Source organism: Streptomyces sp. NPDC002676 (assembly GCF_053592455.1).
The window spans coordinates 1-113,770 of record NZ_JBSFVT010000019.1 but is presented as its reverse complement, the minus strand read 5'-3'; the positions used below and the strand labels follow the sequence as shown (position 1 = coordinate 113,770).

101 protein-coding genes and 2 pseudogenes (1 of these 103 cut by a window edge) are annotated in these 113,770 nt (G+C 71.6%); 52 read left to right on the top strand and 51 right to left on the bottom strand.

Annotation, left to right across the window (positions count from 1 at the left end; genetic code table 11):
* Positions 1–457, top strand: the 3' portion of a protein-coding gene (locus tag ACWD3E_RS34815; RefSeq protein ID WP_451391521.1) for a VOC family protein. Its footprint begins 26 nt before the window's first position; 457 of the gene's 483 nt are visible here — the last part of the coding sequence; its start codon lies off the left edge, out of view; the stop codon is at positions 455–457.
* 2 nt (positions 458–459) lie between these two features.
* Here the strand turns inward: ACWD3E_RS34815 and paaK are convergent, their stop codons facing one another.
* The gene (gene paaK / locus ACWD3E_RS34810; RefSeq protein ID WP_451391520.1) at positions 460–1,755 is read right to left on the bottom strand and encodes a phenylacetate--CoA ligase PaaK; all 1,296 of its coding nucleotides are present in this window, start codon (positions 1,753–1,755) and stop codon (positions 460–462) included.
* A 204-nt stretch (positions 1,756–1,959) separates the two neighbouring features.
* On the opposite strand from paaK, the gene ACWD3E_RS34805 reads away from it, so the two are divergent.
* Both ACWD3E_RS34805 and ACWD3E_RS34800 read left to right on the top strand, forming a co-directional pair.
* The gene (locus ACWD3E_RS34805; protein ID WP_451391519.1) at positions 1,960–2,853 is read left to right on the top strand and encodes an alpha/beta fold hydrolase; all 894 of its coding nucleotides are present in this window, start codon (positions 1,960–1,962) and stop codon (positions 2,851–2,853) included.
* Positions 2,854–2,874: 21 nt separating this feature from the next.
* Positions 2,875–3,618 carry an alpha/beta fold hydrolase gene (locus tag ACWD3E_RS34800; RefSeq protein WP_451391518.1) on the top strand — a complete coding sequence of 248 codons (744 nt, stop codon included), beginning with the start codon at positions 2,875–2,877 and terminating at the stop codon, positions 3,616–3,618.
* Here ACWD3E_RS34800 and ACWD3E_RS34795 read toward each other — a convergent pair.
* Positions 3,587–5,299 (bottom strand): sulfatase, encoded by a 1,713-nt coding sequence (locus ACWD3E_RS34795; RefSeq protein ID WP_451391517.1) that lies wholly within the window; start codon positions 5,297–5,299, stop codon positions 3,587–3,589. The genes ACWD3E_RS34800 and ACWD3E_RS34795 overlap by 32 nt on opposite strands.
* A 134-nt stretch (positions 5,300–5,433) precedes the next feature.
* Positions 5,434–7,083 carry an acyl-CoA synthetase gene (locus ACWD3E_RS34790; RefSeq protein ID WP_451391516.1) on the bottom strand — a complete coding sequence of 550 codons (1,650 nt, stop codon included), beginning with the start codon at positions 7,081–7,083 and terminating at the stop codon, positions 5,434–5,436.
* Positions 7,084–7,269: 186 nt separating this feature from the next.
* On the opposite strand from ACWD3E_RS34790, the gene ACWD3E_RS34785 reads away from it, so the two are divergent.
* The 7 genes from ACWD3E_RS34785 to ACWD3E_RS34755 all read left to right on the top strand — a co-directional run bounded on the left by ACWD3E_RS34785 (position 7,270) and on the right by ACWD3E_RS34755 (position 13,301).
* Complete coding sequence (locus ACWD3E_RS34785; protein ID WP_451391515.1) at positions 7,270–8,070, top strand: crotonase/enoyl-CoA hydratase family protein; 801 nt, start codon at positions 7,270–7,272, stop codon at positions 8,068–8,070.
* Between the two features lie 15 nt (positions 8,071–8,085).
* Entirely contained in the window at positions 8,086–9,027 is a 942-nt protein-coding gene (locus ACWD3E_RS34780; RefSeq protein WP_451391514.1) for a Zn-ribbon domain-containing OB-fold protein, read from the top strand.
* Positions 9,024–10,094 (top strand): thiolase domain-containing protein, encoded by a 1,071-nt coding sequence (locus tag ACWD3E_RS34775; protein ID WP_451391513.1) that lies wholly within the window; start codon positions 9,024–9,026, stop codon positions 10,092–10,094. Before ACWD3E_RS34780 ends, ACWD3E_RS34775 begins: the two co-directional genes overlap by 4 nt.
* Entirely contained in the window at positions 10,091–11,257 is a 1,167-nt protein-coding gene (locus ACWD3E_RS34770; protein ID WP_451391512.1) for a thiolase domain-containing protein, read from the top strand. The genes ACWD3E_RS34775 and ACWD3E_RS34770 overlap by 4 nt, the downstream gene beginning before the upstream one ends.
* Positions 11,258–11,351: 94 nt before the next feature.
* The gene (locus ACWD3E_RS34765; protein ID WP_451391511.1) at positions 11,352–11,594 is read left to right on the top strand and encodes a DUF397 domain-containing protein; all 243 of its coding nucleotides are present in this window, start codon (positions 11,352–11,354) and stop codon (positions 11,592–11,594) included.
* Positions 11,595–11,744: 150 nt separating this feature from the next.
* The gene (locus tag ACWD3E_RS34760) at positions 11,745–12,680 is read left to right on the top strand and encodes a universal stress protein (protein ID WP_451391510.1); all 936 of its coding nucleotides are present in this window, start codon (positions 11,745–11,747) and stop codon (positions 12,678–12,680) included.
* A 123-nt stretch (positions 12,681–12,803) separates the two neighbouring features.
* Positions 12,804–13,301 carry a hypothetical protein gene (locus tag ACWD3E_RS34755; RefSeq protein ID WP_451352711.1) on the top strand — a complete coding sequence of 166 codons (498 nt, stop codon included), beginning with the start codon at positions 12,804–12,806 and terminating at the stop codon, positions 13,299–13,301.
* Positions 13,302–13,310: 9 nt separating this feature from the next.
* On the opposite strand, the gene ACWD3E_RS34750 is transcribed toward ACWD3E_RS34755, so the two are convergent.
* Together ACWD3E_RS34750 and ACWD3E_RS34745 are read right to left on the bottom strand one after the other, a co-directional pair.
* Entirely contained in the window at positions 13,311–15,287 is a 1,977-nt protein-coding gene (locus ACWD3E_RS34750) for an N-acetylmuramoyl-L-alanine amidase (RefSeq protein ID WP_451391509.1), read from the bottom strand.
* Positions 15,288–15,573: 286 nt separating this feature from the next.
* Positions 15,574–16,719, bottom strand: a complete 1,146-nt coding sequence (locus ACWD3E_RS34745; protein ID WP_451391508.1) for an aminoglycoside phosphotransferase family protein — start codon at positions 16,717–16,719, stop codon at positions 15,574–15,576.
* Between the two features lie 296 nt (positions 16,720–17,015).
* Here ACWD3E_RS34745 and ACWD3E_RS34740 point away from each other — a divergent pair, with 296 nt between their 5' ends.
* Positions 17,016–18,506, top strand: a complete 1,491-nt coding sequence (locus ACWD3E_RS34740) for a DNA-binding protein NsdB (RefSeq protein WP_451391507.1) — start codon at positions 17,016–17,018, stop codon at positions 18,504–18,506.
* A 56-nt stretch (positions 18,507–18,562) separates the two neighbouring features.
* Here ACWD3E_RS34740 and ACWD3E_RS34735 read toward each other — a convergent pair whose 3' ends face one another.
* Entirely contained in the window at positions 18,563–20,014 is a 1,452-nt protein-coding gene (locus tag ACWD3E_RS34735) for a PP2C family protein-serine/threonine phosphatase (protein WP_451391506.1), read from the bottom strand.
* A gap of 350 nt (positions 20,015–20,364) precedes the next feature.
* On the opposite strand from ACWD3E_RS34735, the gene ACWD3E_RS34730 reads away from it, so the two are divergent.
* On the top strand, positions 20,365–20,778 hold the full coding sequence (locus ACWD3E_RS34730) for an SsgA family sporulation/cell division regulator (RefSeq protein WP_451391505.1): 414 nt from the start codon (positions 20,365–20,367) through the stop codon (positions 20,776–20,778).
* A 141-nt stretch (positions 20,779–20,919) separates the two neighbouring features.
* Entirely contained in the window at positions 20,920–22,944 is a 2,025-nt protein-coding gene (locus tag ACWD3E_RS34725; protein WP_451391504.1) for a phosphocholine-specific phospholipase C, read from the top strand.
* A 1-nt stretch (position 22,945) separates the two neighbouring features.
* On the opposite strand, the gene ACWD3E_RS34720 is transcribed toward ACWD3E_RS34725, so the two are convergent.
* Entirely contained in the window at positions 22,946–23,959 is a 1,014-nt protein-coding gene (locus ACWD3E_RS34720) for a Gfo/Idh/MocA family protein (protein ID WP_451391503.1), read from the bottom strand.
* Between the two features lie 93 nt (positions 23,960–24,052).
* A complete protein-coding gene (locus ACWD3E_RS34715; RefSeq protein ID WP_451391502.1) occupies positions 24,053–25,147 on the bottom strand; it encodes a baeRF3 domain-containing protein in 1,095 nt (364 codons plus the stop codon).
* Between the two features lie 184 nt (positions 25,148–25,331).
* Between ACWD3E_RS34715 and ACWD3E_RS34710 the strand changes: the two genes are divergently transcribed.
* Positions 25,332–26,111, top strand: coding sequence for an alpha/beta fold hydrolase (locus ACWD3E_RS34710; protein ID WP_451391501.1), 780 nt, complete (start codon positions 25,332–25,334; stop codon positions 26,109–26,111).
* Positions 26,112–26,249: 138 nt separating this feature from the next.
* Complete coding sequence (asnB, locus tag ACWD3E_RS34705; protein ID WP_451391500.1) at positions 26,250–28,091, top strand: asparagine synthase (glutamine-hydrolyzing); 1,842 nt, start codon at positions 26,250–26,252, stop codon at positions 28,089–28,091.
* A gap of 39 nt (positions 28,092–28,130) precedes the next feature.
* Here asnB and ACWD3E_RS34700 read toward each other — a convergent pair whose 3' ends face one another.
* A complete protein-coding gene (locus tag ACWD3E_RS34700) occupies positions 28,131–29,747 on the bottom strand; it encodes an alpha/beta hydrolase (RefSeq protein ID WP_451391499.1) in 1,617 nt (538 codons plus the stop codon).
* A 306-nt stretch (positions 29,748–30,053) separates the two neighbouring features.
* Here ACWD3E_RS34700 and ACWD3E_RS34695 point away from each other — a divergent pair, with 306 nt between their 5' ends.
* The 4 genes from ACWD3E_RS34695 (at position 30,054) to ACWD3E_RS34680 (ending at position 34,366) form a co-directional block, all read left to right on the top strand.
* Positions 30,054–30,854 (top strand): chaplin, encoded by an 801-nt coding sequence (locus ACWD3E_RS34695; RefSeq protein ID WP_451391498.1) that lies wholly within the window; start codon positions 30,054–30,056, stop codon positions 30,852–30,854.
* A gap of 189 nt (positions 30,855–31,043) precedes the next feature.
* Positions 31,044–31,898 (top strand): GNAT family N-acetyltransferase, encoded by an 855-nt coding sequence (locus tag ACWD3E_RS34690; RefSeq protein ID WP_451391497.1) that lies wholly within the window; start codon positions 31,044–31,046, stop codon positions 31,896–31,898.
* Positions 31,899–31,961: 63 nt separating this feature from the next.
* The gene (locus ACWD3E_RS34685; protein WP_451391496.1) at positions 31,962–32,738 is read left to right on the top strand and encodes a GNAT family N-acetyltransferase; all 777 of its coding nucleotides are present in this window, start codon (positions 31,962–31,964) and stop codon (positions 32,736–32,738) included.
* Positions 32,739–32,911: 173 nt separating this feature from the next.
* A complete protein-coding gene (locus ACWD3E_RS34680) occupies positions 32,912–34,366 on the top strand; it encodes a hydrolase (RefSeq protein WP_451391495.1) in 1,455 nt (484 codons plus the stop codon).
* Between the two features lie 38 nt (positions 34,367–34,404).
* Here ACWD3E_RS34680 and ACWD3E_RS34675 read toward each other — a convergent pair whose 3' ends face one another.
* Positions 34,405–37,125 (bottom strand): glycoside hydrolase family 2 protein, encoded by a 2,721-nt coding sequence (locus ACWD3E_RS34675; RefSeq protein ID WP_451391494.1) that lies wholly within the window; start codon positions 37,123–37,125, stop codon positions 34,405–34,407.
* A gap of 195 nt (positions 37,126–37,320) precedes the next feature.
* Complete coding sequence (locus tag ACWD3E_RS34670) at positions 37,321–38,505, bottom strand: ROK family protein (RefSeq protein ID WP_451391493.1); 1,185 nt, start codon at positions 38,503–38,505, stop codon at positions 37,321–37,323.
* Between the two features lie 153 nt (positions 38,506–38,658).
* On the opposite strand from ACWD3E_RS34670, the gene ACWD3E_RS34665 reads away from it, so the two are divergent.
* Complete coding sequence (locus ACWD3E_RS34665) at positions 38,659–40,113, top strand: APC family permease (RefSeq protein ID WP_451391492.1); 1,455 nt, start codon at positions 38,659–38,661, stop codon at positions 40,111–40,113.
* Positions 40,114–40,246: 133 nt separating this feature from the next.
* On the opposite strand, the gene ACWD3E_RS34660 is transcribed toward ACWD3E_RS34665, so the two are convergent.
* Positions 40,247–40,684, bottom strand: coding sequence for an SPW repeat protein (locus tag ACWD3E_RS34660; RefSeq protein WP_451391491.1), 438 nt, complete (start codon positions 40,682–40,684; stop codon positions 40,247–40,249).
* A gap of 233 nt (positions 40,685–40,917) precedes the next feature.
* Between ACWD3E_RS34660 and ACWD3E_RS34655 the strand changes: the two genes are divergently transcribed.
* The 6 genes from ACWD3E_RS34655 to ACWD3E_RS34630 all read left to right on the top strand — a co-directional run bounded on the left by ACWD3E_RS34655 (position 40,918) and on the right by ACWD3E_RS34630 (position 45,908).
* Positions 40,918–41,454 (top strand): HXXEE domain-containing protein, encoded by a 537-nt coding sequence (locus tag ACWD3E_RS34655; RefSeq protein WP_451391490.1) that lies wholly within the window; start codon positions 40,918–40,920, stop codon positions 41,452–41,454.
* A gap of 430 nt (positions 41,455–41,884) precedes the next feature.
* A complete protein-coding gene (locus ACWD3E_RS34650) occupies positions 41,885–42,811 on the top strand; it encodes an aldo/keto reductase (RefSeq protein ID WP_451391552.1) in 927 nt (308 codons plus the stop codon).
* Positions 42,812–42,955: 144 nt separating this feature from the next.
* Positions 42,956–43,336: a BlaI/MecI/CopY family transcriptional regulator gene (locus ACWD3E_RS34645; RefSeq protein WP_451391489.1), complete on the top strand. Its 381-nt coding sequence runs from the start codon at positions 42,956–42,958 to the stop codon at positions 43,334–43,336.
* The gene (locus ACWD3E_RS34640; RefSeq protein ID WP_451391488.1) at positions 43,333–44,262 is read left to right on the top strand and encodes a M48 family metalloprotease; all 930 of its coding nucleotides are present in this window, start codon (positions 43,333–43,335) and stop codon (positions 44,260–44,262) included. The genes ACWD3E_RS34645 and ACWD3E_RS34640 overlap by 4 nt, the downstream gene beginning before the upstream one ends.
* A gap of 129 nt (positions 44,263–44,391) precedes the next feature.
* The gene (locus tag ACWD3E_RS34635) at positions 44,392–44,787 is read left to right on the top strand and encodes a VOC family protein (RefSeq protein ID WP_451352735.1); all 396 of its coding nucleotides are present in this window, start codon (positions 44,392–44,394) and stop codon (positions 44,785–44,787) included.
* Between the two features lie 41 nt (positions 44,788–44,828).
* Positions 44,829–45,908 carry an adenosine deaminase gene (locus tag ACWD3E_RS34630; RefSeq protein ID WP_451391487.1) on the top strand — a complete coding sequence of 360 codons (1,080 nt, stop codon included), beginning with the start codon at positions 44,829–44,831 and terminating at the stop codon, positions 45,906–45,908.
* Here the strand turns inward: ACWD3E_RS34630 and ACWD3E_RS34625 are convergent.
* The 3 genes from ACWD3E_RS34625 to ACWD3E_RS34615 all read right to left on the bottom strand — a co-directional run bounded on the left by ACWD3E_RS34625 (position 45,890) and on the right by ACWD3E_RS34615 (position 49,391).
* Positions 45,890–46,405: a mycothiol transferase gene (locus ACWD3E_RS34625; protein ID WP_451391486.1), complete on the bottom strand. Its 516-nt coding sequence runs from the start codon at positions 46,403–46,405 to the stop codon at positions 45,890–45,892. The two genes, ACWD3E_RS34630 and ACWD3E_RS34625, sit on opposite strands and share 19 nt — an antisense overlap.
* 206 nt (positions 46,406–46,611) lie before the next feature.
* Positions 46,612–48,063, bottom strand: coding sequence for an FAD-dependent monooxygenase (locus tag ACWD3E_RS34620; protein WP_451391485.1), 1,452 nt, complete (start codon positions 48,061–48,063; stop codon positions 46,612–46,614).
* 434 nt (positions 48,064–48,497) lie between these two features.
* Positions 48,498–49,391 (bottom strand): LysR substrate-binding domain-containing protein, encoded by an 894-nt coding sequence (locus ACWD3E_RS34615; RefSeq protein WP_451391484.1) that lies wholly within the window; start codon positions 49,389–49,391, stop codon positions 48,498–48,500.
* 110 nt (positions 49,392–49,501) lie between these two features.
* On the opposite strand from ACWD3E_RS34615, the gene mgrA reads away from it, so the two are divergent.
* Positions 49,502–50,494: an L-glyceraldehyde 3-phosphate reductase gene (mgrA, locus tag ACWD3E_RS34610; RefSeq protein WP_451391483.1), complete on the top strand. Its 993-nt coding sequence runs from the start codon at positions 49,502–49,504 to the stop codon at positions 50,492–50,494.
* Positions 50,495–50,549: 55 nt separating this feature from the next.
* Here the strand turns inward: mgrA and ACWD3E_RS34605 are convergent, their stop codons facing one another.
* Positions 50,550–50,951 carry a nuclear transport factor 2 family protein gene (locus tag ACWD3E_RS34605; protein ID WP_451391482.1) on the bottom strand — a complete coding sequence of 134 codons (402 nt, stop codon included), beginning with the start codon at positions 50,949–50,951 and terminating at the stop codon, positions 50,550–50,552.
* A gap of 322 nt (positions 50,952–51,273) precedes the next feature.
* Between ACWD3E_RS34605 and ACWD3E_RS34600 the strand changes: the two genes are divergently transcribed.
* From ACWD3E_RS34600 to ACWD3E_RS34590, 3 genes are all read left to right on the top strand, one after another.
* Positions 51,274–51,684 carry a hypothetical protein gene (locus ACWD3E_RS34600; RefSeq protein ID WP_451391481.1) on the top strand — a complete coding sequence of 137 codons (411 nt, stop codon included), beginning with the start codon at positions 51,274–51,276 and terminating at the stop codon, positions 51,682–51,684.
* Between the two features lie 116 nt (positions 51,685–51,800).
* On the top strand, positions 51,801–52,361 hold the full coding sequence (locus tag ACWD3E_RS34595; protein ID WP_451391480.1) for a hypothetical protein: 561 nt from the start codon (positions 51,801–51,803) through the stop codon (positions 52,359–52,361).
* Positions 52,361–53,323, top strand: a complete 963-nt coding sequence (locus ACWD3E_RS34590) for a serine/threonine-protein kinase (protein ID WP_451391479.1) — start codon at positions 52,361–52,363, stop codon at positions 53,321–53,323. Before ACWD3E_RS34595 ends, ACWD3E_RS34590 begins: the two co-directional genes overlap by 1 nt.
* Positions 53,324–53,333: 10 nt before the next feature.
* On the opposite strand, the gene ACWD3E_RS34585 is transcribed toward ACWD3E_RS34590, so the two are convergent.
* Positions 53,334–54,617 carry a streptophobe family protein gene (locus ACWD3E_RS34585; protein ID WP_451391478.1) on the bottom strand — a complete coding sequence of 428 codons (1,284 nt, stop codon included), beginning with the start codon at positions 54,615–54,617 and terminating at the stop codon, positions 53,334–53,336.
* 188 nt (positions 54,618–54,805) lie between these two features.
* On the opposite strand from ACWD3E_RS34585, the pseudogene ACWD3E_RS34580 reads away from it, so the two are divergent.
* Positions 54,806–55,771: pseudogene (locus tag ACWD3E_RS34580) on the top strand (DUF6777 domain-containing protein); the annotation flags it as partial.
* 50 nt (positions 55,772–55,821) lie between these two features.
* Here the strand turns inward: ACWD3E_RS34580 and ACWD3E_RS34575 are convergent.
* A complete protein-coding gene (locus tag ACWD3E_RS34575; RefSeq protein ID WP_451391553.1) occupies positions 55,822–56,388 on the bottom strand; it encodes a hypothetical protein in 567 nt (188 codons plus the stop codon).
* Positions 56,389–56,697: 309 nt separating this feature from the next.
* On the opposite strand from ACWD3E_RS34575, the gene ACWD3E_RS34570 reads away from it, so the two are divergent.
* From ACWD3E_RS34570 to ACWD3E_RS34560, 3 genes are all read left to right on the top strand, one after another.
* The gene (locus tag ACWD3E_RS34570) at positions 56,698–57,150 is read left to right on the top strand and encodes an ATP-binding protein (RefSeq protein WP_451391477.1); all 453 of its coding nucleotides are present in this window, start codon (positions 56,698–56,700) and stop codon (positions 57,148–57,150) included.
* Between the two features lie 97 nt (positions 57,151–57,247).
* A complete protein-coding gene (locus ACWD3E_RS34565) occupies positions 57,248–57,625 on the top strand; it encodes a helix-turn-helix domain-containing protein (RefSeq protein ID WP_451391476.1) in 378 nt (125 codons plus the stop codon).
* An 89-nt stretch (positions 57,626–57,714) separates the two neighbouring features.
* On the top strand, positions 57,715–58,197 hold the full coding sequence (locus tag ACWD3E_RS34560) for a VOC family protein (protein ID WP_451391475.1): 483 nt from the start codon (positions 57,715–57,717) through the stop codon (positions 58,195–58,197).
* A gap of 8 nt (positions 58,198–58,205) precedes the next feature.
* On the opposite strand, the gene ACWD3E_RS34555 is transcribed toward ACWD3E_RS34560, so the two are convergent.
* From ACWD3E_RS34555 to ACWD3E_RS34540, 4 genes are all read right to left on the bottom strand, one after another.
* Positions 58,206–59,084: a geranyl diphosphate 2-C-methyltransferase gene (locus tag ACWD3E_RS34555; RefSeq protein WP_451391474.1), complete on the bottom strand. Its 879-nt coding sequence runs from the start codon at positions 59,082–59,084 to the stop codon at positions 58,206–58,208.
* Positions 59,085–59,131: 47 nt separating this feature from the next.
* Positions 59,132–60,313, bottom strand: coding sequence for a family 2 encapsulin nanocompartment cargo protein terpene cyclase (locus tag ACWD3E_RS34550; protein ID WP_451391551.1), 1,182 nt, complete (start codon positions 60,311–60,313; stop codon positions 59,132–59,134).
* Entirely contained in the window at positions 60,201–61,643 is a 1,443-nt protein-coding gene (locus tag ACWD3E_RS34545) for a family 2B encapsulin nanocompartment shell protein (protein WP_451391473.1), read from the bottom strand. The genes ACWD3E_RS34550 and ACWD3E_RS34545 overlap by 113 nt, the downstream gene beginning before the upstream one ends.
* A 216-nt stretch (positions 61,644–61,859) precedes the next feature.
* Positions 61,860–62,912 carry a zinc-binding alcohol dehydrogenase family protein gene (locus tag ACWD3E_RS34540; protein ID WP_451391550.1) on the bottom strand — a complete coding sequence of 351 codons (1,053 nt, stop codon included), beginning with the start codon at positions 62,910–62,912 and terminating at the stop codon, positions 61,860–61,862.
* A gap of 187 nt (positions 62,913–63,099) precedes the next feature.
* Here ACWD3E_RS34540 and ACWD3E_RS34535 point away from each other — a divergent pair, with 187 nt between their 5' ends.
* Complete coding sequence (locus ACWD3E_RS34535) at positions 63,100–63,894, top strand: VOC family protein (protein WP_451391472.1); 795 nt, start codon at positions 63,100–63,102, stop codon at positions 63,892–63,894.
* Between the two features lie 67 nt (positions 63,895–63,961).
* Positions 63,962–64,654: a ribonuclease H family protein gene (locus ACWD3E_RS34530; RefSeq protein ID WP_451391471.1), complete on the top strand. Its 693-nt coding sequence runs from the start codon at positions 63,962–63,964 to the stop codon at positions 64,652–64,654.
* A gap of 33 nt (positions 64,655–64,687) precedes the next feature.
* Here the strand turns inward: ACWD3E_RS34530 and melC2 are convergent, their stop codons facing one another.
* Complete coding sequence (melC2, locus tag ACWD3E_RS34525; RefSeq protein WP_451391470.1) at positions 64,688–65,509, bottom strand: tyrosinase MelC2; 822 nt, start codon at positions 65,507–65,509, stop codon at positions 64,688–64,690.
* Positions 65,510–65,545: 36 nt separating this feature from the next.
* Entirely contained in the window at positions 65,546–65,920 is a 375-nt protein-coding gene (gene melC1, locus ACWD3E_RS34520) for an apotyrosinase chaperone MelC1 (protein WP_451391469.1), read from the bottom strand.
* Positions 65,921–66,357: 437 nt separating this feature from the next.
* On the opposite strand from melC1, the gene ACWD3E_RS34515 reads away from it, so the two are divergent.
* From ACWD3E_RS34515 to ACWD3E_RS34500, 4 genes are all read left to right on the top strand, one after another.
* Positions 66,358–67,179, top strand: coding sequence for a lipase family protein (locus ACWD3E_RS34515; protein ID WP_451391468.1), 822 nt, complete (start codon positions 66,358–66,360; stop codon positions 67,177–67,179).
* 104 nt (positions 67,180–67,283) lie between these two features.
* Positions 67,284–68,777: an MFS transporter gene (locus ACWD3E_RS34510; RefSeq protein ID WP_451391467.1), complete on the top strand. Its 1,494-nt coding sequence runs from the start codon at positions 67,284–67,286 to the stop codon at positions 68,775–68,777.
* Entirely contained in the window at positions 68,774–69,505 is a 732-nt protein-coding gene (locus ACWD3E_RS34505; protein ID WP_451391466.1) for a TetR/AcrR family transcriptional regulator, read from the top strand. The genes ACWD3E_RS34510 and ACWD3E_RS34505 overlap by 4 nt, the downstream gene beginning before the upstream one ends.
* A gap of 76 nt (positions 69,506–69,581) precedes the next feature.
* Positions 69,582–70,076, top strand: coding sequence for a DUF6328 family protein (locus tag ACWD3E_RS34500; protein ID WP_451391465.1), 495 nt, complete (start codon positions 69,582–69,584; stop codon positions 70,074–70,076).
* Positions 70,077–70,157: 81 nt separating this feature from the next.
* Here ACWD3E_RS34500 and ACWD3E_RS34495 read toward each other — a convergent pair whose 3' ends face one another.
* The 5 genes from ACWD3E_RS34495 to ACWD3E_RS34475 all read right to left on the bottom strand — a co-directional run bounded on the left by ACWD3E_RS34495 (position 70,158) and on the right by ACWD3E_RS34475 (position 76,047).
* Positions 70,158–71,198 (bottom strand): hypothetical protein, encoded by a 1,041-nt coding sequence (locus ACWD3E_RS34495; RefSeq protein ID WP_451391464.1) that lies wholly within the window; start codon positions 71,196–71,198, stop codon positions 70,158–70,160.
* A 122-nt stretch (positions 71,199–71,320) separates the two neighbouring features.
* Positions 71,321–72,880 carry a serine/threonine protein kinase gene (locus ACWD3E_RS34490; protein WP_451391463.1) on the bottom strand — a complete coding sequence of 520 codons (1,560 nt, stop codon included), beginning with the start codon at positions 72,878–72,880 and terminating at the stop codon, positions 71,321–71,323.
* Positions 72,881–73,008: 128 nt separating this feature from the next.
* Complete coding sequence (locus ACWD3E_RS34485; RefSeq protein ID WP_451391462.1) at positions 73,009–73,977, bottom strand: threonine/serine dehydratase; 969 nt, start codon at positions 73,975–73,977, stop codon at positions 73,009–73,011.
* A 127-nt stretch (positions 73,978–74,104) separates the two neighbouring features.
* Entirely contained in the window at positions 74,105–74,782 is a 678-nt protein-coding gene (locus ACWD3E_RS34480; protein WP_451391461.1) for an AIM24 family protein, read from the bottom strand.
* Positions 74,783–74,820: 38 nt separating this feature from the next.
* Positions 74,821–76,047, bottom strand: coding sequence for a serine hydrolase domain-containing protein (locus ACWD3E_RS34475; RefSeq protein WP_451391460.1), 1,227 nt, complete (start codon positions 76,045–76,047; stop codon positions 74,821–74,823).
* Positions 76,048–76,353: 306 nt separating this feature from the next.
* Here ACWD3E_RS34475 and ACWD3E_RS34470 point away from each other — a divergent pair, with 306 nt between their 5' ends.
* Positions 76,354–78,132 carry a M4 family metallopeptidase gene (locus tag ACWD3E_RS34470; protein ID WP_451391459.1) on the top strand — a complete coding sequence of 593 codons (1,779 nt, stop codon included), beginning with the start codon at positions 76,354–76,356 and terminating at the stop codon, positions 78,130–78,132.
* Positions 78,133–78,259: 127 nt separating this feature from the next.
* Entirely contained in the window at positions 78,260–79,615 is a 1,356-nt protein-coding gene (locus ACWD3E_RS34465; protein WP_451391458.1) for an SGNH/GDSL hydrolase family protein, read from the top strand.
* Here the strand turns inward: ACWD3E_RS34465 and ACWD3E_RS34460 are convergent.
* The 4 genes from ACWD3E_RS34460 to ACWD3E_RS34445 all read right to left on the bottom strand — a co-directional run bounded on the left by ACWD3E_RS34460 (position 79,510) and on the right by ACWD3E_RS34445 (position 83,595).
* A complete protein-coding gene (locus tag ACWD3E_RS34460) occupies positions 79,510–79,863 on the bottom strand; it encodes a UBP-type zinc finger domain-containing protein (RefSeq protein WP_451391457.1) in 354 nt (117 codons plus the stop codon). The genes ACWD3E_RS34465 and ACWD3E_RS34460 overlap by 106 nt on opposite strands.
* The gene (locus ACWD3E_RS34455) at positions 79,860–81,296 is read right to left on the bottom strand and encodes an ATP-binding protein (protein ID WP_451391549.1); all 1,437 of its coding nucleotides are present in this window, start codon (positions 81,294–81,296) and stop codon (positions 79,860–79,862) included. The genes ACWD3E_RS34460 and ACWD3E_RS34455 overlap by 4 nt, the downstream gene beginning before the upstream one ends.
* Positions 81,297–81,310: 14 nt before the next feature.
* A complete protein-coding gene (locus ACWD3E_RS34450; RefSeq protein ID WP_451391456.1) occupies positions 81,311–82,987 on the bottom strand; it encodes an FAD-dependent oxidoreductase in 1,677 nt (558 codons plus the stop codon).
* A gap of 149 nt (positions 82,988–83,136) precedes the next feature.
* The gene (locus ACWD3E_RS34445) at positions 83,137–83,595 is read right to left on the bottom strand and encodes a MarR family winged helix-turn-helix transcriptional regulator (RefSeq protein ID WP_451391455.1); all 459 of its coding nucleotides are present in this window, start codon (positions 83,593–83,595) and stop codon (positions 83,137–83,139) included.
* A gap of 136 nt (positions 83,596–83,731) precedes the next feature.
* Here ACWD3E_RS34445 and ACWD3E_RS34440 point away from each other — a divergent pair.
* Positions 83,732–84,645: pseudogene (locus tag ACWD3E_RS34440) on the top strand (LLM class flavin-dependent oxidoreductase).
* 66 nt (positions 84,646–84,711) lie between these two features.
* Positions 84,712–85,578 (top strand): universal stress protein, encoded by an 867-nt coding sequence (locus ACWD3E_RS34435; RefSeq protein ID WP_451391454.1) that lies wholly within the window; start codon positions 84,712–84,714, stop codon positions 85,576–85,578.
* 51 nt (positions 85,579–85,629) lie between these two features.
* Here the strand turns inward: ACWD3E_RS34435 and ACWD3E_RS34430 are convergent, their stop codons facing one another.
* Positions 85,630–86,376 carry an MBL fold metallo-hydrolase gene (locus tag ACWD3E_RS34430; protein ID WP_451391453.1) on the bottom strand — a complete coding sequence of 249 codons (747 nt, stop codon included), beginning with the start codon at positions 86,374–86,376 and terminating at the stop codon, positions 85,630–85,632.
* Positions 86,377–86,459: 83 nt separating this feature from the next.
* Entirely contained in the window at positions 86,460–87,089 is a 630-nt protein-coding gene (locus ACWD3E_RS34425; protein WP_451391452.1) for an alpha-ketoglutarate-dependent dioxygenase AlkB, read from the bottom strand.
* A 125-nt stretch (positions 87,090–87,214) separates the two neighbouring features.
* On the opposite strand from ACWD3E_RS34425, the gene ACWD3E_RS34420 reads away from it, so the two are divergent.
* Positions 87,215–87,835 (top strand): TetR/AcrR family transcriptional regulator, encoded by a 621-nt coding sequence (locus tag ACWD3E_RS34420; RefSeq protein WP_451391451.1) that lies wholly within the window; start codon positions 87,215–87,217, stop codon positions 87,833–87,835.
* Between the two features lie 27 nt (positions 87,836–87,862).
* Complete coding sequence (locus ACWD3E_RS34415; protein WP_451391450.1) at positions 87,863–89,536, top strand: FAD-binding dehydrogenase; 1,674 nt, start codon at positions 87,863–87,865, stop codon at positions 89,534–89,536.
* A gap of 8 nt (positions 89,537–89,544) precedes the next feature.
* On the opposite strand, the gene ACWD3E_RS34410 is transcribed toward ACWD3E_RS34415, so the two are convergent.
* Entirely contained in the window at positions 89,545–89,892 is a 348-nt protein-coding gene (locus tag ACWD3E_RS34410; protein WP_451391449.1) for a DUF488 domain-containing protein, read from the bottom strand.
* A gap of 162 nt (positions 89,893–90,054) precedes the next feature.
* On the opposite strand from ACWD3E_RS34410, the gene ACWD3E_RS34405 reads away from it, so the two are divergent.
* From ACWD3E_RS34405 to ACWD3E_RS34395, 3 genes are all read left to right on the top strand, one after another.
* On the top strand, positions 90,055–91,482 hold the full coding sequence (locus ACWD3E_RS34405; protein WP_451391448.1) for a M1 family metallopeptidase: 1,428 nt from the start codon (positions 90,055–90,057) through the stop codon (positions 91,480–91,482).
* A 94-nt stretch (positions 91,483–91,576) separates the two neighbouring features.
* Positions 91,577–92,281: a response regulator transcription factor gene (locus ACWD3E_RS34400; RefSeq protein WP_451391447.1), complete on the top strand. Its 705-nt coding sequence runs from the start codon at positions 91,577–91,579 to the stop codon at positions 92,279–92,281.
* On the top strand, positions 92,278–94,110 hold the full coding sequence (locus ACWD3E_RS34395) for a sensor histidine kinase (protein WP_451391446.1): 1,833 nt from the start codon (positions 92,278–92,280) through the stop codon (positions 94,108–94,110). The genes ACWD3E_RS34400 and ACWD3E_RS34395 overlap by 4 nt, the downstream gene beginning before the upstream one ends.
* Positions 94,111–94,114: 4 nt before the next feature.
* Here ACWD3E_RS34395 and ACWD3E_RS34390 read toward each other — a convergent pair whose 3' ends face one another.
* Positions 94,115–94,363: a WhiB family transcriptional regulator gene (locus tag ACWD3E_RS34390; protein WP_451391445.1), complete on the bottom strand. Its 249-nt coding sequence runs from the start codon at positions 94,361–94,363 to the stop codon at positions 94,115–94,117.
* 96 nt (positions 94,364–94,459) lie between these two features.
* A complete protein-coding gene (locus ACWD3E_RS34385; RefSeq protein WP_451391444.1) occupies positions 94,460–95,683 on the bottom strand; it encodes a saccharopine dehydrogenase family protein in 1,224 nt (407 codons plus the stop codon).
* A 118-nt stretch (positions 95,684–95,801) separates the two neighbouring features.
* On the opposite strand from ACWD3E_RS34385, the gene ACWD3E_RS34380 reads away from it, so the two are divergent.
* On the top strand, positions 95,802–96,545 hold the full coding sequence (locus tag ACWD3E_RS34380) for a TetR/AcrR family transcriptional regulator (RefSeq protein WP_451391443.1): 744 nt from the start codon (positions 95,802–95,804) through the stop codon (positions 96,543–96,545).
* On the opposite strand, the gene ACWD3E_RS34375 is transcribed toward ACWD3E_RS34380, so the two are convergent.
* On the bottom strand, positions 96,542–97,426 hold the full coding sequence (locus tag ACWD3E_RS34375) for a LysR family transcriptional regulator ArgP (protein WP_451391442.1): 885 nt from the start codon (positions 97,424–97,426) through the stop codon (positions 96,542–96,544). The genes ACWD3E_RS34380 and ACWD3E_RS34375 overlap by 4 nt on opposite strands.
* Positions 97,427–97,492: 66 nt before the next feature.
* Between ACWD3E_RS34375 and ACWD3E_RS34370 the strand changes: the two genes are divergently transcribed.
* A complete protein-coding gene (locus ACWD3E_RS34370; RefSeq protein ID WP_451391441.1) occupies positions 97,493–98,110 on the top strand; it encodes a LysE/ArgO family amino acid transporter in 618 nt (205 codons plus the stop codon).
* Positions 98,111–98,142: 32 nt separating this feature from the next.
* Here ACWD3E_RS34370 and ACWD3E_RS34365 read toward each other — a convergent pair whose 3' ends face one another.
* Both ACWD3E_RS34365 and ACWD3E_RS34360 read right to left on the bottom strand, forming a co-directional pair.
* A complete protein-coding gene (locus ACWD3E_RS34365) occupies positions 98,143–98,598 on the bottom strand; it encodes a cyclic nucleotide-binding domain-containing protein (protein WP_451352783.1) in 456 nt (151 codons plus the stop codon).
* A gap of 258 nt (positions 98,599–98,856) precedes the next feature.
* Positions 98,857–99,096 (bottom strand): hypothetical protein, encoded by a 240-nt coding sequence (locus tag ACWD3E_RS34360; RefSeq protein WP_451391440.1) that lies wholly within the window; start codon positions 99,094–99,096, stop codon positions 98,857–98,859.
* A 129-nt stretch (positions 99,097–99,225) separates the two neighbouring features.
* On the opposite strand from ACWD3E_RS34360, the gene ACWD3E_RS34355 reads away from it, so the two are divergent.
* Complete coding sequence (locus ACWD3E_RS34355; RefSeq protein WP_451391439.1) at positions 99,226–100,026, top strand: SigB/SigF/SigG family RNA polymerase sigma factor; 801 nt, start codon at positions 99,226–99,228, stop codon at positions 100,024–100,026.
* Positions 100,027–100,040: 14 nt separating this feature from the next.
* Here the strand turns inward: ACWD3E_RS34355 and ACWD3E_RS34350 are convergent, their stop codons facing one another.
* From ACWD3E_RS34350 to ACWD3E_RS34305, 10 genes are all read right to left on the bottom strand, one after another.
* Entirely contained in the window at positions 100,041–102,263 is a 2,223-nt protein-coding gene (locus ACWD3E_RS34350; RefSeq protein WP_451391548.1) for an FUSC family protein, read from the bottom strand.
* A 106-nt stretch (positions 102,264–102,369) separates the two neighbouring features.
* Positions 102,370–102,579 carry a DUF4287 domain-containing protein gene (locus ACWD3E_RS34345; RefSeq protein WP_451391438.1) on the bottom strand — a complete coding sequence of 70 codons (210 nt, stop codon included), beginning with the start codon at positions 102,577–102,579 and terminating at the stop codon, positions 102,370–102,372.
* Positions 102,580–102,673: 94 nt separating this feature from the next.
* Entirely contained in the window at positions 102,674–104,050 is a 1,377-nt protein-coding gene (locus ACWD3E_RS34340) for an NAD(P)/FAD-dependent oxidoreductase (protein ID WP_451391437.1), read from the bottom strand.
* A gap of 188 nt (positions 104,051–104,238) precedes the next feature.
* Positions 104,239–104,673 (bottom strand): ATP-binding protein, encoded by a 435-nt coding sequence (locus ACWD3E_RS34335; protein ID WP_451391547.1) that lies wholly within the window; start codon positions 104,671–104,673, stop codon positions 104,239–104,241.
* 92 nt (positions 104,674–104,765) lie between these two features.
* Complete coding sequence (locus tag ACWD3E_RS34330; RefSeq protein ID WP_451391436.1) at positions 104,766–106,670, bottom strand: AMP-dependent synthetase/ligase; 1,905 nt, start codon at positions 106,668–106,670, stop codon at positions 104,766–104,768.
* A 167-nt stretch (positions 106,671–106,837) separates the two neighbouring features.
* Complete coding sequence (locus ACWD3E_RS34325) at positions 106,838–107,926, bottom strand: glutamate--cysteine ligase 2 (RefSeq protein ID WP_451391435.1); 1,089 nt, start codon at positions 107,924–107,926, stop codon at positions 106,838–106,840.
* A gap of 93 nt (positions 107,927–108,019) precedes the next feature.
* A complete protein-coding gene (gene glgB, locus ACWD3E_RS34320; RefSeq protein ID WP_451391434.1) occupies positions 108,020–110,227 on the bottom strand; it encodes a 1,4-alpha-glucan branching enzyme in 2,208 nt (735 codons plus the stop codon).
* 3 nt (positions 110,228–110,230) lie between these two features.
* Entirely contained in the window at positions 110,231–111,595 is a 1,365-nt protein-coding gene (locus tag ACWD3E_RS34315; RefSeq protein WP_451391433.1) for a maltokinase N-terminal cap-like domain-containing protein, read from the bottom strand.
* Between the two features lie 31 nt (positions 111,596–111,626).
* Entirely contained in the window at positions 111,627–113,345 is a 1,719-nt protein-coding gene (treS, locus tag ACWD3E_RS34310; protein WP_451391432.1) for a maltose alpha-D-glucosyltransferase, read from the bottom strand.
* The coding region (locus tag ACWD3E_RS34305) for an alpha-glucosidase C-terminal domain-containing protein (protein ID WP_451391431.1) at positions 113,342–113,770 on the bottom strand (429 nt) is incomplete at its 5' end. The genes ACWD3E_RS34305 and treS, both read right to left, overlap by 4 nt.

The window sequence follows — 113,770 nt, the reverse complement described above, 5'->3', positions numbered from 1 at the left end:
GCCCACGGCCACCGCCCCTGAGACCTACCGCAACGCCGTGATCGCCCATGTGATGATCGACGGCGCCGCCGCCGCGATCGACTTCTACACCGAGGCGTTCGGTGCCGCGGAACTCTTCCGCCTCGCGGGCCCGGACGGACGCATCGTGCATGCCGAGGTCAGCGTCCAGGGCTCCACCATCATGCTGGGCGATGCCGAGGGGCCGGTCTTCAGTGCACCGACCGCCCTCGGCGGCACCACGGTGGGACTGCACGCCTACGTCGCCGACGTCGACGCATTGGCGAGGCAGGCCGTCGCGGCCGGCGCGGAACTGCTCCAGCCCCCGGCCGACCAGTTCCACGGCGACCGCACGACGATTCTGCGCGACCCCTTCGGGCACGTCTGGGTCTTCCTCACGCACATCGAGGACCTGACACCGGACGAGATCGCCCGCCGGGCCCGGCAACTCTTCCACTGACCCTAACGCGGCCGGAGATCGACGATCCGGCGGATCTTGCCCACCGACCGTTCCAGCGACTCCGGCTCCACGATCTCCACGTCCACGGACACGCCGATGCCGTCCTTCACGGCGGCGACGATGGAGCGGGCGGCTGCCTCCCGGGTCTCCGGGGTGGCCCCTTGGCGGGCCTCGGCGCGGACGGTGAGTGCGTCCAGGCGGCCCTCCCGGGTGAGGCGGAGCTGGAAGTGCGGTGCCACGCCCGGGGTGCGCAGCACGATCTCCTCGATCTGGGTCGGGAAGAGGTTGACCCCGCGCAGGATCACCATGTCGTCGCTGCGGCCGGTGATCTTCTCCATCCGCCGGAACACCCGGGCCGTGCCGGGCAGCAGCCGGGTCAGGTCCCGGGTCCGGTACCGGATGACCGGCATGGCCTCCTTGGTGAGCGAGGTGAACACCAGCTCGCCCTGCTCACCGTCCGGCAGCACCTCGCCGGTGATCGGATCCACCACCTCCGGATAGAAGTGGTCCTCCCACACATGGAGGCCGTCCTTGGTCTCCACACACTCCTGGGCCACACCCGGGCCTATCACCTCGGACAGCCCGTAGATGTCCACGGCGTCGATCGCGAACCGCTCCTCGATCTCGCGCCGCATCTGCTCGGTCCACGGCTCCGCCCCGAATACGCCCACCCGCAGCGAGGTGCCGCGCGGGTCCACGCCCTGCCGTTCGAACTCGTCCAGCAGGGTGAGCATGTAGGAGGGGGTGACCATGATGATGTCCGGTTCCAGGTCCCGGATCAGCTGGACCTGGCGGGCCGTCATGCCGCCCGACGCGGGGATGACCGTACAGCCCAGGCGTTCGGCGCCATAGTGGGCGCCCAGGCCGCCCGTGAACAGTCCATAGCCGTACGCCACATGCACCGTGTCACCGGGCCGGCCGCCCGCCGCCCGGATCGAACGCGCCACCATGTCGGCCCACACGGAAAGGTCGTTGTCCGTGTAGCCGACCACCGTCGGGAGTCCCGTGGTGCCGCTCGACGCATGGATACGGCGGACCTGATCGCGGGGCACGGCGAACATCCCGTACGGGTAGTTCTCGCGCAGGTCGGCCTTGGTGGTGAAGGGGAAGCGGGCCAGGTCGGCGAGGGAACGGCAGTCGTCCGGGTGGACCCCGGCCTTGGTGAAGGAGTCGCGATAGAAGGGCACGTGGTCGTAGGCGTGCCGCAACGAGGTGCGCAGCCGCTCCAGCTGAAGCGCCCGCAGCTCCTCCGGTCCGAGCCGTTCGCCCGCGTCGAGCAGGTCCGTCGCATCCGCCATCGGGACGTCTCCCTCACCAGCCGCACATTCCGGACGACCGATCATTCGGTCGCTCTGTTCGGGGCCAGTAATTCAGGCCAATCGGTTCCAGGCAAGAGGTCTGCCGTGATTTTCCGCGCGGACCCCGGCCCTGCGTCCGCCCTCGCCCCTGGTCCGGTCGGTAATGCCTTGCGGAGCGGCGGGCGGCACCGTGATGATCTCCGCATGCCCACCTTCACCGCGGCCGACGGGACCCGGCTCGCCTACCACCTCCGGGGCGCCGGCGAGCACCTCGCCGTCCTGCCCGGCGGCCCCATGCGCGCCTCCGCCTACCTCGGGGACCTGGGCGGACTCACCGCTCATCGCCGGCTCACCCTGCTCGATCTGCGGGGCACGGGTGAGTCCGAGGCGCCGGTGGACCCGTCGACCTACCGCTGTGACCGGATGGTCGAGGACGTCGAGCTATGGCGCGCCCACATGGGGCTGGAGCACATGGATCTGCTCGCCCACTCGGCCGGCGGCGCCCTGGCGATGCTCTACGCGGCCCGTTACCCGCACCGGGTACGGCGGCTCGTGCTGATCACGCCCAATCCGTCGGCTCTGGGGATGCGGGCGACTCCCGAGGACCGGCTGGCCGCGGCCCGCCTGCGGGCGGACGAGCCCTGGTTCGCGGAGGCCTTCCCCGCCTTCCGGGCCTGGCTGGCCGGTGAGGCCGACTTCGACGACGTGTTCCTGCCGTTCTTCTACAGCCGCTGGGACGAGGCGGCCCGGGCCCACACGGACGCCGAGCTGGAACAGACCAACGAGGAGGCGGCCGAACGCTACTTCGGCGAGGGCGCCTTCACCCCGGACGCGACTCGGGCGGCCCTCGCCGCGCTGGCCGCCCCGGTCCTCGTGCACGCGGGCGAGGCCGACGGCGGCCCCCGCCCCGACCTGGCCCGCCGCACCGCCGCCGCCTTCCCGCACGCCGAGGTCGCCGTCCAGCCAGGGGCCGGCCACTACCCCTGGCTGGACGACCCGCAGTGGTTCGTGCACCGCGTCACCGCCTTCCTCGACGCGGACGCCCATGGCGACGGTGGCGGCGATCTGCCGTCGGCAGAGCGGGGATTGCGGGCCTGACCGCGCGGCCAGCCTCCCGGCATGGACACCGCACCGCGGTTCGTGACCGCGAACGGCATCAGGCTCGCCTGCCGCGTCCGGGGCCCGGAGGGCGCCCCGCCCGTCGTGCTGCTGCACTGCCGGGGCGCCGACGGCGCGGACTGGACGCGGATCGCCGACCGGCTCGCCGCGCCGCCGCACCCGCGCCGCGTCTACGCACCGGACCTGCGCGGCCACGGGCGCAGCGACTGGCCCGGGGAATACTCCTGCCAGCTGATGCGTGACGACGTCCACGCCCTGCTCGCGGCGCTCGGCGTCGACCGCGTCGACGTCGTGGGCCACTCGCTGGGCGGTGTCGTCGCCTACCTGCTGGCCCAACGCCACCCCGGTGCCGTACGGCGGCTGGTGCTGGAAGACGTGTGCGCGCCCGTGCCGCTCGATCCGCCCCGGCCCCTCGCCGACCAGCCCGAGGAGGAGCTGCCCTGCGACTGGCTGATGGTGCGGGCCACCGACGCACAACGCAACGCACCCCCTCCGGTGTGGTGGGACCACATGGAGCGGATCACCATGCCCACCCTGGTGATCGGGGGCGGCGCGACCAGCCCCATCCCGCAGGACCAGGTCGCACAGCTGGCGCACCTCATCCCGGACGCCCGGCTGGTGACCCTGGACACCGGGCATCTGGTGCACGAGACCCGGCCGGAGGAGTACCTGGCCGTACTGGAGCCCTTCCTGGCAGGGGACGACGCCCCGGTCAGTGCGAAGGCGGGCCGTACGCCCGCATGAACCGGTCCCGGAACGCGCTCATCGGCCAGACGGGAGCGTCCGCAGCCGGTTTCAGTCCCGCCGTCCAGCCCCAGCCGGAGATCCGGGCCAGGATCTTCGGGTCGTGGGCGACGATCGTGATTGGCACGTCCTTGCGCAGGCTGCCCGAGGTCACGGCCGGCACCGGCTGGTGGTCGCCGAGGAAGACCAGAACGGTGCGTTCGTCGCCGTAGCGCCGCAGGAAGCCGACGAGGCTGCGCAGCGAGTACGCGATGGCATTGCGGTACTCGGTGCGCACGCTCTCCGGGTTCCTCCAGACCTCCTCGGGGTCCTTGCCCTGCTTCTTGATGCCCCGGAAGACCGAGCCGTCGCCCAGGTCCGCCCAGTCGACCGCTCGGGGCACGGGTGCCCAGGGGTGATGGCTGGACGTGAGGATGATCTCCGCCATCAGCGGACTCCGGCGGCGCCTGTCGAACTCCAGCCGCCGGAAAGCCTCCAGGGTGAACTGGTCCGGCACCTGTGACCAGCCGAAGCGCGGACCGTGGTATCCGAGGTGGGTGGCGTCGTAGACGTGCTCCAGGCCGAAGAACTTTCCCTCGGGCCAAGCCCGTTCCACCCCGGGCACGATGCCGGCCGTGCGCCAGGCGCCGGTCTCGCGGAAGTACCGGGTGAGGGTCATTCGGTCGCCCGAGGTCAGATTGCGGAACCGCTGCTGGTTGGAGATCCACAGGCCGGACAGGAACGTCGAGTGCGCCAGCCAGCTGCCGCCGCCCGTCACCGGCGACCCGAGCCAGCCGCTGCGCGCCGTGAAACCGGCCGCCTTCAGCGAGGCGGTGCCCTCCTTCAGGACCTCGCCGATGCGCGGGGCCATCGCCGGGTCCTCGATGGCCGTACGGCCGTAACTCTCCACGAACGTGAACAGCACGTCCTTGCCACGCAGTCCGGTCAGCAGCCGCTCGCGCGGGGTGTGCGCGAAGGCGTCGGCGGCGGCCTCCCGGCGGAACACCTGGGCGTCCTGGAGACCGGTGCGGACCTGCTGGACGCGGTCGGCGACGAGCTCGGCGTCCGTCTTGGCGGCGACCGGGGCGTCGCCGACCCGCAGGCCCAGGGTGACGCAGACGATCCAGGCGGTGCCCAGCACGATGATGCCCTTCATGGCGGGCTGACGGTGCCGGGCCAACAGGCGGGACAGCCGGACCATGGCGAGCGTGGTGAGGACAAGCAGCGCCAGCGCGAGCAGCAAGACGCAGCCGAGAGCGAGCAGTTCATCGGTCCGGCCGAAGGACTTGCGCAGGAAGTCCGCCGCGGCGTCGAGCACCACCCAGTCCAGCACCAGGTCGAAGGGGCGCTCCAGCACCGAGTAGAAGCCCATGTCCAGGCACTTGAGGACAGTCAGCAGCCCGAGCAGCAGGCCGACGGCGACCGCGGCCAAACCCCGCATCCGGGGCGGCAGTACGAGCAGCAGTGCGGCGAGGAGGACGGCCTCGGCCGGGATGCGCAGGAACGCGTCGAGGGTCAGCTGGTCCAGGTGGTTCGGCAGCAGCAGGGCGCCGAGCACCAGGACGGCGGCCAGAACGGTCGTCGCGACGGCGGCCCCGCGCGCCAGCCGGGATGCTCGGGGTGTTGCCGAGAAGTCCTCACCCGTCTCATCGCTCTCCGAGACGTCGTCGGGCGGTAGTTGACGAGTAATGAGGTGCGACACCCGAAGGTCCTTCCGTGCGTGCCCCGATCGGGCGCGCACAGCGTATGTTGGCGCGCCCCGCACGACGGTGGGACACTCCGGGGCAGACTCACGTTTCCGCAGGTAACCGGCGCGTCCCGAAGGCCGCACGCCCGCTACCGGTCGTACTTGTCGTGCTGGTTCCACAGGTCCTGGCGGTCCGCCGACACTGCCACCTCCCGGGCCCACCGGTAGTCCGCCTTGCCGCTCGGGGAGCGGCGGATGGCGTCCGTGATCACCAGCTGGCGGGGGATCTTGTAGCCGGCCAGCCGGGTACGGCAGTGGTCCTGGATGTCGGTGAGCGACGGTCGGCGCGCCCCCTTGCGCAACTGGACGACGGCCGCCACATGGTTGCCCCATCGCGCGTCCGGCACCCCGGCGACCAGCGCGTCGTACACGTCCGGGTGGGCCTTGAGCGCCTGCTCGACCTCCTCCGGATACACCTTCTCCCCACCGGTGTTGATGCACTGCGAGCCGCGGCCGAGGACGGTGACGACCCCCTCCTCGTCGACCGTCGCCATGTCGCCCAGCAGCACCCAGCGGATGCCGTCCTTCTCGAAGAAGGTCTCGGCGGTCTTTTGCGGGTCGTTGTAGTAGCCGAGCGGCACATGGCCGCACTGGGCGACCCGGCCGACCTCACCCACCGCGACCGGCTCGTGCGTCGCCGGGTCCACCACCTGCGTACGGGAGTTGACCCGGATGCGGAAACCCCGCTCGGGCCCCGAGTCCTCCGTCGCCGTGCCGTTGAAGCCGGACTCGGACGAACCGAAGTTGTTCAGCAGCAGCGCGTTCGGGACCAGCTCGCGGAACTGCCGCCGTACCGTCTCCGACATGATCGCGCCCGAGGAGGAGACGCTGAACAGCGCCGAACAGTCCGTGCCCCTCAGCGGCCCGTTCAGCGCGTCGATCAGCGGCCGGAGCATCGCGTCGCCGACCAGGGACACGCTGGTGACCTTCTCCTTCTCGACCGTGCGCAGCACCTCCTCCGGCACGAACCGGCGGTGCAGCACCACCCGTTGGCCGAAGTTGAAACCGATGAACGCGGTGAGCGTCGAGGTGCCGTGCATCAGCGGGGGAGTGGGGAAGAAGGTGATTCCGGAGCCGCCCGCGGCGACCCGTTCGGCCAGCTCCTTCGGTGCCTTCACCGGCTCGCCGGTCGGCGCCCCGCCGCCCAACCCGGCGAAGAACAGGTCCTCCTGACGCCACATCACGCCCTTCGGCATGCCGGTCGTGCCGCCGGTGTAGATGATGAACTGGTCGTCGCCGGAACGGGCCGAAAAGCCCCGCTCGGACGACCCGGACGCCTCCGCCTCCTCGAACGGCAGCGCCCCCGGCACCTCGCCGCCGGCCGTCCCCACGCGCAGCAGATGCCGCAGTCCCGGCGCGTGCGGCAGCGCCCCCGCCACCCGCTCCCCGAACTCCGCGTCGAAGACCAGTGCCGCAAGGTCGGCGTCCTGGTAGAGGTACACCAACTCCTCTTCGACATAGCGGTAGTTGACGTTCACCGGGACGATGCGGGCCTTCAGGCAGGCCAGCACCGTCTGCAGGTACTCCACGCCGTTGTACAGATGCAGGCCCAGATGCTCGCCGGGGCGCAGACCGGCGTCGATCAGGTGATGGGCGACGCGGTTGGCGGCGGCGTCCAGCTCCGCGTACGTCAGACGGCGCTCCGCGCCCGTGCCGGGGTGGTCGAGGTACACGAGCGCCTCGCGGTCCGGGACCACGTCGACGACGGACTCGAACAGATCGGCAAGGTTGTACTCCACCGCTCCTCCTGACCCCGGCGCTCCCGGCGAAGAAAGGGCATCTGTCGGCTCGCCGGTCATCAGAGCAAAGGGCGGCGCAACTGGGAAGGGTGCGCGCGAAGAAATCTGACTGACTGTCAGAAAGCCCTTGAAGTGCCCCCTCGCCTACTGCAACCTGTTCTCGTTCTCACCGAGGGGAGAAGAGCAATGGGAGGGACGGAACACCTCACCGTGCGGCGCGAGGGCGCCACACTGGTGCTCACGCTCAACAGGCCGGACGCGAAGAACGCGCTCTCGCTGCCCATGCTCGTCGGCCTGTACGACGGCTGGGCCGAGGCCGACGAGGACGACGCGATCCGCTCGATCGTGCTCACCGGGGCCGGCGGAGCCTTCTGCGCCGGCATGGACCTCAAGGCCCTGGCCGGCCAGGGCATGGCCGGGGAGCACTACCGCGACCGGCTCAAGGCCGACCCCGATCTGCACTGGAAGGCCATGCTGCGCCACCAACGGCCCCGCAAACCGGTGATCGCCGCAGTCGAGGGGTACTGCGTCGCGGGCGGCACCGAGATCCTCCAGGGCACCGACATCCGCGTCGCGGGCGAGTCCGCGACCTTCGGCCTGTTCGAGGTGAGGCGCGGCCTCTTCCCGATCGGCGGCTCGACGGTCCGCCTGCAGCGCCAGATCCCGCGCACCCACGCCCTGGAGATGCTGCTCACCGGACGGCCCTACAGCGCCGCCGAGGCCGCCCGGATCGCGCTGATCGGGCACGTCGTCCCCGACGGCACCGCGCTCGCCAAGGCGCTGGAGATCTCCGAGCAGATCAACGCCTGCGGTCCACTCGCCGTCGAGGCCGTGAAGGCATCGGTGTACGAGACCGCGGAGCTGACCGAGACCGACGGCCTCGCCGCCGAACTCGCCCGCGGCTGGCCGGTCTTCGACACCGCCGACGCCAAGGAAGGCGCCCGCGCCTTCGCGGAGAAACGGCCCCCCGTCTACAAGCGCGCGTGACCCGAGGAGCCCTCGATGCCCGAAGCCCTCAAAGCCCCCCTCATCGTCGAATTCCCCTTCACCCGCTCCCTCGGCCCCGTGCAGAGCGCCTTCCTGAGCGGCCTGCGCGCACGCGTCGTTCTCGGCGTGCGGACCACCGACGGCCGCACCCTCGTACCACCCGTCGAGTACGACCCCGCCACCGCCGAGGAGATCCGCGACCTGGTGGAGGTCGCGCCCACGGGCACGGTCACCACCTGGGCATGGAACCACGCCCCCCGCCGCGGTCAGCCCCTCACCAGCCCCTTCGCCTGGGTCCTGGTCCGGCTCGACGGCGCCGACACCGCGCTCCTGCACGCCCTGGACGCCCCGGGCCCCGACGCCGTACACACCGGCATGCGGGTGCGGATCCGCTGGGCCGGGGAACGCTCCGGCGCCATCACCGACATCGCCTGCTTCGAGCCGTACGACGGCGAACCGGAGGAACCGGGCGGCCACACCGGCGAGTTCGAGAACCCGCTCACCGGCATCGTCGCCCCCGCCCGCCTCGACTACACCTACTCGCCCGGCCGCGCCCAGACCGCCTACATCGACGCCCTCGCCGAACAGCGGACCGTCGGCGAGCGCTGCCCCGCCTGCCGCAAGGTGTACGTCCCGCCGAGGGGTGCGTGCCCCACATGTGGCGTGGCCACAGCGGAACAGGTCGAGGTGGGTCCCCGCGGCACGGTCACCACCTTCTGCATCGTCAACATCAAGGCGAAGAACCTGGACATCGAGGTGCCGTACGTCTACGCACACATCGCCCTCGACGGCGCCGACCTCGCCCTGCACGCCCGGATCGGCGGCATCCCCTACGACGAGGTGCGCATGGGGCTGAGGGTCGAGCCGGTGTGGACGCAAGGAGCGCGCCACCCCGATCACTACCGGTCCACCGGCGAACCCGACGCCGACTACGACACCTACAAGGAGCTGCTGTGACCAGCGCAGAAGCCCCCGCAGCCCGGGACATCGCCGTCGTCGCCTTCGCCCAGACCGACCACCGGCGCTCCACCGAGGAGTCTTCCGAGGTCGAGCTGCTCATGCCGGTGCTGCACGACGTCCTGGACCGGACCGGCCTCAGGACCGCCGACATCGGCTTCACCTGCTCCGGCTCCAGCGACTACCTCGCCGGCCGCGCCTTCTCCTTCACCCTCGCCCTCGACGGCGTCGGCGCCTGGCCACCGATCTCCGAGTCGCACGTCGAGATGGACGGCGCCTGGGCGCTGTACGAGGCGTGGACGAAGCTGCTCACCGGGGACGCCGACACCGCGCTCGTGTACGCCTACGGCAAGTCCTCGCCGGGCTCGCTGCGGGACGTGCTCACGCGGCAGCTCGACCCCTACTACCTCGCTCCCCTGTGGCCGGACTCCGTCGCCGTCGCCGCCCTTCAGGCACAGGCACTCATCGACGCGGGAGACACCGACGAGGCCGCGCTCGCCGCGATCGGCGCACGCAGCCGCGCCGACGCCGCAGCCAACCCCCACGCCCAGCTCAAGGGCCAGTTCGCCCCGGGCGACTACGCCGTACGGCCCCTGCGCACCGGCGACTGCCCGCCCGTCGGCGACGGCGCCGCCGCCGTGATCCTCGCCGCCGGGGACCGGGCCCGCGAGCTGTGCGAGCGGCCCGCCTGGATCCGCGGCATCGACCACCGCATCGAGGCCCACGGCCTGGGCGTGCGCGACCTCACCGACTCGCCCTCCGCCCGGCTCGCCGCCGAGAAGGCCGGCGCCTTCGAACGGCCGGTCGACACCGCCGAGTTGCACGCGCCGTTCACCGCGCAGGAGGTCGTCCTGCGCAAGGCACTCCGCCTCGGCGACCGCGTCCGCGTCAACCCCTCCGGCGGCGCCCTCGCCGCCAACCCCGTGATGGCCGCCGGCCTCATCCGCATCGGCGAAGCCGCCGCCCGCATCCACCGCGGTGAGTCCGACCGCGCCCTCGCCCACGCCACCTCCGGCCCCTGCCTGCAACAGAACCTCGTCGCCGTACTCGAAGGGGAGCCACGATGAGCAAGGAGCCCGTCGCCGTCGTAGGAATCGGCCAGACCAAGCACGTGGCCGCCCGCCGGGACGTGTCGATCGCCGGACTCGTCCGCGAGGCGGCTCGAAGGGCGCTCGAGGAAGCCGAGTTGACGTGGGCCGACATCGACGCCGTCGTCATCGGGAAGGCGCCCGACTTCTTCGAGGGCGTGATGATGCCCGAGCTGTACCTCGCCGATGCGCTGGGAGCCGTGGGCAAGCCCATGCTGCGCGTGCACACCGCCGGCTCCGTCGGCGGCTCCACCGCGCTGGTCGCCGCCAACCTGATCGCGGCCCGCGTGCACGGCACGGTACTGACCTTGGCCTTCGAGAAGCAGTCCGAGTCCAACGCCATGTGGGGCCTGTCCCTGCCGATCCCCTTCCAGCAACCCCTGCTCGCCGGCGCCGGCGGCTTCTTCGCCCCGCACGTCCGCGCCTACATGCGGCGCAGCGGTGCCCCCGACACCATCGGCTCCCTCGTCGCCTACAAGGACCGCCGCAACGCCCTGAAGAACCCCTACGCCCACCTCCACGAGCACGACATCACCCTGGAGAAGGTGGTGGCCTCACCCATGTTGTGGGACCCCATTCGCTACTCCGAGACCTGCCCGTCCTCCGACGGCGCCTGCGCCATGGTCCTCACCGACCGCGCCGGAGCCGCCCGTGCGCCCCGCCCGCCCGCCTGGCTGCTCGGCGGCGCCATGCGCAGCGAGCCGACCCTGTTCGCCGGGAAGGACTTCGTCTCCCCGCAGGCCGGCAAGGACTGCGCCGCAGACGTCTACCGGCAGGCCGGCATCGCCGACCCGCGCCGGGACATCGACGCCGTCGAGATGTACGTGCCGTTCTCCTGGTACGAACCCATGTGGCTGGAGAACCTCGGCTTCGCCGCCGAGGGCGAGGGCTGGAAGCTCACCGAGTCCGGGGTGACCGAGCTGGACGGCGACCTGCCCGTGAACATGTCGGGCGGTGTGCTCTCCGCCAACCCCATCGGCGCCTCCGGCATGATCCGCTTCGCCGAGGCCGCCCTCCAGGTGCGCGGGCAGGCGGGGGAGCACCAGGTGGACGGCGCGCGGAAGGTCCTCGGGCACGCCTACGGCGGCGGCTCCCAGTTCTTCTCCATGTGGCTCGTGGGCTCCCGGCCGCCCGACGCCTGAGGGCCGCACGAAAGTCCACCTCACGCGGCCTGTCGGCCGTCCCGGGCGATCGCTAGGCTGACCCGCGGACGATGGAACCGGGAGGAGCACGGACGTGGCCGAGAGCACCACCCAGCAGCAGCCGCTCGTGGGCTGGGACAAGCCGGAGCTGGACCTCAGCAAGGCCGACTGGCAGTCCAGCAGCCGAGGTCTGGGCGATGTCCAGATCGCTTTTGTCGAGGGCTTCATCGCGATGCGCAACAGGGACCGGCCGGAGAGTCCCTCCCTGATCTTCACCCCCGCCGAATGGGGTGCGTTCGTATCCGGAGCGCGGGAAGGGGAGTTCGACCTGACCTGAGCGCGCACGCTCCCGACCCGGCGACGCGGGCCGAACCGGCGGTGTTCCGGCCGGATTTCCGGACACGCGACCGTTGAGGCCCTGCCCGAGCCCGCGCCTGAGCGAGGCTTGCCCGGCAGAGCGAGGGTCGTGTTCCGGAGGTGAGGAAGGATGAGCGCTGCGCCGGTCATCGCCGCGGTGGACGGGTCGGAGGACAGCCTGCGCGCCCTGGAGTGGGCGTGGGACGCGGCCCGTCGCCGCGCGGCGACGCTGCGGGTGGTGCACGTACGGCAGTACGCCGCCTGGGGCCAGGCCGACGTACTGGTCGCCGCGCCGCCCGAGACGGCAGGTGACCCGGTGCTCGACCAGGTGCGCGCCCTGCTCGCGGAGCGCGCCGAGCCGCCCGCCGTGGAGTACGTGGCCCTGGAAGGCGTGCCCGGCGCGCTGCTGCCCGAACTCGGCGCGGACGCCCAGCTGTTGGTGCTCGGCTCCCGGGGACGAGGCGGCTTCGCCAGTCTGCTGCTCGGCTCCAACAGCCTGGCCGCGGCGCGGGACGCCACGTGCCCGGTGGTCGTCGTACCCCGGCCCGGCCGTGATGGGGGTACCTCCCACGCCGTTCGGGCAGCGGGGGACCACGGCGACGCACCCGCCGCGCCCGGCCCCCGCGTGGTCGTCGGCCTGCACGTCGACAGCCCCGACGACGCCGCGCTCGCCTTCGCCTTCGCCGAGGCCGCCGCGCGCGAGGCCCGGGTGCAGGTGATCGCCGCCTACCCGTGGCCGATGCAGCCCTGGGCCGCGGCCGGCCAGGCGCTGCCGCTCCTGGTCGACCAGCAGGCCGTCGAGAGCGAGACCCGTGTTCTCGCCGAGGGCTTCCTCGCCCCGCACCGCGGGCGCCACCCCGGCGTCCGCGCCGTCGTCGAGGCTCTGCCCGGCGACGCGGCCGGTCACCTCGTCGCCGCCTCCGAGGACGCCGGCCTGGTCGTCGTCGGCCGCCACCGGCGCCGGCTGCTCGCCCCCGCCCGCATGATGGGCTCGGTCACCCAGGCGGTCCTGCTGCACGCGGCGAGCCCGGTCGCGGTGGTGCCCCCGGAGCCGTCGGAGGAATGACCGGGCCCCGCCTGCGGTGTGCTCAGGTGCGGCGACACGCCGTAGTGGGCCGAGCGGCGGCTCGGGCCCGGCGGGGCGTCGCCCGCACGTCGTCCAGCGCGCGCGGGCACGTACCATGGCCGCATGTCGTTCCTCCGCCGCCGCAGCGCCACTCCCGCCGGACCCGACTTCGACGTGCTGGCCATGGATCCGGGCGACTGGCCGGGCAACCTCGGCGCGGGCCTGCTGCCCGCCCCCGACGGCACCTGCCAGGGTGTCTTCCTGCGCTACGACCTCTTCGGTGGCCGCGGCCCCGCCATGATCATCGGCAATCTGCCCGAGGGCTCCCCGGCCCGGGACGTCGTCGAGGGCGAGATCCCCTTCGAGGTGGGCCAGCTGCTGCTGGCACTGGAGAACGACGAGGAGGTCACCGTCGTCGGCACCGAGGACACCCCGGTCCTCCAGGGCGACAACCTGCTCATCGTGCGGCGCCTGAAGCTGTCCGAGAGCCGGATCTCCTGCGTGCAGTTCGACCGCAGCGACGGCGTCCTCGTGACCATCGCCGCGTGGGACCGCCCCATCACCGACGACCTGTACGCCCTGCTGAAGCCGCTCCCGGCGGAGCTTTTCCAACAGGGCTGAGACGATCCGCTAGCCGGCCGCGCCTTCGAGGCGGACGTCCGCGGCGCGTACGAACGCGACCCGGTGGCCGTACTGGATCTCGTAGTACAGGTCCTTGCCGACGACGACCTGGTGCGAGTCGGTGGTGAAGGTGACCGCGTAGTAGTACTCGCCCGGCACCTCGTCGCCGACCACGTACTTCTGCCCGGCCGGGAGGGTGTACGGCAGCGGCACCACCGACTGGGCGGGAACCCCCGCCGGGTAGGCGTCCTTCTCCGGGTAGGCGCGGCCGTACACCGGAATGCTGGTGAGGCCGTCCTTCGGGGTCACCACGAGGCCGGAGGCAGCCACCGCCGTCGGCTCCTTGGGCGGGTTCTGGAACCAGGCCTTCTGCCCGAGGTACCAGATGGCCGTCCAGTCGCCCCAGCGGTCCGCGACCGCGAACTGCTGGCCGGTGGAGACCCGCGAGGACAGGTCGTTCACCCCGGTGGTCGGGTCCCTGCGGAGCCCGATGTCCTTGATCAGCGGCGCGTTCGCGTCGTGGTCGGAGTAGAGCCGCACGTCGGTGGAGCCGTGGACCGTGCAGGGCTCGCCCGCGGCGGCGCAGCCCGTGTACGTGGGCCGGTTGGCGTCGTAGTCCGGCAGGATCGTGACCAGGTCGGCGTCCTTGCGGCCGGTCCGCTTGAACGGGTGGCCGAGCAGCTGGAAGTAGTGCTGCCAGTCCCAGTACGGGCCGGGGTCCGTGTGCATGCCCGGGATGGAGCCGGCCGTCGGTCCGGGCACGGTGTCGTGGCCCAGGATGTGCTGCCGGTCCAGCTGGATGCCGTAGGTATCGGCCAGGTACCTCACCAGCCGGGCCGAGGACCGGTACATCGCCTCCGTGTACCAGGCGTCCGGGTTGGCCAGGAAGCCCTCGTGCTCGATGCCGAGGGACTTGGCGTTGATGTACCAGTTGCCCGCGTGCCAGGCCACGTCCTTCGCCTTGACGTGCTGGGCGATCAGACCGTCGGTGGAGCGGATGGTGTAGTTCCACGACACATAGGTGGGGTCCTGGACCAGGTTCAGCACCCCGTCCCAGGTGCCCTCCGTGTCATGGATGACGATGTACTTGATGCCCTGTGACACCGGCCGGTCACCGAGGTCGTGGTTGCCGTAGTCGTCGTTCCCGAACTCGGCGTACGGCGCCGGGACCGACTCGCAGGACACCGACGCGGGACACTCGGTGCCGTCGGTGCGAGGTGCGTGCAGGCCCGTCAGTGCGAGCTGGGCGGTGTCGGGGCTCAGCCCGGGCTGGGCGGCCAGGGCGACCAGCTGGCCCGCGTCCGTGGTGCGTTCCTCACCCGTGCGGAGGACGTCGTAGACGTCGTTCGCGTACGCCGCCGCGGTCGCCGAGTCGTCCGCACCGGAGAAGCGGGCGACCGCGCCGTACCACTCGGCCGGGTCGTTGCTCAGCGGTTCGCCCAGTTCCTTCTGCGCGTCGGCGAGCAGGGCGGCGCCCCCGGTCACGTTCGCCACCGGGTCGGTGCGCAGCTGTTCGGCGGACAGGCCGGTCAGCTCCGCCGCCTTCGGCAGCGTCTTCAGGCGGGCCGGGAGCGCGGACTGGGCCGGCACCTTGAGGTCGGGGCCGGGGTGCAGGGCGGCGCGGGCCTCGTCGCCGCGGGCGTCCTCGCTGCCCTCGGCGAAGTGCTCGGCCGTGGCGAGCGCGGCCTGGGCGTCCGTGAGGTGCATCGGGCCGTAGCCGCCGGTCACGCTGGGCGCGCCGGCGTGGGCGTCCCAGCGGGACTGGAGGTAGGAGAGGGCCAGCAGGACGTTCTGCGGCACGTGGTACTCGGCCGCCGCGGTGGCGAACGCCTGCTGGAGCCGGCCGGTGGAGGTCTCGGTGGCGCTCTGGGCCGGGGCCGCGCCGAGGAGCGGCAGCAGCAGGGCCGCGGAGGCGAAGGTGCCGGCGGTCGCCCTCAGATGTCTGTGACCGGGCCTGGACGTGGGGTCGGTGGCGGATCCTCGCAATGCAGCCTCCTGTGACGGGCGGGCGTGGCGGGGCGAGCGGCGCCGGACTGGGTCAGTGGTACCGGCTTGCCGACGATCCGTCAATGATGCCGTCAGGGCGATGATTTCCCACGTCATGGAGGGTTTTCGGCGAGTTTCGCGGTGGCGATGGCCGGGCCTGCGGGGCGTCAGTGGCGTACACCTGTGGGCGTAACCCTCGGGTCGTTGCGAAGGTTTGTGGTGCGCGCGCACATACGAAGATCCGCGGTGCGCCGCTGCAACGGCGCACCGCGGACCTGCGTCCCCGTCAGCGAGTGCCGACCGCCGCGCGCACCGCCTTGCGGGCCAGCTGGCAGTCGTCGTGCAGCCGCCTGAGCAGCAGCCGCTGTTCCTCGCCGGACGGCGCAGCACCAGGGTGGGGCGTACCCGGTGCCGCCGGGGCCGAGTCGTGCATCGAACGCTGCACGGCCGTCTCGTAGGTACGGATCTCCCGGGTGAGCAGGAGCATCAGGTTCACCAGGAACGCATCCCGGGCGGCCGGGCCCCCTGACTGGGCGATCTGGCTGATCTGCTTGCGGGCGAGCGGCGCGTCACCGAGGACCAGCCACAGCGTCGCCAGGTCGTGCCCCGGCAGATACCAGCCGGCGTGCTCCCAGTCGACCAGGACGGGACCGGCGGGGGAGAGGAGCATGTTCGACAGCAGCGCGTCGCCGTGGCAGAACTGCAGCATGCCCTGGCGGCCCGCCGCGTGCGCGATGCCGTGCAGCAGCTTCTGCAGGTCGCCGAGGTCCCGGTCGGTCAGCAGGCCCAGCTCGTGGTACCGGGAGATGCACTCCGCGTAGTCCAGCGGCATGTCGAAGGTGCCCGCCGGGGGCCGCCAGGCGTTCAGCCGGCAGATGGCGCCGAGCGCGGCCCGGATGTCGGCGCGGGGCGGGGCCTCCAGCGGATGCCGCTGCAGGGCGGCCACCCGGCCCGGCATGCGCTCGATGACCAGTGTGCAGTTGTCCGGATCCGCCGCGATCAGCCGAGGCACCCGGACCGGCGGCCGGTGCCTGACGAACGAGCGGTATGCAGCTATTTCGTGGCGGATCCGCTCGGCCCAGGCGGGCGAGTGGTCGAGGAGACACTTGGCGACGGCCGTGCTGCGTCCCGTCGTTCCGATGAGGAGGACGGACCGCCCGCTGCGGCGCAGCACCTGCACCGGAGCGAACTCCGGGCAGATGCGCTGCACCGAGGTGATCGCGGCGCGCAGCTGCGTGCCCTGGGGGCCGGACAAATCGAGTCTCCCGCTGAGCGGTTGGGGGCCTGGCTGCCCCGGAACGCGCCGCGGGCGGCCCACGCCCAGCACGGGAGCCGCGGGCCGCGCCGCCGGATCGAGGTACGGACCGCTGCCCGCCGGGCGGGAACGCAGCGGCCGGGGCGGGGCGGACACGGAGGACGATGCTGCGTACATGGGAGATACAGATCCCTTCGTGTGCCTGCGGTGCCTGCCTGTACATCCAGGCGTTCGGTCCATGCTTCGCGCGCATGGTCCGAGCGTGGGCGCCCACCCGGCCCGGCCGCCCGGGTGCACCCTGGGGAATGCCCCCGTCATCACAACTGGCGACCGGGTCGGGGTGGCGCGTTCCTACCTGACACCCGATGCCCAGTGGCACACCATCTGGCGCACCCTGGCGAACCGTGGCGAATAGTCGCTCGGCAACCTCCACCGGGCTAGTGTCAACTCAGCCGAGAACCTGGGGGCTTGACGTGAGCGGACAACCCAACACCCGCCTTGCGGACCTGTTCGGCCTGGCCGGCTGGTCGAAGGGCGAACTCGCGAGGCTGGTCAACCGGCAGGCGGCGGCCATGGGCCACCCCCAGCTGTCGACCGACACCTCTCGGGTCCGACGGTGGATCGACATGGGAGAGATCCCGCGCGATCCCGTGCCGCGGGTGCTGGCTGCTCTGTTCACCGAGCGTCTCGGCCGTGTCGTGACCATCGAGGACCTTGGTCTGGTGCGGCACGGGCGCGCAGGGAAACGGCAGGGCGGCGGGATGGAGGTACATCCCGACGGCGTGCCGTGGGCGCCCGAACGGACTGCCGCGGTCCTCACCGAATTCACGGGAATGGACCTCATGCTCAACCGACGCGGCTTGGTGGGCGCGGGTGCCGCGCTCGCCGCGGGATCCACACTCAGCAGCGCCATGCACGACTGGTTGCACACCGACCCGGCCCTGAAGGCCGACGCCCCTGTCCTCGACGACCCCCTGCACGCCGACCCCGCTGGGTTCGACCGCTATGAGGCCGCCCCCATCGGATCGCAGGAGGTCGAGGAACTGGAGCGCTCGGTCGAGGTGTTCCGCGCCTGGGACGCGGCCCGCGGTGGCGGGCTTCAGCGCAAGGCGGTCGTGGGCCAGCTCAACGAAGTGGGCGGCATGCTCGCCTACCACCACCCACCCCATCTCCAGCGGCGCCTGTGGGGCGTCGCGGCCAACCTGGCCGTACTCGCGGGCTGGATGTCACACGACGTCGGCCTGGAGCCCACGGCCCAGAAGTACTTCGTCATCGCCGCCCATGCCGCCCGCGAGGGCGGCGACCGGCCCCGCGCCGGAGAAGCCCTGTCCCGGGCGGCCCGTCAGATGGTGCACCTCGGCCGGCCGGACGACGCGCTGGACCTGATGAAGCTCGCCCAGGAGGGTTCGGGAGGGCATCTGCAGCCGCGTACGAAGGCGATGTTCCACACCATCGAGGCCTGGGCGCAGGCATCGATGGGCAAAGGCCAGGCGATGCGCCGCACCCTCGGACAGGCGGAGGATCTCTTCGTCTCCGAGCGCCAGGACGAACAGCCGGACTGGATGCAGACCTTCAAGGACGAGGATCTGTACGGCATGCAGGCCCTGGCCTACCGCACCCTGGCGGAGTTCGACCCGGGCGCCGCCGTGCACGCCCAGCACTTCGCGGGGAAGGCGCTGGCGCTGCGCGTCGACGGACGGGAGCGGTCGAAGATCTTCGACCACTTGTCCATGGCGTCGGCCTGTTTCATCGCCGACGACCCCGAACAGGCCGACCGCTACGCACGGTTGGCCCTGATGTCGATGGGCTCGAACTCCTCGCGCCGTACCTGGGACCGGCTGCGGCAGATGTACCGGCTCACCGCCGAGTACGCCGGATATCCGAAGATCCACCAACTGCGGGAGGAGATCAGGCTCGCCCTGCCCAAGCCGAGGGCCAAGGGCAACAACAGCGCACAGGCATAGGGGGCCTGTGCGCTGCAGTTCGAGGCGGTGCCGTCGGGTTGTCCGAGGTGGCGCCGTCAGTCGATCACCCGGGCGACGAGCACGCAGGCGTCGTCCGCGCGCTCGGTACCGCTGAACTCCTCGACGACCGTCCGCACACAGTCCTGCGCGGTGCGCGCCGTACCCAGATGCGGGGCGAGGGCACGCAGGCGGTCCGTGGCGGCCGTCGATCTGTCCCCGCGCACCAGCCCGTCCGTGTACAGCAGGAGGAGGTCACCCGGCTGAAGGAGCTCAACGGCTTGCCCGTAGTCGGCGCCCGAGGTGGCGCCGAGCAGGACGCCCGTCGGCGCGTCCAGCAGCCGCCCCGTCCCGTCGCGGTACAGCAGCGGGGCGGGGTGTCCTGCCTGCGCCCAGACCAGCGTGCGGCTCGCCGGCTGGTAGCGGCAGCAGACGGCGCTGCCGAGGGCGGGCTGCACGGTGGAGTCGAGTAACTGGTTGAGCATGACGAGGAGTTGGCCCGGCTGCGCGCCGGCCATCGCCATGCCGCGCACGGCCCCGAGCAGCATGGCCATGCCCGAGGCGACGGCCGCGCCGTGCCCGGTGAGGTCGCCGACGCCGAGCAGGGTGTCGCCGTCGGTGAGCTCCAGTACGTCGTACCAGTTGCCGCCGATCCGCGCGTCGGTCGCGGCCGGCAGGTAGTGGGCGGCCAGGTCGAGGCGGTGCGGACCCTGACGGGGGAGCCGCAGGGAGCCGCGCCACGGCGGCAGTACGGCTTCCTGCAGTTCGGCCGCGAGCCTGTGCTCGGTCTGCTCCTGCCGGCGCTGACGCTGCAACGAGTCACGGGTCTCGCGCACCGTCCGCTGGTCGCGGCGCAGTTCACTGACGTCCCGCAGGACCGCCCACATCGAGGTGGTGCTGCCGTCGGTGCCGAGCACGGGCTCGCCCATCATGTGCACGGTCCGCACGGAGGCGTCGGGCCGGACGACGCGGAACTCGCCGTCGATGGGCTTGGCGTCGACCAGGCAGTCCGTCACCATCGCGGTCAGTTTCGGCCGGTCCTGCTCCAGGACCACGGAGGGCAGTTCGTCCAGGGTGAGGGCGGGACCGGCCGGGTCGAGACCGAGGATCTGGTACAGCTCCCCGGACCAACTCACCTCGTCCGTCAGCAGGTTCCACTCCGCACTGCCCACGCGGCTGAGCAGGGAATCTGGCGCCGGACCGGCCGGGGCGGGCCGTGCGACGGGCAGGTCGGCGAGCGGGCCGGCGAACTCGGCCGGGGTCTGCGGCACGGGCGTCAGGCCGTCCCGCAACTGCGCCAGGTGGGCGTCCAGATCCTCCAGTTGATGCAGGGCGAGATCGCACAGCGCGCGCTGCCAGCGTTCCTCCGGCTCCGCACCGTCGCTCTGCGCGTCCCGTCGTACCGCGTGCACGTCGACCTTGAGTCGCCGCGTCTGCGATATCAACGCCTCGACCGAGCCGCGTTCGGGCGGCTGGGCGGACGGACGGTCCGCGGAGACTGGGGACGGCATGACGCACTCCGATGGGGGACGGTACGGCCAGGGAGGACGAGGGGAACCGTTACGACTGTTGCACAGCCCGCGACGCCCTGTAAGGGATTTGGCAACACACGATACGGTGGTGCTTCCGGCATATGCCAGAGTCTTCCCGGAGCGACTTCAGAGTACGGATGACGTACGCGTCTGTGGCATCAAGTCGTAGATGAACTACGGGAGTTCACCCATCCGTGCGGCTCTCGGCGTAGCGCTCAATCACATGTTCGACGCGAATGTGTTCAGTGCTTCCGTTCGGCCGCGCGTCATGCACCGAACTCTGTCCGGATTTGGCGTCATGTGAACCGCGTCCGCGGACTCCTAAAAGCATGGACGCCATTATCGAGCAACTCACGTACGCCCGGCTCATCGCCGCCGAGGACGAGGAGATCCCGGTGGCGGCGACGCTGCGCTACACCACCGGGGACCCGCTGGCCGTCTTCGTGGACTTCCCCGCCGAGGCGGCCCTCGACGGCGAGGAGGTCACCTGGACCTTCGCGCGCGCCCTGCTGGACCAGGGGCTGCGCGCCCCGGCCGGACACGGGGACGTGCAGATCTGGCCGTACGCCCGCACCCGCACGGTCCTGGAGTTCCACTCGCCGTACGGACTCGCCGTGCTGCAGTTCTCCACTTCGTCGCTGCGCCGCTTCCTGCTGCGCACCTACACCGTGGTGGCGGCCGGGCAGGAGGACGTGGCGGACGTCGTGGAGCGCGGGCTGAGCGCCCTGTTCGGCGGGGTGTGAGTGGGTACGGGGACGGCCCGCGCACGACTTTGAATATTGTTCATCTTTGCCTCACCGCACGGGTATGGCCCTCGACGGCCGGCCCGTGCACCCTTGCGCGCGGTGTGCCGCACGGGCACTCCGCTGACGAGGACGGGGCGAATGACACCGATCAGCCGAAGGGGCTTCGTGGGGCTCGGCGCCTCCGTGGCGGCGGGCGCTGCACTGGGCGTCGGCGCGCGGACGGCGAACGCGGCCGTGAACGCGGCGACCGGCACGATCCAGGACGTCAAGCACGTGGTGATCCTCATGCAGGAGAACCGCAGCTTCGACCACTACTTCGGCCGCCTCAAGGGCGTCCGCGGCTTCGACGACCGCAGCGGCATCACCCTGAGCGGCGGCCACTCGGTCTTCAACCAGCCCAACGGGCTCGGCCGCCAGTACCCGTGGAAGCTCAGCGCGACCCCGGCCGCGGGCGGCAAGGACGGCGAGACCCTCGCCCAGTGCAACGGCGACCTGCCGCACTCCTGGTCCTCGCAGCACTCCGCGTGGAACAAGGGCCGCATGGACAGCTGGGTCTCCGGCGTCGGCAACGTGCGCTCGCTCGGCTACCTGGACCGCTCGGACATCCCCTTCCACTACGCGCTCGCCGACAACTACACCATCTGCGACGCGTACTTCTGCTCCACGCTCAGCGCCACCGGCCCGAACCGCACGTACCTGTGGAGCGGCAAGGTCGATTCCGCCAGCTACGACGGCGGCTCGGAGTCCGGACTGACCTGGCAGAACTACGCCGAGGCGCTGCAGGCGGCCGGGGTGAGCTGGAAGGTCTACCAGAACGCCGCGGACAACTACGGCGACAACGGCTGCGCCTACTTCAAGAACTTCACGAACGCCCAGCCCGGCAACCCGCTGTACGACCGGGGCATGTCCTCCGTGCCGAAGGCCACCGGCTCCACCCCGGACGACATCGCCGCCGCCCTCAAGGCCGACGTCGTCGCGGGCACCCTGCCGCAGGTCTCCTGGGTGGTCCCCAACCAGGCCTTCTCCGAGCACCCCTACGCCCCGCCCGGCGACGGCGCCCACTTCGTCAGCCTGGTCTACCAGGCCCTCGCCGCCGACCCGGACGTGTTCGACTCGACCGTCCTGTTCCTCAACTACGACGAGAATGACGGCTTCTTCGACCACGTCCCGCCTCCGGCGCCGCCCGCCGGGACCGCCGGCGAGTTCCTCAACGGGGTGCCCTACGGCTTCGGCTTCCGCGTGCCGATGCTCGTCATCTCGCCCTGGACGCGCGGCGGCTGGGTCTCCTCCGAGGTCTTCGAGCACACCTCCGTGCTGCGCTTCCTGGAGACGTGGACCACGGCGATCGGCAAGCCCACGGCCTGCCCCAACATCAGCGACTGGCGACGCAAGGTGAGCGGCGACCTGACCCGCGTCTTCGACTTCGCCAACCCGGTCTACGGCACGGTGTCCCTGCCCGCGACCGGCGTCATCGGCCTCGCCACCTGCGGCCCGCTGCCCAACCCGGTACCGACGAACAACGCGCTGCCCGCCCAGGAGTCCGGCACCCGCCCGGCCCGCGCGCTGCCGTACCAGCCGAACGGCTACCTGGACCACCTGGAGTTCGGGGCCCTCGGGAAGATCCTCGCCTGGTGCACCATGACCAACCAGGGCGCCCCGGCGACCCGCGCGGCCCACTTCTCCATCCACCCCAACGCCTACCGCGACACCACGCCGTTCCAGTACACGGTCGACGCGGGCGGCACCGGCTCCGACTACTTCAACATCGGTACCGGTTTCGGCAGCGGCAAGTACGACCTGTCCATGGTCGGCCCCAACCGCTTCCTGCGCCGCTTCCAGGGCGACGCCACCAAGGCCGGAAAGTCGGCGGAGGTGAGCACCCGTTACGCCGTGGAGCCCGGCACGGGCAAGCTCGCGATCTACTTCAAGATGACCAACTCGGGTTCCTCGGCGGTGAAGTTCACGATCACCTCGAACCACTACCGCAGCGACGGCCCCTGGACGTACACCGTCGCGGCGGGCGCCTCGACGGAGGACTTCTTCAACGCCGTCGCCTACCAGGACGGCTGGTACGACTTCACGGTGACCGTCGACTCCGACGCTACCTGGGCGCGCCGGTTCACCGGGCACCTGGAGACGGGCGCGGCCAGCGTGAGCGGCTGACCTAGGCGTACAGATCCGGGCGCGGGGCGAGTTCGACGGCCGTACGGCCGCCGGTCTCCAGCGCCCGGACCCCCGCCTCGGCGACGACGGCGCAGGCGTAGCCGTCCCACACACTCGGGCCGGTGACCCGGCCGCGCCGGGTGGCGTCGACCCAGGCCTGCACCTCGCGGTCGTAGGCGTCGGCGAAGCGGACGAGGTAGTCCTGCGCCACCTCCTTCGCGGCGCTGCCCCGGCGGGTGACCACCATGGTGTGTTCGTCGCCGATCCGGGCACTGCCCGCCTCGCACACCGCCTCGCAGCGCACCTGGTAGCCGAAGCCGCAGTTGACGAAGACCTCCACGTCGACCAGGGCGCCGTGCGCGGTCTCGAACAGCACGAACTGCGGGTCGAGCAGGCCCTCGGGCGCACCCGCCGAGGACGCCGGACGCAGCACGGTCACCGCCGTCAGCTCCTGCCCGAGCAGCCAGCGGGCGGCGTCGATCTCGTGCGCGACCGAGCTGTTGATCAGCATCTCGCTGGTGAAGTCGGCGGGGGAGGAGACGTTGCGGTGGGTGCAGTGCAGCATGAGCGGCCGGCCCAGGCTGCCTCCGTCCAGCAGGGCCTTGAGTCGCCGGTACTCGGTGTCGTAGCGGCGCATGAAGCCGATCTGGGCCAGCCGGCGGCCGAGCCGCGCCTCGGCCTCCAGCACCCGAAGCGCACCCGTGGGGTCAGGCACCATGGGCTTCTCGCACAGCACCGGCAGTCCACGGTCGAAGGCGGCGAGCAGTGCCTCCTCGTGTGCGGGGCCCGGGGAGGCGATCAGTACGGCGTCCACGCCGGGCGCGTCGAGCGCGGCCAGCGGGTCGGTGTGCACCGCGACCCCGTCCAGGCCCGCCACGGACTCCTCGGCCCGGTCGGCCTCCGGATCGGCCACGGCGACCACCCTGGCGCCGCTCACCGCCTCGTCAAGACGTCGTATGTGGTCGGCGCCCATGTGCCCGGCACCCAGTACGGCCACACCCAGCAGGTCACCCATGCGTGCGCTCCCTCTCGCCGATGATCACGCCGTAGCGTACGCGGCGGAGGGAGCGCTGCCAGGGGGTGCTTCCGTGCAGCCCGGGGGGATGCCTCAGTACCGCAGCACCCCCGCGATTCCGCTCTCTTCGCCCAGCGTGCCGTCGGGTACGAAGCGGACCTCGGCGCCGGTCTCCAGACACTGCTCGACGATCTCGTCCACGATGTCGTCGCGGGAGTCCAGGTCACCCGGCTCGGCCGGGATGAGGTGGTCGCCCTGGTCGCGGACGGTCGTGCGGTAGTTCTCCTCGACCGCGAGCAGCCGGACCCGGCCCTCGCGGGCGGTACGCCACAGCTCGTCGACCCCGGCCGCGAAGGTCTTGTGACCGCGTGCCGAGGTCAGTTCCCTCATGACGGACTCGGTGTCCCTGCGGGCCTCCTCCTCCAGGACCGGCCGCAGTGCCTGCCACACGGCCTCCGGGCCGGCGTGGGCGAGGCCCCCGCGCGGGACCTGTACGGCCGACTTGGCAGTACTGCCGACCTCGTCCAGCAGGGAGAGGGCCGCCTGCTCGCCGGTGATGTACAGCGGACGGGGCTGATCGCGCAGGACCGTGCCGAGGGCGGTGTCCGCCTCGCGCAGGAACTGGCGGGTGTCCTCGTCGGCGTAGGTGCTCGGCTGGTCGCCGATCTGCATCTGCCGCTCGGCGTCGAAGTTCTCCCGGCCGTGGACCAGCGGGAAGCCGCCGGAGCGGTCCTCCACGACCCGCTCGGGGCCGCCGCTCCACAGCGTGCAGCGGTCCGCGGAGACCGACAGCACCCAGAAGGGGCGCTCGGCGGCGTGCGCGGAGACCAGATTGCGGGTCAGGAAGGTGTCCGAGAACACCACCCGCTCGGGGACGCTGCGGGCCAGCGACCAGACCTGGTGCTCACCCGGCGCCGCGAAGATCACAAGGCCTTCCTCGGCGTGTGCCAGATCCACCTCGGACAGTGCGCGGTCGAGCTGTGCCACGACGTCGGCGCGCCGTTCGCGCGTGACCGAGGGGTCGGACTCCAGCCGCTTCCTCGCCTCGGTGACCACATTGCGCAGTCGGACCGGATCCTGGCCGTTCTCGGGTTCGCGGCGGTGTGTCGGGGTCAGCACCGACACCGCAGGGTAGGGACGCGGACGCCGCAGTTCGGCAAGGGTCGCGGGACTCAGTGCGTGCTCCATGACAGCACGATAGGGCGGATTCACCCATCCGGCATTCGGGGTGATACCGGACCCGTGGACGCGAGGTCCGGTGGTCGCCCCGGCCGCGGTTTCTCCGGCGCACGCCGATGACGCCAGGGCGCGCGACAGGCTACCGTACCCGCCAGTAACCGGACCGCACCGCACCACATCCCAGGAGGCCCTCATGCCGCAGCTCGAACTCGACGGCGCCCGCCTGACGTACGACGACGAGGGCCCCCGCGACGCCGCGGAGACCCCCCTGGTGTTCGTCCACGGCTGGACCGCGAACCGGCACCGCTGGGACCACCAGATGGCGCACTTCGCCGCCAGACGCCGGGTGATCCGGCTGGACCTGCGCGGGCACGGGGAGAGCACCGGGGCCGGGGTCCGCACGATCGCGGAGCTGGCGCAGGACGTCCTCGCCCTCCTCGACCACCTCGGAGTCGAGCGGTTCGTGCTGGTCGGGCACTCCATGGGCGGGATGATCTCCCAGACCATCGCCCTCGCCCACCCCGAGCGGGTGGAACGCATGGTGCTGGTCAACTCGATCAGCCGCATGACCTACAGCCGCGGCCGGGGCCTGCTCATGGCGGCCTCCACGCTGGCGCCGTTCAAGCTCTTCGTCGCGGCCAACATCCAGCGGGCCTTCGCCCCGGGCTATCCGCGCGAGGAGGTCCGCGCGCACATCCGCTCGTCCGCGGACACCCCGCGCGAGGTCGTCATGACGCTGTACGGCGCCATGCGGGACTTCGACGTCCTCGACCGTGTCGGCGAGATCCGCACGCCCACCCTGATGGTGCACGGCTACCACGACATCCAGCTGCCGGTGCAGCAGATGCTGCGCATGGCCAAGGCCTATCCGGACGCGGTCGTTCGCATCATCGACGCGGGCCACGAGCTGCCGGTGGAGAAGCCGGCCGAGCTGACCGCGGCCGTGGACCGGTTCGTGACCGAAAAGCTGTGAGCCGTTGCGCGCAGGGAGCCTGGCCGGCTTTCCGCCCCTGACCGGTTTCCGAGTTGACCGCCCCCGGCGCCTGACCGACGCTCGTCACATACGTCGTATAGGTGCTGGATACAGCTGGTTGCTTGGCGGAGGTTGTGCATGTGCGGCATCACCGGATGGGTCTCCTTCGACCGCGACCTGACCGCCGAGGCCGCCGCCCTGGAGGCGATGACCGAGACGATGGCCTGCCGGGGCCCGGACGACCGCGGGACCTGGGCCGAAGGCCCCGCCGCCCTGGGCCACCGCAGGCTCGCGGTCATCGACCTCGTCGGCGGACGCCAGCCGATGACCGCGCGCACAAGCGAGGGGACCGTCGCACTCGTCTACTCCGGGGAGGCGTACAACTTCACCGAACTCCGTCGCGAACTCGCCGACCTGGGCCATGAGTTCGCGACCGAATCCGACACCGAGGTGGTCCTGCGCGGCTACCTCGCCTGGGGAGACGCGGTCGCCGAGCGGCTGAACGGCATGTTCGCCTTCGCCGTGTGGGACGGCCGCCACGACCGGCTCGTGCTGATCCGCGACCGCATGGGCATCAAGCCGCTCTACTTCCGACCGACCCCCGACGGCGTCCTGTTCGGCTCCGAACCCAAGGCGATCCTCGCCAGTCCGCTGGTCCGCCCCCGCGTGGCCCTGGACGGCCTGCGTGAACTGTTCGCCCTGGTCAAGACGCCGGGACACGCGGTGTGGGACGGCATGCGCGAGGTCGAACCCGGCACCGTCGTCACCGTCGACCGCACGGGCCTGCGCGCCCGCGAGTACTGGCGGCTGGAGACCCGGCCGCACACCGACGACCGCGGCACCACGATCGCCACCGTGCGCGCGCTCCTGGAGGACATCGTGCGCCGCCAGCTGGTCGCCGACGTGCCGCGCTGCACCCTGCTCTCCGGAGGCCTCGACTCCTCCGCGATGACCGCGCTCGCCGCGGGCATGCTCGCCGAACAGGGCGAGAGCGTACGCAGCTTCGCCGTCGACTTCGTCGGCCAGAGCGACAACTTCGTCGCCGACGAACTGCGCGCCACCCCCGACACCCCGTTCGTGCACGACGTGGCCCGGCTGGCCGGCACCGAGCACCAGGACATCGTCCTCGACTCCCGCTCCCTCGCCGACCCCGCCGTACGCGCGCGGGTGATCCGCGCCCGGGACCTGCCGGTCGGCTTCGGCGACCTGGACACCTCCCTGTTGCTGCTCTTCCACGCCGTCCGCGACCAGTCCACGGTGGCCCTCTCCGGCGAGTCCGCCGACGAAGTGTTCGGCGGCTACCTGCAGTTCTTCGACGAGGAGGCGCGGCGCGCCGACACCTTCCCCTGGCTGGTGAGCGCCGGCCGGCGCTTCGGCGAGTCCACCGACGTGCTCCGCGCCGACCTCACCAAGTCGCTCGACCTGGAGTCGTACGTCGCCGACGGCTACCACGCCGCCGTCGCCGGCATCCAACGCCTGGACGGCGAGAGCGACTTCGAGTACCGCATGCGGCAGATCTGCCACCTCCACCTGACCCGCTTCGTCCGCCTCCTGCTCGACCGCAAGGACCGCATGAGCATGGCCGTCGGACTGGAGGTCCGGGTGCCGTTCTGCGACCACCGGCTGGTGGAGTACGTCTACAACGCGCCGTGGGCCCTGAAGTCCTTCGACGGCCGGGAGAAGAGCCTGCTGCGCGAGGCGGTTGCGGACCTCCTGCCGCGCTCGGTGTACGAGCGGGCCAAGAGCCCTTACCCGACCACCCAGGACCCCCGCTACGCCCGTGCCCTCCAGGACCAGGCCAAGGACCTCCTCGCCCGGCCCGACCACCGGGTCTTCGAGCTGCTGGACCGCGACAAGGTCCGCCGGTCGGCCGAGCGCGACACCCCGTTCGCGACCCCGGCCGACCGGCGCGGCCTGGAAGTCAGCCTCGACCTCGCTCAGTGGCTGGACCTGTACTCCCCGGAGCTGGACCTCGGCTGAGGCCGGGGCCCCGGCCGGCGGTCACCGTACAGCCGTCCGTCAGCTTTCGGGCGTGTTCGGGATCGCGTTCCAGTCGTTCCCGCCCGCCGGACAGGAGCTGCCGTTCGCGGGCAGGGAGCCGTACAGCAGGAAGTCGTTGACCTTGCGGTGCACGCACTTGGAGGACGAGTACCCGGTGTGTCCCTCGCCCTTGTTGTCGAGCACCACCGCCGACGGGCCGAGCCGCCTGGCCGTCTCCACGGTCCAGCGGTACGGCGTCGCCGGGTCGCCGCGCGTGCCGACCAGCAGTATCCGGGCCGAGTGGACGTTCTTCACCCGGTCCCGGATGAAATCCGTGCCCTTGGGGCGGCCGTAGCACATCAGCAGCTGGGTGAGCCGGTAGCGGCCGAAGACCGGTGAGGCCTCCTCGTAGGCCGCCAGCAGGCTCTTCAGGTCCCGGGTGATCTGTGCGGCGGTGGGCCGGTCGGGGTCGTCCGCGCAGTTGATCGCCATCAGTGAGGCGAAGAGATTGTCCGCCGGGACGTTCTGGGCGTCGACCAGCCCGCCGTCCGACCGGTGCCGGCCGTCCTCGCCGCGCCGCAGGTCCATGCCGCCCGTGGAGAAGGCCAGGATGCCCCGCGTGTCGCCGTCCTGGACCAGCAAGGCCAGCGCGCGCTCCAGCGACGGCCACAGATCTCTGCTGTACAGGGCCTGCCCCATGGCCCCCACCAGGTCCTGGCCGGAGAACGTGCCCCCGGCGTCCGACGGCACGGGGTTCTGGTCCAGCGAGTGGACGAGCCCGACGACCTGGTCCCCGGCCGCCCGCCGGTCCTGCCCGAACGGACATGCGATGTCCGTCGTACACCAGTCCAGAAAATCGTCCAGCGCGGTCTGCTGGCCCTCGGCACCCGCGATGCCCTGCTCGGACAGGGGTTCGGTCAGGGTGTCCACGCCGTCGAGGGCCACCCGGCCCACCCGGTGCGGGAACTGCGCCGTGTACACCGCGCCGAGCCGCGTGCCGTACGAGAACCCCAGGTAGTTGAGCTTCTTGTCACCCAGCGCCTGACGGATGACGTCCAGATCGCGGGAGGTGTTCACGGTGCCTATGTACGGCAGCACCGGTCCGGAGTGTTTGGTGCACTGCTCGGCGGTCTGCCGCAACTGCTTGAGCAGCGTCTGCGGACGGTTGAGGTCGGGGCTCTCGTTCGTGGCGGTGGTCAGCTCGTCGGAGCTCTCGCCGCAGCTCACGGGGGAGGACCGGCCGACTCCGCGCGGGTCGAAGGTGACCACGTCGTAGCCGTTCGTCAGGTCCATGAACTGCTTTCCGCCGATGGCGAGCGAACTGACACCGGGACCGCCCGGACCGCCGAAGTTCAGCAGCACCGAGCCCCTCGACGGGCCGGTGGCGCGGTAGCGGGCCAGCGCCACGTCGAGCGTGCCCTTGCCGGGTCGGGCGTAGTCGAGCGGCACGGTGACCTTGGAGCACTGGAGGTCCTTGGGCATGTCCGGGCCCTGGCAGCGCGCCCAGGTGAGCTTCTGCCGGTAGAAGCGGGACAGATCGGGCTGGGGCCGTTCGGCCGCCGCCGCGGGCAGCCCGGCCCCGAGCAGCGCCAGGGCGACGACACCCGCACCGGCGCAGCGCCGTACGGCGGGCCGTATGGACAGCGTGACCAGCATCGATCCCACCTCCCGGGCGCTCGCTGCGGACCGGGACGGCGCCCTCGGATCACCATAAGTGGGCCCCGGACGGCCCGCCTCCCGGCGAGCGGAAGAGCGCCCGGAGCCGTATCCTTCGCCCGCTCTGCTCCCATCAATGATTATTAGTCGGTTTTACATGAGGTTCGATACCACTGTCACTCAACGGGGTGAAAGAGCGATAAGCCATAACTCGGATGGTTCGTAGGCGTTTTAAGGGTTGCGGGTGAGTACCCGCTGCAATGTCTGGAAGGCAGGAAACCAATGAGACGGGCTACCCGTAACCGCGTGATCGCCGTCGCCGCCGCTTCCGGCGCGCTCGCCGTGGCGATGCCGGTGTCCGCCGCTCTCGCTGCCGGCGGCGCCTCCGCCGACGGCTCCGCGGCCGGCTCACCCGGGGTGATCTCCGGCAACACCGTTCAGGTCCCGGTGCATGTGCCGGTGAACCTGTGCGGCAACACCGTGAACGTGGTGGGACTGCTGAATCCCGCGGCGGGCAACACCTGCACGAACAGCGGCGGATCCGCCACGTCCGGCGGCGCGACGGCCCAGGGTGTGGCGAAGGACTCGCCCGGCGTGGTCTCGGGCAACGACATCCAGGTCCCCGTCCACCTGCCGGTGAACGTCAGCGGGAACACCGCGAACGTCGTCGGCGTGGGCAACCCGGTCATGGGCAACACGTCCGTCAACGACTCCGGCGACCAGCCCAAGCCTCCGGCGACCCCGAAGCCTCCGGCCACTCCGAAGCCTCCGGCGACCCCGAAGCCTCCGGCGACCCCGCAGCCTCCGGCGACCCCGCAGCCTCCGGCCACTCCGAAGCCTCCGGCGACCCCGCAGCCTCCGGCCACTCCGAAGCCTCCGGCGACCCCGCAGCCTCCGGCCACTCCGCAGCCGGCAGCCCCTTCGGTGCCGTCGGCCCCCGTCAAGTCCCACCCCGCCCAGCAGCCCTCGAACGCCGTCCCGGCGTCCGTGGGCAGCCTGGCCTACACGGGAGCGGACCTGACGCTCCCCGCACTCGCGGGCAGCACCGCGCTCGTCCTCAGCGGCGGCTTCCTCTACCGCCGCTTCCGCCCGGCCCGCACCCGCTGACCCACGCTCCCTAGCCCACTCCAAGGCCCCACCGGACGCCGGCCCGGTGGGGCCTTGGACTTGCCGCACGACCGAGCCGTGGCCGAACCCCTCATGGTGTGGCCCGCGTTGATCCGGAAGGATGAAGTACCCGTTGCAACACCGTTGAAGCCGATGAAACCGATGAAACCGATGAAAGGGAGCGTATCGATGACCTCTCCGGCCCCCCAGGACCTCGTCCTCACGCAGGCCACCCTCGAGGACTGGCCGGTGATCAGCGCGTGGGCGGCGGCGGAGGGGTGGAATCCCGGGGTGTGTGACGGTCCCGCCTTCTTCGCGCAGGATCCCGACGGGTTCTTCCTCGGCCGGATCGACGGGGAGCCGGTATCGGCCATCTCCGTCGTCAACTACGGCACTGACTACGCCTTCCTCGGCTGCTACCTCGTCCGCCCCGACCTGCGCGGCCACGGCCATGGCCTCACCACCTGGAAGACCGCCCTGGCCCACGCCGGCGACCGCACCATCGGCCTGGACGGCGTCGTCGCCCAGCAGGACAACTACCGCCAGTCCGGCTTCGAACTCGCCTACCGAACCGTCCGGTTCACCGGCATCGCGACCGAGAGCGAAACACCGCAGGGGGTTCGACCGGCCGGGTCCGACGACTTCGCCGCCCTCTCCGCCTACGATGGCGCCTGCTACCCGGCCGATCGCCCGCGCTTCCTCGCCGAGTGGCTCGCCACCCCCGGCCACCGCACCCTCGTCCGCCACGACGGCACCCGCCTCACCGGTTACGGGGTGATCCGCCCCGGCCGCGACACCCTGCGTATCGGCCCGCTGTTCGCCGACACCGCCGACGACGCGCGAGCGCTGTTCGCCGCCCTCACCGCCGACGTCGCCGGACGCGAGGTCGCCATCGACGTGCCCGAGCCCAACACGGCCGGCACTGCCCTCGCCGAACAGGCAGGATTCACCGCCTCGTTCGAGACCGCCCGCATGTACACCGGACCGGTCCGTGCCCATGCGCAGGAGCGGGTCTTCGGCGTCACCACCCTGGAACTCGGCTGACGCCCCAGCCGGACGGACGCTTATCCCGTTGCCCGGCCCGGCCGCCCATGCTGGAGTGACTGCATGGATCACGCCACGGTGCTCGCCCTCTATGACCGGGACATGCGCGAGCGCGCCCGGCCCGACGGGCCCGGAGCCCGGATCGAGCGGGCCGGTGCCGTGGTGCGCCAGGTCGCCGACACCCACGGCTGGAACGGTGTCCTCTGGTCAGGCCTGGACGCGCAGGGAGCGGACCTGGCCGTCGAGGAGCAGATCGCGTACTTCACCGGTCTGGGCCGGGACTTCGAGTGGAAGCTGTACGGCCACGACCGGCCGGCGGACCTCGGAGCGCGGCTTGCCGCCGCCGGGTTCCGGGCCGAGCCCGAGGAGACGCTGCTCATCGGCGAGACCGCCGAACTCGCCGTTGACGCCCGACCTCCCACCGGCATCCGCTTCCTGAGGGTCACCGATCCGGCCGGTGCCGATCTCGTCGTGGACGTGCACGAGAAGGCCTTCGGTACCGACGGCACCCGGCTGCGCCACCGGCTGCGCGCCCAACTGGCCGCCGATCCCGGCACGGTCGTCGCCGTGGTCGCGCTCGCCGGAGACGAGCCCGTGAGCGCGGCCCGCATGGAACTGGTGCCCGGCACCCCGTTCGCCGGGCTGTGGGGCGGCGGCACCATCGAGGCCTGGCGCGGCCGGGGCGTCTACCGCGCCCTGGTGGCCCACCGCGCCCGCGTCGCCGCCGCCCACGGCTACCGGTACCTCCAGGTCGACGCCTCACCCATGAGCCGCCCGATCCTGGAGCGCCTCGGCTTCCACGCGCTGAGCACCACGACGCCCTGTCTGTACGGGATTTGACTCCCATCGGCTGTTTCGGCGAACGCCTTCGTCCCCTGAACTCTCTGTTCACCGGACCGTAATGCCATGTACCTTTCAACCAGTTGACGCGTGTAGAACCCTCAAGCAGGTTCTACGCGCGCAGACTTGGCGCCCGCACCGCCTCTCCCCACCCCTCATGGAGGTTCGTCCGGATGCTTGGATCCAGAAGGTCCAGCCGCAGATTCACCACCGCCCTGGCCGGATTCGGTCTGCTCCTCAGCGGAGCCGCCCTGCAGTTCGGCGCCGGTGCCGCCCCCGCCCACGCGGCGACCACGCACCGCATCCTGTTCGACAACGCCCACGCCGAGACGGCCGGCAACGCCGACTGGATCATCTCCACCAGCCAGCCCGACCCGCTCGGGCAGAACGCCTCCCCGTCGGCCGAGACGGACTGGACCGGCGCCCTCTCCTCCTGGGGAGTGGACCTCCAGAAGACCGGCAGCTACAGCCTGAAGACCCTCCCCACGGGCTCCAGCCTCAGCTACGGCGGCACCTCCTCGACCGACCTGTCGAACTTCGACACGCTGGTCCTGCCCGAGCCGAACACGCTGTTCACGGCCGCCGAGAAGACGGCGATCATGAACTTCGTGAAGAACGGCGGCGGCCTGTTCATGATCTCCGACCACACCCAGGCCGACCGCAACAACGACGGCTACGACGCGGTCCAGATCCTCAACGACCTGATGACCAACAACAGCGTCGACTCCACCGACCCGTTCGGCTTCTCCATCGACTCCCTGAACATCACGTCCGACCACCCGCCGGCCATCAGCGACAGCACCAACCCGGTGTTGCACGGCTCCTTCGGCAACGTCACCAAGAGCCTGATCGCCAACGGCACCACGGCCACGCTCAAGCCCGCCGACAACTCCTCCGTCAAGGGCCTGCTCTACCGCACCGGTTACTCCGGCAACACCGGCGCCTTCTTCCTGACCAGCACCTTCGGCTCCGGCCGCGTTGCCTTCTGGGGTGACAGCTCACCCATCGACGACGGCACCGGACAGTCCGGCAACACTCTGTACGACGGCTGGAACGACTCCACCGCCACCGACGCGCCCCTCGCCCTCAACGCCACCGCCTGGCTGGCCGGTGACGGCACCAGCAGCGGCGGCGGAGGCGGCGGCACCGGCACCTGCACCGCCGCCCAGCTCCTCGGCAACAACGGGTTCGAGTCCGGGAACACCACCTGGAGCGCGTCCAGCGGTGTGATCACCAACACGACGGGCGAGTCGCCGCGTTCGGGCTCGTACTACGCCTGGCTCGACGGCTACGGCAGCGCCACCACCGACACCGTCTCCCAGTCGGTGACCGTCCCGTCCGGCTGTACGAGCGCCAACCTGAGCTTCTACCTGCACGTCGACACGGCGGAGACCACGACCACGACGGCCTACGACACCCTCAAGGTGCAGGTCCTCAACAGCTCCGGGACCGTGCTGAGCACCCTGGCGACGTACTCGAACCTCAACGCCGCCTCCGGCTACACCCAGCGCAGCTTCAACCTCAGCAGCTACGCCGGACAGACCGTCACCCTCAAGTTCACCGGCACCGAGGGCAACCAGCTCCAGACGTCGTTCGTCCTCGACGACACGGCGCTCAACGTCAGCTGACGCCCCTGGGCCCGGCCGCGAGGCCGGGCCCACCCGGTTCACGCCGCCGGTAGCGTCCGCTCCGGCGTGTTCCAGCCGGAGATCCGCACCCGCGGCGCGGAGCCGCGCAGGTCGGCCGTCCGGTAGGTGGCGGTCAGCGTCACCGACTCACCCGGCCACAGGGTGACCTCGTTGTCCGACCACCGCACCGGCAGCACCGGCCGGCCCTTCGCGTCGACCAGATGGACGTCCGTGAGGAGCGAGGGCGTCTTCCCGCTCCCGGAGTTGCGCACGGTCACCGTCGTGGTCGAGGTGTCGCCGGACGACTCGGTCGACGCCGTGGCCGACACCGGTACGCGCGCCATCGAGCCGAGCCCCTTGAGGTCGGCGTAGCTCGTCGTCGGCGTGTAGTACCAGTCGGTGTGCGCCCAGTCGAGGGTGTCGGGCCTGGTGGAGAGCCAGTACACGTTCCGGCTCACCTCCTTGCCGTCGGCGTCGGTCAGGGTCAGCCGGAGCAGATGCGTGGCCGACAGACCGCCCACCGACGAGGGCAGGGTCAGGGCGGTGGCGTGCGCGCCGTCGCCGCTCACCGTCACACCGGTGACGGTCTTGTCGTACTTCTGGGTGCCGTCGGGGTTGAACAGCGTGGCCCGTGCCGTGAGTCCAGCGGCGCCTGCGTGCCGGTTGTCGACGACCACGACCGAGCGGTCGTCGTACGAGTACTGGATGTGCAGCGGCTCGTTCGCCTTCCTGGCGCCGAAGTAGGCCCCGCCCTGGTCGAGATGGCGATCCGTCAACTGCCAGTGCAGGGAGGTCCAGCCGCTGCTGAACATCCAGTAGATCACCCCGGTGGCGGGCTTGCTCGCATCCGTCGCGTTGCGCTCGTACGCCTCGTACTGGGCCCGGACGTTCTCGTACTGGGCGAGCTGGGCCTTGCGCACATAGTCGGCGAGGCTCTGCGGGGCGCCGTACCGTCCGGTGAGGGCCGCGTCGTAGATCTTGAGGGTGCCGAACACTGCGGACGGCGAGCGGTGGTACTGCCGGGCGTTCGGGCTCTGCCAGAGGGTGTCGAGTTCGGCCGAGGTCATCATGTCGTGCAGGGTGTCGAGGGTGGGGATGTCGGGGCCCGCGCTGGTCTCGGAGTTGAAGCCGGTCGCCCCGCCCTCGCGTTTGGCGTACCAGTAGCCGGGCGGCACCCAGTCGTAGGGGCCCGTCATCTTCATGCCCGAACTCCCCAGCCGCGGCGAGGAACTGTCGGAGGCGGAGGCGACCACCGGGGCGGTCCAGTCCGCGGCCTTCAGGGCGTCCAGGTAGCTCTTCTCGATCGTCGCGTCGGGCGCGAAGTCGCTGCCGATCAGGAAGGAGGCCACGCTCGGGTGGTCGCGCAGCCTGGCCGCCTCGGCGGCCATGGACGCCTTGGCGACCGTGTGGTCGGCGGAGGTCCACTTCTCCCCGGTCCCGCTGGGGTTGACGTCGCCCTCCCACTTGTCGCAGCACTCCCAGCCCGGCATTGTGAGCACGCCGTAGCGGTCGGCGAGGTCGAAGAACTCGTCCGGCTCCAGATGGCCCTCCAGACGGATGGTGTTCAGGCCCAGGTCGACGGCGTACTTCAGCCGGTCCTCGGCGTAGCCGCGGTCCCAGCGCAGGAACTCGTCCGGGGACCAGCCGCCGCCCTTGATCAGCAGCTTGCGGCCGTTGATGCGGTACTGGCGGGCGCCGTCGGCGTTCAGGGGTGCCTGGATGTCCCGGATGCCGAAGGTCTCGTGCGCGGTGTCCGACGCCGTACCGTCGACGGAGGCGGTCAGGTCGAGGTCGTACAGCGGCTGCCCGCCCATGCCCGCGGGCCACCAGACCTTCGGGTCGGTGAGGTGCAGGCCGGGCGTGTCGGCGGGGGAGAAGGTGACCGTCTTGGTCTCGTGCGCGGCGAGCGGCACGGTCCGGGTGAAGCTCGCGTTGCCGATGCTGCCGGTGATCGCGGCCGTGACCGCCGTGCCGGAGTCGTTGCGGGCCTGGGCCCTGACGGTCAGGTCGGCGGTGGCCAGGGACGGCACGGCCAGCTTGGTGACCACGTGCGCGTCGCGCAGCGCGACCGGTCCGGCGCGGCGGATCAGGACGTCCCGGACGATGCCCATGTTCTGGTCGGGTGGGGGCTGGAGCCAGTCGAGCCACCCCATGGTCAGGTACTTCTTCGGGTCGTTGGGCCGGATCCGGAAGGCGACGGTGTTCGTGCCCGCCCGTACCAGCGAGGTGACGTCCAGCTCGTGGTGGGTGTAGGCGCCGGTGACGTCCGCCACCTCGGCCAGCCGGTGGCCGTTGACGTACACGTCGGCCGCCGAGAGGACGCCGCTGAAGTCGAGGTAGGTGCGCCCGCCGGTGTCCGGCACGGTGAAGTCGGAGCGGTACCACCAGGGGACCTGGAAGCGGGACGCCGGGATCTTCTGCTGGTTGGTGGAGTAGAACGGGTCGGCGTACTCGCCGTCCGCGAGCAGCGCGGCCAGGACCGTGGAGCGCGGGCCCGCCGGGTACCAGCCCCTGGCCGGATAGCCCGGGGAGGAGACGGCCGTCGCGGGGTCCGAGACCTTCGCCGTGGACTGGATCGCGTAGCCGGAGAGCGGGGTGGAAGCTCCGGCGGCGGATGGCACGCGGGTGACGGGGGCGGGCCCGAGCCGCGGCACGGCAGGGCGGGGACCCGCCCAGGCGCCGGTGGCGAGCGAGCAGAGCAGGCCCAGGGCCACGCAGGCCGCGGCCGAACGGCGCCGGGGAGTGGGGCGAGGGAACACGCGGGTCTCCAGCCTTTGTGAGCCTTGTAAGCCCTGTAAGCCTTCGTAAAGTTAGGAAACTTTACTAATCTGGCTCAAGCTAGGGCGTGCGCCGGACACTGTCAATCATCGAGCCCGGCGCGGCACATGCCCGGCGGACCCGCCGGTCGCCCCGTCGCCGGTCCCTCGGACGTCGGTTCCTCGGATGTCGGTTCCTCAGCCGCCGGCCGACCGGCGCTCGAACACCAGCTCCCGGGCCGTGCCCAGCGCCGTCGCGACCGCGCCCAGGAGCACAGCGTCCTCGCCGAGCCGGCTCGGCGCGAGCCTCGGCCGCAGCGGGGTGAGCGTGCGCAGGTGCTCCTGGACCGGCCCGAGCAGCAGGTCGACGCTGTGGCCGACCCCGCCGCCGAGCACCACCAGGTCCGGGTCGAGCACGGCGGCGGTCGCCGCGACCGTGTGCGCGATCCGCTCGCCCTCCAGCTCCACCGCCCGTACCGCCGCCTGGTTGCCCTGCCGGGCCGCGTCGAACACCGCCTTCGCGGTGAGCTGCCCGCTCATCCCGAAGTGCCGGGCGGCCTCCACCACGGCCACCCCCGACACCGCGTCCTCCAGCCGTCGCGGCTTCTGCCGTCCCGGCCAGGGCAGGAATCCGATCTCCCCTGCGAGCCCGTGCGCCCCCGTGAACAGCCGCCCCTCGCTGACGACCCCCATGCCTAGACCGGTACCGATCAGGATGTACGCGAAGAGCCTGCTGCCCGCGCCGACGCCGTACGTGTACTCGCCGAGCGCCGCCAGATTCGCGTCGTTGTGCACCTCCAGGGGCACGCCCAGCTCCTCGTGCATCCGGTCCACGAGCCCCGCCCGGCCCCAGCCCGGCAGATGCATCGCGTACCGCACCCGCCGCTGCTTCTCGTCGTACACCCCGGGCGTGCCCACCACCCCGTGCACCACCTCGGCCGGGTCGACGCCCGAGTTGGCGATCACCTGGCGGGCGGTGCCGACGACCAGGTCGGCCAGGGCGGCGGAGGCGCGGGCCCGGTTGCGTACGTCCGCCCGCGCGACCACCGTGCCGTCCAGGTCGACCACCGCCACCCGCAGCCAGCTCCGGCCGATGTCCACGCCGAGCGCGTACCCGGCGGCGGGATCGGGGGCGTACAGCACGGCGGTGCGCCCGCGTTCGGGCGCGTGCGTGCCGACCTCGTGGACCAGCCCCGCGGCCTCCAGCGAGGCCAGCGCGCTGGAGACGGTCGGCTTCGACAGGCCCGTGTCCCGGGCCAGCTGGGCCCGCGAAGCGGCACCGAGGGCACGCAGCCGGTCCAGGAGCAGCCGCTCGTTGGTGCTGCGCAGGCGTTGCCGGCTCCAGGGCTGTTCCGGCTGGTCCACGGCGTTGCTGGCGGGCATCGCACCATTCTCACGCATTGCTGACGCATACTTGACGCCTCTAGTAAGGCTCCTTAACTTTATCGGCCAGTCAGTCCGGTCCGTCAGTCCGGCCGGGCGAGCCGCCGCGCAGCACAGCACGCGGCCCGTGCGCCCGTCGTGTCAGGAGTTCCCATGTCCGGAAGCCCGCCACCCACGGGTGGTTTCGTCCGCCGTGTCGGCCTGTTCCAGGCCACGGCCATCAACATGAGCCAGATGTGCGGCATCGGCCCGTTCGTGACGATCCCGCTGATGGTCACCGCGTTCGGCGGCCCGCAGGCGGTCATCGGGTTCGTCGCGGGCGCGGTCCTGGCGCTCTGCGACGGGCTGGTCTGGGCCGAGCTGGGCGCCGCCCTGCCCGGCTCGGGCGGCAGTTACGTCTACCTCCGCCAGGCCTTCCAGTACCGCACCGGCCGGCTGATGCCGTTCCTGTTCGTGTGGACGGCGATGCTCTTCATCCCGCTGATCATGTCCACGGGCGTGGTCGGCTTCGTCCAGTACCTGGGCTATCTGGCCCCCGATCTCGGCCGGACGTCCGGCGACCTGATCGGCCTGGGTGTCATCGCCCTGGTCGTGCTCCTGCTCTGGCGCGGCATCGAGAACATCGCCCGCATCACCGCCGTCATGTGGGCCGTGATGATGGCCTCGGTGCTCCTGGTGATCGTCGCCGCCGCCGGCGACTTCAGCGCCAACCTGGCCTTCACCTACCCGGCGCGCGCCTTCGACCTGACGAGCAACCACTTCTGGCTCGGCTTCGCCGCGGGCCTCACGATCGGCATCTACGACTATCTCGGCTACAACACCACGGCGTACATGGGCGCCGAGATCAAGGACCCGGGCCGTACCCTGCCGCGCTCCATCCTCTACTCGATCCTCGGCATCATGGCGATCTACCTGCTGCTCCAGATCGGCACCCTCGGCGTCGTCGACTGGCGCCGGATGACCGACCCGCACGACGTCGCCGCCACCTCGGTCGCGTCGGCGGTGCTGGAGAAGGCCTGGGGCAAGGGCGCGGCCGACACGGTGACCGTGCTGATCCTCGTCACGGCGTTCGCCTCGGTCTTCACCGGCCTGCTGGGCGGCTCCCGGGTGCCGTACGACGCCGCGCGCGACCGGGTCTTCTTCCGGCCCTACGAGAAGCTGCACCCCGAGCACCGCTTCCCGATGCTCGGCCTCGCGACCATGGGCGTGATCACCGCGGTGGGCTTCCTGATCGGCCGTCACACCGACCTCGCGACCCTGATCCAGTTGCTGACCACGGTGATGGTCATCGTTCAGGCGCTCGCCCAGATCGTGGCGTTGACGGTCCTGCGCAAGCGCCGGCCGACGCTGAACCGCCCCTACCGGATGTGGCTCTACCCTCTGCCGAGCATCGTCGCCCTCGTCGGCTGGTGCGTGATCTACGGCTACGCCGACCGGAACTCCCCGGGCCGCCACCCCATCGAATGGTCCCTGGCCTGGCTGGCCCTCGGCTGCGTGGCCTTCCTGATCTGGGCGCGGCTGGAGAAGGTCTGGCCGTTCGGGGAGAGGGAGATCAGCGAGGAGTTCGTGAGCGTGGGGGCGCCGGACGCGCAGACCGCCGGAGCTTGAACCCCAACGGTCGTGCGGCGCAACTGAGTTCGACCGAGCGGCGAAGGCCGGTCCACCCGGGTGGACCGGCCTCCTGTTCTTGCCTGTCTCTACTGATGGGTCTTCCTTTCCTCGTGTCCTGACTTCGTGGCTCTTATGGCTGGGGAGCGCTCTTCGCCGCCGTACCGGCGCACATCAGCCCTAGTGCGAAGGCCAGCGCGCCGATGATGACGTTGTTGATGATCACGCCCTTGTCCGGGCTCGTGCCCACGATCCACGGCGCGATGATCATCCAGACACCCAAGGCGCACATGGCCCAGCTCAGGCCGTACATCCGCTCGGGGGCCCGGGTGAATCCGAGTGCCAGCAGGCCTATCGCTATGCCCAGGATCAGGTTGTGGGTCACGAGCGCCGGCTGGCTCGTCGTGTAGTGCAGGATCCACGGTGATGCCGCGCAGTACAGGCCGAGCAGGAACACCGGCCCGTCCACGAGCGCAACATCACGACCGCCGAGCATGCGGGCGTAGCGTGCCCGCATTTCGGAGATATCGGGGTGGGTCGTGATGTCACCCCTGTGCGAGACGTCGGCCATGACTCGTCTCCCTTGACTTGCAGGTCCGACCGCGTCTGGTGCGGTATGCGGTTAAGCGCCGCATATAACACATTGTGCCCTTATTTCCTCTTTATGTGTAGAGCTCAGCGGGCTGCCGCGACAGGAGGCCGGTCGAGTTCTCCCGGGCGGCGGTCGCCGGTCCTGAGCGCCCGCTCTGTTCAGCTGAGTACGGTGCGTAGGATGATCAACTCGCTGTGGCAAACTGCCTGTTCATGACGCGAAAGCCGAACGACATAGGCCCGTCCGTCACTTTCGGGTTGCTGGCCGCGTGGGCCCTGCACGACTCCGAGGAAGTGGCGATGGTGCCGCGCTGGGTACGGACGCACACCCCGGAGCTGCGCAGGAGTTTTCCCCGGGTGCCCGAAACGGTGTGGCGGCGGCTGGAGTCGGTGGACGCGCGTGAGTTCAGTACCGCCGTCGTCGCGATGGCGGTCGTGGTCGCGGCCTGCGCGGCCGAGGGGCACCGCACCGGGGGACGCTCGGCCGTCTACCAGACGGCGCTCAACGCCTTCGGGCTGCACGGCCTGGTCCACCTGGCGCAGGCCGCCGTCGTCCGTGGCTACACACCGGGTTCCGCGACCACCCCCCTCGTGGTGCTGCCGTTCACCGCCTGGGCACGCGGCCGGCTGCGCCGGGCCGGAGTGCTGAGCCCGGCGCGCCCGGCCGACGCGGTCCAGGGCCTCGCGTTCGCCGCCGCGGCGGCCGTCGGTACGCACGCGCTGGCGCAGCGCGTACTGCGGCGCCGGTGACGGCCGGAGTCTCCGCGGAGGTTCCCCGACGGAGTTTTCTTCCAGATTCCTTGGGGGCGGTGTCGATCTCGGCTTGTACTCCCTGCTCGGCTCGGTCCAGACCACCTGTGCGCAGCCGCCCGCGCCGGAGGAGCTCGCCGAGCTCATGCCCGCCGAGGGCAAGGAGTACCTGGGCGGCATCTTGCTGATACAGGCCGCCGGCCTGGACGGGGCGCTGGAGGGCCGCAAGGCCGCCCTGGCCGCCGTCCTCGCCCGCTTCCTCGGTGACATCGATGTCACCGAGCCGGCAGGGGGCCATCGACCTTCTGCGCCGCGAGTCCTCCCGGGACGCCCGGCACGCCGAAGCCGCACGGCTGTACGCGTCCGATGCTCCGCCCACCGCAAGGCGGCCTGGCCAAGCCGCCCGGCTGACCTCCGCGGCTCAGGGCGGATGTGCGAAACTCCGCCGATGACTGCTGAAACGATCATCACCGCGGACGCCTCCGGCACCTTCACCCTCGGCGAACTGCCCGTCCACCGCCTCGGCTTCGGCGCGATGCGGCTCACGGGCAGCGCCGCCTTCCACCTCGGTACGCCCAGCGACCGCGCCCGCTCGCTCGCCGTCCTGCGCAGGGCCGTGGAACTCGGCGTGAACCACATCGACACCGCAGCGTTCTACTTCTCCGCCCTGCGCTCCGCCAACGAGCTCATCAACACCGCGCTCGCCCCGTACGCCGACGACCTGCTGATCGCCACCAAGGTCGGCCCCTTCCGCGAGTACTCCGGCGAGTGGGGCACCTCCGCCCGCCCCGACCAGCTGCGCGGCCACGTCGAGGAGAACCTGCGCCAGCTCGGCCGCGACCACCTGGACCTCGTCTACCTCCGCCGCATGCGCCAGGACTCCATCGCCGAGCACTTCGGCGCGCTCGCCGAACTGCGCGACGCCGGAATGATCCGCCACCTCGGGATCTCCGCCGTCGAACCCCGGCACCTCACCGAGGCGCTGGAGATCGCGCCCGTGGTCGCCGTGCAGAACCGGTACGGACTGGCCGCCCCCGACCCTGACGGCGACGAACTCCTGCGGATGTGCGGCGAGCGGGGCATCGCCTTCGTGCCCTTCTACGCCGTCGCGGGCGAGGGCGCTGAGCGCGGTGCTGTCGCCGCCCGGCAGGAGGACGAGGTGCACGCGATCGCCCGCGCGCACGGCGTGAGCGCCGCGCAGGTGCGCATCGCGTGGACCCTGCACCAGGGTCCGCACGTGCTCGCCATCCCCGGCACCGGCAACCCGGACCACCTCGCCGACAACGTAGCCGCAGGCGCCCTGAAGCTCACGGCGGAGGAGCTGGGCCGGCTGGACGAGCTGCGCCGGGCGGCCTGACGGCGTGCGCCGGTGGCGGTAGTCCGTTCATCATCGGTTCGCATAATGGGCTCGCCGCGCACCCTGTGGACGGCACCCGGCTGACTACAATCCAGTAGACGGTCATCCGATGCCGTGGACCAGGACGGAGTGAGGAACGTTCCCATGACCGAGGCCAAGGACGAACGCCGGCCGGCCGGTGAACTCGAAGCGAGCGTCATGGCCGCGCTCTGGGCCGCCGGCGCGCCCCAGACGCCCGGCCAGGTCCAGCGGAGCCTCGGCGCAGGCCTCGCCCGCACCACGGTCACGACGATCCTCGCCCGGCTGCACGACAAGGGCGTGGTCAAGCGGGAGCGGCAGGGCCGCGGCTACGCCTATTACCCCGCCAGGGAGGCCCGGGACGCCCAGGGCCTCACCGCGCGCCGGATGCACAGCGAACTCGACCGCGACAACGACCGTGAGACGGTCCTGGCCCGCTTCGTCGCCCAGCTGAGCCCCGACGACGAACGCATCCTGCGCGACCTGCTCGAACCCGACGGCCGATGACCGCACTGCTCCTGCTGCCCCTGCTGCTGCCGTTCGCTCTCCCGGCGCTGGCCCGGCGTGCCCTCGACCGGCTGGCCCCGGTCGCCGCGCTGTGGGCCGTCACCGCCTGTGCGCTCGTCCTCGCGGGCTGCTCGCTGGCCGCGCTCGGCGCGTTCGTGCTCACCGGGCTGCTCCGGCTGCCCCTCTTCGCCGCGCTCGGCGAGCTGGTCCACCCGCTGCACACGGCCTCCGCCCTCTTCGTGGTCCCGGCCGCGGCCGTCTCCGTCGGCGCCCTTGCCGTGTGCGGCTGGACCCTCGTCCGCTCTGTGCTGCACCAGACCCGTGCCTTCCGCGCCGCCCGCACGGAGGCCGGGCGCGGGCCCGCCGCCGGTGACCTGTGCGTGGTGGACTCGCCCCGCCCGGACGCGTACGCCCTGCCCGGCCGCCCGCACCGGATCGTCGTCACCACCGCGATGCTGCGCAGCCTCGACGGCCCCGAGCGGGAGGCACTGTTCGCCCACGAGCGGGCCCACAACGAAGGCGGCCACCACTACTTCCTCGCCGCCGCCGAACTCGCCGCCCACTGCCACCCCGCCCTGCGCCCGGTCCGCGACACCGTCAGGCTCGCCGCGGAGCGGGCGGCCGACGAGGCCGCCGCTGCCCTTGTCGGCGACCGGCGCCTGGCGGCCCGCGCCATCGCCCGCGCGGCCCTCGCCGGGCAGTCCTCCCGCTCCGCCCGCCCCGACTTCGCCGCCGCCGCGACCACCGGCCCCGTCCCGCAGCGCGTCCAGGCGCTGCTGGCCGCGCCGCGCCGTCCCCATCGGGCCGGCCGCCTGATCGCCGCCCTGCTGCTCGCCTGCACGGCCGTCTCCTGCGTGGCCTCCGTCACCGGCATGGCCGACTTCCACCACCGGGTCGAGGTCGCCCAGGGCGACGCGAGGCCCTGACCAGGGCGCACCCGCCGCCACGTCCACAGCCCGCTCCCACCCCACGCGGACGCGCGTAGACCAGGGACTGGCGCCTGCGTAGTTTTACGTATAACCTCACCCGCTAACCACCTCCACCGGAAGGTCCCGATGCGACGCGTTGCCCTGGTCGCCCTCGTGGTCGACGACTACGACGAGGCGATCCGCTTCTACACCGAGGCCCTCGGATTCCGGCTGGCCGAGGACGCGCCCCGGCCGGACGGCTCCCGCTGGGTCGTCGTGGAACCCGGTCCGGACAGCACCGGCACAGGCCTGCTGCTCGCCCGCGCCAAGGGCGACGAACAGCGGGCCCGGATCGGCGACCAGACCGGCGGACGCGTGGGGTTCTTCCTGCACACCGACGACTTCGCCCGCGACCACGCCCGCATGACGGCCGCCGGCGTGACCTTCCTGGAGGAGCCGCGGCACGAGCCGTACGGCACCGTCGCCGTCTTCCAGGACCTGTACGGCAACCGCTGGGACCTGCTCCAGCCGGCCACCGCCTGAACCACCGCCCACCCCGCACCACCTGCCGAGGAAGCACGCCCATGACCGCGCCCCGCATCGACATCGAGACCCTCCGCCGGCTCCCCAAGGCCGTCCTGCACGACCACCTCGACGGCGGCCTGCGCCCCGCCACCGTCGTCGAGCTCGCGGCTGCGGTCGGCCACACCCTGCCCACCACCGACCCGGACGAGCTGGCCGCCTGGTACTTCGAGGCCGCCAACTCCGGCGACCTGGTCCGCTACATCGCCACCTTCGAGCACACCCTCGCCGTCATGCAGAACCGCGAGGGCCTGCTGCGCGTCGCCGAGGAGTACGTCCTCGACCTCGCCGCCGACGGCGTCGTCTACGCCGAGGTGCGCTACGCCCCCGAGCTGAACACCCAGGGCGGGCTGACCCTGAACGAGGTCGTGGAGGCCGTCCAGGAGGGTCTCGCCGCGGGCATGGCGAAGGCCGCCGCCGCGGGCACCCCGGTCCGGGTCGGCACCCTGCTGTGCGGCATGCGGATGTTCGACCGGGTCCGCGAGGCCGCCGACCTTGCCGTCGCCTACCGCGACGCCGGTGTCGTCGGCTTCGACATCGCCGGTGCCGAGGACGGCTTCCCGCCCGCCGACCACCTGGACGCCTTCGAGCACCTGCGCCGCGAGAGCGTGCCCTTCACCATCCACGCCGGTGAGGCGCACGGCCTGCCCAGCATCCACCAGGCCGTGCAGGTGTGCGGCGCCCAGCGCCTCGGCCACGGCGTGCGCATCACGGAGGACATCCCCGACCTCGCGGCCGGCAAGCTCGGCCGCCTCGCGTCCTGGGTCCGCGACCGCCGGATCGCGCTGGAGATGTGCCCCACCTCCAACCTCCAGACGGGCTGCGCCACCTCGATAGCCGAGCACCCGATCACGGCCCTGAAGAACCTGGGCTTCCGGGTCACCCTCAACACGGACAACCGTCTGGTGTCCGGTACGACGATGACCCGCGAGATGTCCCTGCTGGTCGAGGAGGCCGGCTGGACCGTCGAGGACCTGCGCACGGTCACGGTGAACGCCCTCAAGAGCGCGTTCATCCCGTTCGACGAGCGACGCGCCCTCATCGAGGACGTGGTCCTGCCGGGTTACGCCGCCGCGCTCTGAACCAGCCCCTTGAGGTAGGCGGCCTGTCCGACGTGCTGAAGGTCGTCGGACAGGACGCTCACCAGGCGCACCCCCAGGGTGACCGGAGGGTCCCAGCGCACGTCCACGATCCGCTCCAGATCCTTGGCGGCGAGGGTGCGCAGGGCGCCGAGCGTCTGCTCGTGCACGGCGTCGTAGTACTCGGCGAGCGGGCCCGCCGACTCCACCCGCACCTTCGCGACTTTGGCGGGATCGTGACCGTAACCGGTGTCGTCGCGCGGCAGGTCGAGGCCGAAGCGCTTCTGCCAGCCCTGGGAGAGCCATACCTGGTCGAGGTCGAAGGCGTCGGCGATGTGGTCGTCCTGCACCCTGGTCAGATGCCAGACGAGCCAGGCGATGGAGTTGGAGCCGGGGGCCGGGCGGGCGTGCAGCTCGGTCGGTCCGAGGCCGTCGAGGGCGGCGTGGACTTCTTCCTGGATGCGGCCGTAGCCGTCGATGAGGATGTCCTTCGCAAGCATGGGTCCACCATCGCGCATCACCGTGGCTCGCGCGTGCGGAATGCGCCGCCTGCCCGTTCGCGGACAGTGATATACCCCGGCATTCTGCCGGAACTGTCTCGCAGAACGCCGGGGTTTCGAGAGGCTTTCTGCTAACGGCGGCCTATGGAAACGTAATCGTTCCGGGGCCTGTCGCAGAACTCTCGCATCTGTTCATTTGTCAGAGATCAGGCTGCCCTGAACCAGGCCTCCAGCGCTTCGTACAAGCCATCGTCCGTGGTGCCTTGCCAGGCGACATAGCAGTCGGGCCTGAGAAGCAGTGCGGTGTCGAGTTCTGGGACGGTCACGGTGTTGACGTGCGACGCCCAAACGCCCGCATCGAGTTTGCCGGTGGGGTCCAGAAGGAGCGGGCGGCCGGTGCAGGTCAATTCGCGCAGGCCCGGCAGGTCCGGCGCCCATCGGCCGACGAGCGGTCCGGTCGCCGGCCCCATGTCGTAGGTGATGTCCGCGCCGGACAGCAGATTCGCAATGTGCTGCCGTGTCGCAGGCTGAGCGAGCAGCTCGCCGAACAGTTCACGGAAGGCCGTCACATCATTGCCCGGGCCGATCAGCAGTGACTGCGACTGGGTGCTCATGGCGACCCGCCGCGCCACCGGGGAGCGCTCCGACTCGTAGGTGTCCAGCAGACCCTTCGGCGCGTGGCCGCGCAGTTCCGCGGCCAGCTTCCAACCGAGGTTCACCGCATCCTGCAGGCCCAGATTGAGCCCCGGGCTGCCGATCGTCGAGTGCACGTGCGCGGCGTCACCGAGCAGGAACACGCGGCCCGCGCGGTATTGCGACGCGACCCGGGTGTTGCTGCCGAGCAGCCGTCTCATCACGTGTGGTCCCGGTCCGGTCGGCGGGTGGAGCGGCAGGTCCGCGCCGAGGATCCGGGAGGCGCTGGCCTGAAGCTCCTCAAGTGAAGCCTCACCCTCGGCCGGCCGATCCCACTCCTGTGTGCCGATCATCGGATCGCCCTGGAACGGTGCCCAGGCGATCATGCCGTGTTCAGTGCGCACGTGTCGAAACGGCGGTAGGACACCGAAACCGGGTACGACCAAGCCGCCATCAGCACCGATCATCTCCGAGGGCACGCTCACGTGTGCAGTGCGCGTCACCGAGTTGTCCGTGGTCACGCCGCGGAACTCGATGCCGGTGAGCTTGCGGACCGTACTGTGCCCGCCGTCGGCGCCGACCAAGAACGCCGCCTCCACCGACTCCCCCCCGCGCAGCTCGACCGTCACCGAGTCCTCGCCCTGCGTCAGGCCGGTGACCTCGTGGCCGCGGCGGACCTCGACGCCCAGTTCGGCCGCGCGCTCAGCGAGCATCTGCTCGACCTTTTGCTGGGGCACCGTCAAGGTGTAGAGCGGGTTGTCCGCCAGGTCGTTCAGGTCGAGCGGGAACGCGCCGAACACGAAACTGGGCGCCGGCTCGGGTGTGGCACCGGGTGTGGTCAGCCGCTCGTACATTCCGCGCCGGTCGAGCATGCGGACGACCTGGCCGACCAAACCCTGTGCGCGCTGCTCGCTGGACGGTTCGGTGAGGCGTTCTAAGACGAGGGGGCTCGCGCCGCCCAGGGCGAGTTCGCAGGCGAGCATCAGGCCGTTGGGTCCGGCGCCCGCGATGATGACGTCGATCATGGGGAGATTCCTTTTCCGGACAGAGGACATCGGCCCGGCGGCCCGCCGGGCTTTCCGTCCGCAGTGGATTGCTTTGGATTGCTCGGGGGGGCAGACCCTCCGCGATTCGGGCGGAGGTATCTGTAAGTAGGTGTACAGGTGCTCGGTGGAGTCGCAGACGAGGATGAGAAGAGACCGCGTGGCGAAGCACGTCTCACCGGTCTCGCCGGCCTCGCGCGAATGGGGAACTCCACGGATACGAAGCTGACACTGTCAGCCACACAAAAGCCCAGCTCAGAACGGCCAATGCAGAAAGGCCCAGATAGCCGCCTGCTCATCAGTCAGGAATTCCACCGGCACTCGGCGGACGGTAGCCGTCACCCGAGAGGGATTATCAATCTTCCCGGGAAACTCGGCGCAGCCCCTGCCACTGTGCCGGGCGACCATGATCAATCTCAGTGCCAACCACGGCCGTGTGTCGCGAGGAGGGTGACCAGGGCGCGGGCCGCCGGGCTGGTGGCCCGCTCCGGCGGCAGCAGGGCGACGGTCTCGTACGCGGCCTCGTCCGTGTCCGTCAGCGGGAGCGCCGTGAGCGTGGGCCGCTTGTGCCGGAAGTGCCGGGGGACGACCGCGATGCCGAGGTTCTCCTCGACCAGGTCCAGCAGCCCGTGCACGTCGTTGACCTCCAGCGCCACCGTCCGCCGGACCCCGGCCGCGGCGAAGGCGGCGTCCGTGGTGCGGCGCGGGCCCCAGTCCGGCTGGAAGTCGACGAAGACCTCCCCGGCCAGGTCTTCCGGCGTGAGCACGGCGCCGGCCGCGGCGAGGCGGTGGCCGCCGTGGCACAGCACGGTCATCGGCTCGCTGGTCAGGGACACCGAGCGCAGCTGGTCGGAGTCCGCCTGCGTGCGGTACGCGAACGCCAGGTCGAGCCGGCCCGCCGCGACCTCCTCGGCCAGCGCGCCCGAACCGGCCTGCCGCAGCCGGATCTCCACGTCCGGATGCCGGCCCCGGAACGCTGCCAGCAGCCGCGCCACATGCACCCCGGCGATGCACTGCTCGGTCCCCAGCGCCAGCGTGCCGCGCAGCACGCCCTGCACCGCGGCGACCGCCTCGTGCGCCGAGCGCACCTGAGCCAGGATCCGCTCGGCCTCCACCAGCAGCGCGCGCCCCGCCTCGGTCAGCGTCACCCGGCGGGTGGTGCGCACGAACAGGGGTGCCCGCAGCTCCCGTTCCAGCGCCCGGATGGAGGCGGACAGACCCGACTGGGACACCATCAGGCGTTCGGCGGCCCGGGTGAAGTGCTGGTCCTCGGCGACCGCGACGAAGTGCTGAAGATGGCGCAGTTCCATGATTGAGAAGCCTATCCGCTGAATTCCATCGGATTCTCCTGTTGGACCGCTGCCCGGCTCCCGGGGAAGAGTGGACCGGTAGACCGTGTGCCAACCCCTCTGGAGTCGCGTTGTACACCGCACACCCCGACCGCTACGCCGACATGCCCTACCGGCGTACCGGGCGCAGCGGCCTGAAGCTTCCCGCGCTGTCGCTCGGCCTGTGGCACAACTTCGGCCCCGACCGGCCCGTCGAGACCCAGCGCGCCATCCTGCGCCGCGCCTTCGACCTCGGCGTCACCCACTTCGACCTGGCCAACAACTACGGCCCGCCGCCCGGCGCCGCGGAGTCCGCGCTCGGCGACGCGCTGAAGGCGGACTTCGCGCCGTACCGCGACGAGCTGGTCATCTCCACCAAGGCGGGGTATCTCATGTGGCCCGGCCCGTACGGCGAATGGGGCTCCCGCAAGTACCTGCGCTCCTCGCTGGACCAGAGCCTGAAGCGGATGGGCCTGGACTACGTCGACGTCTTCTACTCGCACCGCTTCGACCCGAAGACTCCGCTGGAGGAGACGATGGGCGCCCTGCACTCCGCGGTGCAGCAGGGCAAGGCGCTCTACGTCGGCGTCTCCAACTACTCGGCGGAGCAGACCCGGGAGGCCGCCCGCATCCTGGGCGAGCTGGGCACCCCGCTGCTCATCCATCAGCCGCGCTACTCGATGCTCGACCGGCGCCCCGAGGACGAGGGCCTGCTCGACGCGCTGGACGAACTCCAGGTCGGCTCGATCGCCTACTCCCCGCTGGAGCAGGGCCTGCTCACCGGCCGCTACCTCGACGGCATCCCCGAGGACTCCCGGGCCGCGAGCGACAGCCCCTTCCTGAACTCGGACGCCGTCACCGAGGACCTGGTCGGCCGGTTGCGCGCCCTGGACGAGCTCGCCAAGTCCCGCGGTCAGACCCTGGCCCAGCTCGCCCTGGCCTGGGTGCTGCGCGGCGGCCGGGTCACCTCCGCCCTGGTCGGCGCGAGCAGCGCGCGGCAGATCGAGGACAGTGTCGGAGCCGTCCGCAACCTCGACTTCGACGCGGAGGAGCTGGCGCGCATCGACGCGCTCGTGCGGCCGTAGGACGGCAGGTGGAGGAGGAGGGCGTGGCGCCCTCCTCCCTCTGGGCGCTCGCGTCTCAAACGCTGACCGGCACCCGGTCCAGGAACCCCAGCACCTGCCGGATCCGGCCCTCCTCGTCCAGTGTGACCACGTCGAACCCGGCGACCGGCGCCGAACCTCCCCCAGAGGGGGTACCCCCAGCCTCGTTCACCAGCTCCCAGGCGAAGCGCGCGGTGTCGTGGTGTCCGTCCACGATGCCGAGCGGCACGAACACGAATCCCGGGAACTGCTCGTGGACCGCCGCGATCACGGCCGCGATCTGCTCGTGCCCGCGGACCTCGGCGAGGGGGTCGGTGTAGCCGCCGTCGGCGGTCCAGGCGGCGGCGACGGCCTTTGCAATGGCTTCCGGATGGGTGGCATTCCAGGCCTCGAAGTAACGGGCGGCGGCGCTCTCGTAACGGTCGGTGTTCACGGACATGGTGAATCAGCCTCCATCGAGGAAGTATCTGCTGGTCAGGAGTCGGATCTGAGGGTTCGCCGATCCGGTGTGACCACCATGCCCGAGCCCCGAGGGGCCGGTCGATTACCTCTCGCGTAATCACAAGCGTCCCTGTCGCGCCCGTACAGCCGGTGCATTCTCGGTCAGAACGGGCGATGAATATGCCAGGAGTGTGGCCGGAAAGTCATGGTGACAGTGTTTCGGGAGTGTCGATACTCGAACGCCAGGGGCACTTCACCGGACAGGAGCCGCACAGGAACCGGGCCTGGTCGGCGCACAGCGAGGCGACGGGGGAGTGATCGTGCACGACGAATTCCTGTGCCATGTCACCGCGTACGGCATGGCCGGCGGACGGCGCATCGGCGTACCGCTCGGCACGTACCGGGCACCGACCCTGGCGCTGGCCCTGTGGTGGCTGCGTGACCGGGCGTCCTGGATCGCCGAACGGCTCGATCCGACTCCCGAGGGTGCAGTCTTCCCGGCGGGCGCGCTGGTCCCGGTCGCCGACACGGTCGCCGACGTTCCCGCGCTGCTGCGGGCCTGGTGCGCCGACGACGTCCGGCAGGAACTGGTCGCCGACGAGTTATCGGGCGGGCGACTGGTGCGGATCGCCGCGAGCGACGACACCACCGAGTACGAACTGCTCGCCGAGTCCGTCGACGCGCTGCGCATGCAGCGCACGCTCCCGCCGCTCGTCGTCCCCGTGGCCTGACTGCGTCACCGGCCCCGCCCACACGGGCGCACATGTGAGCGAATCGGTAGAATTCTGGCCATGGCGGAGCGTCCGGTGACCCCGACAGCGCCCGAACTCGTCGAGGCAGGCGCCCGATGACAGCTGCGCGAACACCGCCGGGCCAGGGATTCCGCCCCACCCATGTGGTCCCACCCCATGGCATGGCCGCCTGGGAGGCCCCCGACCCGGCCCGGCCCACCCTTCCCCTCGATCCCCTGCTGCCGGTGCAGCTGGTGGAGCGGCTCGGCGACTGGGGGCACATCTGCTGCGCCAACGGCTGGGCCGCCTGGGTCGACAGCCGCCAGTTGGTCGCCGTACCCCAGGACCCGCCCGCCGCCGAGGGCACCGACGCCGCCGCAGACCCGCTGCCCCTGCTGGCCCGCGCCGAGCAGGCCCTGGCCGAGTACCGGGCCGCGGTGGAGGAGCTGGCGGCAGGCGCCCTCGACGGGGAGACCTTCGAGAGCCGCACCCAGGGGCTGCGCATCGGGCTCGTGGTCGACGGGGAGTCCCTGTGGGTGTACGACCCGGAGGAAGGGAAGTGGGCGTACGGCGACGGTCGCCGGCTGAGCACCTACGCCACCGACCGGGCGGTCACAGGCGCCGACGATCCCGGGCACGCCCCGACCCGGCTGGTCGCACCTGAGGGTGAGCGCTGATGGCCGGGCAGACGAGCCTGTTCTCCGGCCGGCCCTCCGAGCTCGTCGGCCGGAAGGTGGCGAACTACCTGATCGAGAGCGAGGTGGGGCGTGGCGGCATGGCCGTCGTCTACCGCGCCCGCGATCTGCGCCTGGACCGGACGGTCGCGCTCAAGCTGCTCGCCCCGGAACTCGCCCGCAACGACACCTTCCGGCAGCGCTTCACCCACGAGTCCCGGGTCGCCGCCGCGATCGACCACCCGCACATCGTGCCCGTCTTCGAGGCCGGCGAGACGGACGGCGTGCTGTACATCGCGATGCGGTACGTCTCCGGCAGCGATCTGCGTCATCTCCTCGACGAGCACGGCCCGTTGGAGTTGCCGGACGCGGTCCGGATCGCCGCCCAGGTGGCGTCCGCGCTGGACGCCGCCCACGAGCACGGCCTGGTGCACCGGGACGTCAAGCCCGGCAACATCCTGGTCGCGGAGGGCACCGACAGCGACCACCCCGAGCACGTGTACCTCACCGACTTCGGGCTGACGAAGAAGTCGCTGTCCTTGACCGGGTTCACCAGCGTCGGGCAGTTCGTCGGCACCCTCGACTACGTCGCCCCCGAGCAGATCTCCGGCCGCCCTGTCGACGGCCGCTGCGACGTCTACGGCCTGGCCTGCGTCGTCTACGAGACCCTCGCCGGCCGGCCGCCCTTCCAGCGCGAGGACGACATGGCCCTGCTCTGGGCCCACCAGTACGACGAGCCGCCCCCGCCGAGCGAGGCCCGCCCGGACCTCGGCCGGGCCGCCGACCCCGTGTTCGCCAAGGCCCTCGCCAAGAGCCCGGACGCCCGCTACGACACCTGCCTCGACTTCGTCGCCGCCCTGCGTGCGGCCATGACCCCCGGCTCTGCATCCGCCGCGGCGGAGGGCCACCCGGCGCCCCCGGCCCCTCCGCCTCCGCACTGGGCGGAGCCCGTGTTCCACGAGTGAGACACGGCCCTTATGGCGTGTGTGTCGCGACGAGGCGCCGTACCGGCAGGGCCAGCAGGCCGCCCAGGAACCCGGCGGCCAGCCCCCACAGTGTCGCGAGGCCCACCGCCTGCCACAGCCCCGGCTTGAGGAAGAGTTCCCCGGTCAGGCCGCCGCCCAGGTTTCCGATGCCGAGCAGGGACAGGCCGTAGTGCGCCGAGACCCGGCCCACCAGGCAGATCATGAGGACGGTCAGGGCGAGTGCGACGGCCAGGTGCAGGGCGTGCTGCCAGATGCGGACGCGGGCCGGTGCGCGTACGGCCATCTGGACGGCGACCGCGAGCAGCAGCACCGCGACCACCACCACGAGCCACCACCACCGGCCGTCGTGGGCGGTGAGCGTGCGCAGGTTCAGCGCGGAGACGTCCGGGGTGCGCAGGATCTCGTCCAGCACATGCGGCACCGGCAGCCCGAACGGGCCCGCCACGCGGCCGTGCCAGGTCGCGCCCAGGCCCAGGGTGAGCGCCAGCCACGCCAGATTGGGCAGCCCGAGCAGGATCACCGCGAACGTCGTGGCCGGGTGCCCGCGCGTCGCCGCCGTCACCAGTGCGATGACCAGGGCGACGGCGACGTAGGCCAGCAGCAGGACCACCATCGCGTGCGCGGCCGGGCGCACCGACTCCTGGAAGCGCAGCAGCCGCCCCGGCAGCGGTGCCCCGCGCGCTACCAGCAGGGCCAGCAGCAGCACCCCGGCCAGCCACAGCAGTCCGAACAGCACGCTCAGCGGCACGTCCGTGGTGAAGCCGACCCGTGGCTCGGCGGAGAACAGGCCGGCGAGTTCGGCGAGGGTGCCGCTGCCCACGTCGACGGCGAAGGTCTGCCGGGCGCCCAGGGCGAGGCCGATCAGCACGAGCAGCCACAGCCCCGCGATCCGGGCCGCCCAGCCCGCCAGTTCGCGGGCCGAGGCGACCGCCCGGTGCCGCAGCGGCCGGAGGAAGCCCGCGCCGATCACCAGGGCACCGGCGAGGGTCACCGACAGCGGGATCACGTTGAGACCGGCCTGCGTCCGCGCCAGAGCCCCCGCGTTTCCGGAGAGTTCGATGCTGCCGCCGACGGAGGTGACCACGGTCGCGGCGACCACCCGGGGAAACGCCCCGTCCGGCAGGCCCGTCGCTCCGGCCGCCCAAAGGCCCAGCGCCGCCACCAGCGCCATGACGGCCAGTCCGGTCAGCACAGCGGCCACGGCCTGTGCCCAGCCGTGGCGGGCGACGGGCGCTGCGGGGGCGGGCGGCACGGGGACGGTCGGAGGGCTCACCCTTGCCACGCTAGGCAGCCTCGGCGGACACCGCCGGGCGGGCCGTCCGCGTCGGCTTGCGAGCCCCACCCGATCGGAGCACACAATAGGCACGTGGCGCATCAAAATGCGCCACACGTGAGTTTCGTCAGAAAAGCCGCGCATTGCGACGGGGTCTTTTCCGAGACAGGCCGCGCATCGCGACGGGAATGAGTGCCGTGAGCGTCGAACCTCCGTCATCGGGCCGCCCCACCGGGCCGCCCTCCGGCCCCCTGTCGGGATCCTCCAAGCCCCCCGCCGGTCCGCCGCCCCCCGGCGGCGGGGCCGCGCCCGGAGGACCGCACCAGCCGTGGTGGAAGTCCGTGCCACGCGTCGCCGCGCTCTCGGCCGCCCTGGTCGCGGCCGTCGTCCTCGCGGTGGTCTTCACCCGCCCGAACGGCGGCAGCTCCGCCAAACGCGGTGAGGTCTTCCTGCAGGCCGCGAGCAGCACCGGCCAGGACCCCTTCACCAAGTCGACGGTCACCAAGTCGGCGGCGAAGGAGAGTTCGGCTCAGCCCCCGGCCTCCGCCCAGCCCCCGGGTTCCGCTCAGCCCCCGGGTTCCGCTCAGCCCCCGGGTTCCGTCCAGCCCCCGGGTTCCGTCCAGCCTCCGGGTTCGACCAGGCCCCCGGGCTCCGCCCAGCCCTCGGCTTCCACCCAGCACCCGGGCTCCGCCCCCGCCGCGCCCTCGGTCCCGGCCAACGAGGTACGCGGGGTACAGGGCGGCGCGCCCGGCCTGTACGCCGGCACCCAGCGCGTCTCCGCCTGCGACGTCGCGGCCCAGATCAAGGCCCTCCAGGCCGACCCGGCCAAGAGCCGCGCCTGGGCCTCCGCGGCCGGTGTCGCCCCCTCCAGCGTCTCGGCCTACCTGCGCTCGCTCACCCCGGTGCAGCTGCGCGCGGACACCCGCGTCACCAACCACGGCTACCGCAACGGCTCCGCCACCGGCTACCAGGCCGTCCTCCAGGCCGGCACCGCCGCCCTGGTCGACGGGCACGGTGTGCCCCGGCTGCGCTGCGCCTGCGGCAACCCGCTGACCCCGCCGGTCGCCCAGCGCACCACGCCCCGGGCGACGGGCGACCACTGGGCCTCGTACCGGCCGGCGAACGTCGTCGTCGTCACCCCCGCGCCGATCGTCATCAAGGTCTTCGTGATCTACGACGTCCACCACAACGACTGGTTCCACCGCTACCGGGGCGACACCGGCCACCACGACGAGCACACCCGGCCGCCGGTGGACAAGCACCCCTGGATCCCGCCGAACCCCTGCGCGTCCACGCCGGGTACGACCGGGATGCCGGGCTCCCGCCAGACGCCCTGCCCGTCGACGTCGACCTCGGGCAGCCGCAGTCCCTCGTCGTCCTCGTCCTCGTCCAGTTCGTCCAGTTCGTCCAGCTCTTCGTCGTCGTCCAGCTCTTCGTCGTCGTCCTCCTCTTCGCCCTCGTCCTCGTCCGCCTCGCCGTCGAAGTCCTCTTCGTCGCCGTCCTCGTCCTCTTCCTCGCCCTCCTCGTCCTCTTCGTCCTCGTCGCCGTCCTCTTCGTCGTCCGAGTCGAAGTCGTCGCCACCCGAGTCGAAGTCTTCGTCGCCGGAGTCGAAGTCTTCGTCGCCCGAGTCGAAGTCTTCGTCGCCGGAGTCGAAGTCGTCGTCGCCCGAGTCGTCGTCGAGCTCGTCGTCGTCCGAGTCGCCCACCTCGCCGTCGCCGTCGGTGTCGTCGGAGTCACCGACGTCGGGCCCTCCGTCGTCGGAGACGACCACGTCCGCGCGGCAGTCCTCGGAGCAGTCCTCGGAGCAGCCCTCCCAGGGCTCCCCGCCCGGGCCGGCGATCCCCGAGACGACCGGCGGGGCCCCGGAGACCTCCGGCGCCCCGGTGGGGCCGCAGCCGCCGACCGGCGAACAGCAGTCGTGAGCGGGCGTACGCTCTCTTTCGGGACGCCCCGGACGGCGTGACGATTGCCACTGTGCGCGCTCGGCGAACGCGGCGGGGGACTGCCGGGCCCGGGTCGGGGTACGAGGACTGAAGCAACAGCCGACGACCGGACGGACCGGGCTTACGAGAGAGACAGCATGACCGAGCACCTGGGCGGGGCAGTGATACCGACTGGTTTCGACGTACCCGTGGAGCCGCTGCGACGCGCGGCCCACTACACCGGCGAACCCGGATGCATCGCCGAGGCGCGCGCCTTCGCGGCCCACTTTCTCCAGCAGCTGCGCACCGAGTGGTGCGCCACCATCGACAGCCGTGCGGACGGCGAGCTGCTGCTGGTCGTCAGCGAACTGGTCACCAACGCGGAGCGGCACAGCAACGGCCCCTACATCCTCGACCTGGAGGGCACGGACTCCGTGGTCACGGTGGCCGTGTACGACAGCAGCTCCGCCCTGCCCCGTGTCTTCCCGAAGGACCCCGAACGTGTCGGGCGGCACGGACTGGAGATCGTGCACGCCCTGGCCGCCGAGGTCACGGTGGAGCGGGTGCCCGTCGGCAAGCGGATACGCGCACGCGTCGAGCTGAGCCGCTGAGCGAAGGCGGGCTGCTTCCAGTCCGGTATGTCCGGTCCGGGATTCACCCAGGGCGGAATGCCCTCGCCTTTGCGCCGGCGGCTCCTAGGCTGACGGGATGAGCAACAAGGTGAGCGAGGAAGCCCGAGTGATCCCCCTGCGCCCCGCGACGCCCGCGCGCCCGGACGCGCCCGCGCCCAAGGAGCCGCTGTGGCGCGACCTGGTCGGTGACGTGCTGCGCCGCGAGCGGCAGGCGCAGGAGCGCACGCTCAAGGAGGTGGCGGAAGCGGCCCGGATCTCGCTGCCCTACCTGTCCGAGGTCGAGCGTGGCCGCAAGGAGGCGTCCTCCGAGGTGCTCGCCGCCGCGGCCCGCGCCCTCGGCCTGGGCCTCGGTGACCTGCTCTCCCGGGTCCACAGCGAACTGGCCCGGCAGACGAGCACCGTGCGCCGGCACGCGCCCGCCCGGCCGTACAACGGGCTCTGCCTGGCCGCCTGACGGGGCGCGTGTCGGTCCGGTGACCGATGAGTTTCCCGGCGAGGATCGGTCGACACAGGTGACCGCGTTCCACGCTCCAGGAGGTACTCATGGCGACCGACGGATTCACCACCTGTCTCTGGTTCGACGGACAGGCCGAGGAGGCCGCGCGTTTCTACGTGTCCGTGTTCAAGAACTCCGCCATCGGCCGCGTCGGCCACCACACGGAGGCCGGCCCCGGACCGGCCGGCTCCGTGTTGGCCGTGGAGTTCACGGCCAACGGCCAGAAGTTCGTCGCGCTCAACGGCGGCCCGCAGTTCACCTTCAACGAGGCCGTCTCCTTCCAGATCCACTGTGCCGACCAGGAGGAGATCGACTACTACTGGACCAAGCTCACGGAGGACGGTGGCGAGGGCGGCCCCTGCGGCTGGCTCAAGGACAAGTACGGAGTCTCTTGGCAGGTGGTCTACGGCCGGCTGATCGACCTGCTCGGCGACCCCGACCCGGAAAGGGCCGCGCGCACCACCCGCGCCATGCTGAGCATGGGCAAGCTGGACGTCGCGGCCCTGGAGCAGGCCTACGCCGGGGAGTGACCCCGCCGTCAGATCCGGTCGGCCGCGATCAGCAGGTACTGGAAGCTGCCGTTGCGGTAGGCGTCGAGGAACGTGTCCTCGACGCCCGTGACCAGATGCTCGGCCTCCTTGCGCAGTTCCCAGTACGGGATCGTCGCCTCGGTCAGGTCCTCCACATGGACCGGCACCAGGCGGTGGCGGGCCATCGCCCTGAAGTACTCCGAGCGCGGATGGATGTCACAGATGTAGTGCGCGTTGATCAGCGACACCTCGCGTGATGCCCGCCCGTAGGTGTCGTTGTAGCAACCGGTGATCACCACGTACCGTCCGCCGCGCCGCAGCAGCCGGGCGTGCTCGGCGAACAGCAGGTCCAGCTCGACGTACATGGTGGACTCGTTGTTCCAGGATGCCGCGTACGCGTCCGACGCGAAGCCGGTGTCCAGCATGTTGCGGTGGTGGTAGCGCACCTTGTCGTCCATGCCCCGGGCGCGCGCCTGCTCGTTGGCGAACCCGGCCTGCTTCTCGGAGAGCGTGACGCCGTCAGCGTGGCAGCCGTAGCGCAGATGGGCCGTGACGCTGCCGCCGCCCCGGCCGCAGCCGGCGTCGAAGACCCGGTCGTCCGGGGTGAGCGGGCCGAGGTAGGAGGCGAGCAGCTCGGCCTGGGCGTGCTCCAGGCGGTGCAGCTCGGCGGTGAGGCGGTCGCGGCGGCGGACCGGGTCGGGTTCGTCCAGCACCGAGCGGTCGGCGGCTCCGATGCCGTAGTGGTGGTGGTACAGGTCGTCGATCCTGCCGAGTTCGAGGTTGACCGGGTTCTCTTCCGCGTTCCAGTAGTCCGCGACACGGGTCTGGTACGTGGACTGGGCCGGCACCGGCGCCGGTGCCGTGGGTCGAGCAGGGGCGGTGGTCAACTGTGACTCCTATTCGTACATGTGACGGTGTTTCAGGTCGCGCTGTTCTACCAGTAGTCGGGCAGGTGGTAGCGATGGGTGTTGGTGGCGTGCCACTCGTGGTTGCCGGACACCCAGGCGGCAAGCCCCTGGGCGTACCGCTCCACGAGGGGCGAGGTGGCGGACAGGGCCGCGGACTCCTCCTCGAAGGCCTCCATGATCCGGTTGTGGATCTCGACGGACTTCAGGTAGGCGGCCTTCAGCCCGCGGAGGTCGTTGGCCGCCACCACCTGGGGCAGGTTGAGATGGTCCGGATCGCTCGCCAGCTCCTTGGTGAAGGAGTACAGGTCGTTGACGATCGTCGTGGCGTTGCACGCCAGGGCGGTGATGCGCTGGATCTCGGGGCGGGCGTAGACCTGTTCGGGCAGTTCGTAGCCGTCCACGGCGTCGACGAGCGACAGACACGGCCGGAAGTTGTTGAACTGCCGCATCACCAGGTACTCCCAGACCCGTGGCACGTACCGGGTCTCCATCCAGGCGGCCTCGGCGAGATAGCCCAGGTGCAGCCGGGCCATGTCGTGCACGAACCGGTCGGTCTGGCTGGGCGTGGCGAAAGCGGCGTAGTCCGCGAGGGCGAACTGGTACGAGCGCAGCGGACCGTCGGTCCGCATGCCCTGGCGCCACTCCTCCTCCAGCTCCGGGACGCCGTGGTACGGGTCGAGCGCCGACTGGGCCAGGATCAACGGGCCGCCCAGGCCGCGCCGTTGTCCGCCCCGGCCCTCGTCCTCCTCGCAGTAGCAGGAGTCGACGACGTTCTCGGCGAGCAGCAGCTTGCCGGCGGCGGTGAGCCGGTCCAGGTCGAGGCCGCCCGGATGCTGCAGCGCGACGGCCCGGCCGAACTGGAAGCCGGAGAAGTCCCCGCGCCAGGCCTGCGGGAACAGGTCCAGCTCACGGGCCCAGGCCTCCAGTCGGCGGTCGATCTCCGCGGCCTTGTCCGGGTCGGCGGGAACGGCCGGCCGGTGGTGCAGCCCGGGGATCACCCCGGTGCGCCGCGTGCTGCGCAGGCTCTGGGCGATGTTCGGTGGCCCGGGCAGCGTGTACGAAGGTGTGGGTGTGGTCATGGGGCGCTCCGGGCCGTCACTCGGGGATCCGGCCGATCTGGACGTTCTCCAGGATCCCCGCCGCGTCGGGGACGAGGATGGCCAGTGAGTAGTACGCGGTGACGAGATAGTTGATGATCGCGGCTGAATCGATGCCCATGAAACGGACGTTGAGACCGGGCTGGTACTCCTCCGGGATGCCGGTCTGGTAGAGGCCGATGACGCCCTGGTCGGCCTCGCCGGTGCGCAGCGCGATGATGCTGCTCGTGTGGTCCTCGCTGATGGGAATCTTGCTGCACGGGAAGATGGGCACACCGCGCCAGGCCGGGACCTCGTGGCCGTCGACGCTCGCGGTGCCGGGGACGAGGCCGCGCCGGTTGCACTGCCGGAAGAACGCCGCGATGGCCTTCGGATGGGCGAGGAAGACCTTGGTCTTGCGCCGCATCGACAGCAGTTCGTCCATGTCGTCCGGGGTCGGCGGGCCGGTGAGGCTGCTGATCCGCTGCCCGTAGTCGACGTTGTGCAGCAGCCCGAAATCCCGGTTGTTGACCAGCTCCCACTCCTGGCGCTCGCGGATCTCCTCGACGGTCAGCCGGAGCTGCTGCGCCGTCTGGTCCATGGGGTCGTTGTAGAGGTCGGCGACGCGGGTGTGGACCCGCAGCACGGTCTGGGTGAGGGACAACTCGTATTCGCGCGGGGCGAGTTCGTAGTCCACGAAGCCGCCGGGCAGCGTCTGCTCGCCCACATGGCCGGCCTGCACCGGCACCTCGGCCTCGCCCTTGCGGTTCATGGGCCTGCGCTGCCGCTCGGCATAGGCCTCCAGGTGGGCCGCGAGGGACGGCACCCGGTCGCTGAACTCCTGGACGACGCTCCAGGGCAGCGACAGCACCACTGCCGCGGTGTCGGCCCGCACCGAGGCCAGCCACAGCGGGTCGGACTGCCCCACGGCCTCGTCGCCCAGCTGGTCGCCGTCGGAGACGACCCCGATGATCTCCTCGTCGCCGTACTTGCCGTTGGTGTAGCGGGTGAAGCGGCCGTGGGCGACGAGGTACGCCTCCGTGACGGGCTGGCCCGCCTCGAACAGCACCTGCCCGGGTCGCACTTCACGGGAACGGAAGCGGGTGGCCATCTCTCGCAGGACGTCGAGGTCGCGGTAGCCGCGCAGGATCGGCAGTTCGGTCAGCGTCTCGGGGACGACCCGGATGTCGTCGGCGCCGTTGAGCTCGAAGTGCACCCGGCCGCGTCCCGTGCGCAGGTTCAGCCGGCGGTTGACCCGGTAGGTGCCGCCTTTGACGTCCACCCAGGGCAGGGACTTCAGCAGCCATCGTGAGGTGATGGCCTGCATCTGGGGTTCGGACTTGGTGGTGGTGGTGAGCTGGCGTGCCGCCCGGGTGCCGAGGCTCGTGAGCTGCCCGTCGAGCGTGGGTTCGGGGACGGGTTCGTCGACGGCGGAACCGGTGGCGCTGTCCGGTGTGGACACTTTCCCTCCAGCGGAGCGGTGAACGAACAGGGGTGACCGGATCGATGGGTGGTGAGCGTGGTGGTGATGCGCTCGGACCAAGCCAAACAGGCCTGGTGAGGTGCCCGGTACGGCGCGAAGGGGGCGGATCTGCTGCCCGGAGTCGCAAACCCGGCGGTCGAGGCACGGGCCGCGCGGCGCGGTCCTCGGGCGCCGGTGTGCCCCTCCCCGGCCCGCTCAGGTGAGGTCGGGTAAGGAGGGGTCGGCTGAGGACAGGCCAGGTAAGGACAGGTCGTTCACCAGGACGGCCGCCCCGTCGAAGCGACCCGCCTTCAGGTCCGCCAGGGCCCTCGGCGCCTCGGACAGCGGATAGGCGTGCGTGGTCGCGTGCACGCCGTACCGCGCGGCGAGGGACAGGAACTCCCGGCCGTCCGCACGGGTGTTGGAGGTGACGCTGCGCAGTTCCCGCTCGTAGAACAGCTCGGTCTCGTAGTGCAGGGGCGGTACGTCGCTCAGGTGGATGCCCGCGATCGCCAGTACCCCGCCCCGGTCGAGGGCGCGCAGCGCGACCGGGACCAGCTCACCGGCCGGGGCGAACAGGATCGCCGCGTCCAGCGGTTCCGGCGGCGGCCCGGGGAGCTCGTGCGCGGAGGCCGCGCCCAGCTCCAGGGCCAGCCGCCGGGCCGCGTCACCCCGGGTGACCACGTGCACCGTGGCCCCCTCGGCGAGCGCCACCTGCGCGCACAGATGCGCGCTGCCCCCGAAGCCGTACAGTCCGAGCCGGCCGCCCTCGGGCAGCCCGGTGCGGCGCAGCGCGCGGTGGCCGATGATCCCGGCGCACAGCAGCGGCGCCGTCGCCACGTCGGCCAGGGCGCCGGGCAGCGAGTAGGCGAATTCGGCCGGGACGGTGGTGTACTCGGCATACCCGCCGTCGGCGTCCCAGCCGGTGTACTCCGAGTGCGGGCACAGGTTCTCGGCGCCCCGCACGCAGTACGCGCACACCCCGTCGGTGCGGCGCAGCCAGGGCACGCCCACCCGGTCGCCCACGGCGAAGTCCCGGACCCAGGCCCCGGTGGCCGCGACCTCGCCGACGACCTCGTGGCCCGGGGTCACCCCGGCCCGGTGCACCGGCAGGTCGCCCTCGGCGACGTGCAGATCGGTCCGGCACACCCCGCAGGCCCGCACCCGTACCAGCAACTCGTCCCTGCCGGGCACCGGAACCGGCCGCTCCATGAGCCGGAGCGGTCCGTCCTCGACCGGCCCCGGCCGTACCACCGACCACGCCCGCATCGCGTCTTCCGCCACTCGTTCGCGTCTTCGGCCGCCGCTGCGCGTTCTCGGCCGCCCGTTCGCAATTCCAGTGTCCGCCAGTGCACCCGTTCGGCGCGCGTGCGGGCCGCGGGATGGCTAGCGTGAAAATCCGGGACAACCGTCTTCACCGATCACCCGTCCGGCTGAGAGACCAGGAGGCTGCGTCATGGCCGTGCAACCTGAAGGAACCCCCTGTTGGGCCGACGCGATGTTCAGCGACGTCGAGGGGGCCAAGGACTTCTACGGCGATGTTCTCGGCTGGACCTTCGGCGAGGCCGCGTCGGAGTACGGCAACTACACGCAGGCCTATGTGAACGGCAAGGCGGTGGCCGCGGTCGTCCCGCCCATGCCCGGTCAGGAGGGCCAGTCGCAGTGGTGCCTGTACTTCGCCTCGCCGGACGCCGCCGCGACCGCCGCGAAGATCAGGGAGAACGGCGGCGAGGTGCTGATGGAGCCGATGCAGGTCGGCGATTTCGGCACGATGTGCCTGGCCAGGGAGCCCGGCGGAGCCGTGTTCGGCGTCTGGCAGGCGGGCACCCATGAGGGCTTCGAGGCGATGGCGACCCCCGGCGCCTACAACTGGGCCGAGGTCTTCACCCGCGAACCCGAGCGGACGGACACGTTCCTCACCTCGGTCTTCCCCTATGTCGCCAAGCAGCTGGAGGACGACGGGGTCGACTTCCGGGTCTTCAACATCGGTGACGAGACGGTCCTCGGCCGGATGCGGATGACCGACGAGTTCCCGCCCGAGGTCCCGTCGTACATCAATGTGTACTTCGGCGTCGACGACTGCGACGCGGCCGTGGCCCGGGCCACCAAGCGCGGCGCCGTCCTGCGCTTCGGGCCGATGAGCAGCCCCTTCGGGCGGTTCGCGGCGCTCAGCGATCCGCAGGGTGCGAACTTCTCGGTGATCGACGTCACGACCACCGAGGGCGAGATGCCGAGGTTCGCGGAGGCCTGACGCGGCCCGGACGGGGCCCGGACCCGGGCCGCACCGGGGCCGGACCGGCGCCCGGTGCGGCCATGGCATGATCGAGCCCATGCGTGAACGTGTGGTGGCCGCGTGCGACGGGGCTTCGAAGGGAAACCCCGGACCGGCCGGATGGGCGTGGGTGGTCTCGGACGACGAGCGGACCCCGGCCCGCTGGGAGGCCGGCCCGCTCGGCCGGGCGACCAACAACGTGGCCGAGCTGACGGCGCTGGAACGGCTGCTCGCGTCCGTCGACCCGGATGTGCCGCTGGAGATCCGGATGGACTCCCAGTACGCGATGAAGGCCGTCACCAGCTGGCTGCCCGGCTGGAAGCGCAACGGCTGGAAGACGTCCGCGGGCAAGCCGGTCGCCAACCAGGACCTGGTGGTCCGCATCGACGAGCTCCTCGACGGCCGCTCGGTCGAGTTCCGCTACGTACCCGCCCACCAGGTCGACGGCGACCCGCTGAACGACTTCGCCGACCGCGCTGCCAGCCAGGCGGCCTCCGTCCAGGAGCCGGCCGGCAGCGCGCTCGGCTCCGCCGAGCCGCCCCCGTCGCCCGAGACGCCGAAGGCGGCCACCGCGCGCCGCAAGGCGCCCCGCCGCACCGGCGGCGGAGCGTCCTCGCGCACCATCAAGGCGAAGTTCCCCGGCCGCTGCCAGTGCGGTCGCTCCTACGCCGCGGGCGAGTCCATCGCCAAGAACGCGCAGGGCTGGGGCCACCCGGAGTGCCGTACGGCCGAGGCCTGACCGGCGCTCCGGTCAGGCGTTCCGACGCGCCGGTCAGGAGTCGAAGGTGTAGAACGCGGTGTGGTCGAGCAGGTCGGCCGGGCGCACGTCGTTCCACGGCTTCATCGTGTCGTTCAGGTCGACCACGTCGGGGGTCTCGCCGGCCGGCACGTACGCGGCGTCGGGGTGTCGGGCCTGCCACTCGGCCCACAGCTTGTCGACATAGGCGTGGTGCAGCCAGAACACCGGGTCGTTGGGGGAGACCCCGGTGGACATCTGGCCGCCGACCCACACATGCACCCGGTTGTGCAGGTTGACGCCGCGCCAGCCCTCCAGGTTGTTGCGGAAGCCGTCCGAGGCGCTGTTGTACGGCGCCGCGTCGTACGTCGTCATCGCGAGCACCGACTCCACCTCCGCGCGGGTCGGCAGCTCGCGCACGCTCGTGCCGAGCGAGCGGCGCAGGAAGGTACGCGCGTCCACGCGCACGCTGATCGTCCAGTTCCCGGTGGAGGCGGCGAACGGGCCGTCCATCACCCGGCCGTCCGTGCTGCGCCCGGTGCCGCCGAGGAAGTCCGGCGCCCAGAGCGACGAGCGCAGCGTGCGGTCCGTGCTCCAGTCCCAGTACGGCAGCGCGACCGAGGAGTCCACCGACTGCAGGGCCTGCTCGAAGTCGAGCAGGAATCTGCGGTGCCACGGCAGGAAGGACGGCGAGCGGTGGCCGGTCCGCTCACCGGAGTCGGTGTCGGACATGATGAAGGCGTTGTGCGTGCGGACGAACTCGTCGTAGCGTCCGCTGCGCTTGAGTTCGAGGACGGCGTTGACGAACGCCTGCTTCTCCGCGGCGGTCAGAGTGGCCTGGTTCTTGCGTATGGTCATGGTGCGCGGTACTCCGGAGTGTCCTTGCGGGGGCGGTCAGTTGGCGGGGAACGGCAGCAGCTGGGCGCCCTGCAGCTCGTCCACCGCGGCGCGGGCGGCGGCGCGCGGTGTGGACACCGGGTCGTAGTGGCTCACAACGCTTATCCAGCTGCCGTCGGCGTTCTGCATCACGTGCAGCTGCACTCCGTCGACGAACACGCCGTAGCCGCCACCGTGTTCGTGGTGGTGACCGCCTCCGCTCATCGGACGGCCCTGTATCCGGCGGCCCTTGTAGACCTCGTCGAAGGATGCGGGGGCACCGTGGTGGTGCTCGGCGGCCGAGGCGGCGGGCGCGAGGAGCGTGCCGGCGCCGGCCGCGGCGGCGAGGGTGGCCGCGGTGGTGAGCGCGCGGCGGCGGGTGATGTCGGGCATACGGGTTCTCCTGTGGGGGAGTTCGGTGATGACTCCGCATGCCTATCGGGCTGCCACGGACCGCAAGAAATCGCCCGGAACCGGTTGGCTATGATCCGGACAATTAGCCACATGTCGTATAGAGTTGAACAAAGACGATCTTGCTGTGGCAGGCCGCCCTCCGTTGCGGAACGGGGAATTCCTTGCTGAGGTGCACCGCTTTCCGGTGATCTTTCCTGTCGGTCGCCCGTTCGAGTGGCGCGGCTCACGGTGTGAAACTGACGCGATCGGACGTCCCGGCGGTTTGCTACTCTGCGAAACCGATCTATCACTTTGGGTGACTGTCGGGCGGGTGCATACTCGCTCGTCGCCCGCCCCGCCCCGCTACATGGACCTTCCCGGCGCCGACAAGAGCTGGTCCTTCACTCCCCCCACCCCGTATTGAAGGAGTCCTGCCCATGGCCGTACCCGTCACGTTCGACCACTCCTCGACCGGCTACAGCCTGGAGCGCGCCTACTGGCTGGCGCGTGCGGCCGATCTCGCCTACAAGGACTGCGCCACCATCGAGAAGCAGGCCGCCCAGTGGGGCTTCGACGAGGTGAGGCATCATCACACCCGCTTCACACCGCCCTTCCCGCTGCAGGACACCCAGGCGTACACGATGGCCGGCGACGGGATGATCGTCACGGCGTTCCGCGGCACCGAGCCCGCCCAGATCAAGGACTGGCTCTCCGACGCCACCACTCCGCCCTGGCCCGGCCCCGGTGGCAACGGCTACGTCCACCACGGGTTCGCCGAGGCCCTGGCGTCGGTCTACCCGGTCGTCCATGACGCCCTCGCGGAGCTGCGCACCGACGGCCAGACCGTCTACTTCACGGGGCACAGCCTGGGCGGAGCGCTCGCCATGCTGGCCGGCGCCCGCCTCTACCTGGAGGAGCCGCACCTGGCCGCGGAGGGTGTCTACACCTACGGCCAGCCCCGCACCTGCGACCGGCTGCTTGCCGAAGCGTTCAACAAGGGGTTCGGCGGGCGGATGTTCCGCTTCGTCAACAACAACGACGTCGTGCCCCAACTCCCACCGGAGCCCGCCTTCACCCATGTCAAGGCGCTGCGGTACATCGACTCGCAGGGCAGGGTGCGCGAGGCGATGCCGATGCTGTCGGCGCTCGGCGACCGGGCCAGGGGGCTGACCGCCGACCCCTTCGCGCCCGCCTCCGACGGCGTCCGTGACCACTTCATGGGCAGCTACCTGGCCGCCTTGGAGAAGAACCTCGCCTGACGGACCGGGCGGAGTGCCGGCCGAAGTGTATTGGTGAATCGTCATTCACTCGATAGGGTGAATTCTTATTCACCGAGCATTTCGAGACGTCCGCAGGAGCGCAGATGGAGCACCCCGGCCCGATAACCCCGCCGCCCGGCACCCCGGTCGAGGCACCCCGGCTGCGGGACCGGCTCACCATCCCGGTGCTGGCGTCGGGCGGCATCCTCATGGCGGTCATGCAGACCGTGGTCGTCCCCCTCCTGCCGGACCTGCCCCGGCTGACCGGGGCGTCGGCAGCCACCGTCTCCTGGACGGTCACCGCGACCCTGCTCTCCGGCGCCGTCCTCACCCCGGTGCTCGGCCGGGCCGGCGACATGTACGGCAAGCGCCGGGTGCTCACGGCCGCGCTCGCCCTGATGACCGTCGGCTCCGTGCTGTGCGCGCTCTCCTCCGACATCGGCGTGCTCATCGCGGCCCGTGCGCTGCAGGGCGCCGCCGCCTCCGTCGTCCCGCTGTCCATCAGCATCCTGCGCGACGAACTGCCCCCGGAGCGGCGGGGCTCGGCGGTGGCCCTGATGAGTTCCACGGTCGGCATCGGCGCCGCCCTGGGCCTGCCGCTCGCCGCGCTGGTCATCCAGTACGCCGACTGGCACACCATGTTCTGGCTGACCGGCGCCCTGGGAGCGCTGGGCACCACGGCCACCTGGTGGGCGGTCAAGGAGTCGCCGGTGCGCGAGCCAGGCCGCTTCGACGTCCTCGGCGCGCTGGGCCTGGCCGCCGGGCTGGTGTGCCTGCTGCTGGGTGTCTCCCAGGGCGGGCAGTGGGGGTGGGGCAGCACGCGGATCCTCGGCCTGTTCCTCGCTTCGGCCGTCGTCCTCGCCCTGTGGTGGTGGCAGCAGCTGCGCGCCGAGCGGCCCCTCGTCGACCTGCGCCTGGTGACCCGGCCGCGGGTGGGCCTGTCGCATGTGGCAGCCCTCCTGACCGGCTTCGCCTTCTATGCCAACTCGCTGGTGACCGCCCAGCTGGTGCAGGCGCCCAAGGCCACCGGATACGGCCTCGGCCTGTCGATCGTCGCCACCGGCCTGTGTCTGCTGCCCGGCGGCGTCACCATGCTGCTGTTCTCACCGCTCTCGGCCCGGATCTCCGCCGCGCGCGGACCGCGGATCACGCTCGCCCTGGGCGCCGCCGTCATCGCCTGCGGCTATGCGGTGCGCATCGCCGACAGCCGCGACCTGTGGATGATCATCCTGGGCGCCACGGTGGTGGCCACCGGTACGACCCTGGCGTACTCGGCGCTGCCGACCCTGATCCTGCGGGCCGTCCCGGCCGGGCAGACCGCCTCCGCGAACGGCGTCAACGTCCTGATGCGCACCATCGGCCAGGCCACCTCCAGCGCGGCCGTCGCCGCCGTCCTCGTCCACCACAGCAGCCCGCTCGCCGGTGTCCTGGTTCCCACGCTGCACGGGTACCTGCTGGCCTTCGCGATCGCGGGCGCCGTCGCCCTCGCGGCTTGCGCCGCGGCCCTGACCATCCCCGGCGACACCCCGCCCGACGCCACCCGGCGCGCCCGGGGCGCCACCCGGGGCGCCCGCGACGAGGCGATGGAGGGAGCATGAGTGCCGTGAGCACCCCACCGGCACCCGAGACACCGGCACCCGAGACACCGGCACCCGAGACACCGGCACCCGAGACACCGGCACCCGAGACACCGGCACCCGAGACACCGGCACCGGAGACACTGGCACCCGGCGCACCCGCCCCCGGCGCACCGGCACCCGAACCGCCCGCCCCGGCCCGCCGCGACGCCGAGGCCACCAAAGCCGCCATCCTCAGGGCCGCCCGTTACCTCCTGGCCCGGCACGCGCACGCCGACATCACCCTCAAGGCGGTCGCCGAACGGGCCGGTGTCAGCCCGCCGTTGATCCTGAAGTACTTCGGCAACAAGGACACCCTGTTCGCCTGCGTGATGTCCTTCGACACCGACGCGGACGCCCTGCTGGACGCGCCGCTGGCGGACCTCGGCCGGCACATGGTCCGGCACGTCCTGTCCAGCCAGCGCGAACGCGGCGTCGACCCGCTGCTGCGCATCGTCTTCGCCCCGCTGCACGGCGACCACGGCGACGTCCTGCGCGCCAACTTCCGAGCCCAGGTCACCGAACGCCTCGCCGCCCGGCTCACCGGCCCCGACGCCGGCCTGCGCGCCGAGCTCGCCGTCGCCGCACTCGTCGGCCTCGGCGTGATGTACGGCATCGCCCGCGGCCCCCACCTGCACGAGACCGGCACCGAGACCATCGCGGACCGCTACGGCCCGCTCGTCCAGGCGCAGTTGACACCCGGGGGCTGACCCGGGCGTCACCTGCTTGGCGGCCATCGGGTCGGTCTGCCGTTTGAACGCGGGCGGGGGCGGTTAACCGCACCGCATGAGGCTGGAGGGCAAACGCAGGGGGCGGCACGAGACCGAGGAGGAGCGGGCCGACCGGATGTGGGTCGAGCTCATCCAGGAGGTCCGCGTGGCACAGACGGGCGTACAGATCCTCTTCGGTTTCCTGCTGACCGTCGTCTTCCAGCCGAGGTACGCCGGGCTCGCCCACACCGACCGGGTCATCTACATCGTGACCGTCGTCCTGGGCGCCGCCGCGACCGGCGCCCTCATCGGCCCGGTGTCCCTGCACCGCCTGGTCGCCGGACGGCGGGTCAAGCCGCACGCGGTGCGCATCGCGGCCCGGATGACGTTCGTCGGCCTGCTCCTGCTGCTCGCCACCACGACCTCCTCGCTGCTGCTGATCCTCCGGGTGGCCACGCACGGCGGCTATGTGCCATGGCTGGTCGCGGCCGTCGTCGCCTGGTACCTGCTGTGCTGGTACGTGCTCCCCATGTGGACACGCCGCACGCACACCACCCGGTCCCGCGGCTAGGGGGTGTCTTCTGGATCAGGTCGGCTGGAGCCGACGGTGCATTCTCACTGAGCGATGCCGGCAAGATCCAGAAGAAGCCCCCTAGGCGCCGCCGCGGGCTCCGCGCAGTGCCGTCAGGCAGCTGCCGATCGCCTGCTGGAGTTCCTCCAGGCGCCGGACCATGTCGTCCTCGTAGAAGTCCTGGGCGTCGTCGAAGGTCAGCTCCTCGAACGCCCTGGTGGCCTTGTGCAGGCTGCTGTAGAACTTCGTCCGCCGCTCCTGGACGCGCAGTTCCGGGTCGGCGTCGACGGTCTCGGCGACGAGCGACTTCATGGTGTCGTAGGCCTCCGTGGCCCACTCGCCGGCGTCCTCGCCGTCCTCCAGTTCGTCGATCAGCGACAGGTGCCGCTCGGCCTCCTCGCGCAGTTCGGCGGGGGCCGCCACGGTCTGCCCGGCCGGGGTCCTGATCTGCCCGGACTCGGCGATCTGCCGGACGTAGCCGATCCGGTCGGCCGAGCGGCTCTCGCTCGCGACGGCCTTCTTCAGGTCGTCGGTGCGTACGACGTCCCGGGCCAGCTCGGCCTGCAGGTCCGGGTCCTCCTTGAGCCGGTCCAGCAGGGCGGCGCGGGCCGCGCGGGCGGTGGAGGGGTCGGCGAGGATCGCGGCGCGCAGCGCGGTCGGGTTCTCGGCGACCTCCAGGGCCTTGGTCGGGCGGATGCCCTCGGCCTCGGCGGCCTCGGCGATGGCGGTGCCCCGCTCGGAGGTGGCGCTGTTCCGGGAGACGTAGTAGCCCAGCCACACGTCGGCTTCCGGCAGCTCGACGCCCTGGCCCGGCTCCAGCGCCTCGAAGTGCGGGACGAGCCCGTCGTCGGCGGCCCGGTCCCAGGCCTTGTAGTAGCGCATGACCCGCTCGGGGGAGCAGCCGGCGAGTTCCGCGAACTCCTTCGCCGACACCTTCGGGCTCTCCCCGGCCCCCTGGCCGCCCGGCCGCACGCTGCGGGCCACCAGCAGCGCGAAGGCCCAGCCCCCGGTGCGGGCGTAGACGCCGAACTCACGCGCGTCCCGCGCCACGAGGTCGGACAGGGGCGCCGCGGCCGGAGCGGACGTCCCGGACGTCTCGGACGGGTCGATGACCAGGGTCACGGATGACTCTCCTGCAGGCATGGCTTCGATCACTTCGCTGAGCCGCACCCGGGGACCGGGCACAGACCGGAAAGCCTATATCGACCCATTGGCATCGCTTTGCCAGGGCGCCTGAGCGCCGGTCAGCGCGCCTGCCCGCGGAACGTCCCCAGGAACGTCTTCAGCGCCAGCCGGTTTGCCGCGTCGTCCCAGGCCCCGGCCGGGGTCGTGAAGCGCAGCGAGAAGCCGCGGTGGCCGCCGAGCAGGAAGCCGCGCCCGAAGGTGTGCACCCGCCCGTCCCCGGACCCCGACAGCCACTCCAGGTCGGCGGCCCGGTCGCCCTGATAGGTGGTGGCCCGGACGGTGCCGACCCGGTGGTAGCCGGGGAGCCGCTCCAGGTCCGGTTCGACGTCGTCGCGCCATACGGCGACCGGGTCCGGGCCGACGCGTTCGCTGTGGGTGACCGCGAGGGTGGGGGAGCCGTCGCCCGCGCCGAAGGTGACGCGATAGGCGAGGCCCGCGACGCGGGTGGTGGCGAGCCGCTTCCAGCCGTCCGGCAGCGCCACCGAGAAGCCCTCCGGTGCGCTGTAGCGACGGTAGCCGGCCGGCAGGGCGGGGGAGGCCGAGGCCGAGGCGGTGGGCGTGGGGTCGTCGGTGTGTCTCGGTACGGCTGGGGCCGAGGCCGTCGGCCGGGCCCGCGCGCCTGCCGTGCCGGCACCGGGAAGGTGGTGGGTCGCGGCGAGAACGGCCGCCACGACGGTGACGACCGCCAGGGCGCTGCCCATGGCCAGGGCTCGTCGGCCGCGCCCCGGACCTGTGGCGCGTACCCCCGCGTAGGCGCCGCGCAGCCGGGGCGCGAGGGCGGAGCACCGGTCTGCGTCGGCGTCCTCGCGCAGCACCCGGTCCAGGGCCTCGCGGACCACCGGCCCGGTCAGGCGTTCCCGCGGGTTCTTGCGCAGCAGCCCCCGCACGGTCTGGGTGAGCGGGCCCGTGCGCAGCGGTGTGCGCAGCGGCAGCCGGTCCACGGCCTGCAGCGTGGCCTCGGGCCGCCCGCGGTCACGGAACGGCGGGCGCCCCTCGACCATCGTGTAGAGGATCGCGCCCAGCGCCCACAGGTCCGCGGCCGGTCCGATGCGCTCGTCCCGGGCCTGTTCCGGCGAGGCGTACGACGGTGACGTGACCCGGGGTGCCAGGGTCGTGCCCGCCAGCCCGAACCCGGTGACGACCACGGGACCGCTCTCCCGCACGAAGACCTGGCCGGGGCTCAGCTCCCCGTGTGTGATGCCCTCTTTGTGCGCGGCCTGCAGTACGCCGAGCAGTTCGCGGGCGATCCGCGCCGCCCGCACCGGGTTCAACGGGCCCTCCCGGTCGAGGAGTTCGCCGAGCGCGGTGCCGTCGATCCGCTCGGTGACCGTCCACAGGGTGCCCGCCTCGACGACGGCGTCCACGACCGTGGCGGCCTGGCCGGGACGGAGCAGCCGCACGACTTCGGAGGTCCGGATGATCCGTGCCGTGGCGCGGCGCACGGTGTCCTCCCCGGAGTTCTCCGGAAGCGCGGTCTCGGCCACCAGCCGGGGCTGCTGCGCCGTCACGTCCTCGGCGTACCACCACACCCGGTTGGTCTCGCGGCCGAGGACCTCCAGGAGCCGGTACCGTCCTGCGACCAACTCCTGTGCGGAGACATGCGCCTTGGCCATGGTCATCCCTCGCTGAAACCCCTGCCTCGTCTTGGCCAGGGGTACGGGGGGCGGGCGGGGTCGCGTTCAAACGGACCGCAACTCCCGCCCAGTTCCGGCCTGTTGTTCACCGCGCGAACAGCAGGGCGAGGAGTTCACCCCAGGCCGAAGCGGTCTGCCCATCCCAAGAGTTCGGAGGGTGCGGTGTTGCCTCCGCACACCACGAGCCCCAGCCGGGCGCCGTCGCCCACCCGCGCCGCGATCTGCCGCGCTGCCGGCAGCAGGCAGCCCGCGGCCGGCTCCGCCCACACCTTGGCGTGCTCGGCGAGGTCCAGACAGCCCTGGACGGCCTCCCGGTCCGCAACCACCAGCACCTCCTCGACCAGCGCGGACACATGGTCGTAGGTCAGCGCGGACACGGACGGCGCGCTGAGCGTGGTGACCAGGGACGACACCGGCACCGGCAACGGACCGCCCGCCTTCAGCGCGGCCGACATCGCCTCGGCGCCCTCCGTCTCCACACCCCAGACGCGCACGCCCGGACGGCGGGCGCGCAGTGCCGCCGCCACCCCGGCGATCAGGCCCCCGCCACCGACGCTGACGACGACGTCCGTCAGCTCGGCGGCGTCCCCGAGGTCTTCGGCGAACTCCAGCCCCACGGTGCCCTGTCCGGCGATCACCACGGGGTCGTCGAACGGGTGGACCAGGGTCAGGCCCTCGTCCCGCAGCTTCGTCACCAGCTCGAAGGCCGTGTCCATGCCGTCGGTCAACTGCACCGACGCCCCCGCCTCCTCGGCGATCCTGATCGACCGGGCGGGCGCCGTACGCGGCATGACCACCGTCGCCTTCACGTCCAGGGCCGCCGCCATCACGGCCAGGGCGACCCCGTGGTTGCCGCCGCTGACGCCGACCACGCCCGCAGCCCGCTCGGCCTCGCTCAACGACAGCAGCTTGGCCGCCGCGCCGCGCGCCTTGAACGAGCCGGTGCGCTGCAGGAGTTCGAGCTTGGCGGTGACGGGGACGCCGAGCAGCGCCGTGAGGCCGGGACTCGGCACGGTCGGCGTCCGTACGACGTGTCCGGCGATCCGCTGCGCGGCGGCTTCGATGTCCGAGATTCCGATCAAGGTCGCTCATCCTTCCGGCGCGGGGGCTGGGAACCACGCCGTCCGCACCCTCACCCGAGGGGAGGCCCGAGGTCAACACGGTTTTGACGGCTCGGAGTTCGCGCCCCGACGGGAGGTCAGGCAACCGTCAGTGCTGCTGCGCCTTCTGCGGCGTCAGCTCGCTCGGCCGCACCACGACGTAGCCCTCGCCCTGGAGCATCAGCTGCACCGCTTCACCGGAACCGCCGCGCAGCATCGAGCCGATGGACTGGGAGCGGTGCAGCGAGGTCTGCAGCTGCGCGGTCCAGCCGACCACGGCGTCCGTGTCGACGTACACCGGGGCCTGCGGGGAGACCGGTATGACCAGAGGGTGGCCCTCGCAGATCAGACCGAGTCGGCCGTGCCCGCTGAACACGCTGTTGAACAGGCCGCCGCCGGCGATGCCCGAGCCCTTCACGGTCTTGATCTCGTACGACAGCGAGGCGTCGAAGCACAGCACGTTGCGGCCGTTGACGGTGAACTGGTCGCCCGGTTCCACCTCGACGACGAAGCAGTTCTGCGCCTCGTGCGCGAACCAGGCCTCGCCCTGCCCGCGCACGGCCATGAGGGGCAGTCCCTCGCCGGTGACCGCACGCTTGAGCATGCCGCCGACGCCCTGCCCCTTGCGCTCGAACTGGAGGCTGCCGCGATAGGCGATCATCGCGCCCTGACGGGCGTACATCTCGCCGTTCACCGCGTACCTGATGCACTTGGCGTTCTCGACGGTCATGCCGGGCTCGAGGGCCGGCCGCACCATGTGCTCGCTGGAAAAGAGATCACCCTTCATGCGGGCATGGTCCCCCGGAGGGTGTGATTCCGCCAAGATCACATATTGTGCTCGCCCGGCCATGCCCGCCCCATCATGCGCGGAGCGCCCACCCTGCCCGAGGTGTCCGTCTTGCTCGGCTTCCCGCAGAACGCCGAGTCCAGCGTGCCCGCCAGGGTGTCGAGGAGCCGCGCGTTGTTGGAGGCGTTGGCGACGGCCGTGAGGCTGCGCCCGCCGTCCTTCGTGGTGAAGGCGTAGGTGTAGTAGCCCTGGACGGCGCCCGTGTGGCCGTACACCGAGATGCCGCAGGGAAGGTCGCGGCGGCGCAGCCCGAGCCCGTACGCCGTCGTGCTGTTGACCCGGGTCCAGTGCTGCATCGCCGCGAGCCGGGCCGTGGAGAGCAGCTTGCCGCCGAGCAGCGCCGAGTAGAAGGTGTTCAGGTCGCGGGCGCTGGAGATGATCGCGCCCGCGCTCTGGGCCCACGACACCGTCTGGGAGGTCGCGTCGATGAGGGGGGCGCCCGCGGTGTCGGAGGTGAGGTAACCGCGGGCGTACTGGCCGGGGATTCGGGTGTCCGGGTGGACGTAGAAGGTGTCCCGCAGCTTCAACGGCTTGAAGATGCGGTTCTCGTACGCGGTCCGCACCGGGTGCCCGGTGAGCTTCTCGATGAGCAGGCCGGCGACGACGAAGTTGGTGTTCGAGTACGCGTAGGCGGCGCCGGGCGCGTTGGTGCGGGGCTTCTTCAGCGCGAGACCGACCAGCTGGCGGTAGGTGAAGACCTTGTTGCGCACCGCCTCGAAGCCGGACACGCTGTCGGCGAACAGGTCGTTGGTGTAGTCGTACAGGCCGCTGCGGTGGCTCAGGACGTGCCGCACGGTGATGTGGTCGTCCGGCAGGAGCTTCGGCAGGTAGCGGTTGACCGGGGCGTCCAGGTCCAGCCGGTGTTCGTCGGCCAGTTGCAGCAGGACCACCGCGGAGAACGTCTTGGTGACGCTGCCGACGCGGAACCGGTCGCCGCTGACGATGGGGCGCCGGGCGGCGCGGTCGGCGAACCCGCGCGTCACCCAGTATGTCCTGCCGTGGTCGTCGATGCGGGCCAGGGCACCCGGCGCGCCCTGGGCCACCGCCGAACCCAGCACCCCGGCCAGCCCTGTGATGTCGGGCGCCGGGAGCGCCGCTGCCGCCGGGGCACCGGCGGTGCCGGTCGCGGCCTGGGCCGGGAGCGCGAGCAGCGACAGCACGACCGCTCCGAGAACCGCACCCCTGCCCACCGTTGATGACCTCATCCGGCACCTGCTCCCATCCGTAAGGCTCTTGATGCGACCTCGGTCACATTCCGGCCTGGGAACCTTAAGGATTCAGGCAACGTCTCCCCAGCCGACACACAGTTGGTCATCCAGCGATCACCCTGCGGCGCGCTTTTGTAAAGGATTGTCAACGAAAGCGGCGAAATGGATCATTCCATCTTTACGTGGGCATGACCGATCGGAAAGGGTGACTGCTCGGGGCCCGACCAGCCCCCGTGGCGCTCAAGGGCGCCATGCCTCAAGGCGGTTGGTGATCCCCGCTGCCTTTGAACGAAGGAACCCTGAGTGCGTAGACCGCACATACGCTCCGTGGCCGTCGCGATCGCGGTGGCGACTGCTGCCACGGGCCTGGCCGGTACGGCCTTCGCGGGTCCCTCCACGGGGACGGAGCGGGTTGCCGCTTCCTCCGCCACGAACGCTTCGCTGGTGGTGGAGGCGGCCCGTACCGCGGCCGTCGCCCACGCGTCGGCGACCGGCGTCTCCAAGGGCGACGAGCTCGTTGCCCAGGACGTCATGATCGACCCCGAGGGCGCCCGGCACGTCCGGTTCGTCCGCACCCACGAGGGAATGCCGGTCCTCGGTGGCGACCTCATCGTCCACCTCGACGGCAAGCTGGCCTACACGGGTGTCACGGCCGCGGCCGACCAGTCCGTCAAGCCCGCCGCCACCAAGGCCAAGCTGAGCGCAGGCCAGGCCGAGGCCAAGGCCGCCCAGGCCGCCAAGGGCCAGGCCGGCGACGCCCAGCTCGTCGTGGACGCCCGCGGTGGCGCCGCCACCCTCGCCTACCAGGTGACGGTGACCGACAAGGGTGCCTCCAACACCGTCGTCATCGACGCCCTCACCGGCAAGGTGCGCAGCAACACCCCCGACGCGGACGAGTTCCTGTCGCCGAAGCTGCTCAAGGCCATGCACCAGCGCGGCGAGACGGCCGACCCGGCCACCGGCGTCGGCGCCTCCGGCCTGCTCGGCTCCGCCGCCCCGGCCGGCTCCGGCGTCACCTACCCGACGACCGCGCACGGCACCGGCAAGACCCTGTTCGTGGGCAACGTCGGTCTCACCACCACGGCGACCTCCGCCGGCCACTACCTGCTCAAGGACCCGAGCCGGTACGGCACCGAGACCCGCGACGCCAAGGGCAGCACCACGGAGAGCTTCAGCCACGGCACGAAGTTCACCAACACCACCAACATCTGGGGCAACGGCACGACCTCCAGCCGTGCCAGCGCCGCTGCCGACGCGCAGTACGGGGTCACCAAGACCCTGGACTTCTACAAGAACACCTTCGGGCGCAAGGGCATCTTCAACGACAGCAAGGCCGCCCACGCCATGGTGCACTGGGGCAACAAGGTCGCGAACGCCTTCTGGGACCCGACCTGCACCTGCATGCTGTACGGCGACGGCGACGGCACCATGTTCAAGAAGCCGCTCGTCGTCCTCGACGTCACCGGTCACGAGCTGACCCACGGCGTCGTGGAGGCCACGGCCAACCTGCAGCCGACGTACGTCGACAACGACGGCAACCAGTACGGCGAGCCCGGTGCGCTGAACGAGTCCCTCGCGGACATCTTCGGCTCCAACGTCGAGTTCTACGCGAACAACACGAAGGACACGCCGGACTACCTGATCGGTGAGAAGCTCGGCCTGGACCAGCACTTCCTGCGCCGTCTGGACCACCCGTCGCTCGACAAGCTCGAGGGCACGATCGACTACTGGTCCTCGGACACGACGTACACCGAGGTGCACGCCGGTTCCGGTGTCTCCTCGCACGCGTACTACCTCCTCGCCGAGGGCAGCGGGCGGAAGACGATCAACGGCGTGAACTACAACTCGCCGACCTACGGCGGCATCGGGGTCACCGGCATCGGCCGGGCCAAGGCCACCAAGATCTTCTACCGTGCACTGACCCGCTACATGGTCTCCACCACCGACTTCCACAAGGCGCGCATCGCGACGCTGAAGGCGGCTGCGGACCTGTACGGCTCCACCAGCACCGAGTACAAGACGGTGAACAAGGCGTGGGCCGCGGTGAACGTCACCGCCGCCAACACGCCGGCCGCCCACTGACGGACGGCCGCGTACACCAGCTCCACCGGATGCCCCGCCTCGCGCGGGGCATCCGCATGTCCGGCCGCATGTCCGGCAGCCTTCGAAGGGCCCCTCCAAGGTGCGCGATCGCGGCATCGGAGGGACCATGACCTCCGTGGGATACCGGTTCGCGCGCGCCCGGCGCGTGGCCGGGGTGGTGCTGACGTTCCTCGTCTGCCAGGCCGCGCCCGGCCAGGCGGCAGCCCGGCTGCCCGAGGCCGTCACCCGGGCCACCGGCGTGGTCACCTGGGCGGCGAGCGCCGACCGCGTCGGCCACGGCAGCGCCGACCAGGGCTACCGGCTCGTCGTGCACACCAGCGTCGGCGGCAGCGGCCTGCGCGTGCACCTGTCCAACGCCTTCGGCGACCGCCCCCTGACCCTGGACAGCGTCTACGCGGGCCTGCACGGCCGGGGTGCCGCGCTGCGGCCGGGCAGCAACCGGCCGCTCACCTTCGCCGGCGCTCGCATGATCATCGTCCCGGCCGGGGCCGCCGTCTGGAGCGACCCGCTGCCCGGCCGGATTGCCGCCGGCACCGACCTGGTCGTCAGCTTCCACACCCTGGCCGCGGCGGGTCCGGCCACCGGCCACGGGCTGGCCCTGCAGACGTCGTACACCAGCCGGGGCGACCGCACGGCCGAGGACAGCGGCGCCCACTGGACGCGGACCACCGGCTCCTGGTGGTACCTCGACGCCGTCACGGTACGGCCGCCGGGCGCCGCCGTCGGCGCCGTTGCCGCGCTCGGCGACTCGATCACCGACGGCGAGCAGTCCACCGCCGGCCTCGACCGCCGCTGGCCCGACTACCTCGCCCGGCGCCTGCGCACCAGCGGCGCGGCCCTCCAGGGCGTCGCCGACGAGGGGATCTCGGGCAACAGGCTGCTCGCCGACGACGCCGGACCCAGCGCGCTGCACCGGCTGGCACGCGACGTGCTCGCCCAGCCCGGCGTGCGCACCGTTCTCCTCTTCGAGGGCGTGAACGACATCAAGGCCCACAACGGCGTCACCGCGCAGCAGCTCATCGCCGGGTACGAGGACATCGCCCGGCGGGCGCACGCGGTCGGCAAGTGCGTGGTCGTCGCCACCGTGGGGCCGTTCAAGGGCTGGCCCGAATGGGATCCGGCCGCCGAAGCCGTACGCCGTGAGGTGAACCAATTCCTCCGCAGCAGCCGGGAGTTCGACGCCGTCACCGACTTCGACCGCGTGTTGCGCAGCCCGTACGACGACGAGCGGCTGCGGCCCGCCTTCGACAGCGGCGACCATCTGCACCCGGACGACCGGGGCATGCGGGCCATGGCCGACGCCGTCGACCTCGGCCGCCTCGGCTGCGCCGGCTGGAACAGCGCCCCGCCGCCGGGTCAGCGCAGTGTGTTTGCCCAGTTCGCGGGGACGCGTCCGGCCGGACCCGGCACCGGCTGGTCCGCCGGATGGCTGACCGGGGGAGCGAGTTCGGGGCCGGTGTAGTCGACCATCCCGTCGGTCGCGTAGTTCCAGAACCAGGCCTCGCCCGGCTCGTAACTGCGCATCACCGGATGCCCGGTGGCCCGCCAGTGGGCCGTCGCGTGCTTGGCGGGGGAGTCGTCGCAGCAGCCGATGTGTCCGCACTGCGCGCAGCGGCGCAGATGGAACCACCAGCCGCCCGCCTCCTCGCACTCCACGCAGCCGGTGCCGCTGGGCGGGACGCTCGGGTCGATCGCGTCGGTGTCACTCATACGCCCTCCTCCGTGGGGGGTTCGGCGGTCAGCGGAAGCAGGACCCGGAAGCGGGTGTCGCCGGGCACCGACTCCACGAGCAGGCTGCCGTGATGCTTGTTCACGACGATCCGCCAGGAGATGTCCAGCCCGAGACCGGTGCCCTCGCCGACCGGTTTGGTGGTGAAGAACGGGTCGAAGATCCGGTCCTTGATCTCCTCTGGGATCCCTGGCCCGGTGTCCCGGAACTCCACCAGCAGCCGCTCGTGGTCGAGCGCGGTGCGCACGGTCAGCGTGCCCTGCCCGCCGGCGCTCCTGATGGCGCCGACCGCGTTGTCGATCAGGTTGGTCCACACCTGGTTCAACTCCGCCGGGTAGGCGGGGATCTCGGGGAGCGTACGGTCGTACTCCTTGACGACCTCGACGCCCGGACCGAGCTTCCCGGACAGCATCACCAGCGTGCTGTCGAGGAGTTCGTGCACGTCGACCACCCGATAGGGCGCCCGGTCCAGCTGCGAGTACTGCTTGGCCGCGTCGACCAGGTGCGAGATCCGCGTGGTGGAGTGCTCGATCTCGCTCATCAACAGCTCGGTCTCGATGGTGTAGTTGAGCCAGGCCATCGCCCCGGCCAGGATCTCCTCGTCCACGGCCGCCGCGACCTGCTCCAGCCAGTCGACGTCGAGCCCGGCCTGCACGAACGTCGGCGCCAGCTGCCAGCCGAAGTCGATACCGTGGTCCTCCAGCCAGTCGGTGACCAGGTCCTCGCGGTCGGCGGCCTCCAGCGGGCTGAGCGCGGGCGCCTTGGCGACCCGCTCGGCGGTGCGCTCCTGGATCTCGATCAGATCCGCCAACGCGTCCCGGGAGAAGGGGCCTTCGGCGATCAGCGCGAGCTTGTGCCGCATCTTCGCGACCCGCTCCCGCAGCATCGAGGTCGCCCGTACGGCCGCCGCCGCGGGGTTGTTCAGCTCGTGCGTGAGCCCCGCGGACAACGAGCCCAGCGCCAGCAGCCGTTCCCGCTGCCCGATGACGGCCTGCGTGCTCTTCGTCCCGAAGAACAGCCCCTCCAGCAGGTGTACGGCCATCGGGAACCACTCGCGCATGATGTCCGCGAAGGTGTCCGCCGGCAGCACGAAGAACCGCGTCGGCTCCGTCACCCGCATCGAGTTGTTGTACACCTGCGGCACCCGGTCCCCGATGTACGCCTGGAAGGCGCCCGCGTACACCCCGCGCTGCGAGGTCCGGGTGACCTCCACGTCGTCGCCGCCGACCCGCCGGGAGAGCACCACAGTGCCCTCGGCCATCACGTAGAAGCAGGTGGCGGGTTCACCCTCGGTGTACACCGGGCCGGGCTGGAACAGCTCCACCCGCCCCGCGCTGCACAGCCGGCCGAGCTGGTCCGCCGTCAGCTTCTCGAACAGGAACAGCGACCCGATCTCCTTCGGGTTGCACGGCATCACCTGTCCGCCGCTCATGACTGCTCCAGATACCGGTGGACGAGCATCACGGCCATGGCTCCCTCGCCGACGGCGGACGCGACGCGCTTGGCGGACTCCGCGCGCGCGTCGCCCGCCACGAACACGCCGGGAATGCTGGTCTCCAGGTGGTACGGCGGCCGGTCCAGCTCCCAGCCGGCCGGCAGCCGTCCGTCGACGGTCAGGTCGGGCCCGGCGAGGATGAACCCGCGCTCGTCGCGCAGCACGGTGTCGCCCAGCCAGTCGGTCAGCGGGGCCGCGCCGATGAACACGAACATCCACTGCGCGTCGACCTGTTCGGTCTCCCCGGTCTTCGTGTGACGCAGCGTCAGCTGCTCCAGATGGCCGGAGCCGTGCGCCTCCTCGACCACGGTGTGGCTGCGCACCGAGATGTTCGGCGCCTCGTTGATCTGCTGGATCAGGTAGTGCGACATCGACGCCGACAGATCTTGGCCGCGCACCAGCAGCGTCACCGACTTCGCACCCCGGGACAGGTACATCGCCGCCTGGCCCGCCGAGTTGGCGCCGCCGACGATGTACACGTCGTGCCCCTGGCAGGCGGTGGCTTCGGTCAGGGCGGAGCCGTAGAACACCCCGCACCCGGTCAGGTCGGTGCAGCCCTGCGCCTCCAGCTGCCGGTACTGCACGCCGGTCGCGAGGATGACGCTGTGCGCGGCGATCGCCGAGCCGTCCGCGAACCGTACGACACGGGCCGCGCCGTTCACCTCAAGTCCCGTGACCTCGCGCGCCGTCAGGATCTCCGCGCCGAACTTGGCCGCCTGGCGGCGCGCCCGCTCGGTGAGCTGGGCGCCGGAGACGCCGTCGGGGAAGCCGAGGTAGTTCTCGATCCGGGAACTCTGCCCGGCCTGCCCGCCGGTCGCCGACCGCTCCACGAGAACGGTCCGCAGGCCCTCCGAGGCGCCATACACGGCCGCGCCGAGCCCGGCCGGGCCGCCGCCGATGACGACGAGGTCGTAGAAGTCGGCCGTGGGTGTGGTGGCGAGCCCCACCTGCGCGGCCAGTTCGGGAGCCTCGGGCTCGACCAGGGCGGTGCCGTCCGGGGTGACGACGAGCGGCAGCCGCTCCCCGTCCTGCCCGGCCGCCGCCAGCAGCCGCTGCCCCTCCGGCTCGTCCACGGAGTACCAGCGGTACGGCACCTGGTTGCGGGCGAGGAACTCGCGCACGTCCGAGGAGCGCGCCGACCAGCGGTGCCCGACGACCTTGGTGCTGGGCACGGGCCGGTAGTCGCTGCGGCGCCAGGCGTCCAGCAGGTCGTCCAGGACCGGATAGAGCTTCTCCTCCGGCGGGTCCCACGGCTTGAGCAGATAGTGGTCGAGGTCGACGACGTTGATCGCGTCGATCGCCGCGTTCGTGTCCGCGTACGCGGTCAGCAGCACGCGCCGCGCGCCCGGATACACGTCGAGGGCCTGTTCGAGGAACTCGATGCCGTTCATCTGCGGCATCCGGTAGTCGGCCAGGATCACGGCGACGAGATCGCCGCGCAGCTTCAGCTCGCGCAGCGCCTCCAGCGCGGATTCACCGGACTCGGCGCGCACGATCCGGTAGGAGGCGCCGTAGCGCCGCCTGAGATCGCGGGCGACGACGCGGGAGACTCCCGGATCGTCGTCCACGGTCAGGATGACGGTCCGCGCTGCGTCGTCGGCCTGTGCCATACGTCTCCCACCCCGAGGCGTCGGATCAACGGGGCGGTGTCGTGGAGACCATCGCACCGATTCGAGCCCATCGTATGTTCGACCGCCCGGGTTCGCTCAGGTTTCCGGTGCCGCCGTGATCAGCTCCGGCGCTCCCCGAGCCGCAGAACTCACTTTTCCGCGTCACCGGCTTCCGCGACGCCGGCCAAGGTGCGCAGCGCCCGCAGGAAGTGCTCGGCGTCCGCGTCGGAGAGTGTGGCGAGGAACCGGCCCTCGGCCTCGGCGCGGGCGGCCTCGGCCGCGCTCAGGACCTTCTGGCCGTGTTCGGTCGGCTGCACGGTGTTCCGGCGCCGGTCGTGCTCGCTGCGGCGGCGCGCCACGAGCCCCTTGTCCTCCAGTGCGTCGACGAGCGCGACCATCGTGGACCGGTCGATGCCGATCCGGCCGGCGGCCTCCGTCTGGGACAGCGGCCGGTCCGCGGCGAGCACGGCCAGTACCGCCAGCTCACGCCCGTCGACGCCGAAGCGCGCCAGAGCCTGCGCGGACGCCTCTGCGTACCGCAGGTGGGCGTGCTTGAGCAGGTAACCCAGGCGTGAGCTCAGTGCGCTGGTGGGGGTGTGGCCCGTCATGAGCGCATCGTATCGCCCCATCAATGATTGGAGAGGCAAATCGTTTGCTAGGCTGATGATCGAAGGAACTGAAGGGGGGACGGGTGTGGGTGATCAGGCGCGCGACGCGGTGACGTTCGGCATCAAGACGACCCCGATGCGGGTCGGTTACGAGGAGATCCTCCGGGTCTGGGAGGAGGCCGACGAGCTGCCCGACATCGAGGACGCCTGGCTGTGGGACCACCTGATGCCGGTCGCCGGGCCGAAGGACGGGCAGGTGCTCGAAGGCTGGACACTGCTCGCCGCGCTGGCCGCCCGGACCCGGCGGCTGCGGCTGGGGCTGCTGGTGACGAGCAACCGGATCCTCCCCCAAGCTCTCGGCTCCGCTCGAGCAGGGGGGACCCCCAGCCCGCCGTCCTCGGCAAGATCGCCACCACGGTGGACGTGATCTCGGGTGGCCGGCTGATCATGGGGCTCGGCGTCGGCGGCACCCATCAGCCGCCCGGCGCGGGAGGCGTCACTGGTGAGAATCCCGCCCTGGCCGAATACGCGGCCTACGGGCTCACCCTGGTCCCGCCCGCCGAGGGCATCGCCCGGCTGGCCGAGACCATCGCCGTCCTGAAGGGGATGTGGACCCAGGACGTCTTCGACTTCCACGGGCGGTACGTCACCCTCACCGGCACGCGCAACGAGCCCAAGCCGGTCCAGCGTCCCGGACCTCCGCTGCTGATCGGCGGCTGGGGCACCCGCACGCTGCGGCTGGTCGCCGAGCATGCGGACATGTGGAACATCCCCGGCCCGCCGCACAACACCGTGGAGCGGATCGCCGAGCGCGCCCGCGTGCTGGACGCCCACTGCGCGTCGCTGGGCCGGGACCCGCGGTCGATCACCCGTTCGGTGCAGTACATCGTCTCCTACGACGACCCGGCGAAGGACCGCGAGACGATCGCGGAGCTCATCGCCGCGGGCTTCACACACATCGTGCTCAGCCTGCGCGCCCCCTACCCGCCGAAGATCGTGCGCCGGCTCGTCGACGAGATCGTCGTGCCCGTGCGCGGTGGCGGCCGGTAGACCGATAGTGGGCACCGGAACGACCGGCGGCACACCGACCGCCCGGCGCATCGAGGAGGCCCGCGCATGACACGCCCGATCACGGCAGGGGTGGACGGTACGGAGGAGAGCCTGGCCGCGCTGCACTGGGCGGCCAGGGAGGCCGTACGGCGCGGGCTGCCCCTGCGTGTGGTGCACGCATGGCGCTACGCCGAGGCGCTCGCCGCGGCGGACCGGGACACTCAGCACGGGTGGGTGTCGGACGGCGTGACGGAGGCCGTGCGCACCGTCTCCGAGCGGCATCCCGAGCTCCGGGTGAGCGTCGACGTGGTCGAGGGCGGCGCGGTGGAGGTCCTGACCGGCGTGGCCGCGGAGGCCGAGATGCTGGTGCTCGGCTCACGCGGGCACGGGCCGGTCGTCGGGTTCCTGCTCGGCTCGGTCGGCCAGCAGCTGATCGCCACGGCGACCCGGCCGGTGGTCCTGGTGCGGGCCGGCGACGAGGCGGCGGCGGAGGCGGCCGGGCGGGACGTCGTCGTGGGCCAGCATGGCGAGCCGGAGGACAGCGCCGCCGCCCTGCGGTTCGCGTTCGAGACTGCGGCGGCGCGCGGCGCCATGGTCCGGGCCGTCCGCGCCTGGACCCTGCCGCCGGTGTTCGCCTACAGCCCCGGCTCGATGAGACTCCTGGACGACGCCGGGGGCCTCGAACCCTATGAGCAGCAGGCGCTGTCCGCGGCGCTCCGCCCCTGGCGGGAACGCTTCCCCGACGTGCCCGTGGCCGAACACGTCGAGCTGGGCAGCGCGGGCCAGGTACTGCTGTCGGTGGCCGCCCGCGCCCAGTTGATGGTCGTCGGCCGCCGGGCGCACCGTACGGCCGTCGGCGCCCGCATCGGCTCGGTCGCACACGGCGTGCTGCACCACGCGGAGTGCCCGGTGGCCGTGGTCCCGCACGACTGACCTGCACCTCGGGGCGGGCGGCACGACGCCCGCCCCGTTCCAGGCCCTGGACTACGCCGCCCGCTCCCGGGCCAGCTCCGCCGCCGCGCGCACGGAGCCGTGGTGCACCGGCCCGTGTCCGGGCAGCAGCGTGTCGCCGTCGAGCGCGCCGATCACGTCCAGCGAGGCCACGGCCCGGCCGCGCTCGTGGTGGAAGAAGTCGAGCAGCATCTGGGGGCCCTTGATCCGCGAGGTCGCGTGCCCGGTGGCCAGGGCGTCGCCGGAGATCACGATGCCGGCGTCGGGCAGGTGGTAGACGCAGTGGCCGTCCGTGTGGCCGGGGGTGTGCACCGGTACGGGGCGGCCCGGCAGGTCGAGCGCGCCCTCGACCGGGAACGGCTCGGGAGCGGTGACGGGGTTGTGGTCGGTGCCGCCCACGCGGATCACGTGCACCGCCCAGGGCAGGACCCCCGGCCGCCAGGCGTTGCGCACCACGTCGCCGATGGTGGCCTGCTGGAGGAAGTCCCGTCGGACGTGCGGGACTTCCGCGGGATGCAGGTAGACCGGGGTGCCGTGGGTGCTGCGCAGGTACTCGGCCGAGCCGATGTGGTCGTTGTGCGCGTGGGTGACCAGCACGGCGGCGACGGCCTCCGGTGAACTGCCCACCTGCGCGAGGGACTCGAGGAGCCCCTGCCGGTCCCCGGGGTAGCCGGTGTCCACCAGGGTGACGGCGTCGCCTTCCTTGAGGATGACCCAGTTGGTGTGGTGGCCGTGCACCAGATAGGTATTGTCGGCGACTTGGCGTACGTCTGGCCGCATGATCTCCCCGAGGCCCTGAGTGGCTGATGGTGGGGCACAGCCAACCAGATGTGTCACCGCGCTCCGCAAGGGGGCACGGCGCGTCAGAGCACGCCGTGCGGGCGGAACTGGATGCTGATGCGCGGCCCGGCGGCGCGGGCGGTCTTGGGCACGCAGTGCTCCCAGGTCCGCTGGCAGGAGCCGCCCATCACGATGAGGTCGCCGTGCCCCAGCGCCCGCCGTACGGTCGTACCGCCTCCGCCCACCGGGCGCAGCAGCAGATCCCGGGGTGCGCCGACGGAGAGGATCGCGACCATCGTGTCCTCGCGCGCACCGCGCCCGATCCGGTCCCCGTGCCAGGCGACACTGTCCCGGCCGTCGCGGTAGAAGCACAGCCCGGCGGTCGTGAACGGCTCGCCCAGCTCCCCGGCGTAGTGCCGCGAAAGGGCGGTGCGCGCCTCGTCCAGCACGGGGTGCGGCAGCGGGTCGTGGGTCGCGTAGTGGGCGAGCAGTCGCGGTACGGCGACGACGTTGTCGTACATCTTGCGGCGCTCCGCCCGCCACGGCACGTCTGCTGCAAGCCGCTCGAACAGGGCGTCGGCGCCGCTCAGCCAGCCCGGCAGCACATCGATCCAGGCCCCCGAGCCCAGTTCGGTCCGGCGCAACCCGTCGAGGGATCCGAGCCGCAGCTCGTCGGTCTGGTCGAACAGGGAGCCCTGGAGGTGCGTGGACATGCGTTCAGCGTAACTCGTTAATCGAATATGCGTTCCCATGTGGGCTATCGGGTCGGTGCGTCCGAGGTCTTTCGATACATCGATGTATCCGATACATTCGCGTATCGAATGGAGGGCAGGTGCCGATGGAGGAGACACCCAAGCGCGTCACCCGGCGCCGGGTCCGCACCCGGGCCCGGCTGCTCGACGCCGCGTTCGCCGTGTTCGCGGCCAAGGGCTTCGGGCGGGTCTCCATCGAGGAGATCTGCGAGGCCGCCGGGTTCAGCAGGGGTGCGTTCTACTCGAACTTCGCCACCCTCGACGAGCTGTTCTTCGCCCTCTACCGGGAGCGCGCCGAGCTCATCGCCACCCAGGTCGCCGACGCGCTCGCCCAGGACGGGCCCGGCCTCGACGTGCCCGCCGCCGTGGACCGGGTCACCGAGGTACTGCTGCTGGACGTCGACTGGCTGCTGGTGAAGACCGACTTCCTGGTCCACGCGGCCCGCGACCCGGCCGTTGCCCAGTCCCTCCTCGACCACCGCACCCGGCTCCGGGAGGCCATCGCCGACCGGCTCTTCCGGGCCCGCGGCCACACCGAACTGCCCGCCGTGCTCGGCGATGTCGACGGCGCCGCCCGCGCGGTGGTCGCGGCCTACGACGGCGTCACCACCCAGCTGCTGCTGGACAAGGACGTCGACGCGGCCCGCACCTGGCTCAAGCAACTGCTCACCGCCCTGCTGACGGACGGCAGCGGCACCCCCGTATGAGTCTGTAGAGGGAAGGAAACGGACGCCATGGACGCGGACGTCATCGTCGTCGGAGCCGGCCTCGCCGGCCTGGTCGCCGCCCACGAACTCAACCGCCGGGGCCGCCGGGTCGCCCTGGTCGACCAGGAGAACGCCGCCAACCTCGGCGGACAGGCCTTCTGGTCCCTCGGCGGGCTCTTCCTCGTCGACTCGCCCGAACAGCGCCGCCTCGGCATCAAGGACTCCTTCGACCTCGCCTGGAACGACTGGCGGGGCAGCGCCCGGTTCGACCGGCTGGACGACGAGGACTCCTGGGCGGTGCGCTGGGCCCGCGCCTACGTCGAGTTCGCGGCCGGCGAGAAGCGCTCCTGGCTGGCCGGGCACGGTATCGAGCTGCTGCCCACCGTGGGCTGGGCCGAACGCGGCGACCTGCGCGCCGACGGCCACGGCAACTCCGTCCCCCGCTTCCACATCAGCTGGGGCACCGGAACCGGCGTGGTCGAACCCTTCGTCACGTACGCCCGGCAGGCCGCCCGGGACGGACTGCTCACCTTCCACCACCGCCACCAAGTGGACGAGCTTGTCATGGAGGACGGCACGGCGCGCGGGGTGCGGGGCACCGTGCTCGCCCCCGACGACTCCCCGCGCGGGGTCGCCTCCAACCGTGACCGCGTCGGCGACTTCGAACTCACCGCCCAGGCCGTGATCGTCACCACCGGCGGCATCGGCGGCAACCACGACATCGTCCGCCGTTCCTGGCCCGAACGCCTCGGCACGCCGCCGGCGCAGATGGTCACGGGCGTTCCCGCCTACGTCGACGGCCGCATGCTCGACATCAGCGCCGCGGCGGGCGTACGGCTCGTCAACCGCGACCGCATGTGGCACTACACCGAGGGCCTGCAGAACTGGGACCCGATCTGGCCCGGCCACGGCATCCGCATCCTGCCCGGCCCGTCCTCCATATGGCTCGACGCCCTCGGCCGCCGCCTGCCCGACCCCTGCCTGCCCGGCTACGACACCCTGGGCACCCTCAAGTACCTGCGCACCACCGAGGACATCGCCGGGTACGACCACTCCTGGTTCATCCTCACCCGGAAGATCATCGAGAAGGAGTTCGCGCTCTCAGGCTCCGAGCAGAACCCCGACATCACCGCCAAGGACCGCAAGGCCGTCCTGCGCGACCGGCTGCTCGGCAAGGGCGCCCCGGCCCCCGTGCAGGCCTTCGTCGACAAGGGCGCCGACTTCGTCACCGCCGCCAGTCTGGACCAGCTGGTCGCGAAGATGAACGCCCTGACCGGCAAGCCGCTGCTGGACCCGGCCGAGGTACGCCGTCAGATCGAGGCCCGTGACCTGCAGATGGCCAACCCCTACAGCAAGGACTCCCAGGTCCAGGGCATCCGCAACGCCCGCCGCTACATCGGCGACCGCCTGGGCCGGGTCGCGTCCCCGCACCGCATCCTCGACCCCGCCGCCGGCCCGCTGATCGGCGTCCGGCTGCACGTGCTGACCCGCAAGACCCTCGGCGGCATCCAGACCGACCTCGACTCCCGCGCCCTCGGCGCCGACGGCGAGCCGATCGGCGGACTGTACGCGGCCGGCGAGGTGGCCGGCTTCGGCGGCGGCGGCGTCCACGGCTACAACGCCCTGGAGGGCACCTTCCTCGGCGGCTGCCTGTTCTCGGGGCGCGCGGCCGGGCGGGCGGCGGCGCGGCAGACGGGCTGACGTCAGTCCTAGCCCGTCAGCAGCTCCGCCAGCACCGAGGCGTGGCTCTGCTCCGGCGTCTTGGAAGCCGTCAGCAGCGTCACCGGCCCCTTGCGGACCGACTTCCTGAGGCCGTCGAGCAGCTCGGCGGCCTCGGGCGCGTCCAGCTCCGCCTCGTAGCGGCGCCGGAACTCCTCGTACGAGCCCCCGCCGTGGAACCACTTGCGCAGCTCGTTCGACGGGGTGAGCTCCTTCGGCCACTCGTCGATCTGCGCGGCGTCCTTGGCGAGCCCGCGCGGCCACAGCCGGTCCACCAGCACGCGCAGGCCGTCGTCGGGCTCGGGCTCTTCGTAGATCCGGTGCACGCGCACGCTCACGGTCGGCCCCTTCTCGGCTTGCTGACGTCCCGCGAGCGTACGCGGCGCGCTGCGCCCATCCGGCGGCGACGCGGCGTGACTTGACCTGAATGAGGGGGAAGCATCGGCATCCGCACGCCTAGTCTGTGCCCACTCGATCACCGCGACCCACAAGGAGCGCATGTGACGCCATCCCGCAGGCAGGCCGTCGTCAGACGGATCGGAGTCCTCCGCCGCGAGGCGGTCCTCGCCGCCGTCCCCGCCGCCGTCGCGGCGCTGCTCGGCGCCGCCGGACCCACGGCGGACGACACGCCCGGCGCCCCCGGCGCGGGCGACCCGTACTTCCCGCTCAGCGGCAACGGCGGCTACCACGTGCGCCACTACGGTCTGACGCTCCGCTACGACACCGCCACCCGGCGACTCGACGGCACAGCGGTCCTCACCGCCCGCGCCACCCAGCGGCTCACCCGGTTCGACCTCGACCTCAAGGGCCTGACGGTGACCGGCGTCAGCGTCGACCGGGCCGCGGCCGGCCACCGCCGCAGCGGCCAGGAGCTGATCGTCACCCCGCGGCACACCCTGCACGAGGGCCAGGAGTTCCGCGTCACCGTCACCTACCACGGCACCCCCAAGCCGGTCACCGACCCGGACGGCTCCGCCGACGGCTGGATCCCCACCGACGACGGGGCGTTCGTCGCGGGCGAACCGCAGGGCGCCATGACCTGGTTCCCGGCGAACAGCCACCCCAAGGACAAGTCGTCGTACGACTTCACGATCACCGTCCCCGAGGGCCGTACCGCGGTCGCCAACGGGATCCTGCTCGGGCAGCACACCGCGCAGGGGCACACCACCTTCCGCTGGCGTGAGACCCGGCCCATGGCCGCCTACCTGGCCACCGCCGGCGTCGGGAAGTTCAAGGTCGAGAAGTACACCACCCGCGACGGCGTCCAGGTGTACAACGCCGTCGACCCGCGCGAGGCGAGCGCCGCCGCGCCCGTGCTGAAGAAGCTGCCCTCCGTGCTGGAGTGGGAGAGCAAGCTGTTCGGGCCGTACCCGTACCGCGCCGCCGGGTCGATCGTCGACCACGCCCCGGACGTGGGCTACGCCCTGGAGACCCAGACCCGGCCGATCTACGACTCGGCCCCCGACCTGGGCACCCTGGTCCACGAGAACGCCCACCAGTGGTTCGGCGACTCCGTCTCCCTCACCGCCTGGAAGGACATCTGGCTCAACGAGGGCTTCGCCAGCTACGCGGAGTGGCTCTACAGCGAGCAGCACGGCGGCGCCAGCGCACAGAAGACCTTCGACGCCCTCTACGCCCGTCCCGCGAGCGACGACCTGTGGGCGTACCCGCCCGGCGACCCGGGCGGCGGCGAGAACCTCTTCGGCAAGCCCGTCTACGCCCGCGGCGCCATGACCCTGCACGAGCTGCGCCGGGCCGTCGGCGACCCGGTCTTCTTCCGCATCCTGCGCGCGTGGGCGGTGGCACACCGGGACGGGCACGCCACGACGGCACAGTTCGTGAAGCTCGCCGAGCGGGAGTCGGGCAAGGACCTGGCCGGGCTGTTCCACACCTGGCTGTACGCACAGGGCAAGCCGAACCGCGCCTGAATCCTGACGAGTTCCACACAACTCTCGGCCAGGGTCGTGGCATGATCCAGCGCCGAACCGCCGCGGCACACCGGGCCCTTTAGGATCCGAACTCGTGTGCGCACATGTACTGGTCGCCGAGGACGACGAGAAGCAGGCCGAACTCATCCGCCGCTCCCTGCTGGCGGCGGGCCACACCGCCACCGTGGTTTACGACGGCGCCGCCGCGCTCGAAGCGGCCCGCCGGCTGCGGCCCGACCTCGTCGTCCTCGACCTGATGCTCCCGGTGCTCGACGGCTTCGCCGTGTGCCGGGCGCTGCGCGGCGGCGATGGCGGCCCGGACATCCCCGTGGTGATGCTCACCGCCCGCTCCGCCGAGGACGACGTGCTGCTCGGCCTCGAACTGGGCGCCGACGACTACATGACCAAGCCGTACAGCCCGCGCGAGCTGATGGCCCGCATCCGCACGGTGCTGCGGCGCAGCGGGGGCGGCGGCACCCGGGAGGAGGAACCCGGCGTACGCGCGGCCGGCATCAGCGTCGACCCCGTACGGCACGAGGTGCGCTGTGACGGCGTACCCGTGGAGTGCACCCCGGCCGAGTTCCAGATCCTGCTGGCCATGGCGGGGGAGCCGGACCGGGTGTTCACCCGGCGGCAACTGCTCCAGGCCACCCGCGGTTTCGACCGGGCCTCCACCGAGCGGGCCGTCGACGTGCACATCATGAACCTGCGCCGCAAGATCGAGGCCGATCCGCGGCGGCCGGTGCGGCTGCTGACCGTTTTCGGCGTCGGCTACAAGCTGAGCGGCGCACGACCTTGAAACGCCGGATCCCGCTGCGCAAACGGCTCCTCGTCCGGCTGCTGTTCGTCTCGGCGCTCATCGCCGTCTGCTCGGTCGCGGCCACCGCCTGGCTCGCGGTGACGACCACCACCAGCGCCCTGAAGGAGGAACAGGGCCAGGACCTCGCCGCCGACAACCGCATCCTCGCCAGGCTCAGCGGCTACGCGGCCACCCACGCCGACTGGGCGGGCGTCCGGCGCACCGTCCGCGCCCTGGCCGCCGAGACCGGCCGCCGTATCGCCCTCACCACCGCCGACCGCACCCTCGTCGCCGACTCCGCGCCGCCTGGCACCCCGCTGCCGCCCCGGCCCGCCGCCACCGTCGACCCGCTGCGCACCGACACCTACACCGAGACCGGCGCCCAGCTCAGCGGCATCGACCCGCGCGTGGTCGGCCCGTACCGGCTCACGGCGAAGGAGCGCGCGAGCCTGGACGCCCTGGCAGTCAAGCGCAGGAGGTGCTACGAGCAGTACGGCCTCCAGGCCACCGTCGTACGGACCCCCAGCGGGCGGCCCGTACTGACGGGCACGGACGGCAACGACGTGGCCGGGTTCGGCGCGTCGGTGTGTGACGACGGCCGCCTCAACACCCCGGTGCCGACCGAGCAACACGCCCTCGACGCGCTGTCGGAGCTGGCCCGGCCCTGTCTGCGTCAGGCCGGCATGGACCTCGGCGGGCCGCTGTTCCTCACCCTCGACCCCAGCGGCAAGGACCCCTTCGGCGGCGGCTACTTCATCGCCAAGTACGCCAAGACGCGCGGCAGCACGGCCGCACGGGCGGCACAGAGTTGCGTCCTGACCGCCCGCCGCGTCCAACTGGAGCCGTACGTCGCCCCGGTCGCCGAGCTGTTCCTCGGCATCGGAGACCAGAACCCCTCCCGCTTCGACATGTCCCCGGCCAACAAGGCCAAGGTGGCCGGCGCCGCGGGCCTGGTGCTCGCCGTCACCGTCGCCGTGACCGCGGTCGTCGCCGTCCGGCTGGTGAGGCCCCTGCGGGCACTGACCGAGGCGGCGCAGCAGCCGCCCGAGCTGCATGTGCGGGTGCCGGTGACCACTCGGGACGAGACCGGGATCCTCGCGGAGGCGTTCAACGACCTGACCGAGCGCCGGGAACGCCTGGAGGCCCAGCGCAAGGCCATGGTCAGCGACATCGCGCACGAACTGCGCAGCCCGCTCACCAACATCCGCGGCTGGCTGGAGGTCGTCCGGGACGGCGTGGTCGACCCCGAACCCGACCTGCTGGACTCCCTGCACGAGGAGGCGCTGGTGCTCCAGCGGATCATCGACGACCTCCAGGACCTCGCCGCCGCCGACGCGGGCACCCTGCGCCTGCACCGCGAGCCGCTCCGCGCCGGGGAGTTGATCGACCAGGTCGCCGCCGCCCACCGCGTCGCCGCCCGCACCGCCGGGGTGGCCCTGCACACCGAGGCCGACGACACCGCCTGGCTGGAGGCCGACCCGGTGCGCATGCGGCAGGCCCTCGGGAACCTGGTCTCCAACGCCCTGCGGCACACCCCCGCCGGCGGCACGGTCACGTTCGCCGCCCGCCGGGAGGGCACCGAGGTCGTCCTCACCGTCGCCGACACCGGGTCGGGCATCGCGCCCGAGGATCTGCCGCACGTCTTCGACCGGTTCTGGCGCGCTGAGAAGTCACGCAGCAGGCGCACCGGCGGCAGCGGCCTGGGGCTGCCGATCGTCCGTCACCTGGTCGCCGCCCACGGCGGCACGGCCGAGGCCGCGAGCGAACCGGGCGCGGGCGCGCTGTTCACCCTGCGCCTGCCCGCGGCGGCGGCTCCGGAGGACGGCTGAGGTCTCAGGGGCGCCGCCGTGCCCCCAGGCGCCGGCTCATGGCACGCCGTTCCGTCTCCGTCGTACCGCCCCAGATGCCGACGCACTGTTCCGTCGCCAGCGCCCACTGAAGGCACTCCTCCCGGACCCGGCAGTGTGCACAGACCGCCTTGGCCTGCTGTGTCTGGAGTGTCGCCGGGCCGGTCGTGCCGATCGGGAAGAAGAGATCGGGGTCCCTGTGGCGGCACGCGGCCTGGTCTCGCCAGTTGCCCATGGAAGTCACCTGCGCTCGCTGTCGTCCACGCCCTTGCACCTGTGTAACGCGAGTTCGGGTCACCGTCGACCGGGCCGCTCAAACACGCAGAACCGGTCACTGCTCCCGCAGGCCCCACGGGGAGCCGTATTCGGCCAGCAGGTCGAGGAACGGGCGGGGCGGGAAGGCCTCCGGGCCGAGGACGCCCGTGCCCGACCAGGCTCCGGTGGCGAGGAGTTCGAGGGCGGCGACCGGATTGACCGCTGTCTGCCACACCACGGCCTGACAGCCGTACTCCGTCATGGACCACTGGTTGTCGACCACGTGGTAGAGGTACACCTCGCGCGGTGCCCCGTCCTTCGTGCCGCGCACCCAGGTGCCCGCGCAGGTCTTGCCGTGCATCCGCTCGCCCAGCGTCGCCGGATCGGGCAGGCACGCGGCGACCACGTCCCGCGGCGAGACGGCGACCGGGCCGTCCGGGCCGGGCACGGTCACCGGCGTGGTGCGGTCAAGTCCCAGGCGGTGCAGGGTCTTGAGCGTCTCGATGAACTCCCGGCCGAGGCCGTACTTGAAGGTGACGCGCCCCGCGTCGATCCAGCGCGGCACGAGCAGCACCTCTTCGTGCTCGACGTTGACGCACTCGACGGGACCGATGCCCTCGGGGAAGTCGAACACCTCGGGCTCGCTGAACGGGGCGGTGGTGAACCAGCCGCGCCCGGCCTCGTGGACGACCGGGGGGTTCAGGCACTCCTCGATGGTGGTCCAGATGCTGAAGGAGGGGGCGAAGTCGTAGCCGTCCACGGTGAGATCGGCGCCGTCCCGGATGCCGATCTCCTCGATCGTGTCGAAGAGTTCGTCGGCGGCGTACCGGGCGAACACGTCCGACAGGCCGGGCTCCACACCCATGCCGACGAGCGCCAGCGCGCCCGCCTTCTCCCACTCGGGGGCCAGCGCGAACTGCTCGTCGCCCAGCTTGACCCCGCACGCCTCGTACGGCCGCTCGGGATGGGGTCGGGACAGTGACATCGCCATGTCGACATAGGTGGCGCCGGCCGCGTGCGCCGCCCGGAACAACGGCATGACGAAGCGCGGATCGGTCGCGTTCAGCAACACGTCGCAGCCGTGCCGGGCGAGCAGCCGGGCGACGGCCGCCTCGTCGCTCGCGTCGACGCGCTCGGCACGGAACCGGGCGGCGCCGGCGTCGCCGAGGGCCGTGACCGCCGCCTCGGCCCGCGCGGGGTCGTGGTCGGCGACCACCATCGCCTCGAAGAACGGACGCCGGGCGGCGATCCGGGTGATGGCGGTGCCCACACCGCCTGCTCCCACGAGCAGTACACGCATGACGAAACTCCCTGCCGAAAGGTGGTCGGAAACGGGCGCGCGCTGCCCGGAATCCAACGCCCACGCATCAGGTAAGGTCAATGGCGTTGGCATAAGAGCCGTCGAGGGAGCGTTCTGCGTGCCCAAGCCCGTCGTGCCCGAGGAGAAGCGCCGTCGGCGCCGTCCGACGCGGAGCGGCACGGTGCTGTCCGAGACGCTGATCGTCAAGACAGCGCTGCGCCTGCTGCGCGAGCACGGCAGCGCCGGACTGACCGCGCGCCGCCTCGGACTCGCCCTGGACTGCGATCCCAGCACGCTGTACCGGTACTTCCGCGGCATGGACGACCTGACCCTGGCCATCGGCGACGCGCTCATCGGGCAGGCGCTGGCGGGCTGGGAGCCGACCGGCCGGTGGCGGGCGGACCTGCGCGCCATCGGGCTGCGCGTGCACGCCGCGTACGTCGCCCACCCGCAGGCCGCGCTGCTCACCGCCAGCCGGGTCACGGGCCGCGCCCACGAGCTCGCCGCCGACGAGGCGGTCCTGGGCGTCCTGCGCACCGCCGGGTTCGCGCTGGAGGAGACCGTCCGCGTCTACCACGCCTTCATCGATCAGACGCTCGCCTTCGCCGCCCTCGACTCCGCCTCCCTGGCCCTGCCGAGCGCCTCGCAGCGGGCCGACGAGGACAAGTGGCACTCGACCTACGCCCGCCTGCCCCGCGCCACCCATCCCCGCATCGCCGAGGCGGCACCGCTGCTGGCCCGGCGCATGGTGACCAGCGCCTATCCGACCGCCCTGGAGATGCTCCTGGACAGCGCGGCCGGACGGCTGGAGGGGCAGGCGGCGTCTGCCGGATCGGGCCGGGGCCCGGAAGACGCCCGCTAGCGGCGCAGCGCCTGAGCGGCCGTGGCCGTCACCGCGTCGGTCAGTGCGGCGAGTGCGGGGGAGTCCAGCTTCCACTGCTGCCAGTACAGCGTCAGGTCCACCCACCGGTCCGGTGCGAGACGCACCAGGCGGCCCTCGTCGAGCAGCGGCCCGGCCTGGGCCTCAGGGACCATGCCCCAGCCGAGGCCGGCCGCGATCGCGTCTACGAACCCCTCCGAGGTGGGCACATAGTGCCGCAGCGGGCTCGCGGAACCGCGGCCCAGCCGCCGTACGAAACCGTCCTGGTAGTCGTCCTTGCGGTCGAACACCACGACCGGGGCCTCGGGCAGGACCTCCGGCAAAGGCCCGGCGAGGTGCGTTGCGGCGAACTCCGGTGCGGCCACCGGCAGATAGCGCATCCGGCCGAGCGGGCGGACCGAACAGCCCGGCACCGGCTCGGGGGAGGAGGTCACCGCCGCCATCACCCGGCCCTCGCGCAGCAGCGCCGCCGTGTGGGCCTCGTCCTCGCGGTGCAGTTCGAAGCACAGGCCCCGCACCCGGGTGAGCGCCCCGAGGAACCAGGTCGCCAGCGAGTCCGCGTTCACCGCGACCGACACCCGCGTCGGCTCCCCGGCGCCGCTCAGCCCCAGCTCGCCGCGCGTGTCGCGCTCCAGCCGCGCGAGCTGCCTGGCGAACCGCACCAGTACCGCGCCGGACTCCGTGGGCTGCACCGGCTTGGTGCGCTGGAGCAGCACCCGGCCGGTGCGCTGCTCCAGGGCCTTGACCCGCTGGCTGACCGCCGACGGCGTCACGTGCAGGGCCGCGGCGGCGGCATCGAAGGTGCCCTCGTCGACCACGGCGAGCAGCGTCCGCACCTGTTCCAGGGGTAGCTCTGTCATCACAAACGCTAAGGGTACGTAAGAATCTTTAGCTGTACTTGCGACGCAGGCGTCCCTAGCGTCGACGGCATGAACCACACCCTGACCGCCGCGGTCGCCGGTTTCGGCACCGGCCTCTCCTTGATCGTCGCCATCGGCGCCCAGAACGCCTTCGTCCTGCGACAGGGGGTGCGCCGGGATGCGGTCCTCGCCGTGGTCGCCATCTGCGCCCTGTCCGACGCGGTGCTCATCGCCCTCGGCGTCGGCGGGGTGGGGGCCGCCGTGGTGGCCTGGCCCGGCGCGCTCAGGGCCGTCGGGATCATCGGAGGCGCCTTCCTGCTCTGCTACGGCGCCCTCGCTGCCCGCAGGGTCCTCAAGCCCGGCGACACCGGGCTGCGCACGGACGGCGAGGCGGCCGGCTCCCGCCGCCGGGCGGTGCTGACCTGCCTGGCCATGACCTGGCTCAACCCGCACGTCTACCTGGACACCGTGTTCCTGCTCGGCTCGCTCGCGGCCGGCCACGGCGCGCTGCGCTGGAGCTTCGGCCTGGGCGCGGCGCTCGCCAGCCTGTGCTGGTTCGCCGTGCTCGGCTTCGGCGCCCGGCTGCTCGGCCGTGTCCTGACCCGGCCCGCCGCCTGGCGGTACCTGGACGGCCTGGTCGCCGCCACCATGCTCGTGCTCGGCGCCACGCTCGTCGCGGGAGCCTGAGTCTGTGCCTGCGCCCGGGCTGTCCGCGCGGCCTACAGCGGCCCGCGCTTGCGCAGGGCGTACGTGTCCATCAGCTTGCCGCGGGTCGTCTCCAGCCGGTGGGCGAGAACCTCGGCGACGGTCCGCACCAGAGACAGCCCGAGCAGCGGGTCCTCCACGCACAGTGCGAGCACCGCGGGGCCGTCGAACTCGTAGGCGCGTACGTTGCTGAAGGCCATCGCCCCGAAGTCCCACTGGTACGGCGGGAACAGCCACGACCAGCCGAGCATGTCGCCGGCGCCCAGCGTGGCCACGGTCACCCGTTGCCGGGAGGTCACCTCCTGGTCCAGGTTGACCGCGCCGGAGCGGATCACCCAGAAGCGGTCGGCGGTGCCGCCGGCCTCGAAGATCCGGGTGTCCTCCGGGAAGGACACCTCCTTGGCCAGTTCCATGAGACGTTCGCGCTGCGCTTGCGGCAGCGCGGTCAGCAGTTTGATCGCTTTGGTCATGGCGCGGGGCTCCTCGCCGGCGGCGGTTCGGGTGCTTTCCCTAAGCCCATTTCAGCCGCTGCCGCCCTACCGGGCACCTCGAAGGCCCGGGCTTTCCGCCTGCGGGCAGGAAAAAGCCCTGGCTGGACGGGGGAGGCCAGCCAGGGCCGTATGCGGTGGCACGGAGCGGGGCGGAAGGACGGTTCCGGGTCCTGCTCCCTCACCACGTATGAATGAACGGTAAACCATCAACTGGTGATTCATATAATCCTGAACCAGTTACGTGACCTGTCTCACTCCGCACTCCATCGGCCGCGCGCCCGGGGTGACGATCTCCTCCAGCACCCGCAGCACCGCCTCGAACGCCCGAGCCCGGTCGAGCGCGTCCCGCGCCCCGTCCGGATCCGTCCCCGTCAGCCCCAGGGCCCGCTCCCGCCAGACCCGTTCCTCCTCGGCCGCGCGGTCCCGGCCTCGCTGAATGCGCCGCAACAACTCGTCCGCGTCCACTGCACCGGTCATACCGACCGGGTACCCGGCAATCGCCCGCTGACGACATCGGCGCCCCCATGGTGTTTGACGGCGCGCTGACAGGTCAGCCGAAGAGGAGTGGCCTTTTGTGCGATCCGGCACTGCTCGGGGAGGGACGGGATGCGTGAGAAGCGGCGGACCCGGCACGATGCTCCTGACACGGCGGCCCTGTTCGCCCGGCTGGCGGAGCTGGACGACGGCCGCGAGCGGGACGCGCTACGCGCCGAACTCGTCACCGCCTGGCTGCCGATGGCCCACCGGATCGCCGGCCGCTTCCGCGACCGCGGCGAGTCCGTCGAGGATCTGCGCCAGGTGGCCGCGCTCGGCCTCGTCAAGGCCGTCGACCGGTTCGATCCGGCGCGCGGCGCCTTCGAGAGCTACGCCGTGCCCACCATCACCGGCGAGATCAAGCGGCACTTCCGGGACCGGATGTGGGCCCTGCGGGTGCCCCGCCGTGTGCAGGAACTGCGCAACCGGGTGCGCCTGGCCCGTCGTGACCTCACCCAGCACCCCGGCACCCCCGAACCCACCGTCACCGACATCGCCGTCCACACCGGGCTCACCGAGGACGAGGTCGCGGCCGGGATGGCGGCGCTGGAGAGCTACAGCGCCCTGTCCCTGGACGTCGAGGTGGCCGCCGAAGCCGACGGTCACAGCCTCGCCGACACCCTCGGCTCCGTCGACGCCTCGTACGACGTCGTGGTCGACCGCGAGGCCGCCAAGGAGGGCCTGCGCCGGCTGCCCGAACGGGAGCGGGCCATCCTCTACATGCGCTTCTTCGAGGACATGACGCAGAGCCGCATCGCCGACCGCCTCGGCATCTCCCAGATGCACGTCTCCCGGCTCATCAGCCGCAGCTGCGCCCGGGTCCGCGACGAGGCCCTGGGCGGCTGGCGCCCGCACGGCAGGACCGCCCTGTGAGGCACCCGCGGCGGTCACTTCTTCGAGGCGGACGGGCCGGCCGCGATGCCGAGCGGGCGGGGCAGGCCGGAGACCGCCTCGTCCAGGCGCTGGAGATGCCGCAGGACCCGGTCGGTGACCCGGCCGTAGCGGGGGGTGCGCAGTGTGCCCGGCTGCAGCATCGAGGCGATGCTCGGGCCGGTCTCGATCTGCGCCGTGGACCGCGGATCCGCCACGTGCGCCGCGATCGCCCGGATGTTGTGCAGGATCCGCGCGCACGCCCCGCGCAGCCGGGGATCCGCCGCGATCGAGGGGTGTGTCGGCAGCAGCTCGGCGGTGGCCGCGAGCGAACGCGCGTGGTAAGCGCAGGTCTCCAGCAGTGCCACGACATACCGGGCGGTGTTCCGGCGGGCGCGCAGCGGGGTGATCGGATGGGTCAGCGGCTGGGTGGCCGCGTGCAGGTCCGCCAGCGCCTGGTCCAGCTCGCGGGCCCGCTCCACCAGGTCCTCGCCGGTCCCGCCGCTGAGCTGGTCCACGGCGGCCTGCGTGACGTCGGCGAGCCGGTCCAGGACGTCGACCAGCAGCTCGTTGGTACGCCGGTCGGTGTGGACCGGCAGCACCAGCGCCGCCGCGACCACCCCGCAGCCCGCGCCGAGCGCCGTCTCTTCCACGCGAAGCAGGAGCACCGACGGGCTGTAGGTGTTGAGCAGCGTGTACAGCAGGCCCAGCATCGCCGTGACGAAGAACGACATCAGCGTGTAGGACAGGGGCGCGGTGTAGAACATCGCGAAGATGAACAGCAGCACCAGCGCGAACGCCGTCCACGTGTGGTGCCCGACCAGCCCGGCCAGCCCGATGCCGGCCACCACGCCGAGCACCGTGCCCAGCAGCCGCCGGTAGCCCTTCATCAGGATCTCGCCCGTGGACGCGGTGTTGATGAACACGATCCAGCAGGTCAGTACCGCCCAGTACCAGCGATGGCTGGACAGCAGCTCCCCGCCCGCGATGGCCAGCGCGGAACCGACCGCGACTTGGACGGCGGCCCGCGTGGTGGGCCGCCGCAGCCCGGCCGGCTCGGCCGCCTGCGCCGCCTCCTGCTCGCCGACCTTGATGGCCGCGTCCTCCGCGTCCAGCTCCTCCCGGGAGCGGGCGGTCGCCGGGGTGTCGTCGGACTCGTCCTGCGGCCCGTCCAGGGCCAGACGCAGTCCGAGCGCGGCCCGCGCCGCCTCGCCGAGCCCGCGGAAGACGTCCTGCACGGCCGGGGAGGCCTTCGGGAGGTTCTCCTCCTCGCGGTAGCCGAGCAGCCGGTTGCGCACCTGCGACAGCGCGGTGCCGGACGCCTCACTGGCCGGCCGCAGCGCCAGCAGCCGTAGCGCCCCGAGGTCCCGGCGCAGCGCGGCCGTCGCCTCGTCCCGCACCGGAAGCTCGCGCCCAAAGGGCAGCACGGCGCCCGGCAGGTGCAGGGTGAGGGTGTCGGTGCGCTCGGCGCTGCGCGCGGTGAGCAGCAGCAGGCCGAGCCGCTCGGAGGCGATCTCGGCGTCGGCGATCCGGCGCTGCAGCAGCCGGGCCACGGCCTCGTCGGAGGTGCCGTCCTCCAGCCGCCCCTGGATCATCAGCGCCGTCTCGTGCAGCCGGGCGGTGCCGGCGCGCAGCTCCTCCAGGGCCTTGTCCACCTCGTCGGGCCCGGCGTCCAGCAGCTCCAGCTGCGTGCCGATCAGCTGGCCGAGGCGGGCCCGGAAGGCGCGCCGCAGCCGGTCCAGGGTGGCCGTCGGGGACTGCGGAAACAGCACGAAGCGGGCGGCGGCGCTGCATACGAACGCCACGCAGATGACGCCGTAGAGAGCGGGCAGTACGGAGGAGGTCGCGCGCACGAACAGCGAGAGGAAGTAGATCTGGAAGCTGATCAGGCCGAGCGCCGTGCCGCGGTCGCCGAAGCGGCGGCTGTAGACGGCGCAGAAGATGAGGACGACGAAGAACGGGTCGCCCACGACGGGATGTTGGTTCAGCAGCGCCCCGAGCGACACCGAGACCAGTGCCACGGGCAGGCCCAGCGCGAGCGTGACCGCCTGCTGGGAGCGCTGCTTCTCCCGGATGGCGAACGTGGCGACCATCGCCGCCATGGCGCCCGCGACCAACTGGGGCACCGGGACCCGCAGAACGCCCAGGACAGCCAGGGTGAGGCCGATGGCGGTGACCGTGCGCAGACCGGCGGTGAGCCGCAGCAGCCCGGGATCGGACGCCGCGAGCCGGTCCCGCAGCCGTGCCCGACCCGACCGTCCCGCTGTCCTCACGCCGCCGCGCTCTCTCCCGTGCTCTCCCGCGCCGGAACCCGGACTCCGGCCCGGCATGGCATGCCGCCCCGGGTTACTTGCCCTCCGCCAGCGCGTGCGCGACCAGCGCGCCTGCGTGCCCGTGGCCGAGACCGTGCTCCGTCTTCAGCCAGGCGACCAGCTCCATGTGCTTCGTCAGCGGCGAGGAGCGGATCAGCTCCAGCCACTCGGCGACCGGGCGGCCGTACTTCTTCTCGATCGAGGGGAAGTAGCTCGCGGGCCCCTTCACGGTCTTCTCGGTCATGCCGGTCTCCATCCGTGTGACGTTTCCTGATCACCAGTGAAGACCGTCGGTCCGGTGCGAAGTGATCGGCAGGCATCGTGTGATCCCGGTCACATCAGGGGTTTCCGGCGGCCTTGCCCTCGACCCGGGCGCGGACCTGTTCCGGCGTCAGATAGGAGTCCGTGTACTCGAAGTCCTTCAGCCGGGCGGGCTTGTTCGCCTGGAAGCCGGTACGGACGAAATCGTCGCCCGCGACCGCGTTCAGCAGCCAGTTGGTCGCCACGCGGGTCTTGGCGACGTTCGTGCGCAGCGCCGACCAGTGGTAGCCGCGGGCCACCGCCTGGGCCGGCACACCGCGAAGCTCGATGCCGAGCGGCTTGGACACGGCGTCCTTGCCGCCCAGGTCGACGACGAGCCCCAGGTCGTGGTGCACGTACGGGGCCAGAGGCTGGTTGCGCAGGGTCGCGATGACGTTGTCGGCGACCTTCTTGCCCTGCCGCATGGCGTGTTGCGCGGTGGGCGGACAGATCGCCCCCGGCTTGCCCTTCGCCAGGTGCGGCACGGCTGCCGCGTCGCCGAGCGCGAACACCCCGTCGTGGCCCGGCAGCGTCATCTCGGCGGTGACCGGGAGCCGCCCCCGCTCCGTCTCCACGCCGAGCGTGGCGATCAGCGGGCTGGCGACCACGCCGGCCGTCCAGATCAGGGTGCGCGTCGGTACCAGCCGCCCGTCGGTGAACGTCACCTCCTCCGGGCCCGCCTTCTCGATCGACACCCCGAGCGACACCTCGATCCCGCGGCGGCCCAGGATCTCCTGCGCGCTGCGGCCGAGTTTGTCGCCCAGCTCCGGCATGAGCTTCGGCGCGATGTCGATCAGGTGCCACCGGATCAGAGCGGGGTCCAGGCGCGGATAGCGCTCCAGGGCCGCGTGCGTGAGCTTCTGCAGACAGGCCGCGGTCTCGGTGCCCGCGTACCCGCCGCCGACCACCACGAACTGCAGCCGCGCGGCCTGCTCGGTGCGGTCGTCGCAGGCGTCCGCCAGGTCGAGCTGTGTGATGACGTGGTCGCGGATGTAGGCGGCCTCGGCGAGGGTCTTCATCCCGAACGCGTGATCCGTCAGCCCCGGGATGTCGAAGGTGCGGGTCACGCTGCCCGGCGCCAGCACGATGTAGTCGTACGGCTCGTCGACGGTCTTGTCGTTGATGGTGCGGACGACGCAGACCTTGGCCTTCAGGTCCACGCCGATCGCGCGGCCCGGGATGATCCGCGTGCGGTACTTCTTGCTCCGGCGCAACGACAGGGCGATCGACTGCGGTGTGAGCACGCCGGAGGCGACCTGGGGCAGCAGCGGCAGGTAGAGCTGGTAGGAGAACGGCGTCACCAGGGTGACGCTGGCTTCGCCAAGAGCGAGTTTCCGCTCCAGGCGGCGGACGCACTCGACTCCGGCGAAGCCTGCTCCCACCACCAGGATCCTGGGTCGTGTCACGGTGTCCATCCCTTTCTGCGGCTCCAGGCGGGGTCCGGCTCGACGCCGTTCGCGTGGCCTGGATCGCTGCGCGCCAATTTCGATCCCACCGTGACCCGAGCCGTTCCGCCAGCTGGGTGCGGCAGGCAGACGAACGTGTGGGCACCAGCCTGCCCCGCCGGCGGGCGGAGAAACCGGAAACCGGTCGGCCTCGCCCCTCACCAGGGCAGGAACACGTGAATGTCCTTGCCGCGGTCATTGACGATGACGCTCACCTGATGGCTCAGCGTGTGCACCAGATGCCAGCCGATGCCGCCGCCGCCCGTACGCGGGCGGAAGGGGCGCGGCTCGGGCCGGGTCGTGCTGGTGTCGTGCATGGTGACGTGCACCCCGTCGAAGGTGCGGCGCATGCTCAGGCCGAAGGGCCCGGGGGCGTACTGGACGGCGTTGGCGGCCAGTTCGGTGACGACCAACAGGATGTCGTCCCAGTGCTCGGGCAGGCCGGGCGGCGCCTTCCGCGCGAGGGCGCGCAGGAACTCCTCCGCGGCGAGCCGCGCTCCGGTGACATTGCGCAGCTCACCCGGGAAGGAGAACGTACGCGCGTACTCCTCCTCCGCCGGAGGTGTGCCGTTACCGCGCCGCCGCGTCGCCATGCCGCCTTCCTCGTCGCCGTTGTCCCTCCACGCTTCGAGTTCCCGCACCCGAACCGGGTACGCGTCATCACTTCATCGGTGTCGGCGCTTTCTCAGCGGAAGACACTGTCCGGCTCGTCCCAGTCGGCCGGCTCCGGTGGCCAGGGCCGTCCAGAGGAGCGGGAGCGGGCCGCGTACATCGCCTCGATCTCGGCGGCGTAGTGCCGCGTGATGGCGTCCCGGCGCAGCTTCATGGACGGCGTGAGCAGCCCGTTGTCCAGGGCGAACGGCTCCTGGAGGATGTGGTAGACCCGGATGGACTCCGCACGGGACACCGCGCTGTTGGCACTGGACACGGCCCGCGCGATCTCCTCACGCAGCGCGTTCTCCTCCCGGGCCTCCCGGCCCGGGGTGTCCCCGGGCAGCGCCAGGGCGGCCCGCCAGTGCGCGAGGAACTCCGGATCCAGCGTGATCAGCGCGCCGACGCACGGCCGGTCGTCGCCGACGACCACAGCCTGATGGACCAGCGGATGCAGACGCAGCCGCTGCTCCAGCGGGCCCGGGGCCACACTCTTGCCGCTGCTGGTGACGATGACGTCCTTCTTGCGGCCCGTGATCGTCAGATAGCCCTCGTGGTCCAGTTCCCCGATGTCCCCGGTGGCCAGCCAGCCGCCGCGCAGCGCCGCACGCGTCCCCAGCTCGTCGCTGATGTAGCCCTGGAACACCGACGGCCCGCGCACCAGGATCTCCCCGTCACCGGCCACCCGGATCTCGGTGCCCGGCAGCGGATGGCCCACGGTCCCCCACTTCTCCCGGCCCAGCGGCTGCACGGTGACCCCGCCGGAGGTCTCCGTCAGCCCGTAGCCGTCGTTCACGAACAGGCCGATGCCTGCGTAGAACAGGGTCAGTTCGCGGCTGAGTGACGACCCGCCCGACGTGCCCCTCAGTACGCGCCCGCCGAGCGCCGCCCGCAGCTTGCGGTACACCGTCCGCTCGTACAGCGCGTGCTGCACCTTCAGGTCGAACCCGGGACCCGGCCCGGTGCCCAGCCTCCGGCGTTCCTCCGCCTCGGCGAAGTCCTGCGCGGTCTGCGCGGCCCGCTCGAACAGGGCACCCCGGCCCGCCTGCTGGGCCGTGCGCAGGAACTTCTTGTACAGCTTCTCGAACACCGACGGCACGCCGTACAGATACGTCGGCCGGAAGGTCTGCAGCGCCGACGACAGGGCCGCCTCGGTGCACTCCGGCTCGTGGGCCAGCAGGACCCCGCCGCGCAGGCAGGTCAGCTGGATCATGATCCCGTACACATGGGAGAACGGCAGGAAGGCCAGCACGGACGGCTGTTCGCCCGGGGGCGCCGCCGTGTGGCCCCAGCCGGCGAGCGAGGTGTCGCACGGATACGCCAGACCGCGGTGGCTCAGCGCGCAGCCCAGCGGACGGCCCGAGGTGCCGGAGGTGTAGACGATGGCCGCCGTCGCGTCCGGCAGCACGATCCGGCGCAACGACTCCACCGTGGTCAGCGGGATGACGGCGCCCCGCTCCGCCAGCTCGGCGAGCGCGCCCGCGTCCAGCTGCCACACGTGCTGCAGCCGGGGCAGTGCCGCGCACACGGTGCCGACGGTCATGACGCCCTGTTCGTCCTCCACCATGACGGCCACGCAGCCGGCGTCCCGCAGGATCCACTCGACCTGGTCCCGGGACGAGGCCGGATGGATCGGGACGACCTCCGCGCCGACGGCCCACAGCGCGTGGCTGAGCAGGGTCCACTCGTAGCGGGTGCGGGACATCAGGGCCACGCGGTGGCCCGGCGAGATGCCGGCGGCGATCAACCCCTTGGCCAGGTCGACCACTTCGTCCCGCAGTTCGACCGCCGTCACCTCCTCCCACCTGGTGGCGGCGGGATCCGGGCGGCGCGCGAGCACGGGCAGGGTCGGGTTGTGTTCGGCTGCGTCGAAGATGCTGTCGGCGAGGCCGCCCGTGAGCGGCGGGATGGCCGATGGAGCGAGGGCGACGTCCCGCATGCGCTGCTCCTGGTGAGTACGGAGGGTGACTCCGCCGATCGGCTGTGCGGTCGGCGGTGCTCGAATGTAGCCCAGGGATGCGGTTTCGGCGCCGGGAACAGGCAAGTCGTGATCGGCGGATGTTGTGCGCGTGTCCCGGAGCCGCCCTTCGGTCCTGGATCCGCCTTTCAGTCCTGGGTGCGGCGCACACACGCGGTGACGACGTCCCTGAGGCTGCCCGTGCGCTCCATGAGCAGCCGCTGCTCGCGGGCGCCGTTGCCGCGGCGCAGCAGCTCGGCGACGGACTCCTGGACCAGGGCCGCGTCACCGTTGTCGGTGAGCGCCTCCCAGGTGTGCTCCAGCAGGGAGCGCAGCACCTGCTCGGCGGGCCTGGGCCGCATGGTCGCGGGATCGAGCAGATCCCGGTCCAGGCCCGAGTGGGCGGCGCGCCAGGCGGCCATCCGCAGCAGGCTCACGCTGTGGTCGGGCGGCGGCCGGCCGGCCCTCCAGTCGCGTGAGGCCGTCTCCACCAGGGCGCGAGCCAGCGCGGCGACGAGGACGGTGGTGTCCGCCCGCAGGCAGACGTCCGCCACCCGGACCTCCACCGTCGGATGCTTCGCGGACAGGCGCGCGTCGAAGTAGACCATCGCCTCGTCGAGGATGACCCCGCTGTCCACCATGTCCGCCACCCGCCGGTGGTACCGCCCGGCCGAACCGAACACCTCGGTCGGCCCCGCCGACGGACAGCGTGCCCACAGCCGGCTGCGGTAGCTGACGTAGCCGGTGTCCTGGCCCTGCCAGAACGGTGAGTTGGCGCTGACCGCGCCGAGCGCCGAGAGCCACGGCCGGATCCGGTCGAGGACGGCGACGCCCTCCTCGTCGCACTCCACCGAAACGTGCACATGGCAGCCGCACACGAGCTGGTCGTGCGTGGCGGACCCGAACTGCCCGACCATCCACCGGTAGCGCTCCCGCGGGTTGAGCGCAGGGGCTATCGGCAGCGGACAGGTGGCGAGCGCGGCGACCGCGCACCCGATCTCCCCGGCGAGCAGGGCCGCCTCCTTGCGGCAGTGCACGATCTCGGCGCCGAGGTCCGCCATGTCCCGCTGCGGATGCGTGGCGAACTCCAGCATCTGCCCGAACAGTTCCTCCTGGAACACGTCCTGCCCGCGGTCGTCCTGGACGGCACGGGCGAGGACGGCGGCCGACAGGGCCTTCGGCTCCCCGCTGTCCGGGTCGACCAGAAGGAGTTCCTCCTCCACTCCGACAGTGCGCACGCCGTACCGCCCTTCCGTCCATGCCACAAGGAGCAGCCGTAGGTCTGTACGACCCTGACTGCCCGTCGGAGAGGGCAGCCGACACCTGCGGGTTCAGCGCACAGGCGTCAACCAGACAGTGGCGAGCGGCGGCAGCCTGAGCCGGAGGAACCCCTCCTCGGGCGCCAGCGCTCCCGGACCGCCGACGCCTACACCGCTTCCGCCGTAGCGCGCATCGTCCGTGTTCAGCGCCTCCTGCCAGGCTTGGACCCCGTCGGGGACCCACAGGCGGTAGTCCTCACGGACGACCGGGGAGAAGTTCGAGACCGCCAGCAGCGGCGTGCCGTCGGCGGCGAACCGCAGGAACGCGAAGACATTGTCGTCCGCCGCGTCACACAGCACCCACCGGAAACCGCCCGGATCGGTGTCCCGCTGCCACAGCGCAGGCGTCGCCCGGTACACCGTGTTCAGCTCCCGCACAAGCTCCTGCACACCCCGGTGGTCGCCGGCGGAGTGGTAGTCGTCGCCGAGCAGCCACCACTCGGGGCCGTGCGCCTCCGACCACTCGGCGCCCTGCGCGAACTCCTGTCCCATGAAGAGGAGTTGCTTGCCGGGGTGGGCCCACATGAAGCCCAGGTAGGCACGGTGATCGGCGCGTCGCTGCCACCAGTCGCCGGGCATCTTCGACACCAGCGCCTGCTTGCCGTGGACCACCTCGTCGTGGGAGATGGGCAGGATGTAGTTCTCGCTGTACGCGTACACCATCGAGAACGTCATCTCGTTGTGGTGGTACTTGCGGTGCACCGGCTCGTGCTGGATGTACTCCAGTGAGTCGTGCATCCAGCCCATGTTCCACTTCAGTCCGAAGCCCAGTCCGCCGCTGTCCGTCGGCCGGGTCACGCCGTCCCACGCGGTGGACTCCTCGGCGATGGTCACCACCCCGGGGCAGCGCCGGTAGACCGTGGCGTTCATCTCCTGGAGGAAGGCGACCGCGTCCAGATCCTCCCGCCCGCCGAAGACGTTCGGCTCCCACTGCCCGGAGTCGCGCGAGTAGTCGAGGTAGAGCATGGAGGCGACCGCGTCCACCCGCAGGCCGTCGATGTGGAACTCCTCGCACCAGTACACGGCGTTGGAGACCAGGAAGTTGCGCACCTCGGTGCGCCCGAAGTCGAACTCGTACGTCCCCCAGTCCGGATGCTCGGCCCGCCGCCAGTCCCCGGGCTCGTACAAGGGGTCCCCGTCGAACCGGGCCAGCGCCCAGTCGTCCTTCGGGAAGTGCGCGGGCACCCAGTCCATGATCACACCGATACCGGCCCGGTGCAGCGCGTCCACCAGGTACTTGAAGTCGTCCGGAGAGCCCAGGCGGGGCGTGGGCGCGTAGTAGGAGGTGACCTGGTAGCCCCAGGAGCCGCTGAACGGGTACCCGGCCACCGGCATCAGCTCGACGTGAGTGAAGCCCATCTTCTTGACGTAGGCAGGGAGTTCATCCGCCAGCTGGCGATACGTCAGCCCAGGTCGCCAGGAGGGGAGATGGACCTCGTACACCGAGAACGGCGCCTCGTGCACAGGTGTGTCGCCCCGGTGGGCCAGCCACTCCGCATCGCCCCACTCGTACCGCGAGACGGCCACGACCGATGCCGTGTCCGGTGGCACCTCCGTGCGCCGCGCCATCGGGTCGGCCTTGAGGAACCGGTGGCCGTACCGCGAGGTGATCTCGAACTTGTACCGGGTGCCCTCGCCGATCCCGGGCAGGAACAGCTCCCACACGCCGGACGAGCCCAGCGAGCGCATCGGGTACTGCGTGCCGTCCCAGTACGTGAAGTCCCCGGCGACCCGCACCCCTTGGGCGTTCGGCGCCCACACCGTGAAACGCGTGCCGGTCACGCCCTGGTGGGTCATCGGCTCGGCGCCGAGCGCCTGCCACAGCTGCTCGTGCCTCCCCTCCCGGATCAGATGCAGGTCCAACTCGCCGAGGGCCGGCAGGAAGCGGTACGGATCGTCCATCTCCTGCTCGCCGTCGTCGTACGCCACGAGCAGCCTGTACGACGGGACCTCGGCGCAGGGCAGCACGGCGGAGAAGAGCCCGCCGCCCTCCGACACCAGCCGGTGACGCGCCCCGTCCACCAGGATGCTCACCGAGCGGGCGTTCGGGCGCAGCGCCCGGAACAGGGTGCCGCCCGGCACCGGGTGGGCGCCCAGCAGGGCGTGCGGATCGTGGTGCGCGCCGCCGAGCAGCCGGTCGCGGTCGGCCGGGTCGAGCGGTACGGCCCTGGCCGTTACCGGGCCCGCGGCCTCGGGCAGTGAAGTGTCGCGCAGTGCCATGACTCAGTCTCCCCAGACGGCGAGCCGCTTGATCGCGGCCATCGGAACCGGCAGCCAGTCGGGCCGGTGCCGGGCCTCGTACAGAACCTCGTACACCGCCCGGTCGGTCTCGTGCGCCCGCAACAGCGCGTGCTTCTTGCGTGGATCCCACCCGGCCCGGGCTGCGTAGCCCGCGCAGAACGCCTCCCGGCAGCGGCGGGCCCACTCCGGCCGCCAGGGGCGGCGCTGCCGGGCCGCGTAGTCGAAGGAGCGCAGCATCCCCGCCACGTCCCGCACCGGCGACTGGGCCCCGCACCGCTCGGCGAGCGGACGGGACGGTTCGCCCTCGAAATCGATGACGAACCAGTCGCGGCCGGCCCGCAGCACCTGCCCGAGATGCAGGTCACCGTGGATGCGCTGGGCGGGCGGCCCGGCGTCGCAGGTCGCGAGGGCGGCGAACGCCGCGCTCAGGCCGGGCACGAAGGGCCGCAGCGCGGGTACCGCGTGCGCGGCGGCGTCCAGCCGCGCGCCCATCGCCCGCGCGGTGGCGCCGTTCTCGGTCTGCCCGGCCGGAGGGAACGCCTGCGCCAGTGCCAGGTGCACCTCGGCCATCGCCCGGCCCAGTTCGCCGGCCTCGGCGGTGAACTCGTCGGCTGCGGCGAGCGCGTGCAGCGCCAGTGTCCAGCCGTCGGAGGCGTCGGGCAGGAACGGCTGCAGGACACCCAGGGTGGCCGGGCGCGGAGCCGCGGTGCTGAACCAGGCCACCGGCGCGGGCACCCGCGCGCAGCCCTGCGCGGCCAGCGCGGCCGGCACCTCCAGGTCGGGGTTGACGCCCGGCTGGATGCGGCGGAAGACCTTCAGGATGTACGCGTCGCCGTAGACGATCGAGGAGTTGGACTGCTCGGCGTCCAGCAGGCGCGGCGGGAGACCCCCGGGCAGCTGCACGGTCTGGTCCGCCTCGAAACGCAGCGGTCCCGCCGTGCCGGGCTGCCGCAGCCGTTCCAGCAGCAGATGGGCGCAGCGCGGGTCGTGCAGCGCGTCGTAGACCGCGAGGCCGGCCAGCGGGCCCTCCTCGACGCGGCCGATGTAGGCCCGCTCCAGCCGCGGGGCGAGGTGCTCGCGCACCCCGAGCAGCAGCTGGTAGCAGTCACCGGGCGGGGGAGTGCCCCCGGGGGTGGGGACCGGCGCGTGCGAGGCGTGCACCAGCAGGTGCATGCAGCCCGGGAACAGCTCGGTCAAAGACAGCAACGACAGATCGGTGACAGGCCGGTCCTTTCCCGCGAACCAGCGCTGCCCCGGCAGCCATTCGCGCAGCAGTCCGCTGAGCGAGGCCAGGGGGCGCTCGACACCGGCCGTGGTCCTCGGTCGGAGGGTGATGGCCTTCGGCATGGTGACGCGTCCTTTCCTCGGCGCCGGTCGGTCAGCGGCGGCGGCCGATGCGGGATGCGACTCGGGAGAGCCGGAACCAGTAGAAGCCGTGGCCCGCGAGGGTCAGCAGATAGGGCAGTTCACCGATGGCGGGGAAGCGCACCCCGCCGATCAGCTCGACGGGGTGACGTCCGTCGTAGACCCGCAGATCGAGTTCCGTGGGCTGGGCGAACCGGGAGAAGTTGTGGACGCACAGCACCAGGTCGTCCTCGTACTCGCGCAGGAACGCCAGAACCGCCGGGTTGGAGGAGGTGAGTTCCGTGAACGACCCCAGTCCGAAGGCAGGATTCTGCTTACGGATCTCGATCATGCGGCGGGTCCAGTGGAGCAGGCTGGACGGGGACGACATGGAGGCCTCGACGTTGGTGACCTGGTAGCCGTAGACCGGGTCCATGATCGTGGGCAGGAAGAGGCGTCCGGGGTCGCTGGTCGAGAAGCCGGCGTTGCGGTCGGGGGTCCACTGCATGGGGGTGCGCACGGCGTCGCGGTCGCCGAGCCAGATGTTGTCGCCCATGCCGATCTCGTCGCCGTAGTAGAGGATCGGTGAGCCCGGCAGGGACAGCAGCAGAGCCGTGAAGAGTTCGATCTGGTTGCGGTCGTTGTCGAGCAGGGGGGCGAGGCGGCGGCGGATGCCGATGTTGGCGCGCATACGCGGGTCTTTCGCGTATTCGGCCCACATGTAGTCGCGTTCCTCGTCGGTGACCATTTCGAGGGTCAGCTCGTCGTGGTTGCGCAGGAAGATGCCCCACTGGCAACCCGAGGGAATGGCGGGGGTCTTGGCGAGGATTTCCGAGACGGGGTAGCGGGACTCGCGTCGGACGGCCATGAAGATGCGGGGCATGACCGGGAAGTGGAAGGCCATGTGGCATTCGTCGCCGCCGCCCTGGAAGTCACCGAAGTAGTCGACCACGTCCTCCGGCCACTGGTTCGCCTCCGCCAGCAGCACGGTGTCCGGGTACATCGCGTCGATCTCGCGTCGGACGCGCCTGAGGAACTCGTGGGTGGCGGGCAGGTTCTCGCAGTTGGTGCCCTCCTCGGCATAGAGGTAGGGGACCGCGTCGAGCCGGTAGCCGTCGATGCCCAGGTCCAGCCAGAACTTCAGGGCGGCCAGGATCTCCTCCTGCACGGCCGGGTTCTCGTAGTTGAGGTCCGGCTGGTGCGAGAAGAACCGGTGGAAGTAGTACTGGCCGCGCACCGGATCGAAGGTCCAGTTGGAGGCCTCGGTGTCGACGAAGATGATCCGCGCGTCCTGATACTGCTTGTCGTCGTCGGCCCACATGTAATAGCCGCCGTAGGGGCCGTCGGGGTTCTTGCGGGACTCCTGGAACCACGGGTGCTGGTCGCTGGTGTGGTTCATGACGAAGTCGATGATGACGCGCATGCCGCGCTGGTGGGCGGCGTCCACGAAGTCCACGAAGTCGGCCAGGTCACCGAACTCGGGGAGGACGGCGGTGTAGTCGGAGACGTCGTAACCGCCGTCCCGCAGCGGGGACTTGAAGAAGGGCGGCAGCCACAGGCAGTCGACGCCGAGCCATTGCAGATAGTCCAGTTTGGCGGTCAGGCCCTTGAGGTCGCCGATGCCGTCGCCGTCGCTGTCCTGGAAGGAACGGACGAGGACCTCATAGAAGACGGCCCGTTTGAACCACTCCGGGTCCCGGTCCTTGGCGGGAGTGTCCTCGAAAGTGTCCGGAACCGGCTCGTTGACAGTCATGGCGCTGAGGGCCCTCCGATCTGTGGCGTCGGTCGCCCGACGTGGAGCACGTGCGCGGGTGCCCGGCCGGGCGTGAGGCGCACGTAGTTGGTCCTGCCCCAGTGGTAGGTCTCCCCTGTCAGTTCGTCGTGCACGGACAGGGGAGCCTGCCAGTCCAGGCCGAGTTGCGGCATGTCCAACGAGACTGTGGCCTCCTGGGTGTGATGCGGGTCGAGATTGACGACCACGACGACCGTGTCCGTCCCCGTGCTCTTGCTGTAGGCGAGCACGGCGTCGTTGTCGGTCTGATGGAAGCGGAGATTCCGCAGGCGCTGTAGCGCGGGGTGCCGTCGGCGGATGTCGTTGAGGCGGGTGATGAGGGGCGCGAGGGTGCGGCCCTCGCGGGCGGCGGCGGCCCAGTCGCGGGGTTTGAGCTGGTACTTCTC

Coding starts and splice junctions, on each gene's coding strand:
- ACWD3E_RS34500 (WP_451391465.1), top strand. CDS start 69,582: ATGAGGCTGGAGGGCAAACGCAGGGGGCGGCACGAGACCGAGGAGGAG.
- glgB (WP_451391434.1), bottom strand. CDS start 110,227: ATGGCACTGCGCGACACTTCACTGCCCGAGGCCGCGGGCCCGGTAACG.
- ACWD3E_RS34595 (WP_451391480.1), top strand. CDS start 51,801: ATGACAGCTGCGCGAACACCGCCGGGCCAGGGATTCCGCCCCACCCAT.
- melC2 (WP_451391470.1), bottom strand. CDS start 65,509: ATGACCATACGCAAGAACCAGGCCACTCTGACCGCCGCGGAGAAGCAG.
- ACWD3E_RS34660 (WP_451391491.1), bottom strand. CDS start 40,684: ATGGCCGACGTCTCGCACAGGGGTGACATCACGACCCACCCCGATATC.
- ACWD3E_RS34335 (WP_451391547.1), bottom strand. CDS start 104,673: ATGGCGACGCGGCGGCGCGGTAACGGCACACCTCCGGCGGAGGAGGAG.
- ACWD3E_RS34780 (WP_451391514.1), top strand. CDS start 8,086: ATGCCCGAAGCCCTCAAAGCCCCCCTCATCGTCGAATTCCCCTTCACC.
- ACWD3E_RS34435 (WP_451391454.1), top strand. CDS start 84,712: ATGACACGCCCGATCACGGCAGGGGTGGACGGTACGGAGGAGAGCCTG.
- ACWD3E_RS34420 (WP_451391451.1), top strand. CDS start 87,215: ATGGAGGAGACACCCAAGCGCGTCACCCGGCGCCGGGTCCGCACCCGG.
- ACWD3E_RS34415 (WP_451391450.1), top strand. CDS start 87,863: ATGGACGCGGACGTCATCGTCGTCGGAGCCGGCCTCGCCGGCCTGGTC.
- ACWD3E_RS34505 (WP_451391466.1), top strand. CDS start 68,774: ATGAGTGCCGTGAGCACCCCACCGGCACCCGAGACACCGGCACCCGAG.
- ACWD3E_RS34690 (WP_451391497.1), top strand. CDS start 31,044: ATGACCTCTCCGGCCCCCCAGGACCTCGTCCTCACGCAGGCCACCCTC.
- treS (WP_451391432.1), bottom strand. CDS start 113,345: ATGACTGTCAACGAGCCGGTTCCGGACACTTTCGAGGACACTCCCGCC.
- ACWD3E_RS34355 (WP_451391439.1), top strand. CDS start 99,226: ATGCGTGAGAAGCGGCGGACCCGGCACGATGCTCCTGACACGGCGGCC.
- melC1 (WP_451391469.1), bottom strand. CDS start 65,920: ATGCCCGACATCACCCGCCGCCGCGCGCTCACCACCGCGGCCACCCTC.
- ACWD3E_RS34720 (WP_451391503.1), bottom strand. CDS start 23,959: ATGGGTGACCTGCTGGGTGTGGCCGTACTGGGTGCCGGGCACATGGGC.
- ACWD3E_RS34685 (WP_451391496.1), top strand. CDS start 31,962: ATGGATCACGCCACGGTGCTCGCCCTCTATGACCGGGACATGCGCGAG.
- ACWD3E_RS34370 (WP_451391441.1), top strand. CDS start 97,493: ATGAACCACACCCTGACCGCCGCGGTCGCCGGTTTCGGCACCGGCCTC.
- ACWD3E_RS34480 (WP_451391461.1), bottom strand. CDS start 74,782: ATGAAGGGTGATCTCTTTTCCAGCGAGCACATGGTGCGGCCGGCCCTC.
- ACWD3E_RS34760 (WP_451391510.1), top strand. CDS start 11,745: ATGAGCGCTGCGCCGGTCATCGCCGCGGTGGACGGGTCGGAGGACAGC.
- ACWD3E_RS34650 (WP_451391552.1), top strand. CDS start 41,885: ATGTGCGAAACTCCGCCGATGACTGCTGAAACGATCATCACCGCGGAC.
- ACWD3E_RS34330 (WP_451391436.1), bottom strand. CDS start 106,670: ATGCGGGACGTCGCCCTCGCTCCATCGGCCATCCCGCCGCTCACGGGC.
- ACWD3E_RS34515 (WP_451391468.1), top strand. CDS start 66,358: ATGGCCGTACCCGTCACGTTCGACCACTCCTCGACCGGCTACAGCCTG.
- ACWD3E_RS34590 (WP_451391479.1), top strand. CDS start 52,361: ATGGCCGGGCAGACGAGCCTGTTCTCCGGCCGGCCCTCCGAGCTCGTC.
- ACWD3E_RS34645 (WP_451391489.1), top strand. CDS start 42,956: ATGACCGAGGCCAAGGACGAACGCCGGCCGGCCGGTGAACTCGAAGCG.
- ACWD3E_RS34445 (WP_451391455.1), bottom strand. CDS start 83,595: ATGACGGGCCACACCCCCACCAGCGCACTGAGCTCACGCCTGGGTTAC.
- ACWD3E_RS34625 (WP_451391486.1), bottom strand. CDS start 46,405: ATGCTTGCGAAGGACATCCTCATCGACGGCTACGGCCGCATCCAGGAA.
- ACWD3E_RS34315 (WP_451391433.1), bottom strand. CDS start 111,595: ATGCCGAAGGCCATCACCCTCCGACCGAGGACCACGGCCGGTGTCGAG.
- ACWD3E_RS34730 (WP_451391505.1), top strand. CDS start 20,365: ATGGACGCCATTATCGAGCAACTCACGTACGCCCGGCTCATCGCCGCC.
- ACWD3E_RS34490 (WP_451391463.1), bottom strand. CDS start 72,880: ATGACCATGGCCAAGGCGCATGTCTCCGCACAGGAGTTGGTCGCAGGA.
- ACWD3E_RS34450 (WP_451391456.1), bottom strand. CDS start 82,987: ATGGCACAGGCCGACGACGCAGCGCGGACCGTCATCCTGACCGTGGAC.
- ACWD3E_RS34510 (WP_451391467.1), top strand. CDS start 67,284: ATGGAGCACCCCGGCCCGATAACCCCGCCGCCCGGCACCCCGGTCGAG.
- ACWD3E_RS34770 (WP_451391512.1), top strand. CDS start 10,091: ATGAGCAAGGAGCCCGTCGCCGTCGTAGGAATCGGCCAGACCAAGCAC.
- ACWD3E_RS34430 (WP_451391453.1), bottom strand. CDS start 86,376: ATGCGGCCAGACGTACGCCAAGTCGCCGACAATACCTATCTGGTGCAC.
- ACWD3E_RS34635 (WP_451352735.1), top strand. CDS start 44,392: ATGCGACGCGTTGCCCTGGTCGCCCTCGTGGTCGACGACTACGACGAG.
- ACWD3E_RS34535 (WP_451391472.1), top strand. CDS start 63,100: ATGGCCGTGCAACCTGAAGGAACCCCCTGTTGGGCCGACGCGATGTTC.
- ACWD3E_RS34735 (WP_451391506.1), bottom strand. CDS start 20,014: ATGCCGTCCCCAGTCTCCGCGGACCGTCCGTCCGCCCAGCCGCCCGAA.
- ACWD3E_RS34745 (WP_451391508.1), bottom strand. CDS start 16,719: ATGTACGCAGCATCGTCCTCCGTGTCCGCCCCGCCCCGGCCGCTGCGT.
- ACWD3E_RS34570 (WP_451391477.1), top strand. CDS start 56,698: ATGACCGAGCACCTGGGCGGGGCAGTGATACCGACTGGTTTCGACGTA.
- ACWD3E_RS34800 (WP_451391518.1), top strand. CDS start 2,875: ATGGACACCGCACCGCGGTTCGTGACCGCGAACGGCATCAGGCTCGCC.
- ACWD3E_RS34465 (WP_451391458.1), top strand. CDS start 78,260: ATGACCTCCGTGGGATACCGGTTCGCGCGCGCCCGGCGCGTGGCCGGG.
- ACWD3E_RS34340 (WP_451391437.1), bottom strand. CDS start 104,050: ATGGACACCGTGACACGACCCAGGATCCTGGTGGTGGGAGCAGGCTTC.
- ACWD3E_RS34670 (WP_451391493.1), bottom strand. CDS start 38,505: ATGCCCGCCAGCAACGCCGTGGACCAGCCGGAACAGCCCTGGAGCCGG.
- asnB (WP_451391500.1), top strand. CDS start 26,250: ATGTGCGGCATCACCGGATGGGTCTCCTTCGACCGCGACCTGACCGCC.
- ACWD3E_RS34630 (WP_451391487.1), top strand. CDS start 44,829: ATGACCGCGCCCCGCATCGACATCGAGACCCTCCGCCGGCTCCCCAAG.
- ACWD3E_RS34640 (WP_451391488.1), top strand. CDS start 43,333: ATGACCGCACTGCTCCTGCTGCCCCTGCTGCTGCCGTTCGCTCTCCCG.
- ACWD3E_RS34785 (WP_451391515.1), top strand. CDS start 7,270: ATGGGAGGGACGGAACACCTCACCGTGCGGCGCGAGGGCGCCACACTG.
- ACWD3E_RS34345 (WP_451391438.1), bottom strand. CDS start 102,579: ATGACCGAGAAGACCGTGAAGGGGCCCGCGAGCTACTTCCCCTCGATC.
- ACWD3E_RS34390 (WP_451391445.1), bottom strand. CDS start 94,363: ATGGGCAACTGGCGAGACCAGGCCGCGTGCCGCCACAGGGACCCCGAT.
- ACWD3E_RS34665 (WP_451391492.1), top strand. CDS start 38,659: ATGTCCGGAAGCCCGCCACCCACGGGTGGTTTCGTCCGCCGTGTCGGC.
- ACWD3E_RS34460 (WP_451391457.1), bottom strand. CDS start 79,863: ATGAGTGACACCGACGCGATCGACCCGAGCGTCCCGCCCAGCGGCACC.
- paaK (WP_451391520.1), bottom strand. CDS start 1,755: ATGGCGGATGCGACGGACCTGCTCGACGCGGGCGAACGGCTCGGACCG.
- ACWD3E_RS34425 (WP_451391452.1), bottom strand. CDS start 87,089: ATGTCCACGCACCTCCAGGGCTCCCTGTTCGACCAGACCGACGAGCTG.
- ACWD3E_RS34655 (WP_451391490.1), top strand. CDS start 40,918: ATGACGCGAAAGCCGAACGACATAGGCCCGTCCGTCACTTTCGGGTTG.
- ACWD3E_RS34700 (WP_451391499.1), bottom strand. CDS start 29,747: ATGCTGGTCACGCTGTCCATACGGCCCGCCGTACGGCGCTGCGCCGGT.
- ACWD3E_RS34680 (WP_451391495.1), top strand. CDS start 32,912: ATGCTTGGATCCAGAAGGTCCAGCCGCAGATTCACCACCGCCCTGGCC.
- ACWD3E_RS34605 (WP_451391482.1), bottom strand. CDS start 50,951: ATGTCCGTGAACACCGACCGTTACGAGAGCGCCGCCGCCCGTTACTTC.
- ACWD3E_RS34725 (WP_451391504.1), top strand. CDS start 20,920: ATGACACCGATCAGCCGAAGGGGCTTCGTGGGGCTCGGCGCCTCCGTG.
- ACWD3E_RS34715 (WP_451391502.1), bottom strand. CDS start 25,147: ATGGAGCACGCACTGAGTCCCGCGACCCTTGCCGAACTGCGGCGTCCG.
- ACWD3E_RS34385 (WP_451391444.1), bottom strand. CDS start 95,683: ATGCGTGTACTGCTCGTGGGAGCAGGCGGTGTGGGCACCGCCATCACC.
- ACWD3E_RS34475 (WP_451391460.1), bottom strand. CDS start 76,047: ATGAGGTCATCAACGGTGGGCAGGGGTGCGGTTCTCGGAGCGGTCGTG.
- ACWD3E_RS34755 (WP_451352711.1), top strand. CDS start 12,804: ATGTCGTTCCTCCGCCGCCGCAGCGCCACTCCCGCCGGACCCGACTTC.
- ACWD3E_RS34455 (WP_451391549.1), bottom strand. CDS start 81,296: ATGCCGTGCAACCCGAAGGAGATCGGGTCGCTGTTCCTGTTCGAGAAG.
- ACWD3E_RS34540 (WP_451391550.1), bottom strand. CDS start 62,912: ATGCGGGCGTGGTCGGTGGTACGGCCGGGGCCGGTCGAGGACGGACCG.
- ACWD3E_RS34615 (WP_451391484.1), bottom strand. CDS start 49,391: ATGGAACTGCGCCATCTTCAGCACTTCGTCGCGGTCGCCGAGGACCAG.
- ACWD3E_RS34805 (WP_451391519.1), top strand. CDS start 1,960: ATGCCCACCTTCACCGCGGCCGACGGGACCCGGCTCGCCTACCACCTC.
- ACWD3E_RS34365 (WP_451352783.1), bottom strand. CDS start 98,598: ATGACCAAAGCGATCAAACTGCTGACCGCGCTGCCGCAAGCGCAGCGC.
- ACWD3E_RS34620 (WP_451391485.1), bottom strand. CDS start 48,063: ATGATCGACGTCATCATCGCGGGCGCCGGACCCAACGGCCTGATGCTC.
- ACWD3E_RS34565 (WP_451391476.1), top strand. CDS start 57,248: ATGAGCAACAAGGTGAGCGAGGAAGCCCGAGTGATCCCCCTGCGCCCC.
- ACWD3E_RS34560 (WP_451391475.1), top strand. CDS start 57,715: ATGGCGACCGACGGATTCACCACCTGTCTCTGGTTCGACGGACAGGCC.
- ACWD3E_RS34360 (WP_451391440.1), bottom strand. CDS start 99,096: ATGACCGGTGCAGTGGACGCGGACGAGTTGTTGCGGCGCATTCAGCGA.
- ACWD3E_RS34710 (WP_451391501.1), top strand. CDS start 25,332: ATGCCGCAGCTCGAACTCGACGGCGCCCGCCTGACGTACGACGACGAG.
- ACWD3E_RS34530 (WP_451391471.1), top strand. CDS start 63,962: ATGATCGAGCCCATGCGTGAACGTGTGGTGGCCGCGTGCGACGGGGCT.